The sequence below is a fragment of the Gemella taiwanensis genome (genome assembly GCF_054054385.1).
Genome location: NZ_JBSMTL010000001.1, coordinates 346,028 through 434,948, shown reverse-complemented (window position 1 = coordinate 434,948; position 88,921 = coordinate 346,028). Strand labels below are relative to the sequence as shown.

The following is an 88,921-nucleotide window of genomic DNA, read 5'->3' as shown; positions in this document are numbered from 1 at the left end:
AAGCTGTATCTGAATATATAAATTATTACAACAACAAGAGAATTCAATCAAAAACAAAATGGATGCCTCCTGTACAATACAGGATAACATCCACTTGTCTAAACTAAATATATATGTGTCCAGAATTCTGGGTACACATCAAAATCGATTTTGTAGAGTCACCCCCGCACAGTTTATTAGATATCTAAAAAGCTTTTATAAAGCGAATTTAGATATCAATAAACCACTGCGTCTATGAGTTATCATATACACTTTTTTAAGGTTATTCTATTATTTGTTTAAGATGCTGGCACAACGTGGACATAAACCTTCTTCGTTTACTTCATCTACGATGTTCCAACAACGGTCACAACGGTGTCCTTCAGCTTTAGTTACTTTAACAGTAGCAAGATCATAAGCTACACCATCATTTTCTTTAACAGCAACTTTACTTACGATGAAGAATTGGTTTAAGTTATCAACAGAGTTTAATAACTCAACAACTTCTGCATCGTTACTGTATACTTCAACAGCTGCTTCTAGAGATTTACCGATAACTTTTTCATTACGGCTTTCTTCTAATGCTTTATTCAAATCATCACGAACTTCAAGAAGTTTATCCCATTTAGCTTCTAACGCAGCATCTTCGATTACATTTTTAGCTGGGAAGTCAGTTAAGTGAACAGACTCAGCATCTTCATATGGCATGTTGTCATATACTTCTTCAGCAGTGAATGAAAGAATTGGAGCAAGTAATCTAACAGATTTACTTAATACTGTGTAAAGAACTGTTAACATACTTAAACGTTTTTGAGAATCTTCACCTTCGATGTAAAGGATGTCTTTCCCATAGTCTAGGTAGAATGAAGATAGTTCAACGTTGAAGAAGTTGATTAGTTCAGTAGTAATACTGTTGAATTGGTAGTTTTCATAGTAATCTAATACTTTTGCAACAACTTTCTCGAATTTTAGAACCATATATTTGTCTAATTCTTCAAGGTTTTCGTACGCAACTAAATCAGTTTTGTTGTTGAAGCTTCCGTTAAATAAGTTTCCTAGTAAGAAACGGAATGTATTTCTAATTTTTCTGTATGTTTCAGATACTTGTTTTAAGATATCTTTAGAGATACGAACGTCTTGAGTATAGTCAACACTTGCAGACCATAGACGGATAATTTCAGCACCTAATTCTTTACCTACATCGTTAGGAGAAATAACGTTACCTAATGATTTACTCATCTTGTTACCATTACCATCCATAACGAATCCAGCAGATACTAACTCTTTATACGGAGCTACTCCAGATACAGCTACAGAAGTGATAAGTGAAGAGTTGAACCATCCACGGTATTGGTCACTTCCTTCTAGGTATAAGTCAGCTGGGTAAGTTAAGTCCTCACGAATTGCACAACATCCTTGGTGAGATGTTCCAGAGTCAAACCATACGTCCATGATATCCATTTCTTTAGTGAATTCTCCGTTTGGACTTCCTGGGTGAGTGTATCCTTCTGGTAATAATTCTTTAGCATCTTTGTAGAACCAAACGTTTGATCCTTCTTCTTCGAAGATTTTAGCTACGTGTTCGATTAATTCGATATCAAGGATAGCTTCTCCGTTTTCAGCGTAGAATACAGGAATTGGCACACCCCAAACACGTTGACGACTGATTACCCAGTCACCGCGGTCACGAATCATGTTATATAATCTTGGTTTACCCCATTCACTATAGAATTTAGTGTTATCTACAGCTTCAAGTAATTCGCTACGGAATGCTTCAACAGAACAGAACCATTGTGGTGTAGCTCTGAAGATAATTGGTTTTTTACTTCTCCAGTCGTGTGGGTATGAGTGAGTGATATCTTCTTGTTTTAATAATGCTCCAGTTTCATCTAAGTGAGCAATAATATCTTTGTTCGCATCAAATACGAATTTACCAGCGAATTGTCCAGCTTCTTCTGTAAGAACACCTTGGTTATCAACTGGTGATAATACTCCAAGTTTGTATTGTAATTGACCAACAAGATAGTCATCAACCCCGTGTCCAGGAGCTGTATGTACTAAACCAGTCCCAGAATCAAGTGTTACATAATCAGCTAAGATTAATGTAGATGTTCTATCTAAGAATGGGTGTTTACATAATAAGTACTCTAAATCTTTACCTACTAATACTTCACCTATTTCATAGTTTTCCCAACCGAATTTTTCAGCTAAGAATGCTACTCTTTCTTTAGCTACTAAGTAGCTTTCTCCGTTATATTTAACAACTTGGTATTCAAAGTCTGGGTGAACAGCGATACCTAAGTTCGCAGGTAATGTCCAAGGAGTAGTTGTCCAGATAACAAACTTAGTTCCTTTTTCTACAGCACCATTTTCACTAACTAATTCGAAAGCAACATAGATAGATGGTGAAGTGTGATCGTGGTACTCGATTTCAGCTTCAGCTAATGCAGATTCTGATGATGGTGACCAGTAAATAGGTTTTAATCCTTTGTAGATATAGCCTTTGTCTACCATTTTACCGAATACACGAATTTGTTCAGCTTCAAATTTTGGATCTAAAGTTAAGTATGGGTTATCCCAATCACCTAATACTCCAAGTTTTTTGAAGTCAGCTCGTTGCTTATCAACTTGTTTTAATGCATAATCTTTACATTTGTTTCTAAATTTATTAGCTGGCATAGATTTTCTATCAACACCATTGTTTACTAATACTTGCTCGATTGGAAGACCGTGAGTATCCCAACCTGGAACGTATGGTGAAACAAAACCATTCATGTTTTTATATTTAACGATAAAGTCTTTTAAGATTTTGTTTAATGCGTGTCCAATGTGGATGTTACCATTCGCATATGGAGGTCCATCGTGAAGTACGTATGAAGGTTTCCCTGCGTTTTTTTCTAAAATTTTGTTATATAAATCCATTTCTTCCCAACGTTTTAGGAATTCAGGTTCTTTATTTGGAAGATTTCCACGCATTGGAAACTTCGTTTTTGGCATTAATAATGTATCTTTTAATTCTACCATTTTTTCTCCTTTCAAAATAAAAAACTCTTAGTAAAAGTTATAGAGGGCGAAATGTATCCACGGTACCACCTCTTTTAACTCCTACCAAGAGCACTTGTTTGTTCTATTAAAATTATTACACAATAAAGTGATAACTCCTATGCTTCTATAAAACTTTCCACCAACCAGTTTCTCTCTAAAACTCCACACAGTCGTCTTGTCTTTATTTACGATATGTATATTATATTACATCAAGATAAAACTTTCAAGTCTTTTATGTGAATTTAATTTGAAATTATCTGAAAATATTCTGAAATTAAGAAAAAGACTTTTGAAAACCTACTATTTGAAAGATTCCATATTTAGAAATCCTTCTAATAATTGTTCATTTTCAAAAGTCTAATTATTTTATACTCTTCGATATGCGTTAAAATTCTCTGCAGCATATTTCAACGCTTTTTCTCTGCTAAGTGATGCAGTGACATTAATATTACTATCAGTAACCTCTACATTATCAACAACAACCGGTAAATCAAGTGACTTAATAGTAATAGTATTACCGTTAACCCTTGCTCCACTTCCAGAAAGAGCTTCTTTTAAATATTTTTCCAAAGCAAAATTTGGAATTGGAACCTTACCAATTTTAGCATCTTTTAGAATTAAATCTACACTATTGTTAGCTCCAGTTACTTTTATATTCGTATTTATCATTGTATCCCAAAGCCCTAATTTAACAGGTAATTTCGCTTTAATATGATCATCAACTAATTTATAACTACCATCTAGTAATTGAGAATCGTCTGATACAGCATTCTTAAATATAGATAGAAATGTATTATTATTAATTTTTAATGATGTTTTAATATTTGAATCAACTAATTTAAGATTTGAAATAAAATCTCCATTTAGATCCTCTAACTTAATCTTAGCATCATGATTCGCTAATTTTTCTGAATTATTTATACTTTCACTTGGCGTCAATGCATATGTTGCACCACCACCAAAAAGAGCCAACACTACTAGTAACGCTAGTATTTTTCTTAATACTTTCATTCGAATCTCCTTTATATTTTGCCTTCCTTCTAATAATATTATATACTATATAGTGAAAAGTTAAAATTAAGTTAAACTACAAAATAAAACTAGTAAATTTTAATGTACAAAATATATATTTTACGTTATAATAATTAGTAACCTTTTTAGGTTACGAATACATAAAGGAGATGATATTTATGAAAGAAAAAATTTCTATTAAGAAATTTACTATGAACGTTCTTAACGGTATCGCCCTAGGAACAGTTCTATGTTTAGTGCCAGGTGCATTACTTGGTGAGTTACTTAAATATATAGGTAAGGTTTATCCTTCACTTGCATTTTTATCATTATCAATAACAATTTCTAACGCTATGATAGGTTTAGCTTCAGGAATTATTATTGGATTATTCTTTAAATTTACACCTGTTCAAAGTGTATCTATTGGGTTAGCTACTCTATTTGCGAGTGGTTCAATTATCCCTACTCCAGACAAAACAGGTCTTATGTTAAAAGGTTCTGGAGATATCGTAACTATGATCTTTACAGCAGCATTAGCAACATTATTCATCCTACTAATTGGAGACAAAGCTAAAAACTATGCGGTAATCATCCTACCTCCATTAACACTTGTAATTATCGGAGGTATTGGTAGATATACTCTTCCATTCTTCTCAGGAGTAACTAAACTTTTAGGAGATGGAATCAAACATCTACTTACATTACAACCTATCATTCTTACTATTCTTATCGCGGTTATTTTTGCATGTCTTGTAGTTTCTCCAATTACATCAGTTGGGGTTGCGCTAGCGATTAATATCGACGGAATAGCTTCAGGAGCTGCAAACCTTGGAATCTGTGCATGTGGATTCACACTAGCAATAGCAGGATGGGCTGTAAACTCTAAAGGTGTTTGCTTCGCGCACTTTATCGGATCTCCAAAGATTTCAATGGCTAATATTTTCGCTAAACCGAAGATTATGCTACCTGTTCTTTGTAGTGCTGCTGTTTCAGGTGTATTTGCAGCAATACTAAACATTAAAGGAACAGCAATGAGTGCAGGATTCGGATTCAGCGGTCTAGTTGGTCCATTAGCACACCTTGCGACTACTGACGGAAGTACTTTAGAAATATTAAAAGCAGCAATCGTCTTCGTAGTAATTCCTGTAGTTTCTGGTTTCTTCTTCGTAAAACTATTCACGAAAATTGTACCAATTATCAAACCAGAAGATTACAAACTTAACTTATAAAATAATTTGAGACGACTCGAAACCATTTTGAGCCGTCTCCTTTTTTTACCTCCTAATTCACTTAAACCTTGCATAAATCATCCTCATAAATTATAATGATTAAAGTATTAATTTTTAAGTTATATATATTATCGACAAATTTAGAAGGAGTAGCTATGCTAAATCTTATTCGAAATAAAAAATTCAATGTTTATAAAACATTAAATATAGTAAATCCCCTAATACCTATTGCTACTGATGAAATGTTTTTACGTACAATTTCTGGTAATGATGACTGTATATTACACATGTACACATTGCCGAACTCAGCAATAATCGGAGCACCAGATACGCGTGTTCCATTTTTCGATGAAGCATTATTTTCTTTTTATAGAAATAATATTATTCCTGCAGTTAGAAATATCGGGGGATTAGGAATAATTTCAGACAAAGGTATATTAAATTTATCTATCATTATGAATAAACCAAAAGAAAACTTTTCAATTAATGAAGGTTATGAATTAATGACAGAATTTATCAAAGCAGTTTTCCCAGAAGGTGCTAACAAAATCGAAGCTATTGAAATAACTAACTCGTACTGTCCTGGTGATTATGACCTAAGCATAAATGGAAAAAAATTCGCTGGAATCGCTCAAAGAAAGATCAAAGATTCAGTAGTTGTTTCTATATACATCAGTGTCTTTGGAGATCAACAAAAACGTGCGAATATAATGCGAGAATTTTACGATATTGGCATTAAAGACCAACAGATAAATTACAAATATCCAAAAATCGACCCGAACTGTATGGAAACATTAGAAAAACTTCTTCATAAGGAGTTTACTCTAGAGGATGTATATGAAAGAGTTGAAAAAGTACTTTATTCACTAGACTGTGACCAAGTTGAAGGAGAATACACAGAAGAAATGATAGAAGAATACAATAGTATCTTCGAACAGGCTAAAGAAAGAAATGAAAGTTACTTAGAAGGAAAATAGTAATCTCATCGGTTTAGGAATTTAGAAACAAAAATAATAAACATACAAAAAAGCTAGTCAGAAAATAATTCTAACTAGCTTTATTTATATATTTTATAATAAATGTAAAATCACATTTACCCAAAGCCAACTAAATGGCATTACTAATATCATCGCAGGTACCATATCTACAACCGGAAACATCTTGAGTTTCAATATTCTAAACCCAGCAGCAACCATTAAGAAACCACCACAAGCTTTAAAGTCATTAATCATTTCAGGTGTCGTTAATGGAACTATTAATCCTGCTGATAAAAATAATAACGTAAAAATAACAAACTGCGGTACTGCTATTAGTGAAACAATATACCCAAGATTACAAGCAAAGATAGCTGCCGTAAAGAAATCAAGAATAGACTTCGTAATTAATAAACTTGGATCACCTGTTATACCTTCATTAAGACTACCATAAATTCCCATACCACTAGAACAAAATAGAACAATTACGGTAATCAACGTAGCTAAAAATTCTGTTTCTGACATAGAACTATTAGGTTTTGGAACAACTTTTACCATAAGTTTCTGCATTTTCGCACAAGCTCTATATACTAAATCACCAAGATTAAAAAATAATCCTACTAATGTCCCTATAATAATCGCGAATATCACCGCTGGCATATATTTCATAAGACCAATCGATGCTATTCCCATCCCCATCGAACAAAGTCCAAAAATCATATTCAACTGTTCTTTATACTTTTCCGGTAATTTATCTCCCAACACAGCTCCTGCTATACCTCCTAAAAATATAGCAATCGTATTAATTATTATTCCTGTTGGCATTTTAAATATCCTTTCTCTTTAAACTTTCTATCATAAATACTCCAACATCTATAATAGGAAGTTTAGTAATTTTCTCAAGTTCTTTTTTAATATAAGGAAAGTGAGTGCACCCAAGAACAACTGCTTCTACATTCGTTAATTCGAAATAATTAAACAATGTCTTAAAGTTAAATTCTTCGACAATTTGTTCTGGTTTATTCCCCTCTTCAATCGCTTTAACAAGCTCCAACATTGATAATCCTAAAACACGAAGACGCGGATTCGAAACATATAGATTGTTCTCAACACCTGTAAGACCATGAGAGTTCGCTGCCATTACAGCTAAATACTTATACTCAAGTCCTAGATTTCTATACATCTGCATAGGAGTAATAATAGAAATATTCTTTTTTTCTGCCAATCTATCAAAATCAACAACCGAACTTAGGGAATTACAGTATACAAAAATCGCATCGCAACCTTTTCCTTTTAGTTCATCTATAATTTTCACAATAATATTTTCACGTTCTTCATCTTCTAAAGCCTGAAACGTAGTTTGTTCTACTGGATTATTAGAAATTGGCACTAAAACTACATCATCATAGCCATATAAATTCAGTAACTCCGCACCTAATTTCGAATCAATCGGTGTTCCAGCCATAACCGCTATCTTCATTCAAATTCCTCCTACACAAATATTTCGTTCGTCAATTTATTTATTTATTTTATCATTATACTACAAATTTCGTTTCTATAAAAGATAATAATTACCATACTTTAATCTTTTAATTTTCATATAACTTAATACAAAAATAGACCCAGGATTTCTCCTGAGGTCTATAGTTATTTGAGAGTGACTCAAAAATCGTGATTTCAGATAAATCGCATTTATTGAGTTATTCTCTATATTGCGCTAAATCAATATATTATTTAATATCAATTTTCAATTCATCATCTACATAGTCTAAGTGGATTTCCATTCCATCTTCGATACCATGGCGGATTAATTCAACTGAAAGTTTGTTTTCGATTTGACTTTGGATGAATCGTTTAAGTGGACGAGCACCGAATTTCATATCGAATCCAGCTGTCGCAACCCAACCAGAAATATTATCAGTATATGTTAAAGTAATATTTCTGTTAGCAATACGTGCAACAAGTTCGTTAAGAAGTTTATTAGCGATACCTTTAATATTATCTTGTGTTAATGGTTTGAAGATAATTATATCATCCATACGATTTAGAATTTCTGGTTTGAAGTAACCGTAAAGTTGGTTAGTAACATTTTTACGAGTTTCTTCAGAAATTACACCGTCTTTAACTTCTTCTAATAGTTCTAATGAACCGATGTTAGAAGTCATAATGATAATTGTATTTTTGAAATCTACTACTACACCTTTAGAGTCAGTAAGTGTACCTTCATCAAGAAGTTGAAGTAAGATATTGAACACATCTGGGTGAGCTTTTTCAATTTCGTCCATTAAGATAATGCTGTAAGGATTACGTCTTACACTTTCAGTAAGTTGACCACCTTCTTCATATCCGATGTATCCTGGAGGGGCACCGATTAAACGACTAACTGAGTGTTTTTCCATGTATTCACTCATGTCGATACGCACGATGTTACGTTCATCATCAAATAAGTTAAGAGCTAATGCTTTAGCAAGCTCAGTTTTACCTACCCCAGTAGGACCTAAGAATAGGAAGCTACCGATTGGTCTATTAGGATCAGCGATACCAGCACGAGAACGTAAGATTGCATTAGTTACACTCTCTACAGCTTCATCTTGACCAATTACTTTTTCATGAATAGTATCTGCAAGATGTAATAATTTTTCTTTTTCAGTTTCTACTAGACGAGTTACAGGAATACCAGTCATTTGACTTACGATAAATCCAATCTCATCTTCAGTAACTTCTTGTTTTAGAAGTTTATATTCTTCGTGTTTAGATTTTTCTTCTAGCTCTTCTAATTCTTGAATTAATTTTGGTAAAGTAGAATATTGTAATTCAGAAGCTTTTTCTAAATCATAGCTATTTTGAGCTTGTTCTAATTCTAATTTAACTCTATCGATTTTTTCACGAAGATTTTTAACAGCTGATAATTTTTCTTTTTCACTATCAACTTGTAATTGAAGTTTATTTTGTTCTTCTTTTAGATTAGCTAACTCTTCTTTTAAGTTTTCTAAACGTTTTTTAGATACATCATCATCTTCTCCACTTAGGGCTTTTTCTTCTATTTCAAGTTGCATAACTTTACGATTAATTGTATCTAATTCAGCTGGATTAGATGAATTTTCAGTTTTAATAGTAGCACAAGCTTGGTCGATTAAATCGATAGCTTTGTCCGGTAAGAATCTATCAGTAATATATCTGTTAGATAATTCAGCAGCTTCTACAATCGCACGGTCAGAGATTTTCACACCGTGATAAACTTCAAATCTTTCTTTAAGACCACGTAGAATTGAGATTGTATCTTCTACAGTAGGCTCTTTAACAAGAACTTTTTGGAAACGACGTTCTAACGCTGAGTCTTTTTCGATATATTGACGATATTCATTAAGAGTTGTAGCACCGATACAGTGTAGTTCACCACGAGCAAGCATTGGTTTTAAGATGTTACCAGCATCCATTGCTCCATCAGTTTTACCAGCACCAACAAGCATGTGAATTTCATCTATAAATAGAATTATTTTTCCTTCTTGTTCTTTAACTTCTTTTAATACAGCTTTTAGTCGTTCTTCAAACTCACCACGATATTTAGCTCCTGCGACTAAACTAGTAAGGTCAAGTTCAAATACAGTTTTGTCTTTAAGACTTTCAGGTACATCACCACGCACAATACGTTGAGCCAGTGCCTCAACAATCGCAGTTTTACCTACCCCAGGTTCCCCTATCAACACTGGATTATTTTTTGTTTTTCTTGATAAAATTCTAATTACATTTCTTATTTCTTCATCACGTCCTATTACAGGATCAATTTTACCACTACGTGCAGCTTCTACAAGGTCACGACCATATTTCTCTAAAACTTCGTAGTTGTTTTCTGGATTTTCGTTCATAACTTTTTTACCTCCTCTGATATTATCGATAACGGCTACTAAATCTTTTAATGTAGTTACATTATCAATATATTTTTTTACTATACTATTTTTTAAATAACTCGCTAGAACTATATGTTCACACGAAATAAATTTATCTTCATATTTCTCTTTGTATTTATTAGCTTCTATTAATAAAGTATTCAAATCATTACTTAAGTAACTAGCGTAATTGATATTATCTCCTTCTACACTATTTACCTTCGCAATCTCATTATCTAACTCATGAGTTAAATTCACCTTATCAACATTTACTCTTCCTAATATATCACTATATAAATTACTACCAGTAAGTGCCGCTTTTAAGAACATCTCACTCGTAATACTTTGACTTTTTTTATCTGTTGCAAATTCGGAAGATTTCGCTAAGATTTCTTTCACACTATTAGTAAAACTATTAATATCCATTGTAAATCTCCTTTGATTAAATTATTAGATCAAACGGTACATTTATTCGTTGATCAGTATCTCTAATAATAGAAACACTCTTCAAAAGATACACCTAAATACTCAATAAACTAAAAGGTTTTATAGAATATATTTAAGTTTTATCTTTTTTGACCTTCTTTGACCTTAAATAAATTATAGCATGTTTGACCTTTTTTGACAATAGTTTTTTAAAAAAAAATTAAAAAAAGAAAAAAAGCTCATAAATCCTTTTGTTGACAAGCTTTAATCTATATATTATACTTATTATTATCTTAGAGATATAAAAATATATGCTCTACTGGTAACTTTCCCAGAGAGATTAATTTCTGCTCTGCAAAACACCTATGAAATTTCATAGGTGTTTTTTAAATGCAAAAAACACCACATATATATTATTAAAATACATATGTGGCAGTTATTTATGCATCTATATATCTAAACTCTATCTTACGTCTATTTTTTGTTAAATTAATTTGTTATTTTTTATTTTTCATTTTCTTACTATACAAATATTCAATAATTATACTTAGGATCATTATTAAGTATAATATAATAAAGGTTTTTATATGATCTTGACTTATGTTTATATTTAATGTGTTTTTTATATAAGAAAAGTATAAAATAGGAAAAAGTATTAAGCTTATTATGTTATAAAATTTATTAAGCATGATTAAATCACAACATAAGATACGTAGTTTAAGCTCATTATACTTTTACTTATATGATAATATGCGTCAATACCTTTATCTTGCCAATATAATTGTTGTATAGCTTGTTCAGATCTAAAAATGTGGTTATTAAATTTACCTAATGATAAAATAGAAGTCGTTAACTTAAATTTTTTATATTTCATAAGAAGAACCTCCTTTATAAAATAGAAATTAAAAATAAATTTGCAACTAAACATTAATAATACTTATATTCCACTATCTAAAATATATCATGAAAATCTAATGATAACAATATGAAAATTAAGAAAGGTGTTCGTTAGTTGAAAACGCTTATCTAGCATGCAACTACATAAGCGGTTTTCTAATTTAATCTTATTCTTTATTCCTTCTCACTCACAAAACCATTTTTTTCTAATAGTTCTTTAGTTACTTTTTCTATTCCTGAAGGTTGTGCGTAGAAATCAGCGAATTTCTTAGTCCATGTTTTTGTCTCACGTGCTTCAGCGAAGTCTACCATAGTTTGACGGTATTCTTTTAATACTTCAACATTTGATTTAGGGAATTCATTGTATCCTACATTAGCCGCTTCTGGTAATCTAGGTTTAACTTTTTCCGTAGATAACTCTTCATCTTTAACACCGATACTTAGTCCACATAGGAACAAAGCATTTTCGGGAATATTTAGTAATTCAGAAATCTTATCTCCAAAACCTCTTACTCCACCACAATAAACAATTCCATATCCTAAAGACTCAGCAGCTAATGCAGCATTTTGCATCGCAATACCAACATCTAAAGTACCGATAAGTAGTGGCTCATATTGATTAGTAATATCAAACTCTCCACCTTCAATATCAAACGCTAATTCAATGTTAGTATAATCTAAACAATATAGTAAGAACGCAGCAGAATTTTCAATATGAACTGCATTACCAGGTGCTTTATCAAGGATTAAATCAGCAATTTGTTGTTTAGTATCACCTGTTGTTACGATAATACTATAGTGTTGTCCATTCATCCAGCTAGATCCTTGTTTAGAACTAGCGATAATTTGCTCAAGATGTTCTTTAGGTAGTTCTTTTCCTTTTACAAAACTACGAGTTGAACGATGATCTAACATCGTTTTAATAACTTCATTCATATGTTACCTCCGAAAAAATTCTAGTAATAGTAATTTAATTATAACGTGAAAAAGAATAGAATGAAAGGAAATAGGCTGGTTAAATTCTATATTTTTAATCTTTATAAAGATACACTATATCCATTCCGTCTTTTATATTCACAATCTCACCTGTTTTCTTATAACCCAACTTCTCATATAAATAAATATTACCTTGTTCTTGTAAAATTGTATCTAATTGCCAATGATGTGAACCATATATTTTTTCTACTTCTCTCATAGCAAGTTGAGCAAGTCCTTGATTTCTAAACGCAGGCATGATCCAAATAGGTGCTATACGTTTCCTACTTCCATCTTTTTTATCTATGACTCTAACCGCTCCAACTTTTTCATTATTTATAGTAATAAAATAGTAACTAGTCCAAGATTGTTTATATTTATTCAAAACATTCTCATAACTTTCAGTAGCTGGGCTCATATTATAATCTTGATACTTTTCTAATAGACCCTTAAATGCCTTTACTTGCATCTCCCATATTTCTTTCATATCAGATTCTGTTACTTTTACTAATGCAATATTCATTTATTATTCCTCCAGTTCTCTAATTATCAACTAAAGTTATTTTAACCCAAATTTTCAATACACCAAATAAATGCTTTAGCTACACGTATATCTGAATTACTAAAATGCCCACCTTTATTCCATTCTAATATTGTTTTTATTTTATCATTTTTTAATAGTTCTTCCTGTTTTCTAATATTATCTCCAACAGCAGACATTACTTTATTTTTCGTTTTCTCCTCAGTATCACCTAAACTTAGGTAAATAGTGTTGCTTAATGGTGTATTATTATTCATAAATTCTTCCCAGCCATTAAACCAAACAGAAGGAGAAGCGGCAGCAATACCAGAAAATATATTTGACTTATACGCACTCCAAAGACTGAATAAACCTGCCAAAGAATATCCACCTAGAATAAACTTAATATCATTATCTAGATTATATTTTTCTTTAACCGTTGGTATAAATCTACTTTCAATAAATTCTAAAGTGTCTTTAGCACCTGAACCAAAAGATTTATTTCCAAATGCCGGAGGGGCTTCCCAAGGAGAAAGTTCACTATTCCAATCCTCTATTTTAAAAGCAATAAGCGAGAATTGTTTATCTATATTATCTTGAATTTTTGCAACTTCGTTATCCAATACTTCAATATCATGTCCATCAACAGGTTGGATCAATAAGTATTTTGCAGTATCAGTTATATATCCAATACAAGATTTATTGTCTATTAAAAAATTCTCTTTTCTGTGTTTCATTAATTTCTCTCCTGTAACATTTCTTTATACATATATAATATAATTCTCTTCATTTCTCTTTAAACATCGTCTTCTAACTATATTAATAGTTTTTTAGTATTCCATTAATACTGGATACTTCATAAGAATTCCTATTAATTCTTAACAAAGCTTATTCCCTTTTCTCTATCATTACCATATTTTCATTTTATAATCTATTATTAACTCTTGCTACAATGATACCATTTTTAGTAGTAATGTCAATAGCTACACCCAGAATATTACTCAAATTTCACAAACATAGAAAAAGCCTTTGGAATCAGCTATTCCAAAGACTTTCGATTATTATTTTATATATCAATTACTAATAATACATACTATTTCATTCTTATGTATACACGTCATGTCATAATTTTTATAGTTAGATACTAATATGTATTATTAAACTAATTTTTCATAACCTTCTTTAATTTTATTTAATAAAGCTGTATCTGTTAATTCTGTTACTTCCCTTAACGCTTCGATAACACCTTTTTCTTTAATTAGTTGTTCAAGTTTTACTGATTGTTCATCTTCTTCAGATTTGAATGTAAGAATATATGAACAAGCTTTTAATAAAGCACTATTTGATAATTCTAATTCTTCTGTTTCTCTAATAGGTTTAATAAATCTTTCATTATAACCTAATTTTCTTATAGGAGTACGGCAGATTCTAGAAACATTATCTACGATACGTGGATTTTCGAAGCGTTTAATAGTTTTATTTCTATAAGCTTCCATCTCAGCTTTATCAAATCCCCATTTTTTCTCAAGTAATGCACTAGTTTCTTCTAATACAGCGATGAAATCTTTTCTTACGTCAGCATGTTTAGCACCATCTGAAACTAATTCAATACCTAAGTAATTCGCTATATAACTTAGCGCCGCATGTCCTGTATTTACCGTAAATAGTTTTCTTTCGATAAACGGATTAAGATCTTCTACGTAGTGTACTAGTTCAATATTTCTATTACTTTCTACTTTAATTTTATCCGCTTCTATTACCCATTCACAGAATTTCTCTACTTCAACTAGAAGAACATCATCATGTTTTTGAGCTGGTACGATTCTATCTACTGCTGAATTTGGGAATCCTACATATTTATTAACAAATTCTTGTTCTTGTTCTGAAAGATGTTTGAACACTTCCATTTTTAAAAATTCAGATCCAGAAATCATATTTTCACAAGCGATAATATCTAATAATTTAGTATTATTATTCGCTACTTTTAATTTTAATCCTTCTGCGATGTCTTTTGCTATGATAGGTAGAACATTCGGACCTATAGAAGTAGTAATTAATTCTACTTCACCTATAGCTGTATAAAGTTGTTCTTTTTCTTCAGCAATATTCAGAGCATCAAAATTATTTAGTTCAACTTCTTCAATATTTTCATCCAATATTCTAATAGTGTATGTATCACGGAGTTTTAAATCATTAACTACATCTTTATTAATATCTACAAAAGTAATGTGATATCCAGATTTATTTAATAATTCTCCTATGAAGCCACGTCCGATATTTCCTGCACCAAAATGTAAATTTTTCATTGTAATACCTTCTTACTAATTTTATATTTTATTATTCAACTTCTGATAATAAAGTAATAACTTCCTCTTCAGTAGCTGCGTTTACTAATTTTATAACATTTTCTTGTTCTGAACAGAAGATTGCTATTTTTGATAAAAGTTCTAAGTGCTCCCCATCTTTACCAGCGATACCGAAAACTATGAATACCATCTTGTCTTCTGTATCTTCAGGTTTAGCAAATGAAACCCCTCCTGGAATTTGTATAATAGAAATCCCTGTACTTTTAATTGATTTTTTAGCTTCATCAGTTCCGTGAGGAATCGCAATAAAGTTCCCCATATACGTTGATACGATTTCTTCTCTTTCTAACATCGCAGGAATATAGTCGCTATCTACATAACCATTTTCTACTAAGATTTCTCCTGCTTTTCTAATAGCTTCTTCTTTGTTGCTAATTTCTTGTCCTAATCTAATATCTTTTTTTGTTAAATTCATCTTCATTTCTCCTTCGAGTTTTCTTGTTCTATTTCTTATAAGTTAATTATACCTTTAGTTATCCTTCTAAACAATATCAAAGTCGGCGAAACACTTTTTGCCAAAATAGAGTTATAAATACTGCCAAAAATAAATTCAGCAGTAAATCACTTTAAAACATCACTATATATGAACTTCCTTTACAACAAAATAACGACCTGAAACTAATTTCCAAGTCGCTATTATAACTATAACTGTAAAATATAATTTTTCAAGATTAGTTCAATCTTTGTAAGGATAAAGTCTTTATTCTTACTAGCCAATGCTTTAGTAAATACCTCATCATCTAATATCGCAATACTAATCTGACTAAGTAAATCTGTAAATTCTTGTTGATTTTGACTGACCATCACTATAAAATTATCAACATTCTGATCACTACCCATTGAATCCTTCATAACGATAGCATCACTTAATGAACTAATAATAACAAATGGTTCTTCGATATCATTATTCAAAGTATGGAAAAGAGCTATATTAGTATTAGGGATAACTACTGAACTCTTATTATGTCTTTCTAATAAACTATTATAAATTTCATCTTTGTTAGTAATATTCAGTGCTGAATTTGTCAGTATATCATCTAATATCACTTCATAATCATCTAATTTTTCAGTTTCAACATACTCAGTGTTCTTCAAAATAATGCGACACGCACTGCTAAGTTTATCAATATTGACGATATTTTCTCTTTTAACAGTATTATTTCTTTTGAAACTTCTACTAGATAATATTTTCTCACGAATTAAATTTATATCTTTTTCTTTTAGTATAGTCGGGATTAATAAGTAATCGACATCTTGTTCCAGTTCGATTGAAGATATAACTACATCATAATTGTTTACTAAAGATTTAGTTACCTTACTAGGAATTGTATATTCTAGATTTTTTATTTCAGGAATATTCTTTCTAATCTGACTACCCAATATTTTTGAACTTCCTATACCACTAGCGCATATTACAAGAGCACGAATAAAATTCTTTCTATAAATTTGTTCATAACTAGAAGCAAAATGTATAACGATATAACTTAACTCCGTAGAATTAAACATTATTTCATCAAAAACAACTAACAGTTCTGACTTAATTACAAGATATAACTCATTGTAATTTTTCAATACGAAATCTTGTAATTCATCATTCTCCTCTGTTAAGTTCATCTGATGTCTTTTTATCGCCGATTCAACATGTGCGATAAGACCACTTGAAAGATTTGTATCTTGCGTGAAGTCCACATTCATTTTTTCAGAAACATATTTTATCAATAGACTAATCTTATACACTAAAGTATATGAATACTTATCATTTAAATATGAAAGTTGCTCGATTAAACGACATGTTTTTAATATTTTGACAAGGAATTGGATTATATCATCTGTAATATCAAAGTCAATTATATCTTTAGAAGCGGTTAATAGTGACTTAATACTATCATATTCTTGTTTCGTACTATTTTCTTTAATATCAGTTGGATATGACATTCGAAGAAAAACTACATTTAAACTTATAAGGATTTTCTTTATACTAGAATCAGTATAAATTTTAAACACATCGAGATGTTTGTTTTGATAAAATACCTTTTTTAAAAAATCAAAATTCAAGAATTTTATGAATGGATTACTTGATAAAATACTACGATCATTTAGTCTAGTAAAAAATTCCTCATCACTAATTTCGTTACATAATAATGAAATTAGCAGTACTCTACGATCTACCTCACTACCTTCTATTTCAATACCATGACCTTTTTTTCTAATTAATGTCAGTTTATAATCAGACAGAATCTTTTCGATAGTACCTATTGCAGTAGCAACAGTATTATAACTTAACATTAGTTTCTCAGAGATATCTTTAATCGAAGTATCTTCACTTAAAATTAAAAAGCATAATATTAAATTCAATCTAGTTTCTGTTGAATATGCATAATCTTCAAAACTAACTTCAAATAGTGAAGAATCCAACTCAGATAAATCACCTTTTAGTACATACTTAGACTTTTCTTTCGTTAAATCTATTCCTAGTTGATCTAATGAACTTTCTAAGTTTTTAATCTCTCTATAGAGTGTTCTTTCTTTTATTTTTGTAGCCTTAGCTATCTCTTTTATACTTAGTGCTTCATCAGTATTTTTTAACAAAACTTGTAATATTAGTTTTTCACGTTCGTTAAACATATGACCTCCATTCAAAAAATATACAAAACTTTATTTCATAATAAAAATATGACTTCCTCTTAGTAATGCATAGCGCCTTATCTAAGAAGAAGTCATAAACACTACCGTCTCTATTTACAAAATATTATATAGTTATTTTTCTATTTTTGCAAATTCTCAACGATTTCATCGTATTTTGGACTGTTTAGGAAATTATCTACAGATACGTGTAGAGCTTTTCCATTCATTTGTTTCGCTCTTGGCGTTAATTCGTTTTGAGTTACGATTAATAATCCACTTTCTTCATTTAGATTTCTAATCGCTACGTTTGTTACTTCATAATCAAGTCCAGCTTTTTTCACTTTGTTACGTAGTATAGAAGCACCCATTGCTGAGCTTCCCATTCCTGCATCACAAGCGAAGATGATTCTTTTAACATCAGCATAAGAAGTCTCACTTGCAGTATCAACTGCTACGTCTTGACCTTTTGATTCAGCTTTCATGTTGCTTACTTTGCTTTGTGCTGATTCTAAATCTCCTTCACTTTTATCACGTTTTAAGATAATACTTGCGATTACGAATGTTACTAAAGTAGATACTACTACACCAGCTACTACAGCAAAGTAACTTCCAGTTGCTGTTTGAGCAAGTACTGCTAAAATACTACCTGGTGAAGCTGGAGCACGTAGACCTGCACCTAATAATTGGAATGTTGCTGTACCACTTACTCCACCTGCCATAGCTGCGAAGATTAATGAAGGTTTCATTAAGATGTATGGGAAGTAGATTTCGTGGATACCACCGATGAAGTGGATGATTGCTGCACCTGGAGCAGAAGCTTTAGCAGAACCTTTTCCAAAGAACACGTAAGCTAATAAGATACCTAATCCAACACCTGGGTTAGCTTCTAATAAGTATAAAACTGATTTACCAGTATTTAATGCTTGTTCAGTTGCGATTGGTGTTAAGATACCATGGTTAATCGCATTATTTAAGAATAAGATTTTTGCTGGTTCGATAAACACGTTAGCAAGTGGTAATAAATGCGCATTAATGATTACATCTACACCAGCACTAAGTGCATTAGTAATAACTTTAACAATAGGTCCAATTCCAAAGAATCCTAAAATAGCTAAGATAAATCCAAGAATACCAGCTGAGAAGTTGTTTACTAACATCTCTAATCCAGTTTTAATTTTTGGTTGAACTGCTTTGTCAAATTTTTTCATTAGGTGAGCTGCGATAGGTCCCATAACCATAGCTCCTAGGAACATTGGTGTTCCACCTAAACCTTTTTCTGTAATTGTCACTGTTCCAACAATAACACCCATAGTAGCAATCGCCGCTACAACTCCTCCACGTTCATCATGAACGTTTTTACCAGCTGAATAAGAAATTAATAGTGGTAATAGGAAGAATATCATTGGTGCAACTAATGCCGCAAGTTTTGCGTTTGGCATCCATCCTGTTGGTATAAATAATGCAGTAATTAATCCCCAAGCTATGAATGCACCAATGTTAGGCATTACCATACTTGAAAGAGCAGTACCGACTTTTTGAACTAAAACTTTAAAACTACTTTTATTTTCGCTCATAAGTATAAATCTCCTTTTGTTTTTTACTTTTATTTTATGAACTCATTATACATTCTGCCTAGTCAACGAACAATATCAAAGTAGGCAAAATGAATTTCGCCAAATTGAAAACGGATTAAAAAAGCCTTAATATCAGCATTTTAATAAATAATTTCAGCTTGGCGAAATAATTAAAAATAATTATTATTAAGTGTTAACAGTGTTATAAAAAATTAAAATTTCATCAAAAAATTCGGACTGATATCGTATCAATCCGAATTAAATTTATTTTACAGCAAATTCTTGGCTACCTAGTTCAGGTCCAGCCACACCTTTGTAAGCAGTAAGTTTTACCGGTGTAGTCAAATCTGAAAGTTCATAAGCTACAGCACCAGAAACAGTTCCATCTTTTTTAATAGTCGCTGATTGATCACGAACTAATGTTTTATCTGGATGCATAGCAACTTGAAGTTTATTAACCTTATTCTTATCGTTATCTTGAATTGCTCCTTGAGGGAATGAAGCAAACCATGCACTCATTGGGTTAATTATATCTTTTCCACTTTTGTTAGTAGTATCATACCAAAAGGCTATAACTGGTTTCTTACCGGATTCATTTCCTTCAGCACCTACTGGAATTACTTTATATTTAGTAATTTTCAAATCAATATCTTCCATTGATACTTTTCCATCTTTAAAAGTATACTCCCCTTCTCTGCTAGAAGAATTCACTTTATCTTTATCAGTTTCATTTTTTACTGGATTTTCTTTCTTTTCTTCCTTCATTGTTGAACATCCAGTTATTAATAAACTAGATGCTATTAATGCTATTAATAATTTTTTTGATTTCATAATTTCACACTCCTTTTATAATTTAATTTATATTTTAAAAATCTACAATTTTATTATAGAATTTAATAATATAAAATACTTAATAAGAATAATCACTATCTTCTTGTGGATCAGCAACTTTTCTAGATATATTCTTATGTAATTTTCTGTTAGTTTTTATTTTTTCAATGTTTGATATTTTATTTTTTGCAACCCATCCTATTGAATCTTCTGGAGGATTATTTTCATCTATCCAAATAAACTCAATCCCAATTTCATCTGTATCTACATACTTTGTAAATCTTATTGCATTTATATGTAATTCAGCTAATCGTTCTGAAGTTAGTAATTCTCTTTCTTCTAACTGAAATACTCCTCTTAACAACCACTCACCCAAAATATCTTGTCTATCAATTGATTGAATAGCCTTTCCTGCATCTTGGTTGATATATGCTTCTATTACGTTTCCTGAAGAAATGAATTTAAGTTTAAATGTTCTATTTTCCTTTGATAATGCTAATGAAGATTTACCCTCTTCTAATTTCCCTGCATCCTTAGCAAAAAAATCTGGAAAATTTTTGTGGAATTTTTTAGAATCTGGAATAGGAATATATACTTCCCCTACAGGTCTATACACCATTTTTTCAATTTCATTCATTAAATAGTCATCATTTAGATTTTTTATATAATCTATTAGTTTGAATCTTAGTAGTTTTTTCTCTGCCGTTTTATTCTTTTCAATCAATATTTCTTTTAATATATTGATTATAAAATTGGTATCCTCAATAGTAAAGTTCTCTTTAAGATATTGTTCTAATTTTTTTATTCTCTTTTCTCTACTGTTTTTCCCAATCTTACTTGAACCATCAAATGCGTTAAAGCCTGAACTTTCTTCTACTTTCCCATCCTTATTAGCTATCATCCATGATACTGTTTGTAATATCTTGTTTTTTTCAGAATTTCTAGAAAGCAAATGTAAATTTTCAAATATATAAAACGGATCTTTTACATACTCTAGTTCCCATTCTTCTAATACTATATCTTTATTTTTAAAATTCATATATAATTGACTATCTGCTGATGTGTATTTATAATAGTGTTTTCCATCATTAAATTTAAAGTTTGTAGGAGTTTTTAATGACGTTGCCCCTTCTATTTCAATATTTTCTATATCAATCGGTAAATAATCAATTTCTCCAACATAAATTTTAGGATTTTCTCCTTTTTTTGATGGCATTAAAACATGATAGACTGATTTAACCGTCACATCATCATATACAAATCCTTTTAATTGCTCTTTAGAAGAAGCAATACGTTTATTTCTAAGTAATGATATTTCTTTAGCTAGTTCATAATAGTAATTGTTATTTATATTATCATTTTCTTCTTTTGTTTTTACAGTTTGTGAATTGTCTCTTATAGTGTTGAATTTATCTATCCAACCTCTTGATTGACTATCGCTTTTAAATTGAGCTATTTTTTGATCTCCAGAAGAAATTCCAAATGATTTTATCCCTACTAAGTATTTATTTTTTTCATCTAAAATTATAGAAGCATCAAATGATGTATTTGAAATATCTTCGCCGAAAGCATTGAATGATTTTTGAAATACTGTTTCTTGAAATTTTGAGTTAATAATAGGTGCTACAAAATCTTCACTTTCTTCATCTTCCTTTTTTTGAGAAAAAGCTTCACTTAAGCTCGCAAAGTTTGTTATTAATAATTTGTAATTCTGTTTATCTTCTTTATTTAAATTAAACCACATGACTTATCCCTTTATTTATTAAATCTCTACTATGCTATAAAATTCTAAGCTCCCACCTTTTTTTACTAATTTTAGATATTCTTCACTAGTTAAAGTAGGTAATTTTTTATCATAATTTTTTATACAACTCTTAGCTTGTTCAAGCGTTTCAACTACTTCTTTAACGTATGATTCACCTTCGAAACGGCTTTGCATTTTTGTATATATTATAGAGTATCCAGAGGACATTTTCGTTTCATTTTTTTGTATGAATCCTCCATCTAATGCTGAAGAAATATTTTCAGCAATTCTAGTAATCACTGGTACTACTACACTATTCCCAGCTTGTTTATACAGCTGACCATTAGAAACATCCTCAGGTAGTTTATAATCTTTAGGGTATCCTTGAGCATTAAAAGTTTCTTTTGGAGTTAATTTTCTTATCTCTCCTGATGATGTACATATTAAAGGAACATTATGACCACCAGTTCCCATATTAGCTGTTAGTGCAGGAACTACTCCACTTTTATTTTCTCTAACATACTGTCTTCTCCATTGATATACAGTATCCTGACTAGTTATTTCATCTTTTAATTTATCATAAAATGGTTGTTTCCCATCTCTATAATAATATATTTCTTTTTCTTTTAGATCAAAATTAATAATATCTGACAATTTTGTTTCCAATTTTATCTCTTTTGGAAATTCAAATTTATCAAATGATTCTTTCTCTAAAAAACCAACTATATATATACGTTCTCTATTTTGAGGTACATTTCCATAATCTTTTCCATTTAGTACTTTCCATTTAATATAATAGTTATTTTCAGTTAAAGCTTCTTTTATAACTTTAAAAGTATTACCATGGTCATGAGTAACCATGTTTTTAACATTTTCTAAGAAAATAGCTCTAGGTTGCTTGTTTTTTATTATTCTTAACAATTCAAAAAATAAATCGCCTCTTTCATCCTCAAACCCTTTTCTATAGCCTGCTATACTAAATGCTTGACACGGGAATCCTCCCACAATAACATCTAACTTTTCTTCCTTTATTTCTTCTGGTTTTACTTCATGAATGTCTCTAGGATCCAGAAAAACATCAGGAAAATTTAATTTATATGTTATTCTAGCATTTTTATCAATTTCATTGGCATACACCACTCTGAACTTATTAGTTTTTTCAAAACCTAATTCAATTCCACCAACTCCGCTAAAAAAAGCGGCAACATTATATCTTGTAGAACTTACAGAATTTGTCATGTATAACTTCTCCTTTAAAAATTTATTAACACCTTATTATATCATAAAATTATGTATAATGTTTTTTATAGTATTTATTTTTAATTTAATATTACTCTTATAAAATGTATAGATACTCTATTTTTAGTAATAAGAAATTACATATTAAATTATATATTAATTTACTGAATTGTAAAACTTAGTACATAGAAGAAGAATTCCAAGTATGACTCTTCTACTTAGAATTCTTTTCTTATATACTTTACATATTAATTTTATTTTCCTTCTCATTATCTACTATACTATCGTCTGTTTCTTGTTCATTTCTTTCCGATTTCAAGATATCTCCTATCCACTCAAAAAAATCTCTTAGTTCCTCCTTGGATACCTTTAACTCGTCGTACATAACCTAAAACTTCCTTTCCATATTATTTTATTATTCTTTTATGATTTCATCATCAAATAATCCATCTATCAATTCAATTTTATTAATTTTATCAAAATCATATTCAAGCAATTACTATTTTATTATAAGAAAAATCTCTTTTTAATGTCCTCATCATTTTAACTCTCAAATTTTTTATTTCAACATACTACTTATTTTATTTTTAATTCTTTTAATTTAGACTTTAATACTCTCTCTTTTAATGTATCACCTGAGAATTTATCTAATTCATTATTAGAAATACTATTTAATAGATTTTCATACATATTGTCTAAGCTAATACCAGAAAAATTTAACAAATCTTCATCTTTACTTACCCAATCTGATTGAAATATTTTGTGTATATTAATCGTTTCAGCTTCTCTACTAATTTCTTTATAACTTAATGAGTATTTTCTTTTATTGTTATACTCTAATACAAACAAAATATGATATGGTATATTTTCCTCAATAATATATATAACTGAATCATCAATTTCATAATCATATAGTTCTATTCTAAATACTTCTATTCCCTCTATAAAAGTACCCTTTGCTATATTCATAGTTGTATGATCTATTTTATTTTCCCATGTTATTGACTTAATCTGTTTTTGGAAATAGTTCTTAGCTTTATCAGGAATGGATTTTTGAGTATAAAGATCTTTATAATACTTCTGTTTAGGAATAAATCTAATAAATTCTGTACTTTTTGGTAATCCTAACATTTTTTCACCTCTTTAATTTATAATTAAGAAAATAAATTCACTCAAAATAATTTTATCCTGAAACTTGAATATCTTAACTTAATAATTCCACTCTTCATTCCTTATCTACATTAATGGCTTTCCCTCATGTATAATTTTTTTTATTTCTTTTTATCTAAAGAAGCATCATTCTTTATTTCAAGTGGGAATGGAGTGCCATTGTGCATAATAATTTGTCTATAAAATAAATCTATCGCAGTTGCCCTTGTTAAACCTAATTTTTTAAGTATTGCTTCCGCTTCTACTCTTGTATTCTTACATTTACAGTTGCCGTCTTTATACTAGTCATAACCAACACCTCCGAGTGTCTCTTTTTATTATACACTTATGTATCTCCATTAGCAATACAAATGAGGTACAAAATAATATTAAAATTAAATTCTATTACTATCATAAAAGAAAAAATACACTTAAGATATAATTATATCTCAAGTATATTTCTTAAATATTTATTTACTAAATTTCTCTAGCTACTAATAACATTGAATTTAACAGCATATGTATCCATACAAAAACTTGATGTAGCTCCTAATACTTTTAAAGCGTCCCCTTTTATTTTACTTTTATCTATCCCAGGTTGAACTATATAAATTATAAGTTCCATAGGATAATTTAATAATTTATTCTCAAGAATACTTAAAATCTTTAAATCACCTAAACATATTCTAGTACGGTTTGCTTTACTTTCTCTATATTTTATTCGATTAATCAACTCAATCGGATTAGCTTTCCAAATAACAGATTTTTCTGCTTGACCACATACTTCGTATAAATCTTTCACCCTGCATCCTGGCTTATCTGAAGAAGAATATTTACAGTGATATAACTCTACAATTATTTTATTAACTTCACTTCTAAAAGCTATTACATCTGCGATTTCACCAGAACCGTCATCATCAAATATAAAATCATATTTATTACTCTCTTTTATTTTATTAATTAAATTATACTGTATAGAATCTTTTTTTATTTCTCCCTTACTATCATATTGTGATTCTACTCTAATATTAACCCCCATTTGTTTCCAATCCCAAGAAATTATTTCATGTTTTTTGAATACATTAAAAAATTCTCTATATGGTTTAAACATTAGATTACCATCTATATAACTTCCATTTGTAAACCATATTTTTGGTCTATTTTCCTCCAAATACTTTGAAATTAATAGGCTTTGTTTTTTTGAGATTTCTATCATAGGTTCTTCTTTATTTTTTTCATTAAATATTATTTTATATTTATTTTCATCTATCACTAATGAGAAAGAATATTCATCATGAGGCGTAGTTATTTTGAAATTTTGAATATTATTTTCCATTTTATCCAACTTAATATCGATTTCTCGAAAATCAATTTCATATAATGATGTTTTTAGTATATATCTTTTTTCTGAATTTAAAATCAAATCGTCAAATTCTATTTTATAGGGTATAAAATGTTTTGGGTATTTTTTAATTTCTTCTGGAATCAATACATTTTCTAGAATCTTAGTACTACAATTTTCATCAAGTATTTTCATCATTACTTTATCACACCAATTTTTCCAAAAATTTAGATTTTCTACCCATCTAGACCATATTATACCTTTATAGGAACAACCTATACTAATTTTACCACTCCCCTCATATCCCATACCAAATATATTAGACTTATGGCAATTAGCTTTATTGGATTCTGAAATACCTTCAGCTATATCTACTCCAGCAAACATTTTGTATCTTACTGGTCCATTTATCGCAGAATTTAATCCGACGGTTGATAATGTTAGTCTCTTAATATCACTTAAGCACCTAAATACTTGCTCCCCTTTAACAGGTACTAGATCTTTTTTCGAAAAAATTTTTTCTATCAATCTTTTACATTTTATATGATTCGAACTATTTACACAAATATACTTCATTATTTTATTCCAATAAATAAAATAATAATCCCATTCTAGATTGTTTATGTCCATCTGACTTGTCCAATTTGGAGAAAATTTGGATGGTTCAATGATGACAATAATATTTTCTTTACTATTATAGTTATAATAAGTATTAGATTCTTCAAATAAATCTTTCCAATTATTTAATTGAGAAAAATTCGAATTATAATAATATGCCTTCATACTTACTTTTGTTCTAATCTGTGAAATATCGATTATACTATCCTTATCATCATAAAATCCACCAAGTAATTCTTGGAATGAAATTAGTTCTTGAATTTTCTCGTCTGCTATTTTTGGTAATAACATATTCCAATCAGTATTGGAATTATATAAATTTTCTAAGATATTTTTTGTTTTATTATCTGCTATATTAGCTATTAGTTTAGCCTCACCTAATTCTTTTTTACTTCTTGCAAACCTTCCAATAAATTGTAATGTTATAGGTATTGATTTAAACTTATCATGCAATGCAGCTATTTTCAATGATGGCATATCTATACCTTCACCAAACATATCTACACAGATAACAATTTTACTTTTTCCGTTTTTCAATTTTTGTAAAGCAATATTTTTATTTGATTTAGTTTGATTACTTGTGATTAGAACAGGATTGTATTGCTCGTATTTACTATAAATATTATTATATAAATATTCTGCTTTTTTTATATTTTCCGTTCTTACAAGTAATGTATGACTAAAACCTTTAGCCAAATCATCACGTAATATTTCTACTGCTTTTTCAGCAATTTTCAAATCATACAGATCCACATCATATTCTTCTAGTGCAATAAAATTAATCGGTTTAAAATAACCTAATTCTAGTGCTTTTTTTAAAGGAAAATTATAAATTATTTTTCCATCTACTAATTTTTTATCTTCTCTAAAGGGTGTTGCTGTGAACTGCAAAATTTTCTTTTGAGAAAACAACTGTTTAAATCTCTTCCATGTTGTTGATGAAACATGATGTGCCTCATCAATAATTAATAAATCACAATTTTTTTTTAAAATATCAATATGATCTTTTAAAAGAAAATTAGTCAAATCAATTGTAGTAATAATTATATTCGAATTACTAACTAAATTTTCGAATTTTTCATTATCAATTCTTGAGGATTTTAAACATAATGTATTAGGAGATATTACCGTTTCTTTAACACAACCTAAACTTCTTAGCATAGTTAATTCTTTTACTCTATCAAAAATCTGATCTCTTAGTAATACATTTGGTACAACTATTAATGTTTTATGAACTTTTTCTGAAACTATTGTTGCAATCATAGTTTCAGATTTACCCGTTCCAGTAGGTAAAACTATCGTCATATCGGAATCATCCAAAGTCCAGTTGGCTCGTATTGAACATAGTGCTCCATATTGAGGTACCCTTAATCCATTTAATTTTTCATTTTCTAATTTATCAACAAATCCTTCACTATAAGACTCCCAAATTTTAGTACTCGATAATACTTCTCCTTTAACATCTTCTGTATATGAAAATACATACGGTTTTTCTTTTAATTCTCTTTTCATTTTCCCTCCATTAACAATTATCGTTGACTCTAGCTATTAAATATTCATGTTATTAATCCAAGCAATAGTTTTTCAATATCTTATTTTACATTTTAAATTTATATTTAATATTTGAACATAATTTTAAATAAGTATATTCTTAATTTATTTAGCTTCTTCTCTTATTTCAAATACTTTTTTTGAAATAATTGATATAATATTATTTTTTAAAATTTTTATTTTAGTTTCATCTTCTATTCCAGATTGTTCTATAAAATTATTTTCAATACTATCATATAAATTCCCAAGCTGTCTAGGTGATTTTTTTATTGTATCAAAATTTTCATTATAACAATAAATTATTATTGGCATATTTTTATTAATAGAATTATCAGCTATTTTTTTCCATAAATATCTATCTGTAGCACCAATCGAGGTACCAAATATTATTATAAGATTAGCCCAATCAATAAGATCAATATTTTTAAAATGCCTATTATCTCTAGCTTGAATAAGCATTTTTTCTTTGATTAAATACTTTTTATTTGAATCCATAAATTCTTTGTTTAACTGATTTTCATCATTCACTCCTAATATCAAGGAAAAATCGAGTGTTCCATGAGCATGTTCAACATTTTTTATAAAACATCCATGATTATGCCCTCTAAAAGAGTTATATTCCTTATTTTTTTCTTTCTCTATTATCTGACCTAGAATATTTGTATAATTTAACGTTAAAATCTTTATATAATCTGTTTGTATTGGAAAGCTCTGAATAAATTTTAAAACTCTTTCTTTTAAACCATCCGGAATTTGACTATATATACTCTTCAAATTTTTTTGAATATCAATTGATTTTCCTGTTAAATCAAATTTTTCTTGTTCTATTTGGAGATAACTGTTTAAATCTAAATTTACATCATCTAGGGCAATCATAAATTCTTCTTCATCAACTTCAGGTTTCTTAGTCAACTTACCTAAAGCTAGTTCCAAATCAGACCAGTTTGTCCATTTAGTTTCTTGATTTGTTAAAATATTATCATATATAATATTAGAATAATTATTATTCTTTTTCTTTTCTTTATATATTGGTAATTGATATTCATAAAAATCAGAATACTTTGTTTTCAATCCATATTGAATATCTAATCCATTACCTACGATATAGAGTATGTTCATGAAATCACCTACTTTTCTAGTTTTATTGTACTAATATTATATCAGACATATTCTTCATAATCAAGATTTCCGGGAAATTGTAATTAATTTTATTTGCTTTTTTGGTTTTATTTTCAAAAAAGTCTTTTACTATAATCAAATATCCTTACTTATTATTTTTTCTTTTTCATAATACAAAAAACATCTTTGCTTTGACCGAGAAAGATGTTATTTTTGTAATCAATATTTTTTTGGTCACCGTTATAAAATCGATATCCTCTTTAAAAGAATAACATTTAATTTTTTATTTTCAATGATTAAGTTATTCATTTCAAATTTGCAAAACAACTCAGTATCCCTACCAAACTACTTACTTCATATACTTCGTTATTTTACCTTCTTTTTTGTATGTTTCTACTGCTTTAGCCACTCTCTCGAAGTCACGTTTTAAGCTATATGAATAGATATCTCTAAATAATCTATATCCTAGTTTTTCATTTACTTCGAATGCTAGTGTGTATAATTCGTATGTTTCCATTGAATCGAAGTTTTCGTGTGCTTTTACAACATCTACTAATATATCATCACTATGTTCTACTAATGCTTTTTCTAGTCTCTCATTTAAGAATTTCGATTTTTCTAGGGTATGTTTATATAGTTCTTTTGATGTAGTTAAAAAGTCTGCTACTAAACTTTCTTTATCTAGTTTATCGTATAATTCATACCCTAACTGTTCGTTTACATCTTTTGCGATTTCTACCAATCTTTCTTCTGATACTGGTTTTAAACTATATGCTGCGTTATTAACTTCTGAAAATACGTTTTTCTCTTCTTCTATCGCTTTTTGTAATAATTCTAAGTTCATAAAAATCCTCTCAATACTATTTTTTCATTTATTCTTACATAATATTATAACATATTTATTGCGAATTATTTTATGACTTATCACTATATTAGTTATTTCTACACTCTTGTATGAACCCTTTTTTCTCCTCTTTGTTTTTCATTCAAACACCTCTTGAAAAATCTGTAATTCTACGATAAAATTAACGTATTAAATAAGGAGAGAATATTATGAGTGAATCGAAAATAATGTTAACTATTGATGATGAATTAAAAAATGAAGCTGAGGATTTATTTTACAGTCTTGGATTTAATTTAGAAACTGCCATCAGCATGTTCCTTACAAAAGCTGTTAATGAAGGTGGTATACCTTTTGAAGTAAAACAAACAAAATACGTTGAAAGTCCTGATTTTATCTCAAGTCACTTTACTATTAAATCAGCTGTATATGAGATTAATGAATACATAAAAGATAGATTCAACGAAGAACCTTCATTTACCCTAGCATGTGAAAATAGAGGTCTTACAGATGATGAAACTAGTAAATTATTCATTCTATTTTCTAATAATACTGAAGAAATTGATCAAGAAGAGTTCACAGAAAAAAATATTGATAACCTAGTAGAATTATCTACAATCGCCTTCCCAGCATTAAGACGACTAAAAGATGAACAACTACGTGATATCGTGAATACATATATCACAAACTACTATTTAATTAGATAGTATTAACTAAATAAAAAATTTTCAGGAGTATCTTAACAGATTTGATTTTAAGGTGCTCCTGTTTTTTTATTATAAATATTTTATTGATCTTTCAAAGAACATATTTTCAACTGGAACTTCACTTCCAACTTTAATCATTTTTACCCTTAATTGGAAGTTCACTTCCAACTTTGTTTCTTATTCTTATTATTCAATTTCTTCAGATTTTTATTTTTACAATCACTTTATTTTCTGATAAACTATAATTGTAAATAAATAAAACACTTACATTTATGTAAATAAGAGGAGATTATTATGACAAAATTTAATAAAAAAGTTGTTTCAGTAGCTTCACTTGCGGCTACTTTACCTGTCCTTATCGGTAGTTTTGCTGGGTATCAAAAATTACGTTATAACCGTAGTACAAAAGCTGGGCTAATCGAGTTATATCTTGGTAATAAGTATAAAAAACTTAGAGATATTGATGAAACTAAAAGACTAGAAAAACAAAAAGCAGATAATATCGAAGAAACTGTAAATGTATATGAATTCGATACTGAGTCTAAATTCTATACTAGAATTGTTTCCGATAGACAGGTGTGGCATTTAAATAGTGTAAATAACTCTAATTCTACTATATTCTATATTCATGGTGGTTCATACGTTCATGAATTCGTAGATATTCAATGGGAGATGGCAGATAAAATTGCTCAAGAAGCTGATGCTGAGGTTATTATTCCTGATTACGGTCTAGCTCCTTTGTATACTTATAAAGATAGCTATGAATTTTTAACAAAATTATATACAGACTATATTTCTAAAAATCCAGACAAAGATGTCTATATTATGGGAGATAGTGCTGGTGGCGGATTAGCACTTGGATTAGTTCAAGATTTTGTTCAAAATAATATTAAACTACCTAAAGGTCTTATCCTTCTAAGTCCATGGGTTGATTTAACTATGTCGAATCCTGATATTAAACAATATATCAAAAAAGATCCTCTACTTCACGTAGATACTTTACTAGCTGATGCTAAAGCTTGGGCTGGTGATACAGATTTATCTGATTGGAAAGTTTCTCCATTATACGGTGAGATGAATGGTTTACCTGAAGTTTTATTATTCTCAGGAACTCGTGAACTCTTATACCCTGATATAGTTTTATTAGCCGAAAAACTTCGTAAAGCGAATGTGAAAATTGATTTCGAAATCGGAGAAAACCTAAACCACGTCTTTCCAGCTTTCCCAATCCCAGAAGCAGATGTAGCTATTAATAAAATTGTTGAATTTGTGAAGAATTAATAGTAAGTAAATATTTCTAATACAAATAGCTATCTTTATTTAATAAGAAAGAAAATAGACCACAAAAATATTAACAAATTTTTGTGGTCTATTTCCATTTAGTTTTGAATTTTGTATCTTATATATTTTTAAAAACTTTAAATTAAATTTAAAAAATTTCTATGTTATTATCATCTTAATAACGGAGAAATGTGACTAGTACTTCTCTAGATTACCTTTTTCGTTTTGTATAAATTCTAGTTTTCAATTAAATCTTCTATTTTTTCTTTAGCTTCTTCTAATGTTTTTCTATTATTTATCTTTTCTAATACTAACTTTAGAAGAGTCTCTTTATATTCGAAAAATTGTTCATCTGTCATGCATCCCATTTTTTTCTCCTTTCTTTTCTTCTTCGCAATATTTCTAAATAATCATCTAATTTATCTTCTAGTGCTAATTTTATCAGCATACTTTGATTATAGAGTGAAAATTTTAGAGTATTATAAAATATATAACTGAATCACCATTAGCTGCATTTATTGCAAATTAAATATTATACTTATTTGATAATTCTACTCGTTTTACTTTTATACTTCTTATTCAACAATAAGTGAGCATGAAAGTAAAACTTTTTCTATATATCCCTAATAATATCTAACATTAAATCTAATATCCACTATATTTTTTTTCAAAAGTCCTGTCTTATTTCTCAATATCTACTTTTTCAACCACAAAGGTCCAATTCCATTCCCCAATGTCCGCTCCTTTAACTATTAATGTCTAGTTTTACTCCCCAATGTCCACTCTTTTAACCACGAATGTCCAGTTCGATTCTCCAATGTCCACTTTTTTAACCACGAATGTCCAGTTTTTACATTTTAATACAAAAACTCGAAACAAAGATTTCTCCTTGCTTCGAGTTCATTTATTATTTTCGTTATTATCGTTTTGCGATTTCTTCTAATAACATTTTGTTGATCATTTGTGGGTTGGCTTGTCCTTTTGAGGCTTTCATGATTTGACCTACTAAGAAACCAATCGCACGGTCACGACCGTTTTTGTAGTCTTCGATAGATTTTGGATTGTTATCTAATGCTTCGTTAACCCAAGCTAATAATTGTCCACTATCTGATACCTGTACAAGACCTTTTTCTTTAACGATCTTCGCAGCGTCTCCACCGTGTTCGATAAGTTCTGCGAATACTTTTTTAGCTATTTTACTTGAGATTGTTCCGTCAGTGATTAATTTAATCATTCCTGCTAAACCTTCTGCAGTTAATGCTGTTTCTTTAAGTTCTTTTTGTACTTTGTTTAAGTATGCATTCACATCTACCATTAAGTAGTTAGAAGCTAATTTTGGATCTGCTCCTAAAGCTACTGTTTGTTCAAACATGTCTGACATTTCTTTAGTTAATGTAAGAACGTGTGCATCGTAAGCTGGTAATCCAAGTTCTTCTTGGTATCTTCTTTGACGAGCGTCTGGAAGTTCTGGAATAGTTTTTCTTACTTCTTCCATCCATTCGTCTGAGATGATCATAGGCACGATATCTGGCTCTGGGAAGTAACGGTAATCGTCTGAACCTTCTTTAACACGCATAAGTTTTGTTGTACCTGTTGTTTCATCGAAACGACGTGTTTCTTGATCAATTTTTCCTCCTGAAAGGATAACTTGCTCTTGACGTTTTTCTTCGTACTCTAAACCTTTTTTAACAAAAGTGAATGAGTTTAAGTTTTTAAGCTCAGTTTTTGTACCGAATTCATCTTGACCGTAAGGACGAATAGAGATGTTCGCGTCACAACGCATTGATCCTTCTTCCATCTTAACGTCAGATACTTCGATGTATTGAATGATTGAACGTAATTTTTCTAAGTAAGCATATGCTTCTTCTGGCGTTCTAATATCTGGCTCAGATACGATCTCGATAAGTGGTGTACCTTGACGGTTAAGGTCAACTAGTGAGTAACCATTTTTGTGAGTTAATTTACCAGCATCTTCTTCAAGGTGAGCACGTGTAATACCGATACGTTTAGTTTCTCCGTTAACTTCGATATCAATCCATCCATTTTCCCCGATTGGTTGATCAAATTGTGAGATTTGGTATGCTTTCGGGTTATCTGGATAGAAGTAGTTTTTTCTATCGAATTTTGACTCACGAGCTACTGTCATGTTAAGCGCCATTGCTGCTTTCATTCCCCATTCTACCGCTCTTTTGTTTACTACTGGAAGTACCCCTGGGTATCCTAAGTCGATAACGTTTGTGTTAGTGTTTGGTTCTGCACCAAAGTGAGCTGGAGATGGTGAGAATATTTTTGAATCTGTTTTTAATTCTACATGGACTTCTAGTCCAATTACTGTTTCAAAATGCATCTTGTTTCTCCTATTATAATTCTATTTTTTTATCGTGTAAGTTGTAGTGTTGTTCGAAGTTGTACGCTACATCATATAGTGTAGATTCTGCGAATGGTTTAGCAATAATTTGCATACCGATTGGACGTTTACCTTTGAATCCACATGGAATACTTAATCCTGGAAGACCAGCCATGTTTACTGGGATTGTTAAGATATCGTTAGCGTACATTGTAATTGGGTCTCCAACTTCTTCTCCAATGTTGAATGCCACTGTTGGAGCAGTTGGTCCAATGATTACATCGTATTCTTCGAATACTTTATCAAAGTCTTGTTTAATTAGTGTACGAACTTGTTGTGCTTTTTTGTAGTATGCATCGTAGTATCCTGAAGATAATACGTATGTTCCTAACATAATACGGCGTTTAACCTCAGCTCCAAATCCTTCTCCACGTGTTTTTTTGTAAATTTCTTCAAGGTTTGTTGCGTTTGGACTTCTAAATCCGTAACGAATACCATCGAAACGAGAAAGGTTTGAACTTGCTTCAGCAGAAGCGATGATGTAGTAAGTTGAGATAGCGTAGTCTGTGTTTGGAAGACTTACTTCTTCTACGATTGCTCCTTGGCTTTCTAAGTATTTAACACCTTCAAGAACGGCTTTTTTAACATCTTCATCGATTCCAGCACCGAAGTATTCTTTTGGAAGAGCGATTTTCTTACCTTTGATATCTCCAGTGATGATTTTGCTGAATTCTGGTACTTCTACAGGTGCACTAGTCATGTCGTTAGCATCTAATCCTGAGATGATTTCTAATACACGAGCGTTATCTTTTACTGTACGAGTCATTGGTCCGATTTGGTCTAATGATGAAGCGAATGCTACTAATCCAAAACGAGATACACGTCCGTATGTTGGTTTTAATCCAACGATACCACAGTATGAAGCTGGTTGACGGACAGAACCACCAGTATCACTTCCTAGAGTGAAGCTTACTTGTCCTGCTGCTACTGCTGTAGCTGAACCACCACTTGATCCTCCTGGTACTGCATCTAAGTCATGAGGGTTACGAGTAAGTTTGTAGTAAGATGTTTCAGTAGATCCACCCATTGCGAACTCGTCCATGTTTAATTTCCCTAAAAGAATTGGGTTTTCTTTGTTAAGTTTGTTCATTACTGTTGCATCGTAAATTGGATTGAATCCTTCTAAGATTTTTGATGCACAAGTTGTTTGAATGTCTTTTGTAACGATGTTATCTTTGATTCCCATTGGGATACCGAATAATTTACCTTCAGCGCGTCCTTCTTCTTGAGCACGGTCTAAAGCTTCAGCTTGTTTTAATGCTACTTCTTCAGTTACTGTAATGAATGAACCTACTTTTTCATCAGTAGCTTTAATTCTGTCTAGTGATTCTTTTACTAAATCACTTGGTTTAATTTCTTTATTTTTAAGTTTAAGTTCTAAACTTTCAATTGATTCATGTAATAAACTCATTAAATTATCTCCTTATTTTATTCAATAATAGTAGGTACTTTGAATTGTCCTGCTTCAGTTTCTTTAGAGTTTTTAAGAACTTCTTCTCTATCCATTCCGTCATGAGCTACGTCTTCTCTAAATACATTAACTAAGTCTAGAACGTGATAAGTTGGTTTTACATTTTCTGTTGGTGCGCTGTTGATTGTATTAAATAAATCTACAACTTTTTCTAATTTTTCGATGTACCCATCTACTTCACTTTCTTGGATTTCTAATCTAGAAAGATGAGCGATGTGAGCTACTTGTTCTTTCGTAATTGTTGTCATAAGTGCCTCCATATTTTTATCAATTTTAACTTCTAATATTAGCCAAACCTCTTATAATTTGAAATAAAAAAACGCCCCACATAGTTACATAACTACATGGGACGAATACTAATTTCGTGGTGCCACCCGAATTCATATCAGTTTCCTGATACCTTTCAACTTATATTCGGTTTTATAAAGAGTGTTGCTTATTCCAATCATTTATATTTAATCTTTCAGCCTATGGATTAAACTCTCTTCTAAAAAAACATGAAATAAAAGTCTCTTTACTAATATTTTATATTACGGTTTACTTAGTCTATATTATACTAAACGACCATTATTGTCAAGGATTTTATAAAATTTATAGTATTCTGAATTTATTATTATTTAAATATCTCATTACAAAATAAATATATATTCTGTGTTTAAAATATTAATTATTATCTCCGTAGATTCATTTTTAAATCAAACTTAGCTATGCGTTGAACTACTCTAGTTTTATAATAAAGCTTATTATAAATAACTCATCTGTTGAAAATTAAACCTACTTTATCTCTACTAGTAAATAATTCTTATATATCATTTCTTTAGTTCAAAAGATTTTTCACATCTTCAATATCTAAAACTTGCGCAAAACGATTGTTCCAGATATGCTCTTGATAAAAGTCAATAATTTGTTGCGCTTTCAAATGATTATTATCAAATGTTGTTACAGCATCTCTCACTAAGACTTGCTCATAACCATACTCAAAACCAACTTTTAATGAAGTATCGATACAAAACTCTGCTTGCATTCCTACCACTGTATAACTCTTAATTCCTTTACTATCTAAATAAGCTTTTACTTCTGTTTTTCGAAATATAGAATTGAAATTTTTATTGAAAATCTTATCTTGCGGACGCGGACTTAATTCATGATAAATTGACCAGCTTGGGTCTCCTTCTGATAGGAATCCTTCAGATTCTGTATGGCGGATATAAATAATTTCTTTACCAGCTTCCTCAAAACTTGAAATAGTTTCTTTCACTTTCACAATATATTCCTCTTTATTAGCAGGTCCAAGTTTAACTAATCCCTCTTGAATATCAACAACAATCAATGCTTCCATCATTTTTTTCTCCTTTGAATTCTATTATTTTTTATATTGTAGCAACATTTACATAAACTGTCAACCAACCTATCTCGATATATTTTTAGGTTGTAATACATATGTGTCAAATAATAAAAGGTTGCTCACACTAATGCTCTTGACATATTTTAAATATTTTACCAGATAAATATTTCTTCGTGTATTCTACACTTGAAATATAAACAACTACCACATCCTTTTTATTTGCTTAAATATTGAAAATGGTATAATATGTTGTAGGTATGTTAAATGGGAGTGACTCAAAAATCGTGATTTCGGAGAAATCGATTTTGTCGAGTCACCCCCGCACAGTTTATTAGATATCTAAAAAGCTTTTATAAAGCGTATTTAGATATCAATAAACCACTGCGTCTATGAGTTATCATATGAACTTTGTTAAATTTTATGACTTTTGGGGCAGTCACTTATTTTGGTCTTTTCGATCAAAAATATAATGAAAAAATTTAAAATATTTGTGAGGTATATAATGGAAAATTGGGTTGAAATTACAATTCATACTACTAATGAAGCTAGTGAAATAGTTGAGTCTATTCTATTAGATTATGGTTCAACTGGGGTTGCTATTGAGGATCCTACTACTCTAGAGGAAAACTTACACGATGATTTCGGTACTATTGTTGAACTTAGTCCTGCTGATTATCCTGAAGTTGGAGTTGTTGTTAAAGGGTACATCAACGAGCTTAATTTTGATGAAGAAACTTTCAAGCGTTTCGAAGCTGAGCTTCTTGCTTTAGGTGAAAATATCAATATTGGAGATTTCTTCAAGATTGAAACTACTATTATTCAAGATAGTGACTGGGAAAATTCTTGGAAAGATTATTTCGATATTCTTAATATCGGGGAAAAATTCGTTATCGTACCTACATGGCGTGAATATGAAAATACTGAAAATAAATATATTATAAACATTGATCCAGGTATGGCATTCGGTACAGGAGGTCATGAGACTACTTCTCTATGTATTAAAAACCTTGAGAAATATGTTCAAAGAAATGATAATGTTATCGATGTAGGTTGTGGTAGTGGGATTTTAAGTATCGCAGCTAGTTATTTAACTGACGGAAATATTAAAGCTGTTGATTTAGATAAACTTGCTGTTGATGTTTCTTATGAGAACTTTGCTTTAAATAATCTTGAGAAAAGAATTGAAGTTGAACAAGCTAGTCTTCTTACAAAAGAGACTAAAAAATATAACATTATCGTAGCAAACATTCTTGCTCATATCATCGAGCTTATGATTGATGATGCGTATAACTTATTAGAAGATGATGGTTACTACATCACTTCTGGTATTATCGAAGAGAAGAAAGATGAGCTTCTTGAAAAAATGTTAGAACGTGGCTTCAAACTTGTTGAAGAAACTTCTGATAACGGATGGTATTCATTCGTAGTAACTAAATAATACAAACCTACTCTTAATTTCGTATAGATTTTATATGAAATTAGGAGTTTTTTTATATTACTATGAAATATATTAAATTTATTTTATAATAGTAGTGAAAGCACTTTAAAAGGAGAGATGTTATGAGTAATAATAATACGAAGCCAAATAATAATAATAATAACTACCCTAACCAAAATTATGGTAATTATAATCAAAATGAATACAACGGACAAAACAGCTATAATAACCAGTATCAAAATTATAATGAACAAGGTTATCAAGACGGATACAATCAACAATACCAAAATTATAGTAACTCAAATCAGCAATATCAAAATAATAAACAGTACGACTATTCTAATCAAAATTATCAAAATAATAATCAACAAGGATTTAATCAACAATATCAAAACTATAATGATCAACAAAACCCTAATTTTATGAACGCTCCTCGAAATCTTAATAATAACTTTAATCCTAACCAAAAAAAAACGTTCAAAGTTTGTTCCAATCATATCAACTATACTTGGACTTGTATTAATTGGTAGTGGTGGTTTATACTACTATTCAAAAACTACTAATAAATCTATCTCTAGTATTTTTTCTACTAGTAAAAATGATGAGGAGATTTACGCTCCTATACTAGAGAAATACAAAAAATCTATGGATAATAATGAATTAGGAGAAAATTCTGAAGTTAATAAGAACGCTATTAAAAATTATGTTGAACATGGTAAAGAGAAAAATTTTATAACTTATAGTTATTATGATGTAGATGAAGATGGTAAAAATGAATTAGTTATTGCTGAAAAAGATAAACCTAACATACCATTTGCTGTTTATTCATATAATTCAAACAAAATTATAGTACTATATCAAGCTGAGTCTAGAAATGATATTCCTCGTGCGAATTTCTATAAAGATAGAACTATATGGATTCACACAAAAGAAAAAAACTATGACAGATATGTCGTCTACAAACTAAATGACAAAAAAAATAAATACGATAAAATACATGATATTACAATATCTGAAAAAGAAAAAAAGATGGAAAATATCTTGATACAATATCAAATAATCAATTCAGTAGTCTAGAAGACTTCTTAAAAAACAACAAAAAATCAAGTAATAAACTAGACTTCTCAAAATCTGATTTTAAATCAGTTTATACTTACAATGAAAATAGAAGTAATTCTTCAGAAGATAACAAAGACACTTCTAAAGTAGAATACACGAATTCTCAACTTACTTTAATTGGACGAGCTCTTCTAGCGAATTCAACTAACTTTGATGAGATTATTATTAACTATGAATCACCTTTTATAATGTCAGAAAATAATGGAAAATTATCATCAAGTATGGGAACGGGTGGAAGTACAGTACAGGTTATCAAAACTAATGACGGTATAGAAATACAAACACTAGACTATGATAAAACCGTTGGACAACGTGATTTTAAAACAGTGAAGAAAGCAACATATAAAGAAATTAAAGAAAAAATTACACAAAAAGATTTAGATAGAATAAATAGTATGATTGAGCAATATAAAAAAACTAAAAGTTATCAAGAAAATAAATATAGAATCAAAGATTAACATATTATTTATCTAAGAAAACATAAAAGAGCGACTCATTCGAGTCGCTCCTTCTTTATATTCTTATAACAATTTTTTTAATTTATTTTGATTTCCAATTGTGAATACCGACACTGGTCTTCCTGATGTGTAGTATTCTGCATCTTCACTTAGTACGCTTATATTAACTAAGTAATTTAAATATTTTCTAATTGTTATTCTTGAAATATCTAATTCATCCGCTACTTGTTGCGTAGTGAATCCTGCTTCGTGTTCTTGAATATTTTCTAGCACTTTTCTCAGAGTTATCCGAGATAAACCTTTAGGTAAGCTGTCTTCCTCTTCCTCTACTCTTCCAGAATTCAAGTAGTCATCAATTAAATCTTGATTAATTTTTTCTTTTGATAATAAAGATACATAGTCCTGTACTTTATCTACTGCTTGAGAAAATCTTTCATATGTAAATGGTTTAACTAAATAATCCACTACTCCATTCGTTAATGCAGCTTCCACTGTTTGAATATCATTCGCAGCTGTTATCATAATTATTGGATAACCTTTTAATTCTGGTAAATATTCTACTCCTTGTCCATCTGTTAAATAATTATCTAAAATTATTAAATCAACATCATTAGTTGCTAAATAATTTCTTGCTTCTTCAAGTGATGATACATGATTAATGTCATTCGAAAATTCTTTTCTTTTAAAATATTCTTTATGTATCATCGCTACCATTGGATCATCTTCTATTATTAGTACTTTCAATTATTACTCCTCCTCAATTGGTATTTCTATTGTAAATGTAGTTTTTCCTACTTCACTTTCCACGTCTATTAAACCGTTATATTTTTTCACAATAGTTTCTACAGCATTTAGACCATATCCTCTATTTTCCCCTTTAGTTGAATATCCTCTTTCAAATACATTCTCCAGTATATCCTTACTAATTCCGGAACCATTATCATACACTTTACATAGTAATATATTTTCCTCTGTATTTAAGTATAAGTAAACAACAATCTTGCCGCCTTCTTTATTTCCAATAGACTCCATCGAATTGTCGATTAATACACCAAGTATGATTAGCAGTTCATTAAATAGTTCATCTAGACCTTTCTTATTTAAAATCATCGAATCAGGATCTATTAATAATGATATATTTTTTTGCTTAGCTTCTCTGACTTTCGCAAGTAAAAACCCTGCTATAGCCGGTACTTTAATATTTTCTGATATATGACCTATTTTTTCATGGTAGTCATCTTTTAGATAAGTTATAAATTTTTCTACTTCATCATACGACTTCATCTCTATTAATCCATGTAGTACATGGAGTTTATTCATGAAGTGGTGACTTTGTTCTCTGAGACTATCGTTATATTTTTCTGTTCCACTTAATTCTGTGATTAATTTTTTCATTTCACTTTGATCTCGAAGTGTAACAACTGCACCATATAATTTATCATTTTGATATATAGCATTTCTATTAACTAATACTTCTATATGATTTAATAAAACTAATTCGTCTCGACTTATTATATTTTCTTCAATGATTGATTTAAAGAAGATTTCGTACATTTCATCAGGAATTTGCTCTCCTTTCTTAACTTTAGAATAGCCAGCCTTGTCTAAAATTTGGTTAGCACTGCTGTTCTTAACGATAACTTTCTTATCAATATTTATCGCTATAATTCCCTCTGAAACATGATCGGATATAAGATTTTTCTCTATGTAGTTGTATGCAATTTCTTCTGGTTCATAATTTAATAATATACGTTTAAGTCGTTTATTATACACTATTGCTAACGTAATTGCAACTCCTATACCTATCAATAACCCAAATAATATTTTTTCTTGTGAATGTAGTATTTGTTTTTTTACAGTTTCTTTAGTATATCCTACACACACAACACCAATATTTTTACCTTCTTCATCCTTAATCGTTGTAAAAAATCTAAGCCCGTCTCCTAGAACACCACTTTGCTTACTATAGTGATCTCCAGAATAAAATGTCGAACTAATATCTTCTATATTGGAAAATTTTTTTCCAACAAAGTCCTCTATTGGATGACTGTATCTTGTAAAAGTTTCATCCGTGATAACTACGAAGTCCGTTCCTGTTTCTTCCATTACCCTATTTGCAAATCTTTGAATTGCTAATGTTTTCCTATGATGTTTAATATCGTCTTTTACACGAGTGTCACTAGCTACTACTTTAGCAGTTGCATATATTTTTTGACGGATAATTTCATCTTCACGTTTTTTTATATATTCTGTCATAAAAAAAGAAGTTACTAATAATGAAACTACTACCAGACCTGTCATTATCAACATTAACCTGGTTAAAGTTCGGTGTTTTTTTTTCAAGTTTTTATCACTCCTTATTTTTTATAACTTCTCTATCACTGTTAATTATAAACCAAAATAATTATCAATTCAAGCAATGTTAAGTTTTGTAAACTTTAGATATACTTTAGAATATTAAAATTATACGAATATATTTTTATATTGTAAATTTACATTTCAAATCGTTCTCATCTTATTTTTTTTAAAGAATTATTTGAGAAATTATCAAACACTTTGATTTTATATATTTTCTATAAAACAGTATTTTATTTTCAAATAAAAAAATTTTAGTTTAATTTATTTTGTTTTTACTTGAATAATTATGTATACTATGCTAGTATTTTAGTAATGCGAATTTTGCAGTGATTAGAAAAATTATATTATTAGGAGGTTCTTAATGGAGAAGGACGCAAAAAAGATTTTTTGGTACACTCTAGCCTTCATGGCATTCTCTACGGTTTGGGCGTTCGGGAATGTTGTTAATGGATACTCTGAGTTCGGCGGATTAAAATCTATAGTTTCTTGGATTTTAATTTTTGTTATATACTTTATTCCGTATTCATTAATAGTTGGTGAGCTAGGTTCTACTTTCAAAGATGCAGGTGGAGGTGTTAGTTCTTGGATAAGTTCTACACATGGTAAATTACTTGCTTACTATACTGGATGGACAATGTGGGTCGTACACATGCCTTATATTTCACAAAAACCATCTCGTATTATCGCAGCGTTTAGCTGGACAGTATTCCGTGATAATCGTATTAGTAAAATGAATATCACATATTTACAAATTATTTCACTGGTAATTTTCTTAGTAGCTTTATTCTTAGCAGCTCGTGGAGTTAACTTAATTAAAAAAATGGCTATGTTAGCTGGATCATCAATGTTTATTATGTCATTATTATTCGTTGTTATGGCTATCACAGCACCATCTATTACTGGAGCAAAAACATTTAATATCGATTGGTCATTAGATACATTCATGCCAACATTTGATATTAAATACATAACTTCGATTGCCATATTAGTCTTTGCGGTCGGTGGTTGTGAGAAGATTTCTCCTTATGTAAATAAAATGAAAAATCCATCTAAAGACTTCCCACGTGGAATGATCGCCTTAGTTGTTATGGTTTGTACAACAGCTATTTTAGGAACATTCGCCCTTGCGTTAATGTTCGATACAAATAACATTCCTAAAGATTTATTAACTAACGGAACTTACTACGCGTTCCAAACTTTAGGTAACTACTACGGTGTTGGTAACTTATTCTTAGTTATCTATGCGATCGTTGATTTAATCGGACAAGTTTCTGTTGTTATTATCTCAATCGATGCTCCACTTCGTATGTTATTAAGTAGTTCTGATGAAAAATACATTCCTAAAAAATTATTAGTTAAAAATGAAAATGATGTGTATGTAAATGGATTAAAACTTGTAGGAGTAATTGTTTCAATCCTACTAATTATCCCTATGTTCGGAATTAAAGAAGTTAATGATTTATTCAGATGGTTAGTTAAACTTAATGCTGTTACTATGCCATTACGTTACCTATGGGTATTTGCTGCATATATCTTCTTAAAAAAATCAGCTGAAAAATTCCAATCTGAATACAAATTTGTTAAAAATAAATTTGTAGGTATGGGACTAGGTGCTTGGTGTTTCTTCTTAACAGCCTTTGCTTGTATTTCTGGTATGTACACTCCAGAAAGTTCTTTCCAAACAGTTATGAATATTGTAACTCCAATCGTTCTACTTTCATTAGGATTAATCATGCCTTACTTAGCAAGAAAAAATAACAAATAATATCTATTTAATAAGAAGTAACTTGAAACTTTAGTTACTTCTTATTTTTCATTCTATTTTTCTCTAACATAATGTGCAACTTATAATTTTTACAGTTATTTTTAGATTATATTTTCCTTCGACTTCTTGATTTTCTTTAAATAACTTTTTATAATATTAATTATAAGATAACAAGGAGAAATGTTTATGAATAAAAATAATAATAATTCGCCAACTAACAATAATAATCAAAATGGTAATTATGAAAATTATAATCAAAATAGCGGACAAAATTATAATGAATATTATCAAAATAATAACCAATATTATAATCAAAATTCTAATCAATACTTTGAACAAGATCCTAATTTAGGAAATTATAATCAACAGTACAATAATTATAATCAAGAATATAACAACTACAACCAAAATTATTATAATAATCAGTACAATAATCAAGATTATAACAACTATAATCAAGATTATAATCAATATAATTCTCAAAATAGTTTTGGACAAGAACAATATTCAAACGAATATAACTACAATACTCAAAATACAAATCAATATTATAATAATTATCAACAAGATAATTCTCAAAATTTTGGTTATTCTGGACAAAATAATACACAAAACAACTACAATCAAAACTATCAACAAGATAATTTCAATTATACTCAGCAAAATACTAGCGTACAAACTAACTATGAGCAAGATTATCAAGTAAATAATAACCAGAACCTTAAATATTCTGACCAAGATAAAACACAAGCTAACTATAATAGTCAAAGTTATCAACAAAGTAACACTACGGGCTCTTATGGCAGTTATAATCAAGGACCTACTTCAAATGAACAAAAAAACGTTGAAAATTATAATGTAAATCAAACAAGTTCTAATAATAACCAACAAAGTAATACTCAAAATTACAATTCAATTCAAGGGAATTCAGCAAATTATCAACAAAGTTCTTATCAAAACAAAAATAACCAAAAAAGAGATAATATACCTCCAATTCCTCCAATAATGAATCCAAAGAATTTTAACCATTCTCCTAAACAAACTAAGAAAAAATCAAAAGGGAAATTAGTCGCAACTGTTTCTTCTCTACTAGGTATATTATTACTTGCTGGTGGTGGATATTATTATTACTCTAAACATTCTAAACCAAAAGTAGTAAATGAGATTGAAATATATGGAACAATTATTCAAAAATATAAGGATGCTATTAACAATCCTGACAATGCTGATAGTTCAATAAATGTTGAAGCATTAAAAGCTGCTATTAAAGAGAAGAAAAATGATGATTATATTAAATATGTTTTCTACGATATCGATGGTAACGGCAGAAAAGAACTTATCATTTCTAGAAATGATAAACCTAATAACCCATTCGATATTTATACATTTGATAAAAAACACAAAGTTATAAGATTATTTAATCCTGAGACTATCGATAGTGCTATTCTTAATAAACTTGGTGTTGATGGATCTAATAACAATTCTGGTTCAGCAGTATTTAAAGATAAAACTATAAGAATTAGAAAATTCGATAAAGACACTGGAGAATACAATTTCCTAAAATTCTCTAATGATGGAGATAAACTGGAGAAAACAAACGTCATTACTTTCACTGGTCTAGATGCTGATGATAGTAAATACAAAGATATTACAAATAATAAAGAATACAACTCTAAGAAAGAATTTAATGATACTTTCCCTATTGCCGAAGTGATAAAATTTGATAATGAAAATTGGCAATCAGTGAAGAAATTCGGTGAAAGTTCTTCTAACGAAAACAATGATAAAAAAGACGAGAAAAAAGACAATAATCAACGTAAGAAACCCGATAACTACGAAACTGCTTATGCTAGTGTCCTAAAAAATTATAAAGATGTTATAAGTGGAGGTAAAAATGATGCTAAAGATGTTAATACAGTAGCCATTACTAATTATAAAGTTTTTGGTGAAAAACAAGTTGGTAATAACTTCCTTAACTATGGTTTCTTCGACATTAATGGTGACGGAATTGATGAACTATTACTATTCACTGAAGCTAGTAAGGATAAACCAAACGAATATAGTCCAATGGATGTATATACTCTAGACAAAGATAATAAAGTAGTACGTATTACACCTGAAAGAGTAAATGGAGAAAGAACAACACTTTCAATAACTAAGGATAAAATTTTCCAAGTATATGGTTCAGGTGGTGCGAAAGTCCATGGGTATACATTCTATAAACTAAACAGTGATGGATTGGCGCTAGAAAAAACTGATGCTTTTGATTTCGATGCTGAAACTAATTCAAAAGTTTATAAGAGATCATATCCTTCTGGTAAAAATGAAGAAATTCCAGTAAATAATTTTAGAGATAAAATGGTAAATTCTAATAATCATATGAAATTTGACTTCGGTAAACGTAAGAGTATTTTTGATTTCAAAGGATAAGATATAAAATATTAAAAACTGTGGCTCTTAATAGGTCCACAGTTTTTACTTAAGGTAAGTTTTAAAATATAATGCTAAAATTAAGTAAAAGAAGAGAGGCTCAATTTTGAACCTCTCTTCTTCTTTTTTATTCTAAACCTTCTACATAGCTATATGCACTTTGAGCTGCAATCGCACCATCAGAAGCTGCTGTAATTACTTGGCGAATTTCTTTTACTCGAACATCACCTGCAGCAAAAATTCCTGGTACTGATGATTCTAATCTTTCGTTAGTTGGAATATATCCAGCTTCATCAGTAATTCCTATATCTCTGAAATCTTGTGTTTGTGGTAACATACCAACATAGATAAACACACCATCAGCTGAAATTGAACTTTCTTCTCCAGTTTTTACATTTCTAATTTCAATAGATGAAACTTTTCTTTCACCTTTAATTTCATATGCAACACTGTCCCATACGAATTCGATATTTTCTTTAGCAAATGCTCTATCTTGAAGAATTTTTTGTGCACGCAGTTCATCACGTCTGTGTACAATCGTAACTTTTGCTGCTAAATTAGATAGATATAAAGCTTCTTCTACCGCTGAATCCCCTCCACCGATAACTACTACTTCTTTGTTTCTAAAGAATGCACCATCACATACTGCGCAGTAACTTACACCCTTTCCTGAGAACTGTTCTTCACCAGGAACATCAAGATTTCTGTGCTCTGAACCTGTCGCAATAATTATTGATTTAGCAACATATTCTTTTTCTCCTGCAACAACATATTTAAGTCCGTCTTTTTCACCAACTTTTGTAATATTTCCAAAAGCAAATTCTGTTCCGAATTTCTTAGAGTGTTCGAACATTTTTTCTGATAGTTCAGGACCTGTTACCATTTCATATCCTGTGTAGTTTTCAATCTCTTCTGTTGATAACATTTGACCACCTGGATATTTTCTTTCTAACATCAACACTGACATATTTGCACGTGATGCATAGATTGAAGCTGTCATACCTGCTGGACCTGCTCCAACGATAATTAAGTCATAAATTTTTTCTGACATATTTTCCACCTTCTTTATTATGATTCTCTATACAAAATCTTCTTATCTTTGAATTTTGTATTAAGCACTATTAAGTATACCAAACTTCCCACTACAAATACTAGCGAAAGGACTTGAGATACTCTAAGACTTCCAATATAAAGTGAGTCTGTTCTCATTCCTTCTACAATGAATCTCTCTACTCCATATAAAATTAAATATGCAGCAAATACTTCACTTTGAGCTAATTTATTACGTATTAATAATAGTATTACCAGTGCTATTAAACACCATAAACTTTCATATAAGAATGTTGGTTGACGATATGCACCATCAATGTACATATTTTCAATAATGAAGTTCGGTATAAATCTGTTTTCTAAATATTGTTTAGTAACAATTTCACCGTATGCTTCATGGTTGAAAAAGTTCCCCCAACGTCCTAACATTTGTCCTACTAATAAGCTTGGAGCTACTATATCTAATAGTTTGATTATTTTTACCCCTCTTCTTCTCGCAAAAAAGTAAAGTACTAAAAATCCTCCAATTAAACCACCGTAAATGGCTATTCCACCATCCCAGATAGCTATCATACTACTAAAGTCTCCAGCGTAATATTCCCATCTAAATATTACATAATAAGCACGAGCAAAGATAAATGCTATTGGTAAAGCTATTAGTAATAGATCTAACATTGTATCTTGTTTTAATCCTCGTTTAGTCGCTTCTCTATCAGCAAGCAAGTACGCAAAAAATACTGTTGTAGCAATTATTATTCCATACCAATAGACAGGCTTACTGAATAGATGAAATGCAACCGGATCTAAGAAACCTAATGTCATTTTAGTTCACCCCATTATTCATATTATTTTGTTTTATTTCTTCTGCTAGTCTTGATGTAAAATCTTTAGCAGTATTAATTCCCATTTGATTTAATCTGTAGTTCATCGCTGCAGATTCTATAATGATTGCTACGTTTCGACCTGGTCTTACAGGAATTGTTTTCTTTTCAATTTTAGAATTAAGAATTTCTCTATGTTCATCTCCTAATCCTATACGATCATATTGTTTTTGATCATTCCATGTTTCTAAGTGTACATTCAATTGTAATCTCTTATCACTTCTTACTGCACCAGTACCAAATAGTGTCATTACATTAATAATACCTAATCCACGAATTTCTAATAAATGTTTTATTAGCGTTGATTCGCAGCTTCCTATTAAATAACCTTTTTCAAATTCTTTAATATCAACTCTATCATCAGCTACTAATCTGTGTCCACGTTTAATAAGCTCTAGAGCTATTTCACTCTTACCAATTCCACTTTCTCCTGTAATCAATACTCCAATACCATAAACTTCTATGAACACACCGTGAACTGAAGTTGCAGGTGCAAATTCTTTTCTAAGATAGTTTGAAATATTCCCCATAAGTTTTGTAGTATCTTGGTGACATCTTAAAACTGGTGTATCGTATCGATCTGCAGCTTCCTCTAATTCTTTAGGAACTTCTAAATCTCTTGATATAATAATACATGGAGTTATCCTTGTACAAAGCATTCTCATTCTTGATTTTTTCTCAATATCAGGAATTAATTTAAAAAATGATAATTCACTAGTTCCTAATATTTGAATTCTCTGTGGTGAATAATGAGAAAAATATCCTGCAAGTTGTAAAGCTGGACGTGATAATTCATCAGTAGTTATTTCTCTATCCAGTCCCTTTTCCCCACTAACAATTTCTAGATTTAATTTTTCTACAAGATCTCTTGTTGTAATTTTTGGCATAATTTTTTTCCTTTTATTTATTTTTAAATGTTTTTATTACTATCTTTCTATCATTTGTATTTAATATAAAGTTAAATAGCATAATAATTATCACCAAGCCAAAAGCTGTCCAAAAGGACATTATCTCAAAATGTGGCGACAATATAAAAGAAACTAAATATACTAGTGACGTCCTAATTAATAACGAAAATAATCCTAAACTAAATATTGATATCATTATAGTTATCAATAATATAGGTCGAACTAATATAAATAAAATAGTAATAAGTAATGCTCCTAAAAATCCGTATACTGGATGATCGACTCGCAAACTTCCTTTAGTCAAACCAGAAAAGGCAATTACAATAAATGTATTTAATATGACCTTTTTTATAATAGGCCAATATAATTTTTTAAATGTATACATATTTTTCCTTCTTCTTGTTATTTATATAAAGTAGAAAGTGAGAAGCAATGTCCTCACTTTCTTAAATTTATATTTTTAAAAATTATTTTGAAAACTCTTCTGTAATTTGAGGAACTACTTGTTTTTTTCGAGATACAACACCTTCTAGTGTCATAAAGTCATTTTCAAGAGTTTTTCCAAATGCAGCAGCAACTTTATCTTGTTTATCTCCTAATACTAATACTTCTGAATCTGAAGTTAAGATATTTGTGATTACAAATACGTATGCTGCTAATCCTTTAGAATCTAATTCTGCTTTAATAGCTGTTTCTAATTCTGCTTTTCTTACTGCTACTTCGTTCGCATCTACTGTGTTGATTTGAGCTACTACTAGTTTATCAGCACCTAAAACAAACTCTTTAGCATCTAATGAGATTAATGTTTCAGCAGTTTTGTCAGTTGTTGAAGCTCCGGCTTTAAGCATTGCTAAACCATATTCTTCAATGTTTACTTCAGCGATAGCTGCTAATTCTTCTGCTGCAATTTTATCACGTAAAGTACATGTTGGTGATTTGAATAATAATGAGTCAGAAATAATTGCTGATAGCATTAATCCTGCCATTTGTTTATCGATGTGAACACTTTGTTCTTCATAGATTTTTTTCAAGATTGTAGCTGTACATCCAAGTGGTTCAGCACGGTAGTATAGTGGTCCAGCAGTTTCAAAGTTTGCAATACGGTGGTGATCGATTACTTCACGAATAACTGCTTTTTCAATTCCATTAGCTGACTGTTGGAATTCATTGTGGTCAACTAAAATAACATGTTGTCCTTCTGCTACTTCGTCTACTAAACGTGGTAAGCGTACGTTGAAGTACTCAAGAGCATATCTTGTTTCATCATTGATTTCTCCAAGTCTTACAGCTTCTGTATCCATTCCTTGAATTCTTTTTAAGTTGTTGTATACAATACTTGAACAAATTGTATCAGTATCTGGATTTTTATGTCCAAAAATTAAAATATTTGTCATTTTATAACTCCTTATTTTCTTATTTATACCTAATTATATTTTACCTTTTTTTAGTGATTATTTCAAACTTATTTTAATAAATTATAAGCTTTTTTTCGCTAAACTTAAGTCTACATGACAGTATCCTGTAGGATTTTTCTCTAAGTATTTTTGGTGATATTCTTCAGCATCAATATAGTTATTTACCGCTTCTACTTCTACAGCAATTTTCTTAGTATAATTCTTTTGAAGTTCTTCTATAAACTTAACAGCTCCGTCTCTTGTTTCTTCATCTACGTAGTAAATACCAGTTCTGTATTGGCGACCTCTGTCTCCACCTTGTTTATTAACACTTACTGGATCGATAATTCTAAAATAATGACGAAATACATCGTTTAATGGTAATACTGAGTTATCATATGTTAAGTAAATTACTTCTGCGTGATCTGTAGATTTAATATTTTGATAAGTAGTTTCTGCAGTCTGACCATTACTATATCCAACTCTTGTAGATAAAACTCCATCAAGTTGCGCAAAGTAACCTTCTACTCCCCAGAAACATCCACCTGCTAAATATATTTCTTTTTTCATGGTTTAGTTCCTCACATTCTATAGTCAAAATTCAAAATTTGTTAACTATTATTATACTATAAAACGCTAACTTTTAATATAATTATGCACTTCTATTGTATGCTAATTACATCAAATATTTGACATTCATAGTGTATTTATATAATTTTACAAAAACAAAGACAAGTACATAGCAAAGGTTGTACTTGTCTATTATATATATGTTTTATCTATTTATTTTCTATTCTGTAGTATGAGTTTCTTCAAACACTCTATGTTCAACTCTATAATTATGAAATATTGCATTTATTTCTGCTCCGATAATTAGTATATATCCTGTAATATACAACCAAATTATAAACGCCATAAATGCTCCGATTGTTCCATATGTTTTAATATAGCTAGAAAAATGATCTATGTAGTATCCGAATAGTCTACTTATTAAAGTCCAGGAAACTGTCGCAAATATAGAACCTGGTAAAATACTAATAGCTTTTAGTTTTAAGTTTGGTCCCATTATATATAAAAATACAAATACTATAAATGTAAATAATATCGGTAAACTATAATTTAAAACTGACCATAAATTATAAAAACCTTCATCTAGATTAAATTTGTGGAATAATAAGTATGTAAGTTGTTTTCCAAATACGACAAGCGCAAGAACTACGAACATTCCTACTAAAAACAAAGCTGTAATTACTACACTAATTAATTTTGTTACTATCCATATTCTTCCGTCTCGAACTCTAAATGCATTATTAAAGGCAATAATAATCCCATAAATACCACTAGAGGCAGACCATAAAGTAAATACTATACCTACGGTGATAATCGTATTGTTCTTATTATTTAATACTTCAGAAATCATATCAAAAAGATAATCTCCTAAATCTCCAGGGGCGAAATTTTGAATCTTCTCTAATAGAAATTGTTGGTCGATTTTAAAGTATGGTGTTAATGCCAACGCTACGATTAACATAGGAAATAACGATAAAATAAAATAATAACTTAAATTTGCAGATAGTAATGATATTTCATCATACATAAGACGATAATACATTTCTTTTACAAATTTTTTTATTGTTAATTTACCTTTTGGATTATCATCATAAAATGAATAATTTTTTTCTGGTATAAACATGATCTTATAAAATAAATTTAGCTACAGTCTTTGCAGCTTTATAATACATTGGTAATGAAGATACTGAAAGTATGTTTAAACCTCCAACAGGAAACTTAGATTTCCCTGTTACAACATATCCTTTTTCTTCTAAATACTTTTTAGCTTCTTCTACTTTTGCACGTTCTTCTGAACTAAGATTTTCTTTTTTGTGAAATACAATAGCTGCTAATGCTCCGGCACCTACTAATCCTAACAATAATTTTTTACCCATTAAAATCTCCTTAAAATTTAATTTTAAATTTTTGACAATATAATAATATTTTAAACCATTTACTTAAACAAAGCAACAAATATTATAATTTTCTATGACACTAATTGATCTACATTAAACCATATCTCACTCTTCTAGAAATCAATTAACATATAAACACAAAACATCCTAACCTCATTATTCGAGATTAGGATGCCTCAATATTATTTAGATTTGTTGTTTTCTTGAAGTTGCTGTACTATTTTCTTATCATAATAATCGTTCAAATTTTTCAAACTATACATTTTATTTATGTATATTCCTATAATACTAAAGAGGACTGTTATTACTAACAAGGTTACTAAAAGTGAGGCGACTATGGCATTAGCTTTTTTATGATTTGTTTTAAATTTCATAGTTTACTCACCTTCCTTCTCGTGTTCATTATGATCATGTTCTTCCTCTTTATTCTTATTTTCTTTTTCCTCTTTAGCCTTTTCTTCTTTTTCTTTCTTTTCTTTTTCTTTCTCTTTGTCAGTTTTTTCATCTTTGACTTTCAAATACATCTCTCGTTCGTGATCACTTTTATCAACAATTGAAACATGTATAATGTCATTTTCTTGTGATAATGTATAACTCTTCATATTTTTTAACACAAGAATATATCCTGCAAAGTTATTGGAATCTTTGAACTTATCTATATATATCCTGCCACCTCTAAAGTTAATTCTTACATCTTCTACATCATCTTTACTTTTCATTATGATGTAATTACTTTCTTGATAGACTTTAGCGCTATTGTTATACGTTTCTAATATTTTTTTATGAGCAAGTGCATATTCGTAATTAGAATAATCTAGAAATCTTTTTGAAGTCATCATAGTTGTTTGTATAATTAACATAAGTAGTAGTGTCAAAATTATTAATAGAAACAGTGATACAGTTAATTCTAGAAATGTAAATCCTTTTTTGTTCTTAACTATAGCTAATTTTTTCACCAGTATGTTCATCCTCTATTCTAGCTGATTTTTCATCTACACTTATGTAATAGTCACCTCGTATTACTGTGAACATGTGATTTTTGTAATGACTACAAATTTCCTCATATAATATTTCCTTCATTTCTAATTCTTTTTCTATCTTATTTAGATTTGAGTATTGGCGAACCATATTCGGAACCAAAAACACGAATAATAATGAGCATATAAATAGTGCCCCTATCATTTCAACAAAGGTGAAAGCTTCTTTGTTATACTTCATCTAGTGTTATGTATCCAGTATCTAAATGAACAATAATTCTATATCTACTATTATCAAACTGTACATCTACAGTATTTGCCTTAGACACTAGATTCCCCTTTCTGTATTCAAATGTAACCGAGGCTCCTCCTAACTTTGGTTTTCCTACTCTTTTAATTTTTTTCCAATGCTCATGATCATCATAAAATGTATCGTACTTATCATCGTTCACAAAAAAAATGATAAATGTTCTTCTTTCATTCAAACTTCGCGTTTGCACATTGTATATCTCTGAAACTAATTCATTAACCGCTAATCTTTCTTGATATTTTTCATAGGTGTTTATAGATATTCTTGATAATATTATTACTATGATACTTACTATCATTAATACAGCTAACATTTCTACTAAACTGAAGCCCTGCCTATTTTTGTAATGTCGCTTTACCATTAGCTATTACTATTTTTTTACCATTTGGTGCTGTACTAGCTTTGTCTGCTGGGCCATCTAAATAATGTTTTTCCACTAGTTTTTCGAAAGTAACATCTTTGTCTTTTTCATTGATTTCATAAGCTGTTACTTGGGATTGAACCGTTTTTTCATAAGCTTCAGAGCTTTTATCTTTTGCAGTATCTATATTCTTAGTAATATTAGGGATTATAAGAATTAGAAGTATTGCAATTATAAACAAAACGATTAACATTTCAATCAATGTGAATCCATCTTTGTTTTTGAACTTTTTAATAATATTTTCCATATATTCCTCCTTATTTAAGAGAGCTAGCCATATTAAATATCGGTAAAAGAATAACCATGTATAATCCGACAATAACTACGGCTAAAATACCAAATAAAATAGGTTGTAATTTTTTCAAGTTTTTATCTAACGATGTTAGAAAAGTATCTAGCATCAGTTCACTAAATAGTTTTAATTCTTTGTCAATCAAACCATTATTTTTTCCATGGCTTACAAATTTTCTCATAGATTTATCAAAGTATTTAATCTTTCCGATTGCATCCTCGAAGCCTATACCTTGATCTAACTCATTTAAAATATCTTTAGAAAAGAGCGTTAAGTAATAATCATAGTCTTCTTCAACCATGACTTCTAAAGCTGTCTTTAACGAAAATCCGCTCATAAGAAATAAACTTAATTCCATAGAAAATCTGTAAGAAAAATATAATTTAGAATAGTTCCTTACTTTAGGAATGTATAAAAGAGATTTTAAAAATAGATTTGGTTTATATTTAATTGTATAAAAGGTGTATCCTATACATATTAGTATAAGTAAAAAAATAATTGAAATAATTTTTGGAATGTAATATAGTGATTTGATTAATATAATAGTTTGGAGATCCATCTTAATATTAGATGAAGTATAGATGTTCTCAAATTGTGGAATTACTAGCGCATTAAAGACCATAATAAGGCAAATTAATGTGAGTGTTAAAAATAGTGGGTATCGTAAAGTTTTTATTACCTTTTCTTGTTGTATTTTTTTTATTTTTAGATATGTTTCAACTTCAAGTAACATATCTTCTATTCGACCGTAATCTTCAGCAAATTTTATTTTACTAACAATTAGTTGTGAATAACCAAGATATCCCAATATATCGGATAATTTACTTCCGTTAGAGAGTTTTTCTTTTATCTTTTTAATCTCGTCATCAGCAACTTCATATTGAATAAGTAAAAATTCTAAAGAATCCTCTAGCATATATCCATGATCAATTAATTCATATAGACGTTTTATAAAATATATTTTATTCTCTTTATCTAGAGCTTTTTTAATATCCCCATTTTTCTTTTTCATCAGTAGTGATTAACCCCTTCTCACATGCTAATTGAAATTTTTGCTCTAAAGAGTTTGCTATAATCTTATTATTATCTATATAATCATAAATATCTTCTTTTTTCAATATTTCGGTTACTAATCCTCTTTTTCCATTTGTTAAGTTGACCAATCTTTGAGAAATTATACAAATTATGGTCTGCTTAATATCTTCTAATGACAGGTTTAAATCTTTCAATCGATTAATTACACCGATAGAATTTTCTGCATGAATTGTACTTAATACTAAATGTCCAGAAAATGATGAAGTAATTACTTGACTTGCTGTTTTAAAATCTCTTATTTCACCGATTACCATTGCATCTGGATCGCATCGTAAGATTGATTTTAAAGCATTGTCATAATTTATTCCAGCTTTTTCGTTCACTTGCATTTGTATTAAAGTCGGTATGTTTTTCTCTACAGGATCTTCCACGGTAATTATCTGTTTATCCCTACTAGCTAATTCGCTAGCTAGTTTATACATTGATGTTGATTTTCCACTTCCTGTTGGTCCTGAAAATAGTATCAAACCATAGGCTCTTTTAGAAAGATTATTTATAAATTCATTATCTTCCTCGAAGATACTGTAATCAACATCTTCTAATTCATTAATAAAAATCCTCACTACACATCCTTCATTAAGTTCACTTAACGGCAAGGTAGAAACGCGTAAAAAATAATCTTTTTCGTTATAGTTATAAACGAAACGACCACTTTGAGGTTCTTTATTTCTTGAAATATCTATGTTGGCATTATATTTCAACAAAGATATTATCTGTTCAATCTCCCTGTTAGTAAATTTTTCATATTTACTCAGGTGTCCATTCACTCTGAGTTGTATAAAGGAATCCCCTGATATATGCGGGTATATATGGATATCACTGGCTCTTTTTTCTATTGATTCGTTAATTATACGATTCATTAAAAGCTTTACATCAATAGCTATCACCCCATTTCCTAAAGAAAAGGAAAATATAGGCTAAGTATCACTACTTAGCCTATATTTAAAAACTATTAATTTAACTTACTACATTATAACTCTATAGCCTAAGTATTTGAGTCTGTTATAGATTTATATTTCTAGAAAAAGAATATCCCCTAAATCTTCTCAAAACTTCTTCTACTAATTTACAATCTTCACTATCAAGTGACTTAATCATATCAATTACTTCAAAGTGAGTATCTACCAACTCATCTGGTTCCCCTTTTTCTGTTTTATACCCCACAAGTTCGTCTATTGAAACGTTATACAGTTTTGCAATAGATACTAGTGTCGCTACATTAGGTTCGTTTCGACCGTATTCCCAGTTAGCATAAACACCATGAGATGATAACTCTAGTTTATCTGCTACAGTTGACATAGAGTAATTGTTCATTTTTCGAAGTTTTTTCAAGTTTTGTGCCAGTAATGTTCCTTTATTCTTCAAAGTAATCCTCCTTTCTCATCTATAACTATTATACCTTTTTTTTTATAAAAAATCAAATTAAATTATAAATTTTCGAACCTTTTTTTCATACTAATATAAAATACTGTTTGCAAATTATGTGTAATTTTTACAGAAAAATTAGTATAAACTCTGATATGTCAACCTTGAGAAAAAATAAAACAACGCTATAATTAGCGTTGTTTTCATTCTTTAAACAGGTTTTTCAACAGTTAATATTTTTATATTTTTTAATAAAGTTGTATAAACATAATTAGCTGCTATAAGGCCAGCTACTGATGGACAAAATGCGTTAGAAGCTGGTGGTATCTTAGCTTTACGTATTTCTGAATCTTGTTTCCCAATTTTTTCTAGGTATTCTTTATTCGCAATTGTTGGACTTTCTGTAGAAAATACTACAGGTACTTTTCCACGAACTCTCTCTTTTTTTAGTTTTATTCTTATTACTTTTGCTAAAGGACAAACAGTAGTTTTACTAATATCAGCAATTTGGAATTTTGTTGGATCTATTTTATTTGCAGAACCCATCACACTAATTACTGGTATATTGTGAGCTAAACAATATTTTATTAAATGTATTTTAAACGTCACCGTATCACATGCATCTATTACGAAATCAAGTGGTTTCTCATAAAAGACAGGATAAGTATCTTCTGTGTAAAAGTCTTGAATAGCTATAATTTCACACTCAGGATTAATAGCTAAAATTCTTTTTTTCATCTCTTCTACTTTACTGTGACCCACTGTTTCTGTTGTTGCATGAATTTGTCTATTAACGTTTGTAATATCAATATTATCTTTATCCATTAATACCAATGAACCAACTCCAGAACGGGCTAATGACTCAGCCGCAAATGATCCTACTCCTCCTATACCTAGTATTCCTACTCTTTTATTTTTTAATATTTCTAAACCTTCAGTTCCTATTACTAATTCATTTCTTGAAAATTGATGTAACATTTTATTCTCCATATTCTTCTAAAATCAAATAATAAAAAGACTGGAAATTAGAATAACCAGTCTAAAAAAAACCAAAACGCCGTAGATTCTTACCTAAATTGGTCCTGATATAATCAGGTGGGCACGATAGCCTTACGTTCTAAAGTCTTCTCAAAGGAAGCATTTTATACTGATAAGCGATTTTCGTTCCCGTTCAAAAAGTGTTAGGCCCGAATGTGAGGTAAGTCATACAAGCGCTTTAGTTTTATATTTATATTTTACCACAGTTAAACTTGTAAAACAACCTCAAAATTTGTATAATCATGTGTTTGTTTTGTGTATTTTTTTATAAAACCTTATTTTTAAAAGGTTTTCATAATGAAAAATTAACAAAAATATTTTTCTAATATTAATTTGTTTTAGACTTATTTTATTTAATGTGTTTATATTAATTTAAAAGTTTTTTCAGAAACTTTCCTGTATAACTTTCATTGTTTTTTATTAATTTTTCTGGAGTACATTCTGCTAGAATTGTTCCTCCTCCTACTCCACCTTCTGGACCAAGGTCTATTAAGTGGTCACAGCATTTAATAACATCTAGATTATGTTCAATAACTACAACAGTATTTCCACCATCAACTAATTTATCTATTATTTTGATTAATCGACTAATATCATCAATATGCAATCCAGTTGTAGGTTCATCTAGAATGTATAGTGTTTTTCCTGTAGATTTTTTATAAAGTTCACTCGCTAGTTTAACCCTTTGAGCTTCTCCTCCTGACAAGGTTGTCGCACTTTGACCTAATCTTATATAATCAAGTCCTACATGAACAAGTGTCTCAAGTTTATTTTTTATTTTTGGAATGTTTTCAAAGAACTCATAAGCTTCTTTTATTGTCATATCTAGTACATCACTTATACTCTTACCTTTATATTTAACTTCTAATGTTTCTCTGTTATAACGTTTTCCTTTACATACTTCACACGGCACGTAAACATCTGGTAAGAAGTGCATTTCTATTTTTAATATTCCATCACCACTACAAGCTTCACAACGACCACCTTTAACATTAAAACTGAATCGTCCTTTTTTGTATCCTCGTAGTTTTGCTTCATTTGTACTAGCGTATAAATCTCGTATATCATCGAATACACCAGTATAAGTTGCTGGGTTACTTCGTGGGGTTCTTCCGATAGGACTTTGGTCTATATCAATAATTTTATCAATATTACCATCAATTCCTTCTACCGATTTTACTACTGTAGTATCAATTTCTTCTTTATTAAGAACATTTTTTACAGAGTTAAACAATATCTCATTAACTAACGTTGATTTCCCACTTCCTGATACTCCTGTAACTCCAATAAATTTACCAAGTGGGAACTTCACATTAACGTCTTTCAAATTATTTTTTCTTGCTTTTTTAATAACTATATTTTCTCCATTACCTTCTCTTCTTTCAGTCGGTATTGGTATTTTTTTACGTCCTGATAAATATGCACCTGTTATAGAGTTTTCATTAGCCATAATTTCTTCTGGTGTTCCAACTGCCACTACTTGACCACCATGTTCACCAGCTTTAGGACCAATGTCAACAATATAGTCACAAGCCATCATCGTATCTTCATCATGTTCAACTACTAATACTGTATTTCCTAAATCTCTCATAGATAACATAGTATTAATTAGTTTTTCATTATCTCTTTGGTGTAATCCAATTGATGGCTCATCTAGTATGTAAGTAACCCCCATCAGTTTCGAACCAATTTGAGTCGCTAATCGAATACGCTGAGCTTCTCCTCCTGACAATGTTCCTGAAGATCTATCCAATGTTAAATAATCTAGACCAACATCATTTAAAAACTGTAATCTTGATTTAATTTCTTTAAGTACTAATTTTGCTATTGCATAATCTTTTTCACTTAATTTTATATTTTGGAAAAATTCATAGCTATCTTTGATAGACATCTCACAAATTTCTGCGATGTTTTTCCCAGCAACATAAACCGATAATATCTCTGGTTTTAAACGTTGACCTTTACAGCTACGACATGAGTCTTCCTTAATATACTTAGCCATCGCTTCTCTAGTCGCTCTAGTCATTCCTGATTTATAACGTCTAAGGATGTTATTCGCTACACCTTCAAAATATACTATGCGCGAACGTTGAATACCTTCATCATTAATATATTTATGAGTGATTTCCTCTTGATCGTTTCCGTATAAAATAATTTGTTGTTGTTCATCTTTCAAATCTTTAAATGGAGTATCCATATCTATTCCGAAGTGTTCACATGCACATTTTATTAGACTTGGATAATATGTAGATGTTGCATTATTATAAACTAGAATCGCACCTTCATTTATCGACAGGTCTTTATCAATAATTTTATTAATATCAACAGTTTCGTGCATCCCTAGCCCATCACATTCAGGACAAGCTCCTTGAGGGTTGTTAAATGAAAAGATACGTGGTTCTAAATCACCTAATGTGAAATCACAATGTTTACAACTATATTTTGTCGAGAATAACTGTGTAGTTTCTTCTTTCACATCATCTACTTCTACTAAATCATTGTTAGATAGATTTAATGAAGTTTCTAATGAATCTGCTAAACGAGTTTCAATTCCTTCTTTGATTACTATTCTATCTATAATAACACTAATAGAATGTTTTTTATTCTTATCTAATTCTGGAAGATCACCCACTTCAAATAGTTCATCATCTATTTTAAAGCGAATGTATCCGTCTTTTATTAATTTATCTATTAATTTCTTGTGTGTACCTTTTTTGTCTTTTACAATAGGTGCTACGATTTGTATTCTGCTACGTTCTTGCATCTGCATAATTGCATCTACAATTTGGCTTATAGAACTACTTTCTATCTTTTCATGATGATTTGGACAATAAATTTCTCCTATTCTTGCATAAAGGAGACGTAGATAATCGTAGATTTCCGTTACTGTCGCAACTGTCGATCTTGGATTTTTCGATGTTGTCTTTTGGTTTATTGATATAGCTGGTGATAATCCTTCTATAAGATCAACATCTGGTTTCTCTAAATTTCCAAGAAACTGTCTCGCATAGGCGCTAAGACTTTCTACATATCGACGTTGGCCCTCTGCATATATAGTATCAAATGCAAGTGAACTTTTTCCACTACCACTTAGACCAGTAATAACAACAAACTGATCGCGTGGAATCTCTAAATCTATATTCTTTAGATTATTTTCTCTTGCTCCTTGTATTATTATTTTATTTTTCTTTTGCATACATACCTCAATGTTTCTATACTATCAAATTTTATTATTCATTGTAAAATCAATTTTGTGTCCTATTTTTTTAGACTCATTTAATTTTACATTAACTTCCTTATTATATCATAAATGTAATTGAATATTAAAAAAGAAAGTTCTGAATAATAATTTCAAAACTTTCAAATTCTATAAATTTATTTTTGAATTGATAAAATACAATCATATGATTTATCATATATAGAATTGATCTATCATTCAATCAATATATCCTTTCAAATTTATACAATAAATCTATGATAAAATTTCTTTTAAATTTTCTATAATATTTTTCAAGCTATTTTCCACATCTTCTAAAGTACTTCCTATACTATTTAATAATTCATTTATATTTTCTTCAAAATCCTTAGGAAGAATTTTAGCGTGCTCTTTAGCGTACGATATCATTCTTTTTTCTCCAGGATGAGTAAGTTCATTTACCGCAAAGATAATATCAAAATAGGATTCTATAAATGCAGCAATACGGTGATTCACACTAACAAAATCCCCGCGTCTAAATGCTTTTAGAATCTGTTTATCATAAGAAGGTAAGTTCCCCGTTAATAAACGAAGATTTTTTGAAATAATATTTTCTTTTAACTCCTTAGGAAATGGAACTGAAAATCTTTCTTGTATTTTATGAAATTCTTTATATGGATCATAAAGAACTTTACTATTTTTCAAATTATACCAAAAACACGTTGTATATCCATTACCAGCATGATGTTTTTCCACAACATTTACTATATTTTTCTCAAATTCATCAATATTTCTATAAATTATATCTATATCTATCCCGTCAGACAAAGTACAATCATCTTCAACTTCCCAAAATTGATTATTTAATTCAATATAAGAACAATATTTATCTAAAATTAGTTTCCTAGAATCCTTATCAGGTATGCTTGTACAATAAATATAGAGGTCATAATCGGAACTTTTATCAAAGTTATTACCACTTCTAGAGCCCCCTAATACTATTGCTGTTACCTCAGGGAATTTAGTAAATTCAAGCCAAAGTTTATCAAATACTATCATTTTATTATCCTTTCAAATTTGATATAATCCCTATTACATAATATTCTAACATATATCTATACATGTATATATACCTATTTTATACTTTTATAAAATAAAAAAACTATGCCCTTAAATAGAGCATAGCTTTCATCTTAATTCATAGTATTAACGTAATTTTTCAAATAATATTATGCAATATTATCCATATCATAAAGTTTTCTATACTTGTCATTTGTTGCGTATAGCTCACTATGAGTTCCATCCATTTCAATTTCTCCATCTTTAATGAAAATTATTCTATCCATATATTCGATAGAGTTTAAATGGTGGGTAATCCATACGATTGTTTTATCTTTACTAGATTCAAAAATCGTAGTTAATAATTCATGTTCTGTTTTTGGATCTAAACCTACTGTTGGCTCATCTAGTAGTAATAATTCATTATTTTGAATTATACTTCTGGCAAAAGCTATACGTTGACGCTCTCCACCAGAAAATCTACTTCCAGTTTCGAATACATTAGTATCTATTCCGTCTGGTAAACTTTGCAGTAGTTTAGTTAATTGTGCTTTTTCTAAACTGTCATTAATTTTATTTTCAATTTCAGAATCTTCTACGCCAGCGTCTAAAAGAGCAAGTTTTAAATTTTCTCTAATAGTCATATCAAATAGATATGGTTTCTGATTTAATAGTGAGATTTCTGTACCTAACATAGTTTCTGTTGGTTTTTTATTAAGTACAACTATTTCTCCTTTATAATCTGTATATGTACCTGTTAGTAATTTTACTAATGTAGATTTCCCAACACCACTTCTTCCTAATATCGCTACTTTCTCACCTTTCTTAATTGAAAGTGATAAGTTGTTTAAAACTGTTTTACCTTTCTCATATTCAAACGAAAGGTTTTTAACATCAATAATATTTCCATCAGAATTTTTAGCTACTGTTATTTCAGTTTGTTCATTATCTTCTTGAGCGTAAAATTCTTTTACACGATTGATTGATACTTCGTAACCTGGTATATGAGCAACAGCTTCACTCGTAATTACAGCTACACTAAGAACTGATAATACCATCATACAAAATGATGCAATATATACATTTTCGATAACATTATTCATCGACATATTCCAACAGCTATAAATCATTAAGAATGCTGTAGCTCCAGCAAGTAGGTTTACAAAGTTTTCTCTTAAGTGAACGAATGTTTTAATTTTTCTTTCACGTTTTAGAAGTTTTTCTTCTTTTGCTTGATAATCATCCATAAATTTATTTACTTTATTAGAAGAAATCCAGTCACTTAATCCGAAAATCGCACTAGTAAAATCGCGATATAAATTATATTTAGCTTCTTTCATAATTTGGAAGTTTTTTCTTGTGATTGTTAATGACACAAATGGAACTACAAATATTATGAATAATCCAAATAAAGATGCTAAGATTGCATAATTCATATCATAACCAAACATTACCGTAATAAATATTACATATAATACTAACGAAATAATACTAGGGAAGATTGTTTTTAAGTAAATATTTTGCATATTCTCAATATCTTCTGAAATAATACCTAGTAGATCTCCAGATTTATATTCTTTCTTAAGTTTTAATGCTTTAGGTTCTAAAATTTTATATACCCTACTTCGCATTTTTTCAATAATTCCTAAAACTAAGTTATGACTTACTAGTCTTTGGATATAAGCAAATGTTGATTGTGCTAGTGAGAATGTTCTAGTTAATACAGTTGGAACTTGTAACATTAGGATATTTCCTATACGTAATGAAGCTTTACTAATTAAGAATCCTGATACATACATTAACGCTGCTCCACTAATAACTGACATTAATCCTAAGAAGATTATTCCACTCATGACAGCTTTATTCTTTTTAAGTTCTTTTCTTACTATTGAATTATTTTTCACTATAGCTACCTCCTACTAGATTAGCTTTTAACTGATCAAATCGAGGTGAATTTTTAAATTCTACGACTTTCTCGAAATCACTAACTCTTCCTTGTTCTAGATTTAACACATAATCTACATTATTTAACCAGTGTAGTCTATGTGTAGCTATAATAACTGTTCTTCCTATAAATAACTCTAGCAGTTTTTCTTTAATTTCGAACTCTGTTTCAATATCTAGATGACTAGTAGGCTCGTCTAGAATAATTATTTCTCTATTACTTATTAAAGCTCTAGCAATTGCTATACGTTGTGCTTGTCCACCACTTAGCTCTTGTCCACCTTCACCAATGTTAGTATCGAATCCTTGCGGAAGAGTTGAAATAAATTTGTCTAATCCTACTAATTTACTAATTTCTTTTAAGTACTCTTCACTAACATTTTCATCAGTATAGAATAAAATGTTATTACGAATTGTATCAGGGAATATATACGGAAACTGTGAAATATACGAAATATTATTTGACCAGTGTACATTTTTTAGATTTGTAACTTCACCATTAATTAATATTTCACCTTCACTTTGTTCATTAAATCCAGATAATATTGATATTAATGAAGTTTTTCCACTTCCACTCTGTCCTACAAGACAAATTTTTTCACCTTTATTTATAGATAAAGTTATATTATCAAGAATTTTCTTCTCATCTTTTATTAAACCTATATTTTTTAGTTCAATACTATCCACACTCTCAATAGAAGATTTCTCAGATTTATTTTTCTCATTATCAATTATCATTCTATTAATATCTTCATAAGCCATTTGCCCATCAAGCGTTGCATGATAATCTGTTGCAGCTTGTTTCATCGGTAGGAAAAATTCAGGTGCAATTAATAATACTGTTAATGATGGCAATAATACTGTACTACCATCTAATAATAATATCCCTAATCTAACCGCTAAAAGTGCGATTGCTATAGTGGTTAAGAAATCTAATGCGAAGCTATTTAAAAATGCTACACTAAGTGTTTTCATCGTACTTTGACGATATTCTCTATTTTTCTTCTCCATTATTGGTAAGTAATTTTTACTTACTCCTAAGAATTTAAGAGTTTCTACTCCTCGAATTGTATCAATAAAGTTATTAGAGAGAGCTCTATATTTTTTATACTGTCTGTTTGCCATATCTCTAGCATTAATTCCAAGTAAAATCATGAAAATTACGATAACTGGTATCACTGATATTATCATTAATGCAGATACATAATCTGTATAAAATATAAAAATAACTACTAACGTTGGTATTATTGCTCCACGTATTTGTTTTGATACATTCAATTCAAAATACTGTTTAACTTTTCCAATACCATCAATTGCTAAGGTTACTAATTTCCCTGATCCTTCTCTTGACGTAAAATCAGGTCCTAAATCAAAATAACTTGTTAGCAATTTTTTTCTAAGTTCTTTTTCAAATGTTATTGCATGATTTTCTGTAAAATATTGTTGTAAGTGTAAAAACACTATTCTAAATATATAACCTATTAAAAAAAGAACACTATCTCTTACAACATTATCAAAATTTTTATCAAAAAGACCCACTATGGCTTTTGCTAAAAAAGCAGCTTGTATAATTATACAAGCCGCTTCAAATATTGATAATATTAATAGTGTCAATGTAAGACTTTTTTTAACAGGAAGTTTTAATTTTGCTTCCTTTTTTTTCATTGACTAATACTCCAATTTATCTTCTTTAGATAGTCGTTTTCTAAAAATAGAATATGACCAAACTTGGTATCCTAAAACAAATGGCAATAGGAATAATGCAACTATTGTCATAAGTCTTAGTGTGTATACTCCACTAGCAGCATCATAAATAAATAATGATTGACTAACATCATTACTGTTTATTATAGCACGTGGGAACATACCAGCGAAGACACTTAGAGTTAGGAACGCTAAAGTTCCTGACGTACTTAAGAACGCACCTAAGTCACGACCTTTGAAGTTTAAAACAAATGATAATACAAAGAATGCTACCGCTACTAAAGCTAGTACTAAACCAACATAATAGTTTGTTGTAAAGATATCTGTTTTAAATAGTGCCCAGATTGCGAATATTAATGTTACTACTGCAGCGAATGGGAATAATAATGCAGATGTCGCACGAGCTGCATTTCTTAATTCTCCTGTAGTTTTAAGAGCTAAGAATTGAGCTCCGTGAACTAACATTAGAAGTAACATCATAATTCCACCAAGAATAGTAAATGGTGATAATAATCCTAAGAAACCATCGACTAAGTTTTTCTTAGCATCAAGGTTTGCTCCTGTCATGAAGTTAGCTACTGCTATTCCCCATAAAATCGGAGGAAGTAAGCTACCTACAAACATTGCTATATCGAATGATTTAATCCAAGTTCTATTATTACCTAATTTACCTCTAAATTCAAATGATACGCCTCGTAAAATTAACGCAACTAGTAATAATACGAATGCGATGTAGTAACCACTGAATAATTTACCATACCAGATAGGAAACGCTGCGAACATCGCTCCACCACCTGTTAATAGCCATACTTCATTTGCATCCCAGAAAGGACCGATTGTATTGAAGTAAACGCGTTTATCTTCATCGTTTTTACCAAGTACTTGAGCTAGTACCCCAACTCCGAAGTCATATCCTTCTAATACGAAGAATCCTGTAAATAGTATTGTTATAAGTAAGAACCAAATATTTGGTAAGGCTACTGACCAATCCATACTATGCTACCTCCTTCACAGTTGTTTCTTTTTTGTTCATTGTGTATCTGAATGCGATAAATTGTATAATACCTAATACTGTATATAACACACAGAAAACTAATAATGAGAATAACACTGATGCACCAGAGTTTGGTGAAACTCCTGATTCAGTAGCCATAACTCCAAAGATTAAGAATGGTTGACGTCCCATCTCTGCCATAATCCAACCACAAGCAGTAGCAACTTCAGCTACTAGAAGTGTCCAAGGCATAAGTTTTAAGAACCAACGTTTCTTAGTTTCAGTTCTCTTGAATGAATAAATAGTTCCAAGTAATGACATTAGAATTAAGATACCCACAGAAGCTGACATAATTCTGAATGAGTAGTAAATAGTCGGCACATGTGGTGTGTAATCAATATGTTTTCCAACTACTGGATAATATTTTTCGTCCATTTCTTTTTGAAGAGATTTCATACCTTTAAGGCTTCCTTCAAATTTATCATATGCTAAGAAACTTAACATACCTGGAACTTCAATATAATGTTCTGCTTTTTGTTGTTTTTGATCGATTGTTGCTAACACTGAGAATGGTGCTGAGTTTCCTGTATCTTCATATAGTGCCTCAGCAGCTGCAACTTTCATAGGATATTCTCTTACTAAATATTGCATTTGAGAGTGCCCAGTTACGAATAATCCAGTTGAACCGATTAGAGCAGCAATAATTGAAACTCTAAAAGCTTTTCTGAAGATTGCAACTTCGTGTTTACGAAGCATTTTCCAAGATGCAATACCTGCAATTGTAAATGCCCCTACAGTTATCGCCATTGTAATTACGTGAGGGAATTGGTTCCATAAATATGGGTTTTTAATAATTGCAAAGAAATCAATCATCTCTGCTTTCTTACCAATTACATTGTTCTCAACGTATTTAACACCAACTGGGTGTTGCATGAAAGAGTTAGCAGATAAAATCCAGAACGCTGACATAACTGTTCCGATACCTACTAACCAAATACACATTGCGTGTAATTTTTTGTTAATTTTCTCCCAAGAGAAAATCCAAATACCGATAAATGTTGACTCAAGATAGAATGCAAGTAATGCTTCTATCGCAAGTGAAGGTCCAAAAACATCTCCTACGAATGAAGAATATTCAGACCAGTTCATACCAAATTGGAACTCTTGTAGGATACCTGTAACAACCCCAACAGCGAAGTTAATTAGGAATAAATGACCAAAGAACTTCGTAATTCTTTTGTAATGCTCATCGCCAGTTTTAACATAAATACTTTCAAAAATCGCGATTAAGAACACCATACCAATAGTAATCGGTACAAAGAAGAAGTGGAACACTGTTGTCGCTGCGAATTGTATCCTAGCAAGTAATAGTGGATCCAACATAGATATACCTCCTTTAAAAATATTAAATTATATTTAGTGCAAATATTTATAATATTATTTTATAACATAGTCTTTATTATAGCAAAACAAAAATGATAAAAAGTAGCACTTTTCCTACTTTTTACCATTTTTCGTTCACATTTTGTTCACATTTGACGATAGATTCTTTATTATCGCATAGTCATACTTTTCTTATTTTAAATTTTTTCTTATTTTAATTGTGAGTTACTCCTAGCATTAGACTAACTATTAAAATTATTAGTACTAATAAACAGATTCTCACGAATCTAAAATCTTTTTCTTCAAGATAAACATAAAGCAACCCGATTATTCTCAGTACAGGTGTTAATATTAATAAGAATATCCCAAACATTAAATATGAGTAATAATTTAATGTTGTTAATCCTTTTAGCATTTCTATGAAAGTATACCTTTCTATAGTTAAAACACCATCTACTCCATGTATAAAACTTAGTATTATCCCTGTTATAATAAAGAATGAACTAATAAATACTCCAGTCTTTAATATATTAGAAATAACGACATTTATATCTCTTTTCTTTTCCATATTAAAGTACCCCCACACCTTTTAAGAACATGTTAACTATTGTAAATAATAAGATTGGTAGAAATATATATCGTATATATTTTGCATCTAATCTTTGCATTACCTTAGCTCCAGTTCTAGATCCTATTAAAGTTCCTATAGCTATAGGAGCTGCGATTGCTGGATTGATTGTTCCATTAAAGAAGTAAATTAGAGCACTTGCTGTTGCTGTGACACCCATCATGAAGTTACTCGTTGCTGTACTTACCTTTATAGGTAATTTCATATAACTATCTAATGCGACAACTTTGAACGCTCCACTACCAATCCCAAGTAATCCACTTGCAAAACCTGCTCCAAACATTACTAGTGATCCTTGAGGAACATTAGTAACATTATATGCTATGGTTTTACCTGTCGCTTTATCGTAATATGTTGAATTTAACTTATATCTGTCTGCATATTTATCATTTACTACCTTTTCTTCTTCTTTTTTCAGCTTAGTTATTAATCCTGTTTTCTTAAGCATACCATAAAAAGAATTCAATAGAATTAACGAGAAAAAGATATATAGCAATTTAGAAGAGAATATTCCTGCCATAAGAGCTCCTACGACTCCTCCCGCAGTTGTAAATACTTCTAAAAACATACCTACTCTCATATTACTAATATGATCTTTCACGAATGCTATTGCTGAACCACTACTAGTCGCTATTACCGCTACGATACTAGCTCCTATTGCATATTTAATATCTATACCAAATAAGATTGTTAAGGCCGGTGTTATAATTATTCCTCCACCTAAACCTACTAAAGAACCAAGAAAACCAGCAAGTACAGCTATAAGCATAAATTGTATTATCTCAATCATAATGTCTCCTTCTAATCTTTAGAATATATTACTAATACATTTGAACTTACTTCCAACTCAATTGCTTTTTCATTAGCAAATTCGTTACTTGTTGCATTAGGACGATTTAGAGTCAAAATCAGATTTTCTACTTCGTATTTAGAATTTTTTATAGTCATTTTAGTATCTTTATATATTGGGACTATTGAGAAATACTTATACCCTTCAATTTTTTCAAAAATATTTTGTCCACTATGGGCTACCGTTATTATATTATTATCATCAATAATTTTTACTTTAACGCTGTTATATTTTTCATTATTTAGAAGTAAAATATTTCCAAAGAAGTGATCAAGTCTTCTACCTGTTGCTCCGTATATATCTATTTCTTCTACTGAATCAAATAGTTCTAGTATATTTTCTAATGCGAAGTCTGCATCAGTTAAATCTTCACTATCCTTTACTCTAAAATACTTGGATTTTCCCTCTACTTCTTTTCTTTGTTCAGAAGTAATCGAATCAAAATCTCCACAACTTAATAATGGATTTATCCCCTTATCAAGTAAGTACAATGCTCCTCTATCTACTCCACACCATAAGTCAGATGAAGGTAATTCATCTGGAAATACCCCACCTAACATTATGCTTATTTTTTTTGTATTCATTATTTTAACAACTCACCTAATGTTTTTTCTTTATCGCTTGCTCCGAATAAAAATGATCCACAAACTAATAAGTCTGCACCTTTATCTCTACAAGCTTTCGATGTTTCTACATTTATTCCACCATCTACTTCTATTAAGAAGTTATAATTTTTTTCTTTTCTTATCTTACCTAATTCTTCTATTTTCTCAAGCATTTCTGGAATGAACTTCTGACCACCAAACCCTGGATTAACAGTCATAATTAGAACATAATCTAATTTTGGTAATAAGTATTTAATACTTTCAAGTGGTGTTTGAGGATTTAATACTATACCAGCTTTTTTTCCATTATCTTTGATTACTTGTATTAATCTATCTGCATGATTAGTTGCTTCTATATGAAAAGAAACCATATCGCAACCAACTTTACAAAATTGTTCTACATAATTTTCTGGATTAGCAATCATTAAATGACAATCAAAAATTTTATCTGTCTTAGGTCGGATTGCTTCAATTATTGGAAATCCAAAAGAAATGTTAGGAACGAAATTCCCATCCATTACATCTATATGAAACATATCAATTCCTATATTTTCTAATTCTTTAATATCTCTTTCTAAATTAGCAAAATCTGCTGATAATATTGAGGGTAAAATTTTCTTCATCTTATCTCTCCTTTATATATTTTCTTTTTTGATTTTGTTTTTCTATAAATAAAACTTTATAGTCTTCATAACGGCTTTCTAGTATTTGTTTACTTTCTACCGCTTCTTTGACACCACATTGAATTTCCTCCATGTGATTACACGGTTTGAATTTACAATCATAGTCATGAAACTCTCTAAATAAGTATTGTAAATCTTCTTTTTCAATAAATGTAATATCAAGTGAAGAAAATCCTGGTGTATCTGCGATATAAAAATCATCAATTTGATAAAATTCCGTATGTCTAGTCGTGTGTCGTCCACGCCCTAAATGTTTAGAAATTTCTCCTGTTTCGATATCAAGGTGCTCTGCTAGTTTATTAATGAACGTAGATTTCCCTGCACCTGATTGTCCAGAAATCGCTACGTACTTATTAGAAATAACTTCTTTTAATCTATCGATATCTTCTTCAGAATTTGTGAACACTTGATATCCTATTTCGTAATAGTAATTCATTATTTCTTTCATTTTTTCTAGTTCATCATCATCTAATAAATCTAACTTAGTAAAAATGATAATAATATCTACGTCACTATTTTCATTTAAGCAAATTGTTTTATTTAGTAGCTTACTTGAAAACTCAGGATCTTTAACAGATACTACAATAATACTATAATCTATATTCGCAACCTTAGGTCTTAGTAATTCATTTTTTCTTTCTAAAACTTCAACTACATATCCTGTATTATTATCACTCATTTGAATTTTTACATCATCACCTACTAATGGTGTGATATTCTCATTTCTGAAATTCCCTCGTGCGCGACACGTAACTATTTCTCCATTACAATCCACATAATAAAATCCACTAAGTGCTTTTAAAATTTTTCCTTCTTTTGTCATGTTCCTCCTATACCTTTTTGGTATTTTTTGTAACTATTTGTTTAGTTTTTCTTTTATTTCTGCTTTAGTTTTTTCTGCTAGTCTTAACATTTCAATAGAGTGTTCTTCAGAAAGTTTTGTCATAGTGTCTCCTGACACCATTCTTGCTACTTCAGCAATCTTCTCTTCTTCTGATAGTTCTCTAATTACAGTTAATGTTCTCTTATCAATTATTTCTTTACTGATTAGTAGGTTTGTGTCTGCTAAGGCTGTAGTTTGAGGTAAGTGCGAAATACAAAGTACTTGCGAACCTACACCAAGCTGATACATTTTTTCAGCCATCCTTTGTGATACTCTTCCACTTACTCCAGTATCAATTTCATCAAATATTATCGAAGTAGCTTCTATACTTCTTGAGAAAATTATTTTCAGAGCTAACATTACCCTTGAAAGTTCTCCACCTGAAGCAACTTTAGATAATGATTTTAGCGGTTCACCAAGGTTTGCACTAATTAATATCTTAACATCGTCTTTTCCTGTTGATGAAAAATCTTTTTCTTTAAAATCAACTTTAATTGTACTTTTTTCCATGTATAAAAATTTCAACTCATCTTGAATAAGTTTCTCAAGTTTTAATGCTGTCTCTTTTCTTATTGAACTTAACTCTTCAGCTAGAGTCGTCAGTTCTTCTTCGATTTTCTTACCTTCTTCTAAGTAGTTTTCGAAGTTCTCTTCATAGTTTTCTAACTCATCTAATTCTTCTTTAATCGTCTCAGTAAAGGCAATTAGATCATTAAGTGGTTTAGAGTATTTTTTCTCTAATGTTTTTATTTTATCTAATCTATAAATTAAACGATCTAATTTTTCTTCATCATATTCAATTACATCAGTATAACTAGAAACTTCATATTTTAAATCATCAAGAATGTAATATAAATTTGTAATTTCTTCATATTTTTCTTCAAAGTTTGAATTATACCTAGTTAGTTCCCCTAGATTAGATCTAATTTCTGCAAGTTTTGATAATACTCCATACTCACCATCTATACCATCTGTAATACTATGAGCAAGTGTATTTACTTTTTCAAAATTCTCTAAGTAGTCAATATCCTTTTCAAGATCTAAATCTTCATCTTTTTTAAGTTTCATCTGACTTAATTCTTTATACTGGAATTTTAAGAAATCAACTTTCTGAAGAACATCACTTTCTTGTTGTTTTAAGTTATCAATTTTTTCCTTAATTACTTGGTATTCTTTATATTTTTCTTTGTATTTTAAATATACAGGTTGAATTTTTTCTCTATTAAATGAATCTACCAAGTTTAGGTGATTTTTTTCTACTAATAATACTTGATTATCGTGTTGTTCATGAATATCTAATAAATGAGCGGCTACTTTTTTTAATGTAGACAGATTAACTATAGTTCCATTAATTCTACAAACACTCTTTCCACTACTATAAATATCACGACGAACTACAATAACCTCATCTTCAAGGTCTAAATCAAGTTCATTAAAAATCTCTTTAACTTCTTTACTCTTTGGAAAATCAAATACACCTTCAACACTTGCCTTCTCTTCACCGTAACGAATATAAGACGTTGATGTTCTTTGACCAGATAGTTGCGAAATTGCCGCTAGAATCATTGATTTTCCTGCACCAGTTTCTCCACTTAAGACAGTTAAACCATTTTTAAGTTCTATAGTAGCTTTTTCAATTATTCCAAATTGCTTAATATTTAACTGAATTAACATTGGCTCCTCCTCTATTTAAAGTGATTATGAGCATTATTTACAATATGCTCTATATTGATTTTACTGTTTTCCACTTCTTTATCAGCATTGTATTTAAGAAGCATTAAGAATTCGATATTCCCTTCTCCACCTGTTATTGGAGAATAAGATAGATTTGTCATACTGAATCCAACACTGTTCGCTAGTAGCAATACTTTTTCTACGACTTCTAGTTGAACTTTTTTGTCTCGAACGATTCCACCTTTTCCTACCTTATCTTTTCCAGCTTCAAATTGAGGTTTTACAAGTACGCAGACTTCTCCACCATCTTTTATTATTTCAGCAAGATTTGGTAATATTAATGATAACGAAATAAATGAAACGTCAATTGAAGCTATATCAATTTCATAAACATCAAAATCTTCTTTAACAGAATGTCTGAAGTTTGTTTGTTCCATTACTTTTACACGTTCATCATTACGTAGTTTCCACACAAGTTGATTAGTACCCACGTCTAAAGCATATACGAACTTTGCTCCGTTTTGTAACGCACAGTCTGTAAATCCTCCAGTTGATGAACCGATATCAATCATTACTTTGTCTTTAACGTCAAAGTTTAACTCATTAATTGCTTTTTCTAATTTAAGTCCTCCACGACTTACATAAGGCATCTGTTTACCTTTAATTCTAAGTTCAGCAGTTGATTCAATCTTTTCCCCTGCTTTATCAATTCTAATATTATCATTATAAACTATACCAGCCATTATAGCTCGTTTTGCTTTTTCTCTTGATTCAAATAATCCTTGACTTACGCAAAGGACATCTGCTCTTTCTTTTGCCATAGTTACCTCTTTTTTATTTACTAAGTGTGCATTTCAAAATAAATATTAATTTTAAAATTGGCACAGTCTTTCCTTTTAATTTTACCATATTAATCGTATTTTATCTATGAGAATGGTGTGTTTATATATACATTATATCTAAATTTAAATAATATTTCTCTTTGTTATTGGTTGATATTTTATAGCCTAACAAAAATAAGAGCAACCTAAGGAAAATTTTCCTATTAGGTCACCCTCTAGATTAATATTCTATTTTACTTTTTTTATGTTCCAAATATCTTTAGCATATTCAGCTACTGATCTATCTGCAGAGAAGATACCAGCGTTAGCTGTATTTACTAAACTCATTTGTCCCCATTTTTCTTTATCTTGATATGTTTCGGCAACTTTTTCTTGAGCTGCAACATAACTTTCAAAGTCAGCTAGACACATATAGTTATCTTGAGTTAATAAGTAGTCTACGATAAAGTTGAAGTTCATACCTCCTACAGTCATAGTTCTAATAAAATCTAATGTTTCTTTAATTTTTACTGAATTGTTGTAGTATTCCCAAGGTTTATATCCATGAGCATATAATGCATCAACTTCTGGAGTTTCTAAACCGAAGATGAAGATATTATCATCTCCTACCGCTTCATGAATCTCTACATTAGCTCCATCAAGTGTTCCTAATGTTAAAGCTCCATTTAGCATTAATTTCATATTACCTGTGCCACTTGCTTCTTTTCCGGCTTGTGAAATTTGTTCACTAATATCAGCCGCTGGAATAATTTTTTCTGCAAGTGTTACTTTGTAATCTGGTAAAAATACAACTTTGATGTATTCACGCACTAATTCATCACATTCTATCATTTGAGAGATTGAGTGGATAAATTTGATTATATTTTTAGCCATTTGATATCCCGATGATGCTTTTGCAGCAAAAATAAATGTTCTTGGTACTGGACGTAATCCATTATATTTTATCTCTCTATATAAGTATACAATGTGTAATGCATTCAGTAATTGACGTTTATATTCGTGTAGTCTCTTAACTTGTACATCAAAGATGGATTCTGGATTTACAGTTATACCTGTTGTATTTTGAATGTAAGTAGCAAGTTGTTCTTTTTTAATTTTTTTAATTTCTTGAAGTTTAGCAACAACTTTTTTGTCATTTTTATAATCATTTAATTTACTGATTTTAGATAAATCTTTAACGAAATCATCACCGATTAATTCTTTTAGATATGATGCTAGTTCAGGGTTTGCCTGTCCTAACCATCTACGGTGAGCTATACCGTTAGTTACATTTCCGAATTTAGATGGATACAATTCGTTAAATGCTCTAAATGTAGATTCTACAAGAATATCACTATGTAGTTTTGATACACCATTAACATTGTGGCTTCCTACTATTGATAAGTTAGCCATTCTTATTTGATTATCATATATAATTGCAGATTCCGCTAAAGTGTAGTCTTTGCCTTGATCTATTACCCATTGACAGAAACGTTTATTAATTTCCTCAATAATTGAGTAAATACGTGGTAATAATGGTTTAAATAAATCTACAGACCATTTTTCTAATGCCTCTGCCATAATTGTGTGGTTAGTGTAGGCGAAAGTTTTAGTTGTAATTTCCCATGCTTTGTCCCAAGAATATCCGTATTCATCTAATAATAATCTCATCAATTCCGGAACTCCCATCGCTGGATGAGTATCATTAATATGTAATGCAACATGTTCACTTAAGTTTTCTAATGTTCCAAATTCATTGTAATGATTTTTCACTAATTGTTGCAATGAAGCACTAATAAAGAAGTATTGTTGTTTAATACGTAATTCTTTACCTTCATTTGTGCTGTCTGCTGGATATAATAATTTAGAGATTGATGAAGCTATTGCTTCTGCTTCTGAAGATTTTGAATATTCCCCTCGTTCAAACAATTTCATATTAAATCCAGTTTTTGCTTTTGCTTCCCATAATCTTAAGGTATTTACTGTTTTTGTTTTATATCCTGAAATTAATAAATCATATGGTTCAGCTTGAATCGAAGTATAATCTTTGTGTTCTACAGTAAATCCATTTTCAGTCATTTTTTCTTCTACGTGACCATAGAATCTAACTTCAATTTCTTCGTCATTTCTATAAACTAAACCGTATTTCCCTAAGTCTAACCAATAATCTGGAAACTCCTGTTGCCAACCATTGTTAATCACTTGTTTGAAGATTCCGTATTCATAAAGAATAGAAAAACCTGTTACTGGATAATCACTACTTGTTAAAGCATCTAAATAACATGAAGCAAGACGCCCAAGACCACCATTCCCTAAACCTGGATCTGGTTCAATATCATAAATTTCATCTAAATCGAAGTTATTTTCTGCAAGGTATTCTTTGATTTCTTTTTCTACTCCAAGATTAAATAAATTGTTTCTTAAAGTTCTACCTACAAGAAACTCCATTGACATGTAGTAAGCACGTTTTTGCTTTGTTTTCTTTAATTCTTGTTCATACACAAATTTTTTCTCAGATAATTTTTCTCTAACAGTACTCATTAATGCTTCATAAACTTGACGTTTACTAGCTGATTGTATTGTAATACCAAATTGTCGTTTTAAATACTTTTCTATTCTTTGTTCTAACTCTTGTTGTTTCATTAGTCTCTCCTATAATTTATCTTGTTAGACGATCTCGTTGTACATATTAATATATTGTAGTGCTGATTTTTTCCAACTTACATCTTGTTGAATTGCATTTTTCATAATTATATTCCAAATATGACGTTCTTGATAATAGCAATATGTTGCTCTGTATACTGCATCTAACATATCATATGCATCAAAACTTTCGAATGTAAACCCTGTTCCTGTTTTTCCATCAAATGGTTCTACAGTATCTCTTAAACCACCAACTCTGTGAACAATCGGTATAGTTGCATATCTCATTGAAATAAGTTGAGATAAACCACATGGTTCAGTTTTAGATGGCATTAAGAACATATCACACGAGCTATATACTTTTGATGATACTTCTGATGAGAACATAATTAAACTTCTTACTTTATCATGACGACGATATTCTAATGAACGAAGTGCATCTTCATAATGACGATCACCTGTTCCTAAAATCACAAGTTGAGCACCTGTTTTTAAGATTTCATCAGCAACATGAAGAACTAAGTCAATTCCTTTTTGGTGAGTTAATCTAGTAACCATCCCTATCATAGGTATATTTTCATTTACTTCTAATGCTAACTCTTCTTGGAATTTCAATTTGTTCTCTACTTTATTTTTTAATGTTTTAACATCAAAGTTCTTATAAATATTTTTATCAGTTTTTGAATTGAACTTATCAATATCCAAACCATTAATTATACCGTGAAGTTTACCTTGTTCTACTCTTAGTATATCATCTAAGCCATATGAGAAATATGGATCTAATATTTCATGTGCATAAGTTTCACTTACCGTATTTATTCTATCGGCTAATTGAATAGCACCTTTCAATAGATTTAAATCACCTTTATATATTAAAGCATCAAAGTATTTATTGTCTAAACCGAATAAATTCCCCATTTCATACGGGTTAAATTTCCCTTGAAATTCAATATTGTGGATAGATATTACACTTTTAATGTTTTGATAAAAACCTTGTCCTCTTGACTTAATATCATCTAAGTAAATTACAGATAAAGCTGCATGCCAGTCGTTAGCATTAACTATATCTGGTTTATAATCAATATGAGGTAATATTTCTAATGCAGCTTTTGAAAAGAATGCAAATCTCTCACCATCATCATCTTGACCATATACACTATCTCTATTAAAATATTGTTCATTATCGATAAAATAATAAGTTACTCCATTTACTTGCGTTTCAAAAATTCCGCAATAAACTGTTCTCCACCCTAAATTAATAAATATATGTTGTTTATATTTTAAATCGTACTTTTGTCTATCTATTGAAGAATACAAAGGTAGTACTACCCTTGCTTCTACATTTTCATCTTGAAGTGCTTTAGGTAATGATCCTATAACATCTCCTAGTCCTCCAACCTTTACAAATGGTGCCGCTTCAGCTGCCACGAATAATATTTTCATTATAATTCTCCTTATTCGTTATTTATTTCATACTAAAAGGGTTAGTTTTAGATGTAGTCTATCTGTTTATTATACTCTTTTTTCTTTCGAAAATCGAAGATTTTACAAATATCTCCCACATTTTATCCTAACCCGTATTTTTTATTATACTACTTTATTTTTTTCGACAATAACTTGGCAATTTTCAGTTCCTTTTAATTCAACTCTTTCTGAAACAGTTGCTTCTTTGTCTAAAATTACATAATCTAGGTAAGCTGATTTTTTAATAACACTATTAGGCATTATGATAGAATTTTTAATGACTGCACCTTCTTCAACTACTACGTCCCTAAATAATATACTGTTCTCAACAATTCCATTAATTTCACAACCATCTCCTAGTATAGAATTTTTTACGATTGCTCCATCTCCATAAGTAGTTGGTACACTATCTTGAACCCTAGTTAGGATATCAGTTCCTGATAAGAATAATTCATTCATTTTATTAGGGTCTAATAAATCTCTATTAAAATTATAAAACTCTTGAACACTATTAATTGTTCTTGTATAATTTTTAATTTCATAACCATAAACATTTAATCTATGGAAATTCTTAGTAATGAAATCTAATAGAATATCTTGCCATCCATATGTCATACCTTTTTTTACAAGTTCTTTAAACATGTCTTTAGACATAATATATATTTTAACTTGTGTCGGACAAACTTGATCATATCCATCATAATGATATAAACTATCATATACTCTGTTTTTATCATCAAAAATAATTTGTGACTCACGTTGTTGAGGTTTTCTATACGTATAAGCTAATGTTATATCAGCATTTGTAGATTTATGGTAATTTACCATTTCCTTAAAATCAATATTCCCAACAATATTTCCATCAGCAAGTATACAGTATTCTTCTAATAATGTATCCGCATATCTAGCTGCATCCCCTAATGCTTCAATTTTGTTTTGTGCTACTCTGTTTGATTGATGGTTTGACATCGGCGTTATAAACTTCAATCCACTATTTTTTCTGTTAAGATCCCAGTCTTTCCCCCAACTTAAGTGATCCATTAAAGATTTGTAATGATGATTTGTCACTACTGCTATATTAGATATCTCAGCTTTAACTAAAGAAGATAACATGAAGTCAACCATTCTATATCTTGACGCAACCGCTAAAGATGCTAGTGTTCTATTTCTTACTAATCCTTGTAGATCATCATTACGATAGTTATCCGCAAATAAAATACAAAACGCTCTTACCATATTATTTTCCCTCTACTTTCCTATTTTCTTTTACAACTTCATCTCTACCTACTACAGTTATTTGTTCTTTTCCTAAAACGATTTCTCTATTCCCAACTTCTACGTTTTCTTTAACAACTGAACCTTCTGCGATGATTGAATTGTAAACTTTCGCACCTTTTTCGATTACCACACCTTTCATGATGATGCTTCCTACTACTTCTGCACCTTCTTCAATTCTAACTCCTGAAGAAATTATAGATTCTGAAATAGTTCCATATACAGTAGTTCCATCTGAAATCATAGAATTTTTAACATTTGCACTATGTCCTAAATATTGTGGCATAGCTCCTTCGTGTCGATAATAAATTCTCCAAAGTCTATCATCTATATTGAAGTTTTCTTTATTTTTAATAAGGTCCATATTTGCTTCCCATAAGCTCTCAATTGTACCAACGTCTTTCCAGTAACCATAGAATGGATAGGCGTAGATATTTTTTCCTTCATTTAACATCATTGGAATAATATTTTTACCGAAGTCTTTTTCACTATCTGGGTTTTCTTCGTCACGAATTAAATATTCTCTTAATTGTTGCCAACTAAAAATATAGATTCCCATAGATGCTTTAGTAGATATTGGATTTTCTGGTTTTTCTAAAAACTCAGTAACTTTAAGGTCAAAATTTGTATTTAGAATCCCAAATCGACTAGCTTCTTCAATTGGAACATTAATGTGTGCAATTGTTAAATCTGCTCCTTTTTCTTTGTGGAAATCTAACATTTCTTTATAGTTCATTTTATAAATGTGATCCCCAGATAATATAAGGACATATTCTGGTTTATATTGCTCTATATATTTAATATTTTGATAAATAGCATTTGCAGTTCCTTTATACCACTCTCCAGTTTTTCCAGCAGTATAAGGTGGTAAAATAGATAATCCTCCATCCATTCTATCTAAATCCCATGGTTGACCATTCCCCATATATGAGTTAAGTTCCAAAGGCATAAATTGAGTTAGTACTCCTACAGTTGAAATTCCAGAGTTAGCACAGTTTGAAAGTGGAAAATCTATAATTCTATATTTTCCACCAAAAGGTACAGCTGGTTTAGCCATATCTTTTGTTAATACTTGTAATCTTGTACCTTGTCCTCCTGCTAGTAGCATAGCTACAACTTCTTTTTTTCGTGCCATTAAGTTGACCCCCTTCTTCAAAACTTGTTATTTCTTTTCTATATACATTGTCGCATAAGGCGGAATGTTTAAACTCAACGTATATTTAAATTCATTTTTTTCTTTATTAATTGTTTTAAGATTTCTATTTAATACTGCAATACCATCGTATTTTTTAGCATCAGAATTTAGCGCAATCTTATAGCTTCCCCAAGTATCTACCCCAATTTCATAATTTTTCAATACTTGATTTGAGAAATTACTAACTACTAAGACTTCTTTACCTGATCTATCTTTACGAGAAAAAGCAAAAACATTGTTATTATTATCATCTACAACATGCCATCTAAAACCATCCCAATCACTGTCATTTTCCCATAGTGCTGGCGTAGTTTTATAATACTTATTAAGTTCTTTTACATATCTATGTGTAAAAACATGCTTAGGATATAACATTAATAACCAATCAAGTTCTCTTTCTTCATCCCATTCGATAAATTGAGCAATATCAATTCCCATAAATGCTAATTTTTTCCCTGGATGTGCATACATATATCCTAAAAATGCTTTAAAGTTTGCAAATTTGTCTTCGTATGGAACAGGACTCTTATCTAAAAGAGATTTTTTCCCATGAACTACTTCATCATGTGAGATTGGAAGAATAAAATTTTCAGAGAATGCATAATGCATAGAAAATGTAAATTTGTTATGTACTCCTTTTCTAAAGAAAGGATCTGTTTCTAAATAATCAAGACTGTCATTCATCCATCCCATATTCCATTTGAAGTCGAATCCTAAACCACCATGTTCAACTGCAGCAGTTACTTTTGGATAACTAGTTGATTCTTCTGCTATCATACTTACACCTGGATAATTTTCTTTTATATACAAATTAAGATTTTTCAGAAAATCTATTGCTTCTAAATTCTCAAATCCACCATAAATATTTCGTGCCGACTTATCTTCATCACGACAGTAATTTAGAAAAATCATAGAACTAACAGCATCGACTCTGATTCCGTCTATGTGATAATCTTCAATCCATGATACTGCACTTGATGTTAAAAATGACTTAACCTCATTGCGACCATAGTCAAATACTCTAGTTCCCCAACCTTCATGTTCCATTTTTCTCGTATCAGAATATTCATAACATGGTGTTCCATCAAATTCATATAATCCATGAGCATCTTTTGTAAAGTGTCCTGGAACCCAATCTAGTATTACCCCAATATTATTTTGATGACAAATATCAACAAAATACATAAAATCTTCCGGTGTCCCATATCTTGATGTAGGAGAGAAATAACCTGTAGCTTGATATCCCCATGATTTATCATATGGATATTCTGTGATCGGTAATAACTCAACGTGAGTGTAATTCATTTCTTTTACATACTCTACCAGTCTATGTGCTAATTCTCTATAACTTAGTTCTTTACCCTCTTCATTATGTTTCCAAGATCCAAGATGTACTTCATAAATATTCATAGGCTGATGATAAGGTACCGTTCTATTATCCATCCACTTTTTATCTTTCCATTTATATTCTGGTAAAGTATAAACTTTTGATGCTGTTAACGGTCTAGTCTCAGCATGCTTAGCGTAGGGATCTGCCTTCCATAATTCAACCCCACTATGTGTTACAATTACATATTTATAGGTATCAAACTCGCTAACTCCTGGAATTTGAATTTCATAGATTCCTCTATCATTTATTCTTTTCATTTCATATGTATGTGGATACCAAGAACAAAACTCACCTGTAACAAAAACTCTTTTCGCGTTTGGGGCCCATACTCTAAAAGTACAAGAATCCCCTTCTAAAAACGATCCTAAAAATTTATGACTATGGTAATTAGTTCCTTCATGGAATAAATATTCGGCCATATTACTATTCACTAAATAACCCCCTTTTCAATAAAAAGTAAACGTTTTCTTCAGTTTTTAAAAAAATTTAATTTTATAAAATTTTCATAAAAAATAGTTCAAATCAACACTAATTTATTCTTTATTTTTTATACCTATAGTATAACATATGAAAGCTTTTATGTAAATGTTTTCTTTACTATTTCGTTACAAATTTTCATCTCGAATTTAATGCTTTAATACTAATCAAATTCTATTTTTTAAAATATTAACATTTACTTTTAAATATTTTTGTATTAAAATTAAGATTGTTATTTTTGTAAAACAAATTGATAATGCAAATTTTATATTTCGGAGAAGAAAAAATGATTAAATTTAATCCTATAAAAAATAAATTTCCTAAAGGAGCAATAAAAAATAAAGATGTTTTTCATTTTGAAGTGTTAATTAAAGATGATTTTTATTTTAATGATTTCAAAATTATTATAAAAAATGAATTTTCTGAAGAGATTATTTCTAAAAGTTTGAAATTTAAAGAAAAGACTGAAAGTAATTATTCTAAATATTTCGTAGAGTTTGATCCTTTTAATATTGGCTTATACTTTTATCATTTTGAAGTACATTTTGATAATTTTAATGTATATTTAAAAAATGATAGATTAAATGCTAAGTTAGTTAATAGTAATGATGACTTACCTGACTGGCAACTTACAGTCTACGATGCAAACTTCACTACACCAGATTGGTACAAAGGTTCAATTATGTACCAAATCTTCCCAGATAGATTTAAACGAAGTGATAAATATACCGCAACAATAGCAAAAAATGAAAATGTAAGAATTAGACATAAAAATTGGTACAGCGTTCCACACTCATCTATTACTCATGATAATTATGGTGCTAAAGATTTCCTAATGGGGAATCTATTAGGGATAGAGGAAGAAAAAGATTACTTTAAGAAATTAAATATAGAAAGTATTTATTTAAATCCTATTGTTGAGAGCCCTGAGAATCACCGATACTCTACTGCCGATTATTTTAATGTTGACCCTTATTTTGGAACTAATGAGCAATTCGAAAAATTCTGTAAAGATTTCAAAAAAGATAATATTAAAATTATTCTAGATGGTGTTTTTAGCCACACAGGTTCTGACAGTATTTATTTCAATCGATATAACAATTATGACAGTATTGGAGCTTATAACTCTCAAAATTCACCATACTATTCTTGGTTTAATTTTATTAATTTCCCTAACGAATATCACTCTTGGTGGGGATTTGACAATTTACCTACAGTGGTAAAAGAAAACAAAGAATATAGTGATTTCATAAATAATAAAGATACTGGTGTTGTTAACTTTTGGCAAAAATTAGGAATTGCTGGATGGCGTCTTGATGTTGCTGATGAATTTCCTGATGAATTCTTAGATAGAATTCGTGAAAGTGCAAAATACTATGATAAAGATTCCCTAATTATCGGAGAAGTTTGGGAAGATGCAACTAATAAAATTTCTTACAATACACGACGTCGATATTTCTTAGGTGATCAACTAGACAGTGTAATGAACTATCCATGGAAAAATGCTATTATTAATTTCGTAAAATATAAAAATGCAGATGATTTTACCCTAGAAATACTAAAATTGGTAGAAAACTATCCTCGCCCTTCTCTTGATGCGGTGATGAATTTACTTGGAAGTCATGATACTGAGCGTGTTCTTACAATATTAGCATTTAACAATCCAGAAGATGTACCTGTTCATGAACGTCCAACATATAAAATGTCACAAAAACAATATAACAAAGCTAAAAATCTATTGAAATTTGCTAGTTTCATACAATTTACATTACCTGGTGTTCCTTGTATTTACTATGGTGATGAAATTGGTATGTATGGATTTAGAGACCCATATAACAGACTAGGATTTTCTCATAATAATAAAGATGAAGATTTACTAAATCATTATATAGAATTATCAAAATTTAGAAATGAAAATAAAGATGATTTTATTACAAATTTTGAATTTATTTATACTAATGAAAAATGTGTTGCATATAGACGTAATAACATTCTTTGTATAATAAACTTAGATTCTAAGGCTCACTTTATTGAAGATTATTTTGGTGAAAAAATATTTGGAAACAATGAAATTTATTCAACACCTTTTGGTACTGTTGTAGCCCCTAATAGCTATATTGCTATAAAAGTTAAATAAAACAAATTAAGGGGCTGACCCAAAAGTCATAATATTTAACAAAGTGTCTATGAGAACTTATAGACGCAGTGGTTTATTGATATCTAAAGTCGCTTTATAAAAGCTTTTTAGATATCTTATAAACTGTGCGGGGGTGACTCGACAAAATCGATTTCTTCGAAATCACGATTTTTGAGCAACTTCCTATTCTTTTTGTATCTTCATTTAGGTATTTTTCAGAATTATAAATGATTAGGAAGCCGTAAAAATAGACACTAAGACTGATTCAATCTTAGTGTCATTTTTATATTATCCTGAGTTTCTAAGTCCAGTAGCAACTCCGTTAATTGTTATGTGAATTGTATTAATTTGAGATTCTGGCAATTTACCTTCTCTTGCACGTTTAATCAATTCCACTTGTAGTAAGTTTAGAGTATTAAAGTATTGTAACCTATTTTCTAAACTTCGAGTTAAATATGTATTATCTTCTAAGAACTCTTTGTGTTCTGAAATTTCTAGTACTACTTGTTTAGTCAAGTTCCACTCTCTTAGAATTTCTTCGTATACATTTTTAGTTTCTTCATTATTACATAGATTTGCATATTCTTTTGCAATATCCATATCTGATTTTGACATAACCATATCTACATTTGATAATAATGATGTAAAGAATGGCCATTGTTTATACATAGAACGTAGCTTTTCAATATTTGCTTTGTCTTTATTGATAAAATTAGAGAATGCTGTTCCTACTCCATACCAACCTGGAAGCATAATTCTACTTTGTGACCATGAAAATACCCAAGGAATAGCCCTTAAGCCACCGATATCCGTAATTTTCTTACGTGATGCTGGACGAGAACCTATATTTAAACTTGATATTTCTTTAATTGGTGTTGCCTCAAAGAAATAATTGTAGAAGTTTGGATTTTCAAACACTAACTCACGGTATTTACTATAACTATCATCAACGATTTCATCCATAATGATTTGAATTTCTGGAATATCTCTAATGTCAGTATTCACTTTATCGGCATTCATTCTTTGAATTACAGCAGAGAATAATGCTTCTAGATTATAATAAGCAGCATCACTATTTCCATACTTAGCAGCTATAATTTCCCCTTGTTCCGTAAGTCGGATCCTATCTTGAACACTTCCTAGTGGTTGTGAAATAATCGCATCATAACTTGGTCCTCCACCTCGACCTACAGTACCACCACGACCGTGGAAGAATGTAACTTTGATATTGTGTTTCTCACCAAGCGAAGAAAGTTCTTGTTGAGCTTTATATAATGACCATCCTGATGATAAATATCCACCATCTTTGTTACTATCTGAATATCCTAACATTATTTCTTGGTATCGACCATTATCACTCACCCATTTTTTCACTATATCTAAGCTTAAGTATTTATCCATAACTTCATATGAATTTTCTAAGTCTTCAATAGTTTCAAATAATGGTACGAGTTGTAACCTAGCAAAATCACTACCTACTAATCCAACTTCTTTAAGCATAATCGCTAGTTCTAATAAATCTGACACACTAGTCGTATGAGATATAATGTTTTGTTTAATAACATTGTCTCCAAGTTTATCTTTTAATTTTCTAGCTGTTCTAAAAATAGCAAGCTCTTTTCTTAATTCTTCTGATTGTTTATCTTCATCATTAATACTTAGAGGACGTGGATCTTCTTCTAATTGTTTTAATAACAATTTACATTTTTCATCTTCACTTAGAGAACTATAGTCTTTTTCAATATTAGCACTTCTTAGTAATTCTGCTACAGAAGCTTCATAGACACTTGAATCTTGACGCATATCTATACTTGCTAAATAGAATCCAAAGATTTTCACAACATTTAGTAATTCCTCAAATTCTCCAGTGATTAATATTTCACCTTTATTTTCTAATAAAGATGTTTTTATTACTTCTAAATCATTAATAAATTCTAATGATGTTAAGTACTTTTCTCCAATTTCCTTATCATTAAGTAAGAATTCCTTAGTATTTTCAAGTTTTTCTTTAATATAAAATATTGCTCTTCTATATGGTTCTTTTTCTCTATATACTGATGAATCATTAGAACGATTAGCTAATTCTTCTAATTCTTTACTTTCTTGAATATATTGAGTCGACATTGAGAATGTTCTATATAGACTTTCTAATTTATCTAAATAATAATTAGATATAAGTTCACACTGTTTCATCGCTGATAAATTCAGTGTTTCAGCTGTTACAAACGGGTTACCATCACGGTCTCCACCAATCCACATTCCCATAGTTATAGGTGTTTCATTTTTTAAATCAATATTATTTTCTTCTAATAACAGCTTATACTCAGTCATTAGTTTTCCAATTGCTTTTATGAAAGATAAATTATAATATTCTAATACGTTTGTAATCTCATTTGCTACTTTTAGTTTTTTCTCACGAATAATATCACTTTGTATTAATATTTCGATATGTTTTTGGATTGAATTTCTCCATTTTCTTTCATTAATTAAACCATTTTTCACATCTCTATGTTTTCTTAATAATGAGTGTAATTTTTCAGTTAAATCAAGAATTGTTTTGCGTTGAACCTGTGTAGGGTGTGCTGTTAATACTGGTACAACATTAATATTATCTAAAATATTTTTATCTTTAATATTTTTTATTGAATCAGATAACTTACCTATGTAAGACTCACCAGAGTTATTTTTATAGTTTACCTCATAAGCTAAGTCAACATCTTCGGCAATATTAATTAAAAGAGGTAAAACTGAGAAGAAGTTAGCAACAATTTCCATTTCCTCTTGTGTTAAGTCTTTAATAATAAGATTTAATTTTTCATAATTTTTCTGATCTGCTAATGATTTCAATTCTACTATCTTTTGAAAAGTTTCTTCTGAAATTAATTTTTGAGTTGCTTTCAATAACATTTCAGTAAGAATCTTAATCTCCTCTTGGATAATATTTTCATTTACATTGCTTTCTAGTCTTGTTTTTTGCATCTAGTTACTCCTTGATAAGATTTTTACTAATAAAGTTTATTTTATCAGTTTTAACTACATATTCCATTATAAAACTTTTTTAGAAATAACACAATAAATTTTGAGAATTTTTTTCATTTTCTCATGCATTTTACTAACTTTTTTTGTTTTTTTAATTTTATTGTTCCTATTTTGTTTTATCGAATAATATTTTATATTATATCTAAAAATTCTAATAATATTCTAATATTCACATGATTTATCATTCTAATAACTAGAAGATTAAATTGGTAGTTTTTAATTTCTATACATAAAAAATCGAGGAATTTGAAAGTGAAATTTTATCAATCTTACTTTCAATAATTTCCTCGATTTATATTTTATTATTCTTCTTCGTAGATTTCTTCTTTCGCTGCTAATGTAACAGTTGCTACTTTTTGATCATCAACAAGATTAATTACTTTAACACCTGTCGCTGTTCTTCCAAGTGTGCTAATTGTTGAAACGTCTATTCTAATAATAATTCCTTGATCAGTCAT

78 protein-coding genes and 1 other RNA gene (1 of these 79 only partly in view) are annotated in these 88,921 nt (G+C 29.7%); 12 read left to right on the top strand and 67 right to left on the bottom strand.

The window, feature by feature from the left end:
- Positions 1-107: IS3 family transposase (locus tag ACWOA3_RS02055; protein WP_456883914.1), on the top strand; the 107-nt coding region annotated here is incomplete at its 5' end.
- A gap of 163 nt (positions 108-270) precedes the next feature.
- Here ACWOA3_RS02055 and ileS read toward each other — a convergent pair.
- Both ileS and ACWOA3_RS02045 read right to left on the bottom strand, forming a co-directional pair.
- The gene (gene ileS / locus ACWOA3_RS02050; protein ID WP_456883913.1) at positions 271-3,003 is read right to left on the bottom strand and encodes an isoleucine--tRNA ligase; all 2,733 of its coding nucleotides are present in this window, start codon (positions 3,001-3,003) and stop codon (positions 271-273) included.
- A gap of 387 nt (positions 3,004-3,390) precedes the next feature.
- Positions 3,391-4,035: a hypothetical protein gene (locus ACWOA3_RS02045; protein WP_456883912.1), complete on the bottom strand. Its 645-nt coding sequence runs from the start codon at positions 4,033-4,035 to the stop codon at positions 3,391-3,393.
- Positions 4,036-4,214: 179 nt separating this feature from the next.
- Here ACWOA3_RS02045 and ACWOA3_RS02040 point away from each other — a divergent pair, with 179 nt between their 5' ends.
- Both ACWOA3_RS02040 and ACWOA3_RS02035 read left to right on the top strand, forming a co-directional pair.
- Positions 4,215-5,264: a PTS transporter subunit IIC gene (locus ACWOA3_RS02040; protein ID WP_442565844.1), complete on the top strand. Its 1,050-nt coding sequence runs from the start codon at positions 4,215-4,217 to the stop codon at positions 5,262-5,264.
- Between the two features lie 95 nt (positions 5,265-5,359).
- Entirely contained in the window at positions 5,360-6,241 is an 882-nt protein-coding gene (locus ACWOA3_RS02035; protein ID WP_456883911.1) for a lipoate--protein ligase family protein, read from the top strand.
- Positions 6,242-6,334: 93 nt separating this feature from the next.
- On the opposite strand, the gene ACWOA3_RS02030 is transcribed toward ACWOA3_RS02035, so the two are convergent.
- The 20 genes from ACWOA3_RS02030 to ACWOA3_RS01935 all read right to left on the bottom strand — a co-directional run bounded on the left by ACWOA3_RS02030 (position 6,335) and on the right by ACWOA3_RS01935 (position 29,945).
- Positions 6,335-7,063: a DUF554 domain-containing protein gene (locus tag ACWOA3_RS02030; protein WP_003146211.1), complete on the bottom strand. Its 729-nt coding sequence runs from the start codon at positions 7,061-7,063 to the stop codon at positions 6,335-6,337.
- Position 7,064: 1 nt separating this feature from the next.
- Positions 7,065-7,718 carry a glutamate racemase gene (locus ACWOA3_RS02025; protein WP_456883910.1) on the bottom strand — a complete coding sequence of 218 codons (654 nt, stop codon included), beginning with the start codon at positions 7,716-7,718 and terminating at the stop codon, positions 7,065-7,067.
- A 250-nt stretch (positions 7,719-7,968) separates the two neighbouring features.
- Positions 7,969-10,551: an ATP-dependent chaperone ClpB gene (gene clpB, locus ACWOA3_RS02020; RefSeq protein ID WP_456883909.1), complete on the bottom strand. Its 2,583-nt coding sequence runs from the start codon at positions 10,549-10,551 to the stop codon at positions 7,969-7,971.
- Positions 10,552-11,242: 691 nt separating this feature from the next.
- On the bottom strand, positions 11,243-11,425 hold the full coding sequence (locus ACWOA3_RS02015; RefSeq protein ID WP_003146215.1) for a hypothetical protein: 183 nt from the start codon (positions 11,423-11,425) through the stop codon (positions 11,243-11,245).
- A 197-nt stretch (positions 11,426-11,622) separates the two neighbouring features.
- Positions 11,623-12,384, bottom strand: coding sequence for a nitroreductase family protein (locus ACWOA3_RS02010; protein WP_456883908.1), 762 nt, complete (start codon positions 12,382-12,384; stop codon positions 11,623-11,625).
- Between the two features lie 94 nt (positions 12,385-12,478).
- The gene (locus ACWOA3_RS02005) at positions 12,479-12,946 is read right to left on the bottom strand and encodes a GNAT family N-acetyltransferase (protein ID WP_456883907.1); all 468 of its coding nucleotides are present in this window, start codon (positions 12,944-12,946) and stop codon (positions 12,479-12,481) included.
- Positions 12,947-12,987: 41 nt separating this feature from the next.
- Positions 12,988-13,680 carry an alpha/beta hydrolase gene (locus ACWOA3_RS02000; protein ID WP_456883906.1) on the bottom strand — a complete coding sequence of 231 codons (693 nt, stop codon included), beginning with the start codon at positions 13,678-13,680 and terminating at the stop codon, positions 12,988-12,990.
- A 420-nt stretch (positions 13,681-14,100) separates the two neighbouring features.
- On the bottom strand, positions 14,101-15,249 hold the full coding sequence (locus ACWOA3_RS01995) for a mannitol-1-phosphate 5-dehydrogenase (protein WP_456883905.1): 1,149 nt from the start codon (positions 15,247-15,249) through the stop codon (positions 14,101-14,103).
- A gap of 31 nt (positions 15,250-15,280) precedes the next feature.
- Positions 15,281-15,724, bottom strand: coding sequence for a PTS sugar transporter subunit IIA (locus tag ACWOA3_RS01990; RefSeq protein WP_102169677.1), 444 nt, complete (start codon positions 15,722-15,724; stop codon positions 15,281-15,283).
- 227 nt (positions 15,725-15,951) lie between these two features.
- Positions 15,952-17,934, bottom strand: coding sequence for a BglG family transcription antiterminator (locus tag ACWOA3_RS01985; RefSeq protein WP_456883904.1), 1,983 nt, complete (start codon positions 17,932-17,934; stop codon positions 15,952-15,954).
- A gap of 140 nt (positions 17,935-18,074) precedes the next feature.
- On the bottom strand, positions 18,075-19,508 hold the full coding sequence (locus tag ACWOA3_RS01980; protein WP_456883903.1) for a PTS mannitol transporter subunit IICB: 1,434 nt from the start codon (positions 19,506-19,508) through the stop codon (positions 18,075-18,077).
- Positions 19,509-19,772: 264 nt separating this feature from the next.
- Positions 19,773-20,339 (bottom strand): DUF5067 domain-containing protein, encoded by a 567-nt coding sequence (locus ACWOA3_RS01975; RefSeq protein WP_456883902.1) that lies wholly within the window; start codon positions 20,337-20,339, stop codon positions 19,773-19,775.
- 79 nt (positions 20,340-20,418) lie between these two features.
- Entirely contained in the window at positions 20,419-22,083 is a 1,665-nt protein-coding gene (locus ACWOA3_RS01970; protein ID WP_456883901.1) for a hypothetical protein, read from the bottom strand.
- Positions 22,084-22,101: 18 nt separating this feature from the next.
- Entirely contained in the window at positions 22,102-23,322 is a 1,221-nt protein-coding gene (dcm, locus tag ACWOA3_RS01965) for a DNA (cytosine-5-)-methyltransferase (RefSeq protein ID WP_456883900.1), read from the bottom strand.
- Positions 23,323-23,563: 241 nt separating this feature from the next.
- The gene (locus ACWOA3_RS01960) at positions 23,564-23,707 is read right to left on the bottom strand and encodes a hypothetical protein (protein ID WP_456883899.1); all 144 of its coding nucleotides are present in this window, start codon (positions 23,705-23,707) and stop codon (positions 23,564-23,566) included.
- Between the two features lie 191 nt (positions 23,708-23,898).
- Positions 23,899-24,453, bottom strand: a complete 555-nt coding sequence (locus ACWOA3_RS01955) for a DUF4391 domain-containing protein (protein WP_456883898.1) — start codon at positions 24,451-24,453, stop codon at positions 23,899-23,901.
- Positions 24,454-24,593: 140 nt separating this feature from the next.
- Complete coding sequence (locus tag ACWOA3_RS01950; protein WP_456883919.1) at positions 24,594-24,686, bottom strand: hypothetical protein; 93 nt, start codon at positions 24,684-24,686, stop codon at positions 24,594-24,596.
- Between the two features lie 272 nt (positions 24,687-24,958).
- The gene (locus ACWOA3_RS01945) at positions 24,959-27,943 is read right to left on the bottom strand and encodes a DEAD/DEAH box helicase (RefSeq protein ID WP_456883897.1); all 2,985 of its coding nucleotides are present in this window, start codon (positions 27,941-27,943) and stop codon (positions 24,959-24,961) included.
- Positions 27,944-28,087: 144 nt separating this feature from the next.
- Complete coding sequence (locus ACWOA3_RS01940; RefSeq protein ID WP_456883896.1) at positions 28,088-29,101, bottom strand: AbiH family protein; 1,014 nt, start codon at positions 29,099-29,101, stop codon at positions 28,088-28,090.
- Positions 29,102-29,450: 349 nt separating this feature from the next.
- Positions 29,451-29,945 (bottom strand): hypothetical protein, encoded by a 495-nt coding sequence (locus ACWOA3_RS01935; protein ID WP_456883895.1) that lies wholly within the window; start codon positions 29,943-29,945, stop codon positions 29,451-29,453.
- Positions 29,946-30,154: 209 nt separating this feature from the next.
- Between ACWOA3_RS01935 and ACWOA3_RS01930 the strand changes: the two genes are divergently transcribed.
- Together ACWOA3_RS01930 and ACWOA3_RS01925 are read left to right on the top strand one after the other, a co-directional pair.
- On the top strand, positions 30,155-30,649 hold the full coding sequence (locus tag ACWOA3_RS01930; RefSeq protein ID WP_456883894.1) for a type II toxin-antitoxin system RelB/DinJ family antitoxin: 495 nt from the start codon (positions 30,155-30,157) through the stop codon (positions 30,647-30,649).
- A gap of 294 nt (positions 30,650-30,943) precedes the next feature.
- The gene (locus tag ACWOA3_RS01925; RefSeq protein ID WP_456883893.1) at positions 30,944-31,930 is read left to right on the top strand and encodes an alpha/beta hydrolase fold domain-containing protein; all 987 of its coding nucleotides are present in this window, start codon (positions 30,944-30,946) and stop codon (positions 31,928-31,930) included.
- Positions 31,931-32,166: 236 nt separating this feature from the next.
- On the opposite strand, the gene ACWOA3_RS01920 is transcribed toward ACWOA3_RS01925, so the two are convergent.
- From ACWOA3_RS01920 to ACWOA3_RS01900, 5 genes are all read right to left on the bottom strand, one after another.
- Complete coding sequence (locus tag ACWOA3_RS01920) at positions 32,167-32,298, bottom strand: hypothetical protein (RefSeq protein ID WP_456883892.1); 132 nt, start codon at positions 32,296-32,298, stop codon at positions 32,167-32,169.
- Positions 32,299-32,849: 551 nt separating this feature from the next.
- On the bottom strand, positions 32,850-34,277 hold the full coding sequence (gene gatB / locus ACWOA3_RS01915; RefSeq protein ID WP_102169666.1) for an Asp-tRNA(Asn)/Glu-tRNA(Gln) amidotransferase subunit GatB: 1,428 nt from the start codon (positions 34,275-34,277) through the stop codon (positions 32,850-32,852).
- A 13-nt stretch (positions 34,278-34,290) separates the two neighbouring features.
- Positions 34,291-35,748, bottom strand: a complete 1,458-nt coding sequence (gene gatA, locus ACWOA3_RS01910) for an Asp-tRNA(Asn)/Glu-tRNA(Gln) amidotransferase subunit GatA (RefSeq protein ID WP_456883891.1) — start codon at positions 35,746-35,748, stop codon at positions 34,291-34,293.
- 17 nt (positions 35,749-35,765) lie between these two features.
- Complete coding sequence (gene gatC, locus ACWOA3_RS01905; RefSeq protein ID WP_003145468.1) at positions 35,766-36,056, bottom strand: Asp-tRNA(Asn)/Glu-tRNA(Gln) amidotransferase subunit GatC; 291 nt, start codon at positions 36,054-36,056, stop codon at positions 35,766-35,768.
- Positions 36,057-36,625: 569 nt separating this feature from the next.
- Positions 36,626-37,150 carry a cysteine hydrolase family protein gene (locus tag ACWOA3_RS01900; protein ID WP_048802961.1) on the bottom strand — a complete coding sequence of 175 codons (525 nt, stop codon included), beginning with the start codon at positions 37,148-37,150 and terminating at the stop codon, positions 36,626-36,628.
- Between the two features lie 505 nt (positions 37,151-37,655).
- Between ACWOA3_RS01900 and prmA the strand changes: the two genes are divergently transcribed.
- The 4 genes from prmA to ACWOA3_RS01880 all read left to right on the top strand — a co-directional run bounded on the left by prmA (position 37,656) and on the right by ACWOA3_RS01880 (position 40,168).
- Positions 37,656-38,591 carry a 50S ribosomal protein L11 methyltransferase gene (gene prmA, locus ACWOA3_RS01895; protein WP_456883890.1) on the top strand — a complete coding sequence of 312 codons (936 nt, stop codon included), beginning with the start codon at positions 37,656-37,658 and terminating at the stop codon, positions 38,589-38,591.
- Between the two features lie 122 nt (positions 38,592-38,713).
- Complete coding sequence (locus ACWOA3_RS01890) at positions 38,714-39,121, top strand: hypothetical protein (RefSeq protein WP_456883889.1); 408 nt, start codon at positions 38,714-38,716, stop codon at positions 39,119-39,121.
- Between the two features lie 115 nt (positions 39,122-39,236).
- A complete protein-coding gene (locus ACWOA3_RS01885) occupies positions 39,237-39,668 on the top strand; it encodes a hypothetical protein (RefSeq protein ID WP_456883888.1) in 432 nt (143 codons plus the stop codon).
- 230 nt (positions 39,669-39,898) lie between these two features.
- Positions 39,899-40,168: a hypothetical protein gene (locus tag ACWOA3_RS01880; RefSeq protein WP_456883887.1), complete on the top strand. Its 270-nt coding sequence runs from the start codon at positions 39,899-39,901 to the stop codon at positions 40,166-40,168.
- A gap of 63 nt (positions 40,169-40,231) precedes the next feature.
- Here ACWOA3_RS01880 and ACWOA3_RS01875 read toward each other — a convergent pair whose 3' ends face one another.
- Positions 40,232-40,912, bottom strand: a complete 681-nt coding sequence (locus ACWOA3_RS01875) for a response regulator (RefSeq protein WP_442565815.1) — start codon at positions 40,910-40,912, stop codon at positions 40,232-40,234.
- 3 nt (positions 40,913-40,915) lie between these two features.
- Positions 40,916-42,424 (bottom strand): ATP-binding protein, encoded by a 1,509-nt coding sequence (locus ACWOA3_RS01870; protein WP_456883886.1) that lies wholly within the window; start codon positions 42,422-42,424, stop codon positions 40,916-40,918.
- A 463-nt stretch (positions 42,425-42,887) separates the two neighbouring features.
- Here ACWOA3_RS01870 and ACWOA3_RS01865 point away from each other — a divergent pair, with 463 nt between their 5' ends.
- Both ACWOA3_RS01865 and ACWOA3_RS01860 read left to right on the top strand, forming a co-directional pair.
- Entirely contained in the window at positions 42,888-44,291 is a 1,404-nt protein-coding gene (locus ACWOA3_RS01865) for an APC family permease (RefSeq protein ID WP_172497841.1), read from the top strand.
- Between the two features lie 186 nt (positions 44,292-44,477).
- Entirely contained in the window at positions 44,478-46,721 is a 2,244-nt protein-coding gene (locus tag ACWOA3_RS01860; RefSeq protein ID WP_456883885.1) for a hypothetical protein, read from the top strand.
- Positions 46,722-46,848: 127 nt separating this feature from the next.
- Here ACWOA3_RS01860 and trxB read toward each other — a convergent pair whose 3' ends face one another.
- The 36 genes from trxB to glgB all read right to left on the bottom strand — a co-directional run bounded on the left by trxB (position 46,849) and on the right by glgB (position 83,241).
- Positions 46,849-47,772: a thioredoxin-disulfide reductase gene (gene trxB / locus ACWOA3_RS01855; protein WP_456883884.1), complete on the bottom strand. Its 924-nt coding sequence runs from the start codon at positions 47,770-47,772 to the stop codon at positions 46,849-46,851.
- A gap of 17 nt (positions 47,773-47,789) precedes the next feature.
- Positions 47,790-48,593, bottom strand: coding sequence for a prolipoprotein diacylglyceryl transferase (lgt, locus tag ACWOA3_RS01850; protein WP_456883883.1), 804 nt, complete (start codon positions 48,591-48,593; stop codon positions 47,790-47,792).
- A 1-nt stretch (position 48,594) separates the two neighbouring features.
- Positions 48,595-49,539: an HPr(Ser) kinase/phosphatase gene (gene hprK / locus ACWOA3_RS01845; protein WP_003146270.1), complete on the bottom strand. Its 945-nt coding sequence runs from the start codon at positions 49,537-49,539 to the stop codon at positions 48,595-48,597.
- 13 nt (positions 49,540-49,552) lie between these two features.
- Positions 49,553-49,945, bottom strand: a complete 393-nt coding sequence (locus ACWOA3_RS01840; protein WP_003146271.1) for a phage holin family protein — start codon at positions 49,943-49,945, stop codon at positions 49,553-49,555.
- A gap of 82 nt (positions 49,946-50,027) precedes the next feature.
- Positions 50,028-50,954 (bottom strand): manganese-dependent inorganic pyrophosphatase, encoded by a 927-nt coding sequence (locus ACWOA3_RS01835; RefSeq protein ID WP_003146272.1) that lies wholly within the window; start codon positions 50,952-50,954, stop codon positions 50,028-50,030.
- An 81-nt stretch (positions 50,955-51,035) separates the two neighbouring features.
- Positions 51,036-51,524, bottom strand: a complete 489-nt coding sequence (gene msrA / locus ACWOA3_RS01830; RefSeq protein WP_003146273.1) for a peptide-methionine (S)-S-oxide reductase MsrA — start codon at positions 51,522-51,524, stop codon at positions 51,036-51,038.
- A 220-nt stretch (positions 51,525-51,744) separates the two neighbouring features.
- Entirely contained in the window at positions 51,745-52,647 is a 903-nt protein-coding gene (locus ACWOA3_RS01825) for a YihY/virulence factor BrkB family protein (protein WP_456883882.1), read from the bottom strand.
- A 4-nt stretch (positions 52,648-52,651) separates the two neighbouring features.
- Positions 52,652-52,900 (bottom strand): hypothetical protein, encoded by a 249-nt coding sequence (locus ACWOA3_RS01820; RefSeq protein WP_442565807.1) that lies wholly within the window; start codon positions 52,898-52,900, stop codon positions 52,652-52,654.
- A 203-nt stretch (positions 52,901-53,103) separates the two neighbouring features.
- Positions 53,104-53,295: a hypothetical protein gene (locus ACWOA3_RS01815; RefSeq protein ID WP_035466785.1), complete on the bottom strand. Its 192-nt coding sequence runs from the start codon at positions 53,293-53,295 to the stop codon at positions 53,104-53,106.
- Between the two features lie 3 nt (positions 53,296-53,298).
- Positions 53,299-53,877 carry a hypothetical protein gene (locus ACWOA3_RS01810; RefSeq protein WP_003146276.1) on the bottom strand — a complete coding sequence of 193 codons (579 nt, stop codon included), beginning with the start codon at positions 53,875-53,877 and terminating at the stop codon, positions 53,299-53,301.
- Entirely contained in the window at positions 53,855-54,139 is a 285-nt protein-coding gene (locus ACWOA3_RS01805; protein WP_003146277.1) for a hypothetical protein, read from the bottom strand. The genes ACWOA3_RS01810 and ACWOA3_RS01805 overlap by 23 nt, the downstream gene beginning before the upstream one ends.
- Complete coding sequence (locus tag ACWOA3_RS01800) at positions 54,129-54,569, bottom strand: prepilin-type N-terminal cleavage/methylation domain-containing protein (protein WP_003146278.1); 441 nt, start codon at positions 54,567-54,569, stop codon at positions 54,129-54,131. Before ACWOA3_RS01800 ends, ACWOA3_RS01805 begins: the two co-directional genes overlap by 11 nt.
- Complete coding sequence (gene comGC / locus ACWOA3_RS01795) at positions 54,544-54,876, bottom strand: competence type IV pilus major pilin ComGC (RefSeq protein WP_003146279.1); 333 nt, start codon at positions 54,874-54,876, stop codon at positions 54,544-54,546. The genes ACWOA3_RS01800 and comGC overlap by 26 nt, the downstream gene beginning before the upstream one ends.
- Before the next feature lie 10 nt (positions 54,877-54,886).
- Positions 54,887-55,933, bottom strand: coding sequence for a competence type IV pilus assembly protein ComGB (gene comGB / locus ACWOA3_RS01790; RefSeq protein WP_003146281.1), 1,047 nt, complete (start codon positions 55,931-55,933; stop codon positions 54,887-54,889).
- Positions 55,908-56,876 carry a competence type IV pilus ATPase ComGA gene (gene comGA / locus ACWOA3_RS01785; RefSeq protein ID WP_456883881.1) on the bottom strand — a complete coding sequence of 323 codons (969 nt, stop codon included), beginning with the start codon at positions 56,874-56,876 and terminating at the stop codon, positions 55,908-55,910. The genes comGB and comGA overlap by 26 nt, the downstream gene beginning before the upstream one ends.
- A 142-nt stretch (positions 56,877-57,018) precedes the next feature.
- Entirely contained in the window at positions 57,019-57,381 is a 363-nt protein-coding gene (locus tag ACWOA3_RS01780) for a helix-turn-helix domain-containing protein (RefSeq protein ID WP_003146283.1), read from the bottom strand.
- Between the two features lie 210 nt (positions 57,382-57,591).
- Entirely contained in the window at positions 57,592-58,359 is a 768-nt protein-coding gene (locus tag ACWOA3_RS01775) for a tRNA threonylcarbamoyladenosine dehydratase (protein ID WP_456883880.1), read from the bottom strand.
- 64 nt (positions 58,360-58,423) lie between these two features.
- Positions 58,424-58,607, bottom strand: a non-coding RNA gene (gene ssrS / locus ACWOA3_RS01770) — 6S RNA.
- Between the two features lie 179 nt (positions 58,608-58,786).
- A complete protein-coding gene (gene uvrA, locus ACWOA3_RS01765) occupies positions 58,787-61,615 on the bottom strand; it encodes an excinuclease ABC subunit UvrA (protein ID WP_456883879.1) in 2,829 nt (942 codons plus the stop codon).
- A 276-nt stretch (positions 61,616-61,891) separates the two neighbouring features.
- Positions 61,892-62,674, bottom strand: a complete 783-nt coding sequence (locus ACWOA3_RS01760; RefSeq protein ID WP_456883878.1) for a DUF4037 domain-containing protein — start codon at positions 62,672-62,674, stop codon at positions 61,892-61,894.
- Between the two features lie 170 nt (positions 62,675-62,844).
- Positions 62,845-64,578, bottom strand: coding sequence for a thiol reductant ABC exporter subunit CydC (gene cydC / locus ACWOA3_RS01755; RefSeq protein ID WP_003146290.1), 1,734 nt, complete (start codon positions 64,576-64,578; stop codon positions 62,845-62,847).
- Positions 64,568-66,283 carry a thiol reductant ABC exporter subunit CydD gene (cydD, locus tag ACWOA3_RS01750; protein WP_456883877.1) on the bottom strand — a complete coding sequence of 572 codons (1,716 nt, stop codon included), beginning with the start codon at positions 66,281-66,283 and terminating at the stop codon, positions 64,568-64,570. Before cydD ends, cydC begins: the two co-directional genes overlap by 11 nt.
- Positions 66,284-66,286: 3 nt before the next feature.
- Complete coding sequence (cydB, locus tag ACWOA3_RS01745) at positions 66,287-67,315, bottom strand: cytochrome d ubiquinol oxidase subunit II (RefSeq protein ID WP_003146292.1); 1,029 nt, start codon at positions 67,313-67,315, stop codon at positions 66,287-66,289.
- Position 67,316: 1 nt separating this feature from the next.
- Positions 67,317-68,699, bottom strand: coding sequence for a cytochrome ubiquinol oxidase subunit I (locus ACWOA3_RS01740; protein ID WP_003146293.1), 1,383 nt, complete (start codon positions 68,697-68,699; stop codon positions 67,317-67,319).
- A gap of 214 nt (positions 68,700-68,913) precedes the next feature.
- A complete protein-coding gene (locus tag ACWOA3_RS01735; RefSeq protein WP_003146295.1) occupies positions 68,914-69,267 on the bottom strand; it encodes a DUF1634 domain-containing protein in 354 nt (117 codons plus the stop codon).
- A gap of 1 nt (position 69,268) precedes the next feature.
- On the bottom strand, positions 69,269-70,117 hold the full coding sequence (locus ACWOA3_RS01730) for a sulfite exporter TauE/SafE family protein (protein ID WP_456883876.1): 849 nt from the start codon (positions 70,115-70,117) through the stop codon (positions 69,269-69,271).
- An 11-nt stretch (positions 70,118-70,128) separates the two neighbouring features.
- Positions 70,129-70,761 (bottom strand): thiamine diphosphokinase, encoded by a 633-nt coding sequence (locus ACWOA3_RS01725; RefSeq protein WP_003146298.1) that lies wholly within the window; start codon positions 70,759-70,761, stop codon positions 70,129-70,131.
- Positions 70,761-71,405: a ribulose-phosphate 3-epimerase gene (rpe, locus tag ACWOA3_RS01720; protein ID WP_456883875.1), complete on the bottom strand. Its 645-nt coding sequence runs from the start codon at positions 71,403-71,405 to the stop codon at positions 70,761-70,763. The genes ACWOA3_RS01725 and rpe overlap by 1 nt, the downstream gene beginning before the upstream one ends.
- Position 71,406: 1 nt before the next feature.
- The gene (rsgA, locus tag ACWOA3_RS01715; RefSeq protein ID WP_003146301.1) at positions 71,407-72,288 is read right to left on the bottom strand and encodes a ribosome small subunit-dependent GTPase A; all 882 of its coding nucleotides are present in this window, start codon (positions 72,286-72,288) and stop codon (positions 71,407-71,409) included.
- A gap of 33 nt (positions 72,289-72,321) precedes the next feature.
- Positions 72,322-74,022: a DNA repair protein RecN gene (recN, locus tag ACWOA3_RS01710; RefSeq protein ID WP_456883874.1), complete on the bottom strand. Its 1,701-nt coding sequence runs from the start codon at positions 74,020-74,022 to the stop codon at positions 72,322-72,324.
- Between the two features lie 11 nt (positions 74,023-74,033).
- Positions 74,034-74,843, bottom strand: a complete 810-nt coding sequence (locus tag ACWOA3_RS01705) for a TlyA family RNA methyltransferase (RefSeq protein WP_456883873.1) — start codon at positions 74,841-74,843, stop codon at positions 74,034-74,036.
- A gap of 249 nt (positions 74,844-75,092) precedes the next feature.
- The gene (locus tag ACWOA3_RS01700; protein ID WP_456883872.1) at positions 75,093-77,486 is read right to left on the bottom strand and encodes a glycogen/starch/alpha-glucan phosphorylase; all 2,394 of its coding nucleotides are present in this window, start codon (positions 77,484-77,486) and stop codon (positions 75,093-75,095) included.
- 24 nt (positions 77,487-77,510) lie between these two features.
- A complete protein-coding gene (gene glgA / locus ACWOA3_RS01695) occupies positions 77,511-78,929 on the bottom strand; it encodes a glycogen synthase GlgA (protein ID WP_456883871.1) in 1,419 nt (472 codons plus the stop codon).
- Positions 78,930-79,073: 144 nt separating this feature from the next.
- Positions 79,074-80,186, bottom strand: a complete 1,113-nt coding sequence (gene glgD / locus ACWOA3_RS01690; protein ID WP_456883870.1) for a glucose-1-phosphate adenylyltransferase subunit GlgD — start codon at positions 80,184-80,186, stop codon at positions 79,074-79,076.
- 1 nt (position 80,187) lies between these two features.
- Positions 80,188-81,360, bottom strand: a complete 1,173-nt coding sequence (locus ACWOA3_RS01685) for a glucose-1-phosphate adenylyltransferase (RefSeq protein WP_456883869.1) — start codon at positions 81,358-81,360, stop codon at positions 80,188-80,190.
- Between the two features lie 27 nt (positions 81,361-81,387).
- Positions 81,388-83,241, bottom strand: coding sequence for a 1,4-alpha-glucan branching protein GlgB (gene glgB / locus ACWOA3_RS01680; protein WP_456883868.1), 1,854 nt, complete (start codon positions 83,239-83,241; stop codon positions 81,388-81,390).
- A gap of 332 nt (positions 83,242-83,573) precedes the next feature.
- Here glgB and ACWOA3_RS01675 point away from each other — a divergent pair, with 332 nt between their 5' ends.
- Positions 83,574-85,424, top strand: coding sequence for a glycoside hydrolase family 13 protein (locus ACWOA3_RS01675; RefSeq protein ID WP_003146314.1), 1,851 nt, complete (start codon positions 83,574-83,576; stop codon positions 85,422-85,424).
- Between the two features lie 288 nt (positions 85,425-85,712).
- Here ACWOA3_RS01675 and ppc read toward each other — a convergent pair whose 3' ends face one another.
- The gene (ppc, locus tag ACWOA3_RS01670; RefSeq protein ID WP_456883867.1) at positions 85,713-88,403 is read right to left on the bottom strand and encodes a phosphoenolpyruvate carboxylase; all 2,691 of its coding nucleotides are present in this window, start codon (positions 88,401-88,403) and stop codon (positions 85,713-85,715) included.
- Positions 88,404-88,765: 362 nt separating this feature from the next.
- Positions 88,766-88,921: the 3' portion of a DNA gyrase subunit A gene (gene gyrA, locus ACWOA3_RS01665; protein WP_003146321.1), read on the bottom strand. 2,292 nt of this gene lie beyond the right edge of the window; 156 of the gene's 2,448 nt are visible here — the last part of the coding sequence; its start codon lies beyond the right edge, outside the window; it ends in the stop codon at positions 88,766-88,768.

Bases quoted from the DNA above. Each gene is read 5' to 3' on its own strand.
- ileS (WP_456883913.1), bottom strand. From the start codon at position 3,003: ATGGTAGAATTAAAAGATACATTATTAATGCCAAAAACGAAGTTTCCA.
- ACWOA3_RS02045 (WP_456883912.1), bottom strand. From the start codon at position 4,035: ATGAAAGTATTAAGAAAAATACTAGCGTTACTAGTAGTGTTGGCTCTT.
- ACWOA3_RS02040 (WP_442565844.1), top strand. From the start codon at position 4,215: ATGAAAGAAAAAATTTCTATTAAGAAATTTACTATGAACGTTCTTAAC.
- ACWOA3_RS02035 (WP_456883911.1), top strand. From the start codon at position 5,360: ATGATTAAAGTATTAATTTTTAAGTTATATATATTATCGACAAATTTA.
- ACWOA3_RS02030 (WP_003146211.1), bottom strand. From the start codon at position 7,063: ATGCCAACAGGAATAATAATTAATACGATTGCTATATTTTTAGGAGGT.
- ACWOA3_RS02025 (WP_456883910.1), bottom strand. From the start codon at position 7,718: ATGAAGATAGCGGTTATGGCTGGAACACCGATTGATTCGAAATTAGGT.
- clpB (WP_456883909.1), bottom strand. From the start codon at position 10,551: ATGGATATTAATAGTTTTACTAATAGTGTGAAAGAAATCTTAGCGAAA.
- ACWOA3_RS02015 (WP_003146215.1), bottom strand. From the start codon at position 11,425: ATGAAATATAAAAAATTTAAGTTAACGACTTCTATTTTATCATTAGGT.
- ACWOA3_RS02010 (WP_456883908.1), bottom strand. From the start codon at position 12,384: ATGAATGAAGTTATTAAAACGATGTTAGATCATCGTTCAACTCGTAGT.
- ACWOA3_RS02005 (WP_456883907.1), bottom strand. From the start codon at position 12,946: ATGAATATTGCATTAGTAAAAGTAACAGAATCTGATATGAAAGAAATA.
- ACWOA3_RS02000 (WP_456883906.1), bottom strand. From the start codon at position 13,680: ATGAAACACAGAAAAGAGAATTTTTTAATAGACAATAAATCTTGTATT.
- ACWOA3_RS01995 (WP_456883905.1), bottom strand. From the start codon at position 15,249: ATGAAAAATTTACATTTTGGTGCAGGAAATATCGGACGTGGCTTCATA.
- ACWOA3_RS01990 (WP_102169677.1), bottom strand. From the start codon at position 15,724: ATGAATTTAACAAAAAAAGATATTAGATTAGGACAAGAAATTAGCAAC.
- ACWOA3_RS01985 (WP_456883904.1), bottom strand. From the start codon at position 17,934: ATGTTTAACGAACGTGAAAAACTAATATTACAAGTTTTGTTAAAAAAT.
- ACWOA3_RS01980 (WP_456883903.1), bottom strand. From the start codon at position 19,508: ATGAGCGAAAATAAAAGTAGTTTTAAAGTTTTAGTTCAAAAAGTCGGT.
- ACWOA3_RS01975 (WP_456883902.1), bottom strand. From the start codon at position 20,339: ATGAAATCAAAAAAATTATTAATAGCATTAATAGCATCTAGTTTATTA.
- ACWOA3_RS01970 (WP_456883901.1), bottom strand. From the start codon at position 22,083: ATGTGGTTTAATTTAAATAAAGAAGATAAACAGAATTACAAATTATTA.
- dcm (WP_456883900.1), bottom strand. From the start codon at position 23,322: ATGACAAATTCTGTAAGTTCTACAAGATATAATGTTGCCGCTTTTTTT.
- ACWOA3_RS01960 (WP_456883899.1), bottom strand. From the start codon at position 23,707: ATGTACGACGAGTTAAAGGTATCCAAGGAGGAACTAAGAGATTTTTTT.
- ACWOA3_RS01955 (WP_456883898.1), bottom strand. From the start codon at position 24,453: ATGTTAGGATTACCAAAAAGTACAGAATTTATTAGATTTATTCCTAAA.
- ACWOA3_RS01945 (WP_456883897.1), bottom strand. From the start codon at position 27,943: ATGAAAAGAGAATTAAAAGAAAAACCGTATGTATTTTCATATACAGAA.
- ACWOA3_RS01940 (WP_456883896.1), bottom strand. From the start codon at position 29,101: ATGAACATACTCTATATCGTAGGTAATGGATTAGATATTCAATATGGA.
- ACWOA3_RS01935 (WP_456883895.1), bottom strand. From the start codon at position 29,945: ATGAACTTAGAATTATTACAAAAAGCGATAGAAGAAGAGAAAAACGTA.
- ACWOA3_RS01930 (WP_456883894.1), top strand. From the start codon at position 30,155: ATGAGTGAATCGAAAATAATGTTAACTATTGATGATGAATTAAAAAAT.
- ACWOA3_RS01925 (WP_456883893.1), top strand. From the start codon at position 30,944: ATGACAAAATTTAATAAAAAAGTTGTTTCAGTAGCTTCACTTGCGGCT.
- ACWOA3_RS01920 (WP_456883892.1), bottom strand. From the start codon at position 32,298: ATGGGATGCATGACAGATGAACAATTTTTCGAATATAAAGAGACTCTT.
- gatB (WP_102169666.1), bottom strand. From the start codon at position 34,277: ATGCATTTTGAAACAGTAATTGGACTAGAAGTCCATGTAGAATTAAAA.
- gatA (WP_456883891.1), bottom strand. From the start codon at position 35,748: ATGAGTTTATTACATGAATCAATTGAAAGTTTAGAACTTAAACTTAAA.
- gatC (WP_003145468.1), bottom strand. From the start codon at position 36,056: ATGACAACAATTACGAAAGAACAAGTAGCTCACATCGCTCATCTTTCT.
- ACWOA3_RS01900 (WP_048802961.1), bottom strand. From the start codon at position 37,150: ATGATGGAAGCATTGATTGTTGTTGATATTCAAGAGGGATTAGTTAAA.
- prmA (WP_456883890.1), top strand. From the start codon at position 37,656: ATGGAAAATTGGGTTGAAATTACAATTCATACTACTAATGAAGCTAGT.
- ACWOA3_RS01890 (WP_456883889.1), top strand. From the start codon at position 38,714: ATGAGTAATAATAATACGAAGCCAAATAATAATAATAATAACTACCCT.
- ACWOA3_RS01885 (WP_456883888.1), top strand. From the start codon at position 39,237: ATGGATAATAATGAATTAGGAGAAAATTCTGAAGTTAATAAGAACGCT.
- ACWOA3_RS01880 (WP_456883887.1), top strand. From the start codon at position 39,899: ATGTCAGAAAATAATGGAAAATTATCATCAAGTATGGGAACGGGTGGA.
- ACWOA3_RS01870 (WP_456883886.1), bottom strand. From the start codon at position 42,424: ATGACAGAATATATAAAAAAACGTGAAGATGAAATTATCCGTCAAAAA.
- ACWOA3_RS01865 (WP_172497841.1), top strand. From the start codon at position 42,888: ATGGAGAAGGACGCAAAAAAGATTTTTTGGTACACTCTAGCCTTCATG.
- ACWOA3_RS01860 (WP_456883885.1), top strand. From the start codon at position 44,478: ATGAATAAAAATAATAATAATTCGCCAACTAACAATAATAATCAAAAT.
- trxB (WP_456883884.1), bottom strand. From the start codon at position 47,772: ATGTCAGAAAAAATTTATGACTTAATTATCGTTGGAGCAGGTCCAGCA.
- lgt (WP_456883883.1), bottom strand. From the start codon at position 48,593: ATGACATTAGGTTTCTTAGATCCGGTTGCATTTCATCTATTCAGTAAG.
- hprK (WP_003146270.1), bottom strand. From the start codon at position 49,539: ATGCCAAAAATTACAACAAGAGATCTTGTAGAAAAATTAAATCTAGAA.
- ACWOA3_RS01840 (WP_003146271.1), bottom strand. From the start codon at position 49,945: ATGTATACATTTAAAAAATTATATTGGCCTATTATAAAAAAGGTCATA.
- ACWOA3_RS01835 (WP_003146272.1), bottom strand. From the start codon at position 50,954: ATGACAAATATTTTAATTTTTGGACATAAAAATCCAGATACTGATACA.
- msrA (WP_003146273.1), bottom strand. From the start codon at position 51,524: ATGAAAAAAGAAATATATTTAGCAGGTGGATGTTTCTGGGGAGTAGAA.
- ACWOA3_RS01825 (WP_456883882.1), bottom strand. From the start codon at position 52,647: ATGTTTATACCAGAAAAAAATTATTCATTTTATGATGATAATCCAAAA.
- ACWOA3_RS01820 (WP_442565807.1), bottom strand. From the start codon at position 52,900: ATGGGTAAAAAATTATTGTTAGGATTAGTAGGTGCCGGAGCATTAGCA.
- ACWOA3_RS01815 (WP_035466785.1), bottom strand. From the start codon at position 53,295: ATGAAATTTAAAACAAATCATAAAAAAGCTAATGCCATAGTCGCCTCA.
- ACWOA3_RS01805 (WP_003146277.1), bottom strand. From the start codon at position 54,139: ATGAAGTATAACAAAGAAGCTTTCACCTTTGTTGAAATGATAGGGGCA.
- ACWOA3_RS01800 (WP_003146278.1), bottom strand. From the start codon at position 54,569: ATGGTAAAGCGACATTACAAAAATAGGCAGGGCTTCAGTTTAGTAGAA.
- comGC (WP_003146279.1), bottom strand. From the start codon at position 54,876: ATGGAAAATATTATTAAAAAGTTCAAAAACAAAGATGGATTCACATTG.
- comGB (WP_003146281.1), bottom strand. From the start codon at position 55,933: ATGAAAAAGAAAAATGGGGATATTAAAAAAGCTCTAGATAAAGAGAAT.
- comGA (WP_456883881.1), bottom strand. From the start codon at position 56,876: ATGAATCGTATAATTAACGAATCAATAGAAAAAAGAGCCAGTGATATC.
- ACWOA3_RS01775 (WP_456883880.1), bottom strand. From the start codon at position 58,359: ATGTTACATCAATTTTCAAGAAATGAATTAGTAATAGGAACTGAAGGT.
- uvrA (WP_456883879.1), bottom strand. From the start codon at position 61,615: ATGCAAAAGAAAAATAAAATAATAATACAAGGAGCAAGAGAAAATAAT.
- ACWOA3_RS01760 (WP_456883878.1), bottom strand. From the start codon at position 62,674: ATGATAGTATTTGATAAACTTTGGCTTGAATTTACTAAATTCCCTGAG.
- cydD (WP_456883877.1), bottom strand. From the start codon at position 66,283: ATGAAAAAAAAGGAAGCAAAATTAAAACTTCCTGTTAAAAAAAGTCTT.
- cydB (WP_003146292.1), bottom strand. From the start codon at position 67,315: ATGGATTGGTCAGTAGCCTTACCAAATATTTGGTTCTTACTTATAACA.
- ACWOA3_RS01740 (WP_003146293.1), bottom strand. From the start codon at position 68,699: ATGTTGGATCCACTATTACTTGCTAGGATACAATTCGCAGCGACAACA.
- ACWOA3_RS01735 (WP_003146295.1), bottom strand. From the start codon at position 69,267: ATGGAAAAGAAAAGAGATATAAATGTCGTTATTTCTAATATATTAAAG.
- ACWOA3_RS01730 (WP_456883876.1), bottom strand. From the start codon at position 70,117: ATGATTGAGATAATACAATTTATGCTTATAGCTGTACTTGCTGGTTTT.
- ACWOA3_RS01725 (WP_003146298.1), bottom strand. From the start codon at position 70,761: ATGAATACAAAAAAAATAAGCATAATGTTAGGTGGGGTATTTCCAGAT.
- rpe (WP_456883875.1), bottom strand. From the start codon at position 71,405: ATGAAGAAAATTTTACCCTCAATATTATCAGCAGATTTTGCTAATTTA.
- rsgA (WP_003146301.1), bottom strand. From the start codon at position 72,288: ATGACAAAAGAAGGAAAAATTTTAAAAGCACTTAGTGGATTTTATTAT.
- recN (WP_456883874.1), bottom strand. From the start codon at position 74,022: ATGTTAATTCAGTTAAATATTAAGCAATTTGGAATAATTGAAAAAGCT.
- ACWOA3_RS01705 (WP_456883873.1), bottom strand. From the start codon at position 74,843: ATGGCAAAAGAAAGAGCAGATGTCCTTTGCGTAAGTCAAGGATTATTT.
- ACWOA3_RS01700 (WP_456883872.1), bottom strand. From the start codon at position 77,486: ATGAAACAACAAGAGTTAGAACAAAGAATAGAAAAGTATTTAAAACGA.
- glgA (WP_456883871.1), bottom strand. From the start codon at position 78,929: ATGAAAATATTATTCGTGGCAGCTGAAGCGGCACCATTTGTAAAGGTT.
- glgD (WP_456883870.1), bottom strand. From the start codon at position 80,186: ATGGTAAGAGCGTTTTGTATTTTATTTGCGGATAACTATCGTAATGAT.
- ACWOA3_RS01685 (WP_456883869.1), bottom strand. From the start codon at position 81,360: ATGGCACGAAAAAAAGAAGTTGTAGCTATGCTACTAGCAGGAGGACAA.
- ACWOA3_RS01675 (WP_003146314.1), top strand. From the start codon at position 83,574: ATGATTAAATTTAATCCTATAAAAAATAAATTTCCTAAAGGAGCAATA.
- ppc (WP_456883867.1), bottom strand. From the start codon at position 88,403: ATGCAAAAAACAAGACTAGAAAGCAATGTAAATGAAAATATTATCCAA.